At 70.3% G+C, this 115,343-nt stretch carries 90 protein-coding genes, 2 tRNA genes and 2 pseudogenes (1 of these 94 cut by a window edge); 38 read left to right on the plus strand and 56 right to left on the minus strand.

The features are described 5' to 3' along the window. The 12 genes and pseudogenes from ACWFRU_RS03520 to folC all read right to left on the minus strand — a co-directional run. A pseudogene (locus ACWFRU_RS03520) lies at positions 1-324 on the minus strand (hypothetical protein); the annotation flags it as partial. Positions 325-361: 37 nt separating this feature from the next. Continuing rightward, a complete protein-coding gene (locus ACWFRU_RS03525) occupies positions 362-928 on the minus strand; it encodes a GNAT family N-acetyltransferase (protein WP_453684195.1) in 567 nt (188 codons plus the stop codon). Then, positions 929-2,851, minus strand: coding sequence for a TIGR03960 family B12-binding radical SAM protein (locus tag ACWFRU_RS03530; protein ID WP_453684197.1), 1,923 nt, complete (start codon positions 2,849-2,851; stop codon positions 929-931). A 63-nt stretch (positions 2,852-2,914) separates the two neighbouring features. Then, the gene (locus ACWFRU_RS03535) at positions 2,915-4,525 is read right to left on the minus strand and encodes a CYTH and CHAD domain-containing protein (protein ID WP_453684199.1); all 1,611 of its coding nucleotides are present in this window, start codon (positions 4,523-4,525) and stop codon (positions 2,915-2,917) included. Between the two features lie 60 nt (positions 4,526-4,585). After that, positions 4,586-5,788: a rod shape-determining protein RodA gene (gene rodA, locus ACWFRU_RS03540; protein WP_453684200.1), complete on the minus strand. Its 1,203-nt coding sequence runs from the start codon at positions 5,786-5,788 to the stop codon at positions 4,586-4,588. Next, positions 5,788-7,962 carry a penicillin-binding protein 2 gene (gene mrdA / locus ACWFRU_RS03545; protein ID WP_453684202.1) on the minus strand — a complete coding sequence of 725 codons (2,175 nt, stop codon included), beginning with the start codon at positions 7,960-7,962 and terminating at the stop codon, positions 5,788-5,790. Before mrdA ends, rodA begins: the two co-directional genes overlap by 1 nt. After that, the gene (gene mreD, locus ACWFRU_RS03550) at positions 7,959-8,633 is read right to left on the minus strand and encodes a rod shape-determining protein MreD (RefSeq protein ID WP_453684204.1); all 675 of its coding nucleotides are present in this window, start codon (positions 8,631-8,633) and stop codon (positions 7,959-7,961) included. The genes mrdA and mreD overlap by 4 nt, the downstream gene beginning before the upstream one ends. 13 nt (positions 8,634-8,646) lie before the next feature. Further along, positions 8,647-9,600, minus strand: a complete 954-nt coding sequence (gene mreC / locus ACWFRU_RS03555) for a rod shape-determining protein MreC (RefSeq protein WP_453684205.1) — start codon at positions 9,598-9,600, stop codon at positions 8,647-8,649. A 166-nt stretch (positions 9,601-9,766) separates the two neighbouring features. After that, positions 9,767-10,786 (minus strand): rod shape-determining protein, encoded by a 1,020-nt coding sequence (locus tag ACWFRU_RS03560; RefSeq protein ID WP_160505014.1) that lies wholly within the window; start codon positions 10,784-10,786, stop codon positions 9,767-9,769. A gap of 335 nt (positions 10,787-11,121) precedes the next feature. Further along, entirely contained in the window at positions 11,122-11,535 is a 414-nt protein-coding gene (gene ndk / locus ACWFRU_RS03565; protein WP_249589932.1) for a nucleoside-diphosphate kinase, read from the minus strand. A gap of 105 nt (positions 11,536-11,640) precedes the next feature. Further along, positions 11,641-11,985, minus strand: a complete 345-nt coding sequence (locus ACWFRU_RS03570; RefSeq protein ID WP_453684207.1) for a DUF4233 domain-containing protein — start codon at positions 11,983-11,985, stop codon at positions 11,641-11,643. 5 nt (positions 11,986-11,990) lie between these two features. After that, a complete protein-coding gene (folC, locus tag ACWFRU_RS03575) occupies positions 11,991-13,517 on the minus strand; it encodes a bifunctional tetrahydrofolate synthase/dihydrofolate synthase (RefSeq protein WP_453684208.1) in 1,527 nt (508 codons plus the stop codon). 132 nt (positions 13,518-13,649) lie between these two features. On the opposite strand from folC, the gene ACWFRU_RS03580 reads away from it, so the two are divergent. Beyond that, complete coding sequence (locus ACWFRU_RS03580) at positions 13,650-14,657, plus strand: rod shape-determining protein (RefSeq protein WP_453684210.1); 1,008 nt, start codon at positions 13,650-13,652, stop codon at positions 14,655-14,657. A gap of 16 nt (positions 14,658-14,673) precedes the next feature. On the opposite strand, the gene ACWFRU_RS03585 is transcribed toward ACWFRU_RS03580, so the two are convergent. Continuing rightward, positions 14,674-15,837 carry a sensor histidine kinase gene (locus ACWFRU_RS03585; protein ID WP_453684212.1) on the minus strand — a complete coding sequence of 388 codons (1,164 nt, stop codon included), beginning with the start codon at positions 15,835-15,837 and terminating at the stop codon, positions 14,674-14,676. Positions 15,838-15,967: 130 nt separating this feature from the next. Between ACWFRU_RS03585 and ACWFRU_RS03590 the strand changes: the two genes are divergently transcribed. Beyond that, positions 15,968-16,621 (plus strand): hypothetical protein, encoded by a 654-nt coding sequence (locus tag ACWFRU_RS03590; RefSeq protein WP_453684214.1) that lies wholly within the window; start codon positions 15,968-15,970, stop codon positions 16,619-16,621. Between the two features lie 20 nt (positions 16,622-16,641). Here ACWFRU_RS03590 and ACWFRU_RS03595 read toward each other — a convergent pair whose 3' ends face one another. Next, entirely contained in the window at positions 16,642-19,266 is a 2,625-nt protein-coding gene (locus tag ACWFRU_RS03595; RefSeq protein ID WP_453684216.1) for a valine--tRNA ligase, read from the minus strand. Positions 19,267-19,402: 136 nt separating this feature from the next. Here ACWFRU_RS03595 and ACWFRU_RS03600 point away from each other — a divergent pair, with 136 nt between their 5' ends. Continuing rightward, on the plus strand, positions 19,403-20,341 hold the full coding sequence (locus tag ACWFRU_RS03600) for a hypothetical protein (protein WP_453684218.1): 939 nt from the start codon (positions 19,403-19,405) through the stop codon (positions 20,339-20,341). Positions 20,342-20,449: 108 nt separating this feature from the next. Next, positions 20,450-21,424: pseudogene (locus tag ACWFRU_RS03605) on the plus strand (hypothetical protein). Between the two features lie 66 nt (positions 21,425-21,490). Here the strand turns inward: ACWFRU_RS03605 and ACWFRU_RS03610 are convergent. Then, positions 21,491-21,835 (minus strand): hypothetical protein, encoded by a 345-nt coding sequence (locus ACWFRU_RS03610; protein WP_453684219.1) that lies wholly within the window; start codon positions 21,833-21,835, stop codon positions 21,491-21,493. Between the two features lie 99 nt (positions 21,836-21,934). On the opposite strand from ACWFRU_RS03610, the gene ACWFRU_RS03615 reads away from it, so the two are divergent. Continuing rightward, positions 21,935-22,807, plus strand: coding sequence for a hypothetical protein (locus ACWFRU_RS03615; RefSeq protein ID WP_453684221.1), 873 nt, complete (start codon positions 21,935-21,937; stop codon positions 22,805-22,807). 71 nt (positions 22,808-22,878) lie between these two features. Here the strand turns inward: ACWFRU_RS03615 and clpX are convergent, their stop codons facing one another. The 5 genes from clpX to ACWFRU_RS03640 all read right to left on the minus strand — a co-directional run bounded on the left by clpX (position 22,879) and on the right by ACWFRU_RS03640 (position 27,688). Then, the gene (gene clpX, locus ACWFRU_RS03620) at positions 22,879-24,165 is read right to left on the minus strand and encodes an ATP-dependent Clp protease ATP-binding subunit ClpX (protein WP_453684223.1); all 1,287 of its coding nucleotides are present in this window, start codon (positions 24,163-24,165) and stop codon (positions 22,879-22,881) included. A 156-nt stretch (positions 24,166-24,321) separates the two neighbouring features. Continuing rightward, positions 24,322-25,002 carry an ATP-dependent Clp protease proteolytic subunit gene (locus ACWFRU_RS03625; protein ID WP_453684224.1) on the minus strand — a complete coding sequence of 227 codons (681 nt, stop codon included), beginning with the start codon at positions 25,000-25,002 and terminating at the stop codon, positions 24,322-24,324. Positions 25,003-25,064: 62 nt separating this feature from the next. Then, positions 25,065-25,670 carry an ATP-dependent Clp protease proteolytic subunit gene (locus ACWFRU_RS03630; protein WP_190080566.1) on the minus strand — a complete coding sequence of 202 codons (606 nt, stop codon included), beginning with the start codon at positions 25,668-25,670 and terminating at the stop codon, positions 25,065-25,067. Between the two features lie 426 nt (positions 25,671-26,096). Beyond that, on the minus strand, positions 26,097-27,485 hold the full coding sequence (gene tig / locus ACWFRU_RS03635; protein WP_453684225.1) for a trigger factor: 1,389 nt from the start codon (positions 27,483-27,485) through the stop codon (positions 26,097-26,099). Between the two features lie 126 nt (positions 27,486-27,611). Further along, positions 27,612-27,688 (minus strand) — tRNA-Pro (locus ACWFRU_RS03640). Between the two features lie 159 nt (positions 27,689-27,847). Between ACWFRU_RS03640 and ACWFRU_RS03645 the strand changes: the two genes are divergently transcribed. Then, positions 27,848-27,918: transfer RNA gene (locus ACWFRU_RS03645), tRNA-Gly, on the plus strand. Between the two features lie 127 nt (positions 27,919-28,045). Here the strand turns inward: ACWFRU_RS03645 and ACWFRU_RS03650 are convergent. After that, entirely contained in the window at positions 28,046-28,240 is a 195-nt protein-coding gene (locus ACWFRU_RS03650) for a hypothetical protein (RefSeq protein WP_160505028.1), read from the minus strand. Positions 28,241-28,870: 630 nt separating this feature from the next. Between ACWFRU_RS03650 and ACWFRU_RS03655 the strand changes: the two genes are divergently transcribed. Further along, positions 28,871-30,133, plus strand: a complete 1,263-nt coding sequence (locus ACWFRU_RS03655; protein ID WP_453684226.1) for an acyltransferase family protein — start codon at positions 28,871-28,873, stop codon at positions 30,131-30,133. Between the two features lie 4 nt (positions 30,134-30,137). Here ACWFRU_RS03655 and ACWFRU_RS03660 read toward each other — a convergent pair whose 3' ends face one another. The 3 genes from ACWFRU_RS03660 to ACWFRU_RS03670 all read right to left on the minus strand — a co-directional run bounded on the left by ACWFRU_RS03660 (position 30,138) and on the right by ACWFRU_RS03670 (position 34,035). Then, positions 30,138-30,602 carry an HD domain-containing protein gene (locus ACWFRU_RS03660; protein ID WP_453684228.1) on the minus strand — a complete coding sequence of 155 codons (465 nt, stop codon included), beginning with the start codon at positions 30,600-30,602 and terminating at the stop codon, positions 30,138-30,140. 95 nt (positions 30,603-30,697) lie between these two features. Continuing rightward, a complete protein-coding gene (locus tag ACWFRU_RS03665; protein WP_453684230.1) occupies positions 30,698-33,163 on the minus strand; it encodes an FtsX-like permease family protein in 2,466 nt (821 codons plus the stop codon). Positions 33,164-33,204: 41 nt separating this feature from the next. Further along, positions 33,205-34,035 carry an ABC transporter ATP-binding protein gene (locus ACWFRU_RS03670; protein ID WP_453684528.1) on the minus strand — a complete coding sequence of 277 codons (831 nt, stop codon included), beginning with the start codon at positions 34,033-34,035 and terminating at the stop codon, positions 33,205-33,207. Between the two features lie 260 nt (positions 34,036-34,295). Here ACWFRU_RS03670 and ACWFRU_RS03675 point away from each other — a divergent pair, with 260 nt between their 5' ends. Further along, positions 34,296-35,477 (plus strand): cation:proton antiporter, encoded by a 1,182-nt coding sequence (locus ACWFRU_RS03675; RefSeq protein ID WP_363211204.1) that lies wholly within the window; start codon positions 34,296-34,298, stop codon positions 35,475-35,477. Here ACWFRU_RS03675 and ACWFRU_RS03680 read toward each other — a convergent pair. Further along, positions 35,463-36,623 (minus strand): PP2C family protein-serine/threonine phosphatase, encoded by a 1,161-nt coding sequence (locus ACWFRU_RS03680; RefSeq protein ID WP_453684233.1) that lies wholly within the window; start codon positions 36,621-36,623, stop codon positions 35,463-35,465. The two genes, ACWFRU_RS03675 and ACWFRU_RS03680, sit on opposite strands and share 15 nt — an antisense overlap. A 129-nt stretch (positions 36,624-36,752) precedes the next feature. Here ACWFRU_RS03680 and ACWFRU_RS03685 point away from each other — a divergent pair, with 129 nt between their 5' ends. Then, positions 36,753-37,982: a GNAT family N-acetyltransferase gene (locus ACWFRU_RS03685; RefSeq protein ID WP_453684235.1), complete on the plus strand. Its 1,230-nt coding sequence runs from the start codon at positions 36,753-36,755 to the stop codon at positions 37,980-37,982. Here ACWFRU_RS03685 and ACWFRU_RS03690 read toward each other — a convergent pair. Both ACWFRU_RS03690 and ACWFRU_RS03695 read right to left on the minus strand, forming a co-directional pair. Beyond that, a complete protein-coding gene (locus tag ACWFRU_RS03690) occupies positions 37,979-38,806 on the minus strand; it encodes an Fpg/Nei family DNA glycosylase (protein ID WP_453684237.1) in 828 nt (275 codons plus the stop codon). The genes ACWFRU_RS03685 and ACWFRU_RS03690 overlap by 4 nt on opposite strands. A gap of 126 nt (positions 38,807-38,932) precedes the next feature. Further along, a complete protein-coding gene (locus tag ACWFRU_RS03695) occupies positions 38,933-39,418 on the minus strand; it encodes a ribose-5-phosphate isomerase (RefSeq protein ID WP_453684238.1) in 486 nt (161 codons plus the stop codon). A 196-nt stretch (positions 39,419-39,614) separates the two neighbouring features. Between ACWFRU_RS03695 and ACWFRU_RS03700 the strand changes: the two genes are divergently transcribed. Then, complete coding sequence (locus tag ACWFRU_RS03700) at positions 39,615-41,096, plus strand: amino acid permease (protein WP_453684240.1); 1,482 nt, start codon at positions 39,615-39,617, stop codon at positions 41,094-41,096. Here the strand turns inward: ACWFRU_RS03700 and ACWFRU_RS03705 are convergent. Next, positions 41,093-42,139 (minus strand): serine/threonine-protein kinase, encoded by a 1,047-nt coding sequence (locus tag ACWFRU_RS03705; RefSeq protein WP_453684241.1) that lies wholly within the window; start codon positions 42,137-42,139, stop codon positions 41,093-41,095. The two genes, ACWFRU_RS03700 and ACWFRU_RS03705, sit on opposite strands and share 4 nt — an antisense overlap. 170 nt (positions 42,140-42,309) lie before the next feature. Here ACWFRU_RS03705 and ACWFRU_RS03710 point away from each other — a divergent pair, with 170 nt between their 5' ends. Then, entirely contained in the window at positions 42,310-43,632 is a 1,323-nt protein-coding gene (locus ACWFRU_RS03710; protein WP_453684243.1) for an FAD-binding oxidoreductase, read from the plus strand. A gap of 4 nt (positions 43,633-43,636) precedes the next feature. Here ACWFRU_RS03710 and ACWFRU_RS03715 read toward each other — a convergent pair whose 3' ends face one another. Then, positions 43,637-44,215: a biotin transporter BioY gene (locus ACWFRU_RS03715; RefSeq protein ID WP_453684245.1), complete on the minus strand. Its 579-nt coding sequence runs from the start codon at positions 44,213-44,215 to the stop codon at positions 43,637-43,639. Positions 44,216-44,480: 265 nt separating this feature from the next. Between ACWFRU_RS03715 and ACWFRU_RS03720 the strand changes: the two genes are divergently transcribed. The 3 genes from ACWFRU_RS03720 (at position 44,481) to ACWFRU_RS03730 (ending at position 48,309) form a co-directional block, all read left to right on the plus strand. Then, positions 44,481-45,875 (plus strand): amino acid permease, encoded by a 1,395-nt coding sequence (locus ACWFRU_RS03720; protein WP_453684247.1) that lies wholly within the window; start codon positions 44,481-44,483, stop codon positions 45,873-45,875. Positions 45,876-46,010: 135 nt separating this feature from the next. Then, a complete protein-coding gene (locus ACWFRU_RS03725) occupies positions 46,011-47,450 on the plus strand; it encodes an amino acid permease (RefSeq protein ID WP_453684249.1) in 1,440 nt (479 codons plus the stop codon). A gap of 208 nt (positions 47,451-47,658) precedes the next feature. Then, entirely contained in the window at positions 47,659-48,309 is a 651-nt protein-coding gene (locus ACWFRU_RS03730; protein ID WP_160505044.1) for a superoxide dismutase, read from the plus strand. A gap of 150 nt (positions 48,310-48,459) precedes the next feature. On the opposite strand, the gene ACWFRU_RS03735 is transcribed toward ACWFRU_RS03730, so the two are convergent. Next, positions 48,460-49,113 carry a DsbA family oxidoreductase gene (locus tag ACWFRU_RS03735; protein WP_453684250.1) on the minus strand — a complete coding sequence of 218 codons (654 nt, stop codon included), beginning with the start codon at positions 49,111-49,113 and terminating at the stop codon, positions 48,460-48,462. Positions 49,114-49,276: 163 nt separating this feature from the next. Between ACWFRU_RS03735 and pepN (ACWFRU_RS03740) the strand changes: the two genes are divergently transcribed. Both pepN (ACWFRU_RS03740) and ACWFRU_RS03745 read left to right on the plus strand, forming a co-directional pair. Then, on the plus strand, positions 49,277-51,853 hold the full coding sequence (gene pepN / locus ACWFRU_RS03740) for an aminopeptidase N (protein ID WP_453684252.1): 2,577 nt from the start codon (positions 49,277-49,279) through the stop codon (positions 51,851-51,853). Positions 51,854-52,049: 196 nt separating this feature from the next. After that, the gene (locus ACWFRU_RS03745; RefSeq protein WP_453684254.1) at positions 52,050-53,105 is read left to right on the plus strand and encodes a hypothetical protein; all 1,056 of its coding nucleotides are present in this window, start codon (positions 52,050-52,052) and stop codon (positions 53,103-53,105) included. Positions 53,106-53,155: 50 nt separating this feature from the next. On the opposite strand, the gene ACWFRU_RS03750 is transcribed toward ACWFRU_RS03745, so the two are convergent. The 5 genes from ACWFRU_RS03750 to ACWFRU_RS03770 form a co-directional block, all read right to left on the minus strand. Then, positions 53,156-54,349, minus strand: a complete 1,194-nt coding sequence (locus tag ACWFRU_RS03750) for a serine hydrolase domain-containing protein (protein ID WP_453684256.1) — start codon at positions 54,347-54,349, stop codon at positions 53,156-53,158. Positions 54,350-54,452: 103 nt separating this feature from the next. Then, a complete protein-coding gene (locus ACWFRU_RS03755; protein WP_453684257.1) occupies positions 54,453-56,234 on the minus strand; it encodes a TIGR03767 family metallophosphoesterase in 1,782 nt (593 codons plus the stop codon). A gap of 247 nt (positions 56,235-56,481) precedes the next feature. After that, positions 56,482-56,937 (minus strand): NUDIX hydrolase, encoded by a 456-nt coding sequence (locus tag ACWFRU_RS03760; RefSeq protein WP_453684259.1) that lies wholly within the window; start codon positions 56,935-56,937, stop codon positions 56,482-56,484. Positions 56,938-56,946: 9 nt separating this feature from the next. Continuing rightward, the gene (locus tag ACWFRU_RS03765; RefSeq protein WP_453684261.1) at positions 56,947-57,840 is read right to left on the minus strand and encodes a pyridoxamine 5'-phosphate oxidase family protein; all 894 of its coding nucleotides are present in this window, start codon (positions 57,838-57,840) and stop codon (positions 56,947-56,949) included. A 225-nt stretch (positions 57,841-58,065) separates the two neighbouring features. After that, the gene (locus ACWFRU_RS03770; RefSeq protein ID WP_453684263.1) at positions 58,066-58,521 is read right to left on the minus strand and encodes a VOC family protein; all 456 of its coding nucleotides are present in this window, start codon (positions 58,519-58,521) and stop codon (positions 58,066-58,068) included. Between the two features lie 126 nt (positions 58,522-58,647). On the opposite strand from ACWFRU_RS03770, the gene ACWFRU_RS03775 reads away from it, so the two are divergent. Continuing rightward, positions 58,648-59,196: a CGNR zinc finger domain-containing protein gene (locus ACWFRU_RS03775; protein WP_453684265.1), complete on the plus strand. Its 549-nt coding sequence runs from the start codon at positions 58,648-58,650 to the stop codon at positions 59,194-59,196. A gap of 208 nt (positions 59,197-59,404) precedes the next feature. Further along, on the plus strand, positions 59,405-62,707 hold the full coding sequence (locus ACWFRU_RS03780; protein WP_453684266.1) for a S8 family serine peptidase: 3,303 nt from the start codon (positions 59,405-59,407) through the stop codon (positions 62,705-62,707). 73 nt (positions 62,708-62,780) lie between these two features. Here ACWFRU_RS03780 and ACWFRU_RS03785 read toward each other — a convergent pair whose 3' ends face one another. Then, entirely contained in the window at positions 62,781-63,536 is a 756-nt protein-coding gene (locus tag ACWFRU_RS03785) for a hypothetical protein (protein WP_453684268.1), read from the minus strand. Positions 63,537-63,538: 2 nt separating this feature from the next. Further along, a complete protein-coding gene (locus ACWFRU_RS03790) occupies positions 63,539-64,066 on the minus strand; it encodes a sigma-70 family RNA polymerase sigma factor (RefSeq protein ID WP_453684270.1) in 528 nt (175 codons plus the stop codon). Positions 64,067-64,249: 183 nt separating this feature from the next. On the opposite strand from ACWFRU_RS03790, the gene ACWFRU_RS03795 reads away from it, so the two are divergent. Beyond that, positions 64,250-65,266: an aspartate-semialdehyde dehydrogenase gene (locus tag ACWFRU_RS03795; RefSeq protein ID WP_453684272.1), complete on the plus strand. Its 1,017-nt coding sequence runs from the start codon at positions 64,250-64,252 to the stop codon at positions 65,264-65,266. On the opposite strand, the gene ACWFRU_RS03800 is transcribed toward ACWFRU_RS03795, so the two are convergent. Beyond that, positions 65,256-66,515: an MFS transporter gene (locus tag ACWFRU_RS03800; RefSeq protein ID WP_453684273.1), complete on the minus strand. Its 1,260-nt coding sequence runs from the start codon at positions 66,513-66,515 to the stop codon at positions 65,256-65,258. The genes ACWFRU_RS03795 and ACWFRU_RS03800 overlap by 11 nt on opposite strands. Positions 66,516-66,590: 75 nt before the next feature. Here ACWFRU_RS03800 and ACWFRU_RS03805 point away from each other — a divergent pair, with 75 nt between their 5' ends. Continuing rightward, the gene (locus tag ACWFRU_RS03805) at positions 66,591-67,472 is read left to right on the plus strand and encodes a LysR family transcriptional regulator (RefSeq protein WP_453684275.1); all 882 of its coding nucleotides are present in this window, start codon (positions 66,591-66,593) and stop codon (positions 67,470-67,472) included. Positions 67,473-67,493: 21 nt separating this feature from the next. Here the strand turns inward: ACWFRU_RS03805 and ACWFRU_RS03810 are convergent, their stop codons facing one another. Then, complete coding sequence (locus ACWFRU_RS03810) at positions 67,494-68,000, minus strand: DUF1203 domain-containing protein (protein ID WP_453684276.1); 507 nt, start codon at positions 67,998-68,000, stop codon at positions 67,494-67,496. Between the two features lie 238 nt (positions 68,001-68,238). Beyond that, positions 68,239-69,486, minus strand: coding sequence for a flavin-dependent oxidoreductase (locus ACWFRU_RS03815; RefSeq protein WP_453684278.1), 1,248 nt, complete (start codon positions 69,484-69,486; stop codon positions 68,239-68,241). Between the two features lie 227 nt (positions 69,487-69,713). On the opposite strand from ACWFRU_RS03815, the gene pepN (ACWFRU_RS03820) reads away from it, so the two are divergent. Beyond that, entirely contained in the window at positions 69,714-72,281 is a 2,568-nt protein-coding gene (pepN, locus tag ACWFRU_RS03820; protein ID WP_453684280.1) for an aminopeptidase N, read from the plus strand. Between the two features lie 149 nt (positions 72,282-72,430). Here pepN (ACWFRU_RS03820) and ACWFRU_RS03825 read toward each other — a convergent pair whose 3' ends face one another. From ACWFRU_RS03825 to ACWFRU_RS03835, 3 genes are all read right to left on the minus strand, one after another. Beyond that, positions 72,431-73,351: a LysR family transcriptional regulator gene (locus tag ACWFRU_RS03825; RefSeq protein WP_453684282.1), complete on the minus strand. Its 921-nt coding sequence runs from the start codon at positions 73,349-73,351 to the stop codon at positions 72,431-72,433. Between the two features lie 51 nt (positions 73,352-73,402). Next, entirely contained in the window at positions 73,403-74,350 is a 948-nt protein-coding gene (locus ACWFRU_RS03830; RefSeq protein WP_453684283.1) for a DMT family transporter, read from the minus strand. Positions 74,351-74,567: 217 nt separating this feature from the next. Further along, positions 74,568-76,043, minus strand: a complete 1,476-nt coding sequence (locus ACWFRU_RS03835; RefSeq protein ID WP_453684285.1) for an FAD-dependent monooxygenase — start codon at positions 76,041-76,043, stop codon at positions 74,568-74,570. A 99-nt stretch (positions 76,044-76,142) separates the two neighbouring features. Between ACWFRU_RS03835 and ACWFRU_RS03840 the strand changes: the two genes are divergently transcribed. Further along, entirely contained in the window at positions 76,143-76,760 is a 618-nt protein-coding gene (locus tag ACWFRU_RS03840) for a TetR/AcrR family transcriptional regulator (protein WP_453684287.1), read from the plus strand. An 89-nt stretch (positions 76,761-76,849) separates the two neighbouring features. Here ACWFRU_RS03840 and ACWFRU_RS03845 read toward each other — a convergent pair whose 3' ends face one another. The 3 genes from ACWFRU_RS03845 to ACWFRU_RS03855 are packed head-to-tail and all read right to left on the minus strand — an operon-like array spanning position 76,850 to position 79,602. Then, positions 76,850-77,089, minus strand: a complete 240-nt coding sequence (locus tag ACWFRU_RS03845) for a hypothetical protein (protein WP_453684288.1) — start codon at positions 77,087-77,089, stop codon at positions 76,850-76,852. 20 nt (positions 77,090-77,109) lie between these two features. Then, the gene (gene malQ, locus ACWFRU_RS03850) at positions 77,110-79,365 is read right to left on the minus strand and encodes a 4-alpha-glucanotransferase (protein WP_453684290.1); all 2,256 of its coding nucleotides are present in this window, start codon (positions 79,363-79,365) and stop codon (positions 77,110-77,112) included. Further along, on the minus strand, positions 79,366-79,602 hold the full coding sequence (locus ACWFRU_RS03855) for a hypothetical protein (RefSeq protein WP_363211240.1): 237 nt from the start codon (positions 79,600-79,602) through the stop codon (positions 79,366-79,368). Between the two features lie 430 nt (positions 79,603-80,032). Here ACWFRU_RS03855 and ACWFRU_RS03860 point away from each other — a divergent pair, with 430 nt between their 5' ends. Further along, positions 80,033-82,987, plus strand: coding sequence for a beta-N-acetylglucosaminidase domain-containing protein (locus ACWFRU_RS03860; RefSeq protein WP_453684292.1), 2,955 nt, complete (start codon positions 80,033-80,035; stop codon positions 82,985-82,987). A gap of 66 nt (positions 82,988-83,053) precedes the next feature. Here the strand turns inward: ACWFRU_RS03860 and ACWFRU_RS03865 are convergent, their stop codons facing one another. Then, the gene (locus ACWFRU_RS03865) at positions 83,054-83,590 is read right to left on the minus strand and encodes an HNH endonuclease (RefSeq protein WP_190080400.1); all 537 of its coding nucleotides are present in this window, start codon (positions 83,588-83,590) and stop codon (positions 83,054-83,056) included. Positions 83,591-83,856: 266 nt separating this feature from the next. Between ACWFRU_RS03865 and ACWFRU_RS03870 the strand changes: the two genes are divergently transcribed. Then, positions 83,857-84,939, plus strand: a complete 1,083-nt coding sequence (locus ACWFRU_RS03870; RefSeq protein ID WP_453684293.1) for a mechanosensitive ion channel family protein — start codon at positions 83,857-83,859, stop codon at positions 84,937-84,939. Between the two features lie 15 nt (positions 84,940-84,954). Here ACWFRU_RS03870 and istB read toward each other — a convergent pair whose 3' ends face one another. Beyond that, positions 84,955-86,211 carry an IS21-like element helper ATPase IstB gene (gene istB / locus ACWFRU_RS03875; protein WP_453684295.1) on the minus strand — a complete coding sequence of 419 codons (1,257 nt, stop codon included), beginning with the start codon at positions 86,209-86,211 and terminating at the stop codon, positions 84,955-84,957. 257 nt (positions 86,212-86,468) lie between these two features. On the opposite strand from istB, the gene ACWFRU_RS03880 reads away from it, so the two are divergent. The 13 genes from ACWFRU_RS03880 to ACWFRU_RS03940 all read left to right on the plus strand — a co-directional run bounded on the left by ACWFRU_RS03880 (position 86,469) and on the right by ACWFRU_RS03940 (position 104,056). After that, a complete protein-coding gene (locus tag ACWFRU_RS03880) occupies positions 86,469-87,626 on the plus strand; it encodes an ROK family transcriptional regulator (RefSeq protein ID WP_363211243.1) in 1,158 nt (385 codons plus the stop codon). Positions 87,627-87,687: 61 nt separating this feature from the next. Beyond that, complete coding sequence (locus tag ACWFRU_RS03885) at positions 87,688-89,028, plus strand: ABC transporter substrate-binding protein (protein ID WP_453684297.1); 1,341 nt, start codon at positions 87,688-87,690, stop codon at positions 89,026-89,028. A gap of 15 nt (positions 89,029-89,043) precedes the next feature. After that, entirely contained in the window at positions 89,044-89,979 is a 936-nt protein-coding gene (locus ACWFRU_RS03890; protein WP_453684299.1) for a carbohydrate ABC transporter permease, read from the plus strand. 6 nt (positions 89,980-89,985) lie between these two features. After that, entirely contained in the window at positions 89,986-90,894 is a 909-nt protein-coding gene (locus ACWFRU_RS03895) for a carbohydrate ABC transporter permease (RefSeq protein ID WP_453684301.1), read from the plus strand. A gap of 8 nt (positions 90,895-90,902) precedes the next feature. Next, positions 90,903-92,168, plus strand: a complete 1,266-nt coding sequence (locus ACWFRU_RS03900; RefSeq protein WP_453684303.1) for a 6-phospho-beta-glucosidase — start codon at positions 90,903-90,905, stop codon at positions 92,166-92,168. A gap of 2 nt (positions 92,169-92,170) precedes the next feature. Further along, entirely contained in the window at positions 92,171-93,148 is a 978-nt protein-coding gene (locus ACWFRU_RS03905; RefSeq protein ID WP_453684530.1) for an N-acetylglucosamine kinase, read from the plus strand. A 309-nt stretch (positions 93,149-93,457) separates the two neighbouring features. Next, positions 93,458-94,921 (plus strand): hypothetical protein, encoded by a 1,464-nt coding sequence (locus tag ACWFRU_RS03910; RefSeq protein WP_453684532.1) that lies wholly within the window; start codon positions 93,458-93,460, stop codon positions 94,919-94,921. Between the two features lie 17 nt (positions 94,922-94,938). After that, positions 94,939-95,955: a glutamate ABC transporter substrate-binding protein gene (locus ACWFRU_RS03915; RefSeq protein WP_453684305.1), complete on the plus strand. Its 1,017-nt coding sequence runs from the start codon at positions 94,939-94,941 to the stop codon at positions 95,953-95,955. A 39-nt stretch (positions 95,956-95,994) separates the two neighbouring features. Continuing rightward, on the plus strand, positions 95,995-97,314 hold the full coding sequence (locus tag ACWFRU_RS03920) for a hypothetical protein (RefSeq protein ID WP_453684306.1): 1,320 nt from the start codon (positions 95,995-95,997) through the stop codon (positions 97,312-97,314). Further along, positions 97,311-99,923, plus strand: a complete 2,613-nt coding sequence (locus tag ACWFRU_RS03925; RefSeq protein WP_453684308.1) for a tetratricopeptide repeat protein — start codon at positions 97,311-97,313, stop codon at positions 99,921-99,923. The genes ACWFRU_RS03920 and ACWFRU_RS03925 overlap by 4 nt, the downstream gene beginning before the upstream one ends. Positions 99,924-99,925: 2 nt before the next feature. Then, positions 99,926-101,281 (plus strand): protein phosphatase 2C domain-containing protein, encoded by a 1,356-nt coding sequence (locus ACWFRU_RS03930; protein WP_453684310.1) that lies wholly within the window; start codon positions 99,926-99,928, stop codon positions 101,279-101,281. Positions 101,282-101,371: 90 nt separating this feature from the next. Further along, complete coding sequence (locus ACWFRU_RS03935; RefSeq protein ID WP_453684312.1) at positions 101,372-102,715, plus strand: VWA domain-containing protein; 1,344 nt, start codon at positions 101,372-101,374, stop codon at positions 102,713-102,715. 78 nt (positions 102,716-102,793) lie between these two features. Then, the gene (locus tag ACWFRU_RS03940) at positions 102,794-104,056 is read left to right on the plus strand and encodes an FHA domain-containing protein (RefSeq protein WP_453684314.1); all 1,263 of its coding nucleotides are present in this window, start codon (positions 102,794-102,796) and stop codon (positions 104,054-104,056) included. A gap of 26 nt (positions 104,057-104,082) precedes the next feature. Here ACWFRU_RS03940 and ACWFRU_RS03945 read toward each other — a convergent pair whose 3' ends face one another. Continuing rightward, complete coding sequence (locus ACWFRU_RS03945; protein WP_453684315.1) at positions 104,083-105,057, minus strand: methyltransferase domain-containing protein; 975 nt, start codon at positions 105,055-105,057, stop codon at positions 104,083-104,085. Positions 105,058-105,271: 214 nt separating this feature from the next. Between ACWFRU_RS03945 and ACWFRU_RS03950 the strand changes: the two genes are divergently transcribed. After that, positions 105,272-105,685, plus strand: coding sequence for a globin (locus ACWFRU_RS03950; RefSeq protein WP_363309520.1), 414 nt, complete (start codon positions 105,272-105,274; stop codon positions 105,683-105,685). A 40-nt stretch (positions 105,686-105,725) separates the two neighbouring features. Here ACWFRU_RS03950 and ACWFRU_RS03955 read toward each other — a convergent pair whose 3' ends face one another. The 7 genes from ACWFRU_RS03955 to ACWFRU_RS03985 all read right to left on the minus strand — a co-directional run. Beyond that, the gene (locus ACWFRU_RS03955) at positions 105,726-106,412 is read right to left on the minus strand and encodes a hypothetical protein (RefSeq protein ID WP_453684317.1); all 687 of its coding nucleotides are present in this window, start codon (positions 106,410-106,412) and stop codon (positions 105,726-105,728) included. Continuing rightward, positions 106,409-106,855 (minus strand): acyl-CoA thioesterase, encoded by a 447-nt coding sequence (locus ACWFRU_RS03960; protein WP_453684319.1) that lies wholly within the window; start codon positions 106,853-106,855, stop codon positions 106,409-106,411. The genes ACWFRU_RS03955 and ACWFRU_RS03960 overlap by 4 nt, the downstream gene beginning before the upstream one ends. 7 nt (positions 106,856-106,862) lie before the next feature. After that, positions 106,863-108,527, minus strand: coding sequence for an energy-dependent translational throttle protein EttA (gene ettA / locus ACWFRU_RS03965; RefSeq protein ID WP_453684321.1), 1,665 nt, complete (start codon positions 108,525-108,527; stop codon positions 106,863-106,865). Between the two features lie 170 nt (positions 108,528-108,697). Continuing rightward, positions 108,698-112,537 carry a trypsin-like peptidase domain-containing protein gene (locus ACWFRU_RS03970; RefSeq protein WP_453684323.1) on the minus strand — a complete coding sequence of 1,280 codons (3,840 nt, stop codon included), beginning with the start codon at positions 112,535-112,537 and terminating at the stop codon, positions 108,698-108,700. Positions 112,538-112,584: 47 nt separating this feature from the next. Next, on the minus strand, positions 112,585-113,055 hold the full coding sequence (locus ACWFRU_RS03975) for a trypco2 family protein (RefSeq protein ID WP_453684325.1): 471 nt from the start codon (positions 113,053-113,055) through the stop codon (positions 112,585-112,587). A gap of 172 nt (positions 113,056-113,227) precedes the next feature. After that, on the minus strand, positions 113,228-114,595 hold the full coding sequence (locus tag ACWFRU_RS03980) for a Cys-Gln thioester bond-forming surface protein (protein ID WP_453684534.1): 1,368 nt from the start codon (positions 114,593-114,595) through the stop codon (positions 113,228-113,230). Between the two features lie 476 nt (positions 114,596-115,071). Continuing rightward, on the minus strand, positions 115,072-115,343 hold the 3' portion of the coding sequence (locus ACWFRU_RS03985; RefSeq protein ID WP_453684327.1) for a single-stranded DNA-binding protein. Its footprint extends 196 nt past the window's final position; 272 of the gene's 468 nt are visible here — the last part of the coding sequence; its start codon lies beyond the right edge, outside the window; it ends in the stop codon at positions 115,072-115,074.

Here is a 115,343-nt window from a genome sequence, read left to right on the forward strand (position 1 = left end):
GGCCTTGAGCAGCCACGTCGTGGCGGTGGTGACGCCGAGCGCGATCGGCGTGAGGACGTACGTACCCAGCCACTCCAGCGGCGTCACGATCAGCGTCCGCCCCAGCCACCCCAGCGCGCGCCCCACGGGCCGCAGGCCTCTGAGGTACACGAAGCGGCCGCAGACGGCCAGGGCGTCCCACACCAGGCGCACCGGGACGACAAGCACGAGGACGACGATCCGCACCGGGATGCGGATCGCCACGGCGAGACAGCCCTCGGCCTGCGGCCGGGCCTCCGGCTGGGCTTGCGGTGCGGGCAGCGGGGGCCGCTTCTCCAGGTCCATGCCGTCCTAGACGCGTCAGTGGTGGGATGTGGTTCGGTCAGGCGCCGGTCGGGATCCAGTAACGCAGCTTTCCGCCGCGTTCGTCCTCGAAGGTGCCGCCCGCGCCCTCGATCACCTTGCGCGAACCGGTGTTGTCGGTGTCACAGGTGACCAGGACCGATGCGATGCCCAGCGCGCGTGCGTACGGCAGGGCGCCGGTCAGCATGGCCGTGGCGTGGCCGCGGCGGCGGGCGGTGGGGCGTACGTCGTAGCCGATGTGGCCGCCGTACTCGCGCAGGAAGCGCGTGTTGACGTTGTGCCGGATGGCGAGGCGGCCGATGTAGTCGGCGCCGTCCGCGTACCAGAGCGTCGTCACGGGGACGGAGAACGGCTCCGCGGGGTGCACGGCGGCGCGGACCTCGGTGACGTACCGCTCGAAGACCGCCGGGTCGTGCCACTTGTCGCCGTAGTCACGCAGGGTCTGGCCGAGCGTCGTGTCGTCGTCGTCACCGCCGCGCCCCTCGGCGCGGAACTCCTCCATCGCGGCGACGAAGGAGAGATGCACGAGGCCGGTGGGCGGGACGAGTCGAGGACCCGCTCCGGCCACCGGCCCCGGCTGCGTCATCTACTTCACGACCGACAGCGGAAGAAGCTTCTTGCCGGTCGGGCCGATCTGGATCTCGGTCTGCATCTGCGGGCACACGCCGCAGTCGAAGCAGGGGGTCCAGCGGCAGTCCTCGACCTCGGTCTCGTCGAGCGAGTCCTGCCAGTCGTCCCAGAGCCAGTCCTTGTCGAGACCGGAGTCCAGGTGGTCCCAGGGCAGGACCTCCTCGTACGTGCGCTCACGCGTCGTGTACCAGTCGACGTCCACGCCGAAGTCGGGCAGCGTCTTCTCGGCGCAGGCCATCCAGCGGTCGTAGCTGAAGTGCTCGCGCCAGCCGTCGAAGCGGCCGCCGTCCTCGTACACCGCGCGGATGACGGAACCGATGCGGCGGTCACCGCGCGAGAGCAGGCCCTCGACGATGCCGGGCTTGCCGTCGTGGTAGCGGAAGCCGATCGAGCGGCCGTACTTCTTGTCGCCGCGGATCTTGTCGCGCAGCTTCGTGAGGCGGGCGTCCGTCTCCTCGGCCGACAGCTGCGGGGCCCACTGGAAGGGCGTGTGCGGCTTGGGCACGAAGCCGCCGATGGAGACCGTGCAGCGGATGTCGTTGCCCGCGACCTCGCGGCCCTTGGCGATGACGTTCGCCGCCATGTCCGCGATCTGCAGGACGTCCTCGTCGGTCTCGGTGGGCAGGCCGAGCATGAAGTACAGCTTGACCTGGCGCCAGCCGTTGCCGTACGCGGTCGCGACGGTGCGGATCAGGTCCTCTTCGGAGACCATCTTGTTGATGACCTTCCGCATCCGCTCGCTGCCGCCCTCGGGGGCGAACGTCAGACCCGAGCGGCGGCCGTTCCTCGTCAGCTCGTTCGCCAGGTCGATGTTGAAGGCGTCGACGCGGGTCGAGGGCAGGGAGAGGCCGATCTTGTCTTCCTCGTACCGGTCCGCGAGGCCCTTGGCGACGTCCGCGATCTCCGTGTGGTCCGCGGAGGACAGGGAGAGCAGGCCGACCTCTTCGAAGCCGGTGGCCTTCAGGCCCTTCTCCACCATGTCGCCGATGCCGGTGATGCTTCGCTCCCGCACGGGGCGCGTGATCATGCCGGCCTGACAGAAGCGGCAGCCGCGGGTGCAGCCGCGGAAGATCTCCACGGACATGCGCTCGTGGACGGTCTCCGCGAGCGGCACGAGGGGCTGCTTGGGGTAGGGCCACTCGTCCAGGTCCATGACGGTGTGCTTGGACACGCGCCACGGGACACCGGACTTGTTCGGCACGACGCGGCCGATGCGGCCGTCCGGGAGGTACTCGACGTCGTAGAACCCGGGGACGTAGACGTTGCCGGTCCTGGCGAGGCGGAAGAGGACTTCCTCGCGGCCGCCGGGGCGGCCCTCGGCCTTCCACGCGCGGATGATCGCGGTCATGTCGAGCACGGCCTGCTCGCCGTCGCCGATGACGGCGCAGTCGATGAACTCCGCGATCGGCTCGGGGTTGAAGGCGGCGTGGCCTCCGGCGAGGACGATCGGGTCGTCGATGCCGCGGTCCTTGGACTCCAGCGGGATGCCCGCGAGGTCAAGGGCCGTGAGCATGTTCGTGTAGCCGAGCTCCGTGGAGAAGCTGAGCCCGAACACGTCGAAGGCGCCGACGGGCCGGTGGCTGTCCACGGTGAACTGCGGGACCTTGTGCTCCCGCATCAGCTCTTCGAGGTCCGGCCAGACGCTGTACGTGCGCTCGGCGAGGACGCCCTCGCGCTCGTTCAGCACCTCGTACAGGATCATGACGCCCTGGTTGGGCAGCCCCACCTCGTAGGCGTCCGGGTACATGAGCGCCCAGCGGACGTCACACTCGTCCCAGTCTTTGACGGTGGAGTTGAGCTCTCCGCCGACGTACTGGATGGGCTTCTGGACGTGCGGGAGAAGCGCTTCCAGGCGTGGGAAGACGGACTCGACAGGCATCACAGCGTCTTTCGGCAGGATCTCATGTTCTGGCAGGGGTGACCATCCAGCGTACCTCGGTACTCAGCCGTCCAGTGACGACCTCAGTTTGGGCCGGGACGCCCGGTGCCACACCGCGGGCAGCTCGTTCTCCCGCTCGGTGGCCCTGGCCTCCTCATGCCCGTACAGAAGTCCCCAGGTGAAGGCGGTCTCGCCCGCCGCGTGGGCCTGGATCGCGAGGTTCCGCAGGGCGTCGCGCGCGACCACGCTGTCCTGGTGATCGCCGAGCACCTTCTGGACGGCCTTCATCCGCTTCGCGAACCGCTTGGCGGGCTTGCCGAGCGCGGGCTTCGCCGCCTCACCCGCGTACCGGGCGCGCTTGGCGGCCTTGCGAGCGCCGTGCATCGCCACGTCGCGCTCCTCGCCGGGCGCCAGCGCGAGGGCGTGTTCGATGCGGGCCTCCAGGCGGGCGTAGTCCTTCCGGGCGGCCTTGGACAGGGCCTTTCCGGGGGACGCGGTGGCGGCCTTGCGCAGCGGCGGGTCGGCGAGCAGCGCGTCCACGGAGTCGAGGAGCTGCACGTACCGGCGGCTTTCGAGCGCGGCGACGGTCCTGCTCCGGGCGTCGGCGGAGCCCGCGACGTTCCAGATGCTCAGGCGGGCCCGCACCGGACCCAGGACCAGGGTGCCGGGCACGGCGTCGATGCGGCCGGTGAGCCGCTCGGCCAGGACCTCCTGGTCGCGGTCGACGCCGAGCTCTCCAGCGAGCCACTTCAGTTCGTCGCCGATCGGGTCGGTGACGGAGCGGTCGAGGAGCTTCCTGTACGAGCGGAACGCGCTGCGCATCCGCCGCGTGGCGACCCGCATCTGGTGCACGGAGTCCGGCTGGTCGCGGCGGACGTCGGGGTCGAGGGCGACGAGTGCGTCGCGCTGGGCGCGGATGTAGGCGAGGACGTGGTCGGCAGCGGTGACGGGGTCAGGTTGCACGGCGGAGTCCTTCGGCTGGATGACGGTGTACCGGTCACCCTTCTGCCCCTTTTTGCCCCCGGCAGGCTTGAGCGTGCCTTCCGCGACGAGCTGCCGGGTCGCGGCAAGCGCCGTCCCCGCCTGGGCCTTGGCCAGTTTCGACGCGGCCGCCGACCGCTCGACACCGAGCTTCTTCAGCTTCTTCTCGATCTTGTCGAGCAGCGCGGGATCCGCGTCGTCCGCGAGCTCCACCTCGATCTCGGCCCACTCGGTGGTGCCGCCGCCCTCCGTGAGCCGCTCGGCCCTGACCCGGTCGATGCTCAGCTCGGCGAGGAGCGCGCCCTTGTCGTCGAGAAGGTGGCGCAGGTCCCGCGCGGTCAACAGCCGCATGACGGGCACGAGTTCGGCGTCGCGCACCCGGGACCGCACCAGCGCGGACAGCTCGGGCGGCACCGAGTCCGACAGGGGTGCCTGGATCTCGTCCCGCGCGCCTTGCACGAGGGAGACCGGCAGTTTCAGGTGCCAGCCCTCGTCGTCGCCGCCCGTGCGGCGGCGGAGCGTGATCGAGTCCGCGAGCAGAAGTTGGTCGGTCGTGTCGTGATAGACGGCGTCCAGTTCGACGACACCCTTGTCGACGACCTTCGCCACTGAGGCGACACCGGTCAGGTCGGGCAGCTCCGCGGCCGCTTCGACGTCGTACTTCCGCTCGATCTCCCGCTTCGTCTGCGCCATGAACCGAATCTAGACGGGATCCGGGGCGCTGGGCAGTCCCCCAGACGCCCCGGGGCAGAGCTAGGCCGACATCGGTCGCTGCACCTTGATGGACTGCAGCAGGCCGACGGCCACCCAGACCGCGAACATCGATGACCCTCCGTACGAGACGAAGGGCAGCGGCAGACCCGCCACCGGCATGATGCCGAGCGTCATCCCGATGTTCTCGAAGGACTGGAAGGCGAACCAGGCGATGATCCCGGCGGCGACGATCGTGCCGTACAGCTCCGTCGTCTCGCGCGCGATGCGGCAGGCGCGCCACAGGAAGACGCCGAGCAGGAGAAGGATGAGTCCCGCGCCCGCGAAGCCGAGTTCCTCGCCCGCGACGGTGAACACGAAGTCCGTCTGCTGCTCGGGCACGAACTGACCGGTGGTCTGCGAGCCCTTGAAGAGGCCGGTGCCCGTCAGGCCGCCGGAACCGATCGCGATGCGCGCCTGGTTGGTGTTGTAGCCGACGCCCGCCGGGTCGAGCGCGGGGTTGGCGAAGGCCGCGAAGCGGGCGATCTGGTAGTCGTCCAGGACGCCGAGCTGCCAGACGGCGATCGCTCCGGCGGCGCCCGTGCCGAGGAGTCCGAAGACCCAGCGGTTGGAGGCGCCCGACGCGAGCAGCACGCCGAGCACGATCATCGCCATCACCATGACTGACCCGAGGTCGGGCATGAGGAGCACGATCACTATCGGTACGGCGGCCAGGCCGAGGGCCTGCAGGACCGTGCGGTGGTCGGGGTGGTCCCGGTCGCCCGCGTCCACCCGCGCCGCGAGCAGCATCGCCATGCCCAGGATGATCGTGATCTTCACGAACTCGGAGGGCTGCAGCGAGAAGCCGCCGCCGAGCACGATCCAGGCGTGCGCGCCGTTGATCGTCGCGCCGAGCGGGGTGAGGACGAGCAGGACGAGGAAGACGGAGATGCCGTAGAGGATCGGCACAGCCGTCCGCAGCGTCCGGTGGCCGAGCCACACCGTGCCCACCATCAGGGCGATGCCGATGCCGGTGTTCAGGAGGTGCTTGAGCAGGAAGGAGTACGGGTCGTCGCCGACCAGCTCGGTGCGGTTGCGCGTCGCGGAGTAGACCAGCGCCGAGCCGATCGCGGAGAGCGCGATCGCCGAGAGCAGTATCGGCCAGTCCATCCTGCGCACCAGCGAGTCGCGGGCGAGCAGGCGGGACGTCATCGACGAGCGCTCGGGCCCGTAGCCGGAGACGGAGAAGCCATTGTTGCCGGCCACTAGTCGCGCCTCCCGTTCGCGGGCGCGCCCGCCAGTTCCTGCGGCGCCTCTGAGGGCTTGGGGGCCTCGGGCTTGTACGGCTTGATCTTCGGCGACTTGATCGAGCCGTCGGTCTCGATCTTCGGCAGGTCCTTCTGCGGCTGGGGCAGGAGGGCCTTCTTGAGGTCCTGCTTGCCGTTCTCGTCCAGGCCGTAGATGCCGTCGTAGATCTTGCGGACGGCGGGGCCCGACGCTCCGGAGCCCGTACCACCCTGGGAGATCGTCATCACGATCGAGTAGTCCTTGGTGTACGTCGCGAACCACGAGGTGGTCTGCTTGCCGTGGACCTCCGCCGTACCCGTCTTGGCGTGCATCGGGATCTTGTCCTGCGGCCAGCCGCCGAACCGCCAGGCGGCCGTTCCCTTGGTCGCCACGTCGGCGAGCGCACCGTCTATGTCCTTGCGCGTCTTCTCGTCCATGGGCAGCTTGCCGTGCGACTTGGGCTTGATCTCCTGGACCTGCTTGCCGTCGGCGCTGACGATCGCCTTGCCGACGGTCGGGTCGTAGAGGGTGCCGCCGTTGGCAATGGCGGAGTAGATCGTCGCCATCTGTATCGGCGTGACGAGGGTGTCGCCCTGTCCGATGGAGTAGTTGACGGAGTCACCGGCGCGCATCTTCATGCCTTCGAGGCAGTTCTCGTACGCGATCTGCTCGACGTAGTCGCCGCCCTTCTTGCCCTGCTTGCACCAGCCGTCCTTGTTGGCCTTCCAGTAGTCCTTCTTCCACTGGCGGTCGGGGACGCGGCCGGTGACCTCGTTCGGCAGATCGATGCCGGTCTCCTTGCCGAGGCCGAACTGGTGGGCCGTCTTGTAGAACCAGTCCTTGGCGTCCTTCTTCGGCTTGTTGCCGCCGTCCTTGGCCCACTGGTCGTGCGAGAGCTTGTAGAAGACGGTGTCGCAGGAGACCTCCAGGGCCTGGCCGAGGGTGATGCTGCCGTGGCCCTGGGACTCGAAGTTCTTGAAGGTCTGGCCGCCGATGGAGTACGAGCTGGGGCAGGGGTAGCGCCCGTTGAAGTCGTAGCCCGCGTTGACCGCCGCCGTGGTCGGGATGACCTTGAAGATCGAGCCGGGGGCCGCCTGGCCCTGGATGGCGCGGTTCAGGAGCGGGTAGTTGGACTTCTTGCCGGTGAGCCGGGTGTAGTCCTTGCCGGAGATGCCGCCGACCCAGGCGTTCGGGTCGTAGGTCGGGTTGGACGCCATGGAGACGACGCGTCCGGTCTTGTTCTCCATGACGACGACGGCGCCCGCGTCGGCCTTGTAGTTCTCGTTGGTGTTCTTGTCGAACTCCTGGCGGGCCTTCTTCATCGCGTCGTTCAGCCAGTACTCGGACAGCGCCTGTACGCGCGCGTCGATGCTGGTGACGACGTTCGCGCCGGGCTGGGCCGGGTCGTCCTTGGCCTTGCCGATGACGCGGCCGAGGTTGTCGACCTCGTAGCGGGTGACGCCGGCCTTGCCGCGCAGCTGCGCGTCGTAGGTCCGCTCGAGACCCGAGCGGCCGACCTGGTCGGAGCGCAGGAACGGCGAGTTGGTGTTCTCGGCCTTCTTGATCTCCTCGTCGGTGACGGGCGAGAGGTAGCCGAGCACCTGGGCGGTGTTGGACTTGCCGGGCGCGGCGTAGCGGCGGACGGCGGTGGGCTCGGCGGTGATGCCGGGGAAGTCCTCGGCGCGCTCACGGATCTGGAGGGCCTGCTTGGGCGAGGCCTCGTCCGTGATCGGGATCGGCTGGTAGGGCGAGCCGTTCCAGCAGGGCTGCGGCGTCTTGGAGTCGCAGAGGCGGACCTTGTCGGAGACTTCCTTGGTGGTCATGCCGAGGACGTCGGCGAGCTTGGCGAGGGCCGCCTTGCCGTCGTCCTTCATCTTCATCAGGTCCGTGCGGGACGCGGAGACGACCAGGCGGGTCTCGTTGTCGGCGATCGGCACGCCGCGGGCGTCGAGGATCGAGCCGCGTACGGCGGGGTCGACGACCTGCTGGACGTGGTTGCCGGAGGCTTCCTCGGCGTACTCCTCACCGTTGCGGATCTGGAGGTACCAGAGGCGCCCGCCGAGGGTGAGGAGGAGGGAGAGCACAAGGATCTGGATGACGATGAGACGGATCTGGACTCTTGGGGTCCGTCCGGTCTCGGGAATGTTGGTCACAGTCGCTTGACCCCCTTGATGCGTCCGGCGCGCGCGACGCGTGCCTTGGCCGCCTTCGCCCGCAGGCCGCCGCGCTGGTTGCCGATGCGCAGGCCCGTGCCGGAGGAGAGCCAGCCGGACGCGACGTCCGTGGCGGCCTTGTTGGCGGGGGAGGTCTCCCCCAGCGGGTCGTTCTCGGCTCTGCGGGCGAGCGCGATGATCAGCGGCACCGTGAACGGCGCGAGCAGCAGGTCGTACAGGGCCGCCGTGAAGAGGAGCCCGCCCAGGCCCACGTGGCGGGCGGCGGTGTCCCCCACGAGGGCGCCCACGCCCGCGTACAGCAGGGTCGAGCCGATGGCGGCGCCGACGACCACGACGAGCGGCCCGGTGGCCGACCTGAGCCGCCCGGTCTCCGGCTTGGCCAGGCCCGCGAGGTAGCCGACGACGCACAGGACCAGGGCGTACCGCCCGGCGGCGTGATCGGCCGGCGGTGCCAGGTCCGCGAGGAGTCCGGCGCCGAAGCCGACGAGGGCGCCGCCCACATGGCCGTAGACCAGGGCGAGGCCGAGCACCGTGAGCAGCACGAGGTCCGGGACCGCGCCCGGCAGTTGCAGCCGGGCCAGGACGCTGACCTGGATGACCAGGGCGACGACGACCAGGGTGGTGGAGAGCAGGATTCGGTTGAAGCGCATGGTTCCGGGGCTCCTACTGCTCGTTGCCGTTGTCGGCGCCGTCGGCCGGGGCCTGTCCTGACGGGGTGGCCGTCACGGTCACCGTCGGGGTCGGCTTCGGCTTGGCGGGCTTCTTCGGCAGGACCGTGTCGCGCGGGTCCTCGCGGGGCGCTTCGACGACGACTCCGACGATGTCCAGCTTGGTGAAGCCGACGTACGGCTTGATGTAGATGTTGCGCGTCAGGTCACCGCCCGACGGGTCGACGCGGACGACCTCGCCGACCGGCACGCCGGGCACGAACGGCTTGTCCTTCTGCGATCCGAAGGTGACCAGGCGGTCGCCCTTCTTGATCTCGGCCTTGCCGTTGAGCATCTGCACCGAGAGCGGGCGGTCGCCCTGTCCGGTGGCGAAGCCCAGCTCGTCGGTCTTCTCCATGCGGGTGCCGACGGTGAAGTCGGGGTCGTTGGCGAGCAGGACGGTCGCGGTGCTGGGGCCGACCGTGGTGACGCGTCCGACCAGGCCGTCGCCGTTCAGGACGGTCATGTCGCGCTTGAGTCCGTCGTTGGCGCCCGCGTCGATGGTGACGGTCCAGGAGAAGCCCTGGGCCGCTCCTATGCCGATGACTTCGGCGCCCTTGATGCCGTACTGACCGGCACCGGCGCTCTTGAGCATGCTGTCCAGCTGTCTGACCCGACTGCGATTGCGGTCGTCGCTGCCGAGCTTCGCCTTCAACGCGGCGTTCTGACGCTCGAGTTCGGCGATCCGGTCATGCCGGTCACCGGAGTCCCTGACCGCGCCGATGGCGTTGCCGATCGGGTCGACGGCGGACGACACGCCGTTCTCGACCGGGCCGAAGACCGTGGCGGCGGCCTGACGGGCACCGTCGACCGGCGAGTCCTCGCCACCACGGATGTCCACCGTGATCAAAGCGAACGCGATGGCGATCAGCAGCACCAGGAGCAGCCGGCTCTCTCGTGTGTCCCTCACGTGCGGCGGCCGTGCCTTCCTCAGTTGGAAATCCTTGGAATTCTGAGCATTTACTTATGTTCGGGCATCTGCGCGTGCCCTTTGAAGCTCTCTATATCAACGATCCGCCGCACGAGGTGACAGGCACTCGTACGGCGGACACCCTTATCGCGGGTTCGCGCCACCCTCAGCGGCGCGGCGACGCGTCAAGGACCTGCTGAAGCGCCTCGAACTCCTCGACGCACTTGCCGGAGCCGAGCGCCACGCTGTCCAGCGGGTCCTCGGCGATGTGGATCGGCATGCCCGTCTCGCGGCGCAGACGCTCGTCGAGGCCGCGCAGCAGGGCGCCGCCTCCGGTGAGAACGATGCCGCGGTCCATCACGTCACCGGAGAGTTCCGGCGGGCACTTGTCGAGGGTCGTCTTGACCGCGTCCACGATCGCGTTGACCGGCTCCTCGATGGCCTTGCGGACCTCGGCGGCGGAGATGACGACGGTCTTGGGCAGCCCGGAGACCAGGTCCCTGCCGCGGATCTCGGTGTGCTCGTCGGCGTCCATGTCGTACGCCGAGCCGATGGTGATCTTGATCTGCTCGGCCGTGCGCTCACCGAGGAGGAGGGAGTACTCCTTCTTGATGTGCTGGATGATCGCGTTGTCCAGCTCGTCGCCCGCGACGCGGATCGACTGTGCCGTGACGATTCCGCCGAGCGAGATGACGGCGACCTCGGTGGTGCCGCCGCCGATGTCGACCACCATGTTGCCCGTGGCCTCGTGGACCGGCAGGCCGGAACCGATGGCCGCGGCCATGGGCTCCTCGATGATGTGCACCTGGCGGGCGCCGGCCTGCGAGGAGGCCTCGATGACGGCGCGGCGCTCGACTCCGGTGATGCCGGAGGGCACACAGACGACGACACGCGGGCGGGCGAGGTAGCGCCGCTTGTGAATCTTCAGGATGAAGTAGCGGAGCATCCGCTCGGTGATCTCGAAGTCGGCGATGACGCCGTCCTTCAGCGGTCGCACGGCAACGATGTTGCCCGGCGTGCGACCGATCATCTTCTTGGCTTCGGCGCCGACAGCGAGGATGCCACCGGTGTTGGTGTTGATCGCGACCACGGACGGTTCGTTGAGAACGATCCCGCGACCCCTGACGTACACCAGCGTGTTGGCGGTCCCGAGGTCGACAGCCATGTCACGGCCGATGAACGACATGTTGTTCCCCATGAGGATGCGTCTGGCCTTCCCTGGAGCTTCTGATGGCTTTTTAGGTAGGCGAGGTGGGTGCTGTGTGGCGTGGAGGCTTCCATCGTAGTCTCGCCTGCACGAACACGGCGCTAGGGTCTTCGCCATTGTCAGCAGATGATGCGCCGCCTCGCTCTTGGAGACGTGCCATCGGAGGCACGGGTTCCCCCAATTGGGGCGCATATGCCAAGGGGCGGCCGGTTTTCTCGGCCACCCCTGGTCAGGGCGGTGCCCTGCTGACTAGGCGTCAGAAGTCTTTACGGAACTCTTTACCTGTGTCCGTCAGGCGAGACCGCGAACGGCCGTCAGACGACACCCGGGAAGAAGATCTTCAGCTCGCGCTCGGCGGACTCCTCGGAGTCCGAGGCGTGGATCAGGTTCTCCCGGACGATGCTGCCGAAGTCGCCCCGGATGGAGCCGGGCGCGGCGGCGATCGGGTCGGTCGGACCCGCGAGGGCGCGCACGCCCTCGATGACGCGCTCACCCTCGACGACGAGCGCGACGACCGGACCGGAGGACATGAAGGCGACCAGCGGCTCGTAGAAGGGCTTGCCCTTGTGCTCGCCGTAGTGCTGCTCCAGCGTCTCCTGGTCGAGCGAACGCAGTTCGAGGGCGGAGATCGTCCAGCCCGCCTTGCGCTCGATGCGGCCGATGATCTCGCCGATCAGGCCACGACGGACGGTGTCGGGCTTGAGCAGGACGAGAGTGCGCTGGGTCATGTGCGGCTCCAAGCATTTTTTCTACGAGCGTGTGGGTTGCCCGGCAGAATACCGGCACCCACTACACCGCGTTACCTCCGGCCCCGTCCCCGGGGCCCCGCACGGTCAGGCCTCGGCCTCCGCCTGCGCCGCGAACCTGGCCTTCGCCTCGTCGATCTTCTGGCCGAAGTGGATCGAGGCCCACCACAGCGCGGCGAACACCGCCCCCATGAAGAACATGATCGGCACGACGAAGCCGCTCGCGATGAGCGCGATCTGCAGCGCCCAGCCGAGCTGCACCCCGCCGGGCCGCGTGATCATTCCGCACAGCAGGACGCTGAACAGCATCGCGATGCCGCAGACCGTCCAGACCGTGCCCATCGTCAGGTCCGGGTCCTTCATGGCGACCAGACCGGCGAAACCGATCACGAAGAACTCGCCGATCAGCGTCGAAGCACAGAGCGTACGCACAGGAGTCAGCCCCTCCCCAGGAGCAGTCGGGCCTCGCCGACCGTGATGACGGAGCCGGTGACCAGGACGCCACCGCCCGCGTACTCGCCCTCTTCCTCGGCGAGTGTGATCGCGGCTTCCAGCGCGTCCGGCAGGCGCGGCTCGACCTGGACGCGGTCGTCGCCGAAGACCTCGACGGCGATCCCGGCCAGCGTGTCCGCGTCCATCGCCCGATGGCTGGAGTTCTGCGTGATGACGACCTCGGCGAAGATCGGCTCGAAGGCTTCGAGCAGCCCCTTCATGTCCTTGCCGTCGCTCGCCGCGACCACGCCGATCAGGCGGCTGAAGTCGAAGACCTCGCTGACCGCCTCGGCGGTGGCGCGGGCGCCCGCCGGATTGTGCGCGGCGTCAAGGACGACGGTCGGCGAGGTGCGCACGACCTCCAGGCGGCCCGGCGACGAGACCGAGGCGAAGGCCTTGCGGATGGTGTCGATGTCCAGGACGCGCGCGTGCTGCGAGCCGATGCCGAAGAACGCCTCCACCGCGGCGAGCGCGACGGCGGCGTTGTGCGCCTGATAGGCGCCGTGCAGGGGCAGGAAGACCTCTTCGTACTCCCCGCCGAGGCCGCGCAGGGTCAGGAGCTGGCCGCCGACCGCGACCGTGCGGGAGACGATGCCGAACTCCAGGCCCTCGCGGGCCACCGTCGCGTCGACCTCGACGGCCTTCTTCAGGAGCACCTGCGCCGCGTCCACCGGCTGCTGGGCGAGGATCACCGTCGCGTCCTGCTTGATGATGCCGGCCTTCTCCGCGGCGATCTCGCCCGGCGTGCCGCCCAGGCGGTCGGTGTGGTCCAGGTCGATGGGCGTGACGACGGCGACCGAGCCGTCGATCACGTTCGTCGCGTCCCAGCTGCCGCCCATGCCGACCTCGACGACGGCGACGTCCACGGGGGCGTCCGCGAAGGCCGCGTACGCCATGCCCGTGAGCACCTCGAAGAAGGAGAGGCGGTAGTCCTCCTTGGCGTCGACCATCTCCACGTACGGCTTGATGTCGTGGTACGTCTCCACGAAGCGCTCGGCCTCGATGGGGGCGCCGTCCAGGCTGATCCGCTCGGTGATCGACTGGACGTGCGGCGAGGTGTAACGCCCGGTGCGCAGCTCGAAGGCGCTGAACAGGGCCTCGATCATGCGGGCCGTGGACGTCTTGCCGTTCGTGCCGGTGATGTGGATCGAGGGGTACGCGCGCTGGGGCTCGCCCAGGACGTCCATCAGCGCGGCGATCCGGCTGACGGAGGGCTCCAGCTTCGTCTCCCCCCAGCGGCCCGCGAGCTCTGTCTCGACCTCGCGCAGCGCCTTGTCCACCTCCGGGTCGGTGGGGCGCGACGGGATGTCGCCCTGGGGCGGGCCCGCCTGCGTGCGCAGGGTGCGGCTGCCCGCCTCGATCACGGCGAGGTCGGGGTCGCGGTCGGTCTCGGCTTCGACGATCTCTTCGAAACGGTCGTCGCTCTCGTGGTCGTCGGGGCGGGCGCTGTCAGGCGGGGGGAGGTCACTCACGTACGCCAGTCTACGGACGGGGTGTGACAGCCGCCGTCGGGACCTGCTCGGGCCCGCTCGGGACTTTGGTCCCGTCCGATTCGGGACCTTGGTCCCCCCGGTCCGGTCGATCGCCGGGCAAACTTGGCGATCATGGACATAGGCATCGACCTCGGTACAGCGAACACCCTTCTCTACGTACGCGGTCAGGGCATCGTGCTCAACGAGCCGTCCGTGGTCGCCGTCAAGGAGGGCGCGCGCACCGCCCTCGCCGTCGGTACGGAGGCCAAGCAGACGATCGGCCGGACCCCGGGCACGATCACCGCGATCCGCCCGCTGCGGGACGGCGTCATCAGCGACTACGAGGCCGCCGAGGAGATGATCCGGCACTTCGTGCGCAAGGCCGTGCCGGGGCGCCGTCCCCGTACGCGGATGGTGGTGTGCGTGCCGAGCGGTGTCACGCAGGTCGAGCGCAGGGCCATCGTGCACGCGGCGCAGCGGGCGGGGGCCCGTGCCGTACATCTGGTGGAGGAGCCGATGGCCGCGGCGATCGGGGCGGGGCTGCCGGTGGCGGAGCCGCGGGGTTCGATGGTGGTCGACATCGGGGGCGGCACGACCGAGGTCGCGGTGATCTCGCTGGGCGGGATCGTCACGGCGCAGTCGCTGCGGGTGGGCGGGGACCGCTTCGACGAGGCGATCACGAACTTCGTGCGCAAGGAGCACGGGCTGCTCATCGGCGAGCGGACCGCCGAGGACATCAAGGTCGCGGTCGGCTCGGCGTGGCCGGTGCCGGGGGACGACGCGCTGGAGTCGCGGACGTTCACCGTGCGGGGCCGGGAGAAGGTGCGGGGCCTGCCGAAGACGGTGGAACTGACGGTGCGTGAGGTACGGGCGGCGCTCGACGAGCCGGTGGAGGCGGTGATCGCCGCGGTGCGGGCGACGCTGGAGGAGTGCCCGCCGGAGCTGTCCGGCGACGTGATGGAACACGGCATCATCCTGACCGGCGGCGGCGCGCTCCTGCCGGGCCTCGACCTGCGCATGGCGTCGGCGACGGGCATCCCGGTCTTCGTGGCGGACGACCCACTGGACAGCGTGGCGCTGGGCTGCGGGAAGTGCGTGGAGGACTTCGACGGGTTGGAGCGGGTGATGTCGGCGGCGTAGGTTCCGCGAGGGACCCTCAGGCCAAGTCCCCCGCGGGCAGCGTCGCGAGGACCGCGTAGAGCCCCCCGCAGGGGCCCGCCGAGAAGGTGCCGCCCATCGTGTGGACCCGCTCGGCCATCCCGGCGGTACCGGTCCCTGCGGAGACGGGCGGGAAGGAAGGCCCGGCGCCGGGCAACGCGTTGCGCACGCTGACCCGCAGGTGCCCGCCGGCGACCCGTACCCGCACATCCACCCGCTCCCCCGGCGCATGCTTCGCCGCGTTCGTCAGGCACTCCTGCACCACCCGGTGCACGGCGGCCTGGCGGATCGGCGAAAGCCGGTACGCGGCCCCGTCGATCAGGAGATCGACCGGCGTCCCCGCCCGCTCACTGCGCTCGGCGAGCTCGCCGAGCGCGTCGAGCCCGGGCGTGGGGGCACCGTCCACACCGCGCCGCACGATGATCTCGTTCAGCATGCGGTGCGCCGAACGCGCCGTCTCCGACAACTCCTCGAAGCCGTCCTCGAAGTCACCGCCCGTGGCCGCCCGCCGCGCGAGCACCTGCGAGCGCACGCTCAGCAGGGTCAGCTCACGGCCCACGAAGTCGTGCACGTCCCGCGCGATACGGGCCCGCTCCTGCTGGACCGCGTGCAACGCGTCCGTCTCGGCCCGCTGCGCCTGGAGCGCCCGCACCAGGTCCTGGCGGTTGGCCGCGACCCCGACCCCCGCGGCGAGCACGCCGATCGGCACGACCAGGCCGAGGAAGGAGCCAAGGGTGTCCCCGCGGTGCACCGGCCAGCCGGGGAGGGTGAACATCACGTACGCGAAGGCCACGTACCCGATCACGCCGAACGTACCGGCGAGACGGCCGCGGTACCGGCCCAGGGAGTACAGCGCGAACTGGGCGAGGGTCAGTTCGTGCAGCCAGCCGATGAACACGAGAGCCACCGCGTACGTCACCCAGGGCGCGCCGCGGCGCACCAGCAGGGACGCGGCGCCGCAGGTGAGGACCAGGGCCGCGAGGGGGCCGTTGAGGGCGTTGTCCGCCTCGGCGAGGCCGGGGATGTCCAGGCTCATCAGGGCCAGGCAGCTGCCCGCGGTGAGAGCGTCGAGGGCCCGGGGCGCACGCGACCAGCGCCCGGCCAGACGGCGGCCCGCGGCCGTCGCCCCGCGGATCGCCTGGGCGACGGGCTGGTCGTGCATGTCCTCCATCACCCAAGGTCTTTCTGCCCGAATCATCAGACTTATGACCTTTATTTCGTGAAGTGTGACACGTCGACGTCACCCGGCGTGGCGGTCCCCGAAAGCCTGCCACCGGGGGTCAAATCACACCATGTGGTATGCCCAGAATCCCGGCCGACGGACTCGCCAACTGCTCGGTGACGGCGCGGTCCTGCTCTGGACCGCGCTGTGGACCGCCGCCGCCGTCGTCGCCTACCGGCTGGCCTGTCTGCTCACCCGTCCCGCACCGGAGACCCCGGCACCGCCCATCGGCGACCCCTCGCGCCTGCCCCTGGTCGGTGATCGCGTCGACTCCGTGCTGCGCGTCGCCGCGGACGTGGCCGGAGCCGGGGACCCGGTGACCGTACGCGCGGCGGTGATCGTGGGCGCCGTCGTCGTCTTCCTCGTGCCCGTGGGTCTGGTGCTCAACAGCTGGCTCCCCCGCCGCCTGCGCTGGATCCGGCAGGCCGCGGCCGCCCACGAGCTCGCCGCGAGCGACGACGGCCGTGAACTGCTCGCCCTGCGCGCCCTGCTGCGCCCGCTCGACGAGGTCGCGCGGACCGCACACGAGCTCCCCGACGCCACCGCGGGCAGCCTCGCCGAGGGCTGGCGTGGCGGCGACCCCGACGTCATCGACGCGCTCGCCGAGGCGGAGCTGGTGCGCCTCGGGCTGCACATCCCCGAGGACATCCCCGAGGACATCCCCGACAACGGGACAGGGCTCACGGAACCGTACGGTCCCATGAGCCCTGTCTCCACTGCCTGATCGGGTGGCAGTCCGCGTGACTAGCCCTGCGGCAGCCCGTCCAGCTGGGCCTGCAGGCGGGCGATGTCGGCGTCCGCCTTGGTGAGGCGGCCACGGATCTTGTCGACCACGTTGTCCGGCGCCTTAGCCAGGAACGCCTCGTTGCCCAGCTTCGCCGTGGCCTGCGCCTTCTCCTTCTCGGCGGCGGCGAGGTCCTTGGCGAGGCGCTTGCGCTCCGCCGCGACGTCGATCGTGCCCGACAGGTCGAGCGCGACCGTGGCGCCCGAGACCGGCAGCGTGGCGGTGGCCGCGAAGCCCTCGCCCTCCGGCTGGAGCCGCAGGAGCTGACGGATGGCCGCCTCGTGCGGGGCGAGCGCCGTGCCGTCCAGGGAGAGGCGGGCCGGGACCTTCTGGCCCGGCTGGAGCCCCTGGTCGGCGCGGAAGCGGCGGACCTCGGTGATGACCTGCTGGAGCGTCTCGATCTCCTGCTCGGCGCCGCGGTCACGGAAGCCGCTGTCGGACGGCCACTCGGCGATCACGAGGGACTCGCGGCCGGTGAGGGTCGTCCAGAGCGTCTCCGTGACGAACGGGACGATCGGGTGCAGAAGGCGCAGCGTCACGTCGAGGACCTCGCCAAGGACGCGGCCCGAGACCTTCGCCGCGTCGCCGCCGCCCATGAACGTGGTCTTGGACAGCTCGACGTACCAGTCGAAGACCTCGTCCCACGCGAAGTGGAAGAGGGCATCCGACAGCTTGGCGAACTGGTAGTCGTCGTAGAGCGCGTCGACCTCGGCGACCGTCGCGTTCAGCCGGGACAGGATCCAGCGGTCCGTCGCCGAAAGCTGCTCGGCGGGCGGGAGTTCGCCCTCGATCGTGGCGCCGTTCATCAGCGCGAAGCGCGTGGCGTTCCAGATCTTGTTGGCGAAGTTGCGCGAGCCCTGGACCCAGTCCTCGCCGATCGGCACGTCGACGCCGGGGTTGGCGCCGCGGGCCAGCGTGAAGCGGACGGCGTCCGAGCCGTACTTGTCCATCCAGTCGAGCGGGTTGACCGCGTTGCCGAAGGACTTCGACATCTTCTTGCCGAACTGGTCGCGGACCATGCCGTGCAGCACGATCGTGTGGAACGGCGGGGTGCCGTCCATCGCGTACAGACCGAACATCATCATCCGGGCGACCCAGAAGAACAGGATGTCGTAGCCGGTGACCAGGACGGAGTTCGGATAGAACTTCGCGAGGCTCTCGGTCTCCTCGGGCCAGCCGAGCGTGGAGAACGGCCACAGGCCGGACGAGAACCACGTGTCCAGGACGTCGGAGTCCTGGGTCCAGCCCTCACCCGTGGGCACCTCGTCGTCGGGCCCGACGCAGAGAACCTCGCCGTTCGGGCCGTACCAGACCGGAATCCGGTGGCCCCACCACAGCTGGCGCGAGATGCACCAGTCGTGGAGGTTGTCGACCCAGTCGAAGTAGCGCTTCTCCATCTCCTGCGGGTGGATCTTGACCTCGCCGTCGCGGACGGCGTCACCCGCGGCCTTGGCGAGCGGGCCGACCTTGACCCACCACTGCATCGACAGGCGCGGCTCGATGGTGGTCTTGCAGCGCGAGCAGTGGCCGACGGAGTGGGTGTACGGACGCTTCTCGGCGACGATGCGGCCCTCGGCGCGCAGGGCGCCGACGATGGCGGAGCGGGCCTCAAGACGGTCGAGCCCCTGGAAGGGACCGGCAACAGTGATAACGGCGTGCTCGTCCATCACCGCGATGTTCGGCAGGTCGTGGCGCTGGCCGATCTCGAAGTCGTTCGGGTCGTGCGCCGGCGTCACCTTGACGGCGCCGGTGCCGAACTCGGGGTCGACGTGCTCGTCGGCGACGACGGGGATCGTACGGTCGGTCAGCGGCAGCTTGATCTGCTTGCCGACCAGGTGCTTGTACCGCTCGTCCTCGGGGTGGACCGCGACGGCGGTGTCACCGAGCATCGTCTCGGCACGGGTGGTGGCGACGACGATGGTCTCGTCCCCCTCCCCGTACTTCATCGACACCAGCTCGCCGTCGTCGTCCTGGTACTCGACCTCGATGTCGGAGATCGCGGTCAGGCAGCGCGGGCACCAGTTGATGATGCGCTCGGCGCGGTAGATCAGCTCGTCGTCGTAGAGCTTCTTGAAGATCGTCTGGACGGACTGGGAGAGGCCCTCGTCCATCGTGAAGCGCTCACGGTCCCAGTCGACGCCGTCGCCGAGGCGGCGCATCTGCCCCGAGATCTGGCCGCCGGACTCGCCCTTCCACTTCCAGACGCGCTCGATGAACTCCTCGCGCCCCAGGTCGTGGCGGGACTTGCCCTCCTTGGCGAGCTCGCGCTCCACGACGTTCTGCGTGGCGATGCCGGCGTGGTCCATGCCCGGCTGCCACAGCGTCTCGAAGCCCTGCATGCGCTTGCGGCGCGTGAGGGCGTCGATGAGCGTGTGCTCGAAGGCGTGCCCGAGGTGCAGGGAGCCGGTGACGTTCGGCGGCGGGATGACGACGGTGTACGGGGGCTTCTCACTCGCCGCGTCGGCGGAGAAGTAGCCACGTTCTACCCAGCGCTCATACAGCGTCCCCTCTACCTCGGCCGGCGCGTACTGGGTCGGCAGTTCGGTGGTGGGCGCTGGATTCTGCTGCTGAGTGTTCTCGGTCACCGGGCCAGTTTAGAGGTGTCACAGACCCGTCCCGAAACCGGATTCTTGAGTAACGGTTGCGGCCGTGCGCCCCACGGGGCTTCGCCTTCGGTCAGGATGTCGGCATCACATAAGCGTTCGGAGGGGAACCCACGCGATGAGCTACAACCAGCCTGGCCCGTACGGCGGGCAGCAGCCCCAGCAGCCCGGTCCTTACGGGCAGCAGCCGGGCCAGCCTGGACCCTACGGCCAGCAGCCGCAGGCTCCCCAGCCCGGCTACGGCTACCCCCAGCAGCCGCCCCAGGGCGTCCCCCCGCAGCAGGGCGGCTACAGCCAGCCGCAGCAGCCGGGGCCGTACGACCACAACCAGCCGGGCGGCCCGTACGGGCAGGTCCCACCGCCTCCGCCCGCGGGTGGCGGCAGCGGGAAGAAGACCGGGATCATCATCGGCGCGGTCGTCGCGCTCGTGGCGATCGGCGGCGGCGTCTGGTGGTTCACGGCGGGCAAGGACGACAGCTCGTCGTCGGCGGGCAACTCCGCGGTCGCGGACGACGGCGCGCACAAGCTGGTCACGCCCGAGACGGTGCTCTCCGAGTACAAGAAGAAGGCCGGGACCAGCGACGGCTTCGACGACGATGACATGAAGGAAGCCGAGAAGGACGGCGTCAAGAACGGCACGCCCGTGGACGCGGAGTACCAGTCGGGCGACAAGAGCAACCCGCTGGCACAGAAGATGATCAAGTTCATGGGTGTCTACGGAGAGATCGACAACCCGTCCAAGGTGGTCGACGGGATGTTCGCCAAGATGAAGAAGGAGTCGGTGAACGAGAAGACCGACACGGGCGAGCTGATCGGCAGCCCCAAGAGCTTCAACGGCGACGGCGCGGTCCTCAAGTGCCAGGAGACGGAGATCAAGGGCGGCAGCTCCGGCCCCAAGTCGATCCGCATGCCGGTCTGCATCTGGGGCGACAACAGCACGCTCGGCGTCGTGATCCCGGTCGACATGGCGTCCGCCATGACCGGCAAGAGCGCCTCGCTGGAGGACGCCGCGGACACCACGTCCAAGCTCCGCAAGGAAGTACGCGTCAAGTCGTGACGCCCTGAGGGCGCCTCCGCGCGCACAGCAGCCCCGGTCACTTCGGCCGGGGCTGCTTCCGTCAGGATGTCGGCATCACATCAGCACACTCACGGGGGAACCCACGTCATGAGCTACAACCAGCCAGGCCCGTACGGCGGCCAGCCGCCCCAGCAGCCCGGTCCTTACGGCCAGCAGCCGCAGGCACCCCAGCCCGGCTACGGCTACCCGCCGCAGGCCCCGCAGGGCGTACCTGGGCAGCAGCCCGGCCCGTACGGCCAGCAGCCCCAGGCTCCTTACGGCCAGCAGGCTCCCTACGGGCAGGTCCCGCCGCCTCCGCCCCCGCAGGGCGGCGGCAAGAAGACCGGCTTGATAATCGGCGCCGTGGCCGTGGTCGCTGCCGCAGCGGTCGGCGGCTACTTCTTCCTCGCGGGCGGTGACGACGACAAAAGCGACGGCAAGAAGGGCGGCTCCTCGTCCGTGGCGGACGGCGGCTCCGGGATCGAGGACGACGGCCCACACAAGTTGACGACGCCGGCGACCGTCCTCACCAAGTACAAGAAGGAAGACAGCTCGGGGAGCAACGGCGCTGGTGGCGGCATGGCATCCGGCGACCTCGCGGAGGCCGAGAAGTACGGCGTCAAGAACGCTAAGGATGTCCAGGCCGCCTAGCAATCCGGGGACGAGAGCAACCCCTTGGCGGTGAAGGCTCTGAACTTCGGCGGCGTCTACGGCGACATCGAGGCCCCTGAGACCGTCGTCGACGCGCTGTTCTCGGAGATGGAGAAGGACGCCAAGAACGGCAGCTCAGAGGACGTCACCCTGGTTGGCCAGCCCAAGGAGTACAAGCCTGCCGGACTGAACGGCGCTGTCCTCAAGTGCCAGGAAATGAAGGTCGATCTAGGCAGTTCCGGCGGCACGACCGGCGCCAGCGGGGCGCCGAGCGAGATGTCCACGGCGACCTGCGTCTGGGGCGATGACAGCACCATCGGCTTCCTAGTGAACGTGGACGCGGCGACCGCACTGGCGGGCAAGGCCGCCGACCTCGACGAAGCCGCGGAGACAACGGCCAAGTTCCGCGGGGAAGTCCGCGTCAAGCTCTAGGAGTGACCGCACGCTCTGGAGAGGGGCGTGCGGCCCCCTCCAGGCGCGAGCCTACGGACGCAATGCCTAGGCTGCCGCCGCACGGCACGCGGTGGCGGCGACATTGCTCTTGACGCCCATCGTCACAAGGCTGATGGGGCACGATTGCCGAATAACCGAGCTGCCGGAGTCCCCGTTCTTGCAGGCCAACCTCGCCTTCGGGCCGACGTTGTAGTCGAAGCGCTCCAGGTAGTTCATGCACTCAACCGGATTGGCCGACGCAGGAGTTGCCGTCACCACCGGCACAACCGCCGCCGCCGCGACCATACTTGCCGCCACCACTACTCGCTTCACGTTGAGCGACTTCATTCTGTTCCCCATCAGTGCTTGTTCTGCCAGCCGCCAGTAACGACGGTTGACGTGGTCATGCATGAGTAGATCACGCCCCGAAGCAGACCCGTGCTCTGCCTCCCCGCCTCCATCAGCCAAGATGTCCGGGCCACATCAAGTACGCGGAGGGGAACCCACGTAATGAGTTACAACCAGCCGGGCCCGTACGGCGGTCAGCCGCCGCAGCAGCCCGGACCCTATGGCCAGCAGGCGCCCTACGGCGGCCCTCAGCAGCCGCCCGCGCCACAGCCCGGATACGGCTACCCCCAGCATCCCCAAGGCCCCTACGGGCAGCAGCCGCACGCTCCTTACGGGCAGCCCCCGTCGAGCGGTGGCGGCAAGAAGGCCGGGATCATCGTCGCCGCGGTCGTCGCGGTCGCCGTGATCGGTGCCGGTGTCTGGTGGTTCACCGCGGGCAAGGACGGCGGCTCCGTCGCCGACGACGGCAAGACGTACAAGCTGACGACGCCCGCGTCCATCCTCGGCGGCGAGTACAAGAAGGCCGACTCCGGCGGCGGTGGCGGCATGACCTCCAGCGACCTCAAGGACCTGGAGCAGCAGGGCGTCAGCAACCCCAAGGACGTCTTCGCCGCGTACAACTACGGCGAGGGCTCGGCCATGAAGTCCCTCAACTACTCCGGCGTGTACGGCGAGATCGACGACCCGGAGAAGGTCGTCGACGCCATGTTCGCCGAGATGGAGAAGAAGTCCACCGAGGAGCCCGGGAGCATCCAGCTCATCGGCAGCCCCGAGGAATTCACCCCGGACGGCTTCGAGAACGGCGTCATGAAGTGCCAGCAGGCCGAGTTCAAGATGGGTGAGACCGGCGCCGGCGACGAGGGCGTCCCGAACAGCTTCAAGACGCCGATGTGCGTCTGGGGCGACCACAGCACGGTCGCGTACGCCGCTTACTCCGATGTCGCGGCGACGGCCAGCGGCGCGGACATCAAGCTGGAGAACGTCGCCAGCCTGGTGACCAACCTGCGGGACGACGTGCGCGTCGAGGTCAAGTAGGCGGTACGGGAATGTGAGAGGGGCGCCCGGCGATCGAATCGCCGGGCGCCCCTTTCATGTGAGCCCTGAAGCTAAGCGGACTTCATCTCGCCCGTCCCGGAGCCCCGCGCGTCACGCGGCACCAGGGTCGGGTTCACGTTCGAGTGGACGACGTCCGCCGTGATGACCACGCGGGCCACGTCCTTGCGGGACGGGACCTCGTACATCACCGACTGGAGGACTTCCTCCATGATGGCGCGCAGACCACGCGCGCCGGTCTGGCGCAGGATCGCCTGATCGGCGATGGCCTCCAGGGCCTCGCGCTCGAAGTCCAGCTCCACGCCGTCGAGTTCGAAGAGCCGCTGGTACTGCTTGACGAGCGCGTTGCGCGGCTCCACCAGGATCTGGAGCAGAGCCTCGCGGTCCAGGTTGTGGACCGAGGTGATCACGGGGAGGCGGCCGATGAACTCCGGGATCATCCCGAACTTCACCAGGTCCTCCGGCATGATGTCCTCGAACCGGTCCTTCTCCTGAAGCTCGCGCTTGGAGTGGATCGTGGCGCCGAAGCCGATGCCCTTCGCGCCCGCCCGCGACTCGATGATCTTCTCGAGGCCGGCGAACGCGCCGCCCACGATGAAGAGCACGTTCGTCGTGTCGATCTGGATGAACTCCTGGTGCGGGTGCTTACGGCCGCCCTGCGGCGGAACGGAGGCCGTGGTGCCCTCCAGGATCTTCAGCAGGGCCTGCTGGACGCCTTCTCCCGAGACATCGCGCGTGATCGAGGGGTTCTCGCTCTTGCGGGCGACCTTGTCGATCTCGTCGATGTAGATGATGCCCGTCTCGGCCTTCTTGACGTCGTAGTCAGCGGCCTGGATGAGCTTCAGGAGGATGTTCTCGACGTCCTCGCCGACATAGCCCGCCTCCGTGAGCGCCGTCGCGTCGGCGATGGCGAACGGGACGTTCAGCATGCGCGCGAGCGTCTGCGCGAGCAGCGTCTTGCCGGAACCGGTCGGGCCGAGCAGCAGGATGTTGGACTTGGCGAGTTCGATCGCGTCGTCACGGCCCTGCGCGCCGCCGGTCTCACCGGCCTGGACCCGCTTGTAGTGGTTGTAGACCGCCACCGAGAGGGCTTTCTTCGCGGGCTCCTGGCCCACGACATACCCCTCGAGGAATTCGTAGATCTCGCGAGGCTTGGGGAGTTCCTCCCACCGCACCTCGCTCGTCTCCGCGAGCTCTTCCTCGATGATCTCGTTGCAGAGGTCGATGCACTCATCGCAGATGTACACACCGGGACCTGCGATGAGCTTCTTGACCTGCTTCTGACTCTTCCCGCAGAACGAGCACTTGAGCAGATCGCCGCCGTCACCGATGCGTGCCACGAGGTGCTTCCCCTTCGCCTGGGAGACGCCACGTTCAGCGGCTCCTGGTGCCTCATATCCGACGGTACCTTGCCTGGCCCCCCGTTCGGGCCCCCCTTGGCACGGTTCACTTTGACGTGGACCGTGCCAAGGAACGGCAGATGCTACAGCCCTGCGTCAGACGACCGAGGAGTTGTTCATCTTCCGGGTGGAGATGATCTGGTCGACCAAGCCGTACGACAGGGCGTCCTCGGCAGTGAGGATCTTGTCGCGCTCGATGTCGTCGCGGATCTTCTCGATCGGCGTCGTGGAGTGCTTGGCCAGCATCTCCTCCAGCTGCGAGCGCATCCGGAGGATCTCGTTCGCGGCGATCTCCAGGTCGGAGACCTGACCGCGGCCCGTCTCGCTGTAGGGCTGGTGGATCAGCACGCGCGCGTTCGGGAGCGCCATGCGCTTGCCCGGCGTACCGGCCGCGAGGAGCACGGCGGCGGCGGACGCGGCCTGGCCCATGCAGACCGTCTGCACGTCGGGCTTCACGAACTGCATCGTGTCGTAGATGGCCGTGAGCGCCGTGAAGGAGCCGCCGGGGCTGTTGATGTAGATCGAGATGTCACGGTCCGGGTCCATCGACTCCAGGCACAGGAGCTGCGCCATGACGTCGTTGGCCGACGCGTCGTCGATCTGCACGCCGAGGAAGATCACGCGCTCCTCGAAGAGCTTCGCGTACGGGTCGTACTCACGCACGCCCTGCGAGGTGCGCTCGACGAAGCGCGGGATGACGTAGCGGGACTCGGCGCTCGGGCCGGTGTACTCGGCCTGGGCGCCCTCGTAGAGGCCGCTGCCGGGGAAGTTCTTCATCTCTGTAGGTCTCCTGAGGAGCGTGGGCTTCGGTCGGCTTCGGAAGGGCTGAGCGGTGAGGCTCAGGCTCCGGTGCCGCCGCCGCCCGGCATGCTGGCCGCGTTGGGCATGATGTCGTCGATGAGGCCGTACTCCTTGGCCTCCTGCGGGTCGAACCAGCGGTCGCGGTCCGAGTCGCGGGTGACCTGCTCGACGGTCTGACCCGTGTGGAACGCGGTGAGCTCGGCCATCTTCTTCTTCGTGAGGAGAAGGCGCTCGGCGTGGATCTTGATGTCCGACGCGGAGCCCGCGAGTCCGGCGGAGGGCTGGTGGATCAGGATCTCGGCGTTCGGCAGCGCGAAGCGCTTGCCGGGGGTGCCGGCGCTGAGCAGGAACTGGCCCATCGAGGCCGCCATGCCCATCGCGATCGTCACCACGTCGTTCTGGATGTACTGCATGGTGTCGTAGATCGCCATGCCCGCCGTGATGGATCCACCGGGGCTGTTGATGTAAAGGAAGATGTCCTTGTCCGGCTCTGCGGCAAGGAGCAGCAACTGCGCTGTGATCTTGTTGGCGATGTCGTCGTCCACGGCCTGGCCGAGGAAGATGATCCGCTCGCCGAGCAGCCGGTTGTAGACCTGGTCGCCGAGGCCACCACCGATGGAGGGGTCGCCGGCGGCGGAGGGCATCAGATTCGTCACGTATCCACCTGCTCGTCTTACGACGGCGCCGGGCCGTCTCACGTCTTCTTCTGAGGCTTGGGACCCCGCGTGCTCGCCGCTCCGGGGCGGCTTCGGGGACTCCCCTGCCCTCGTATTCATGGACCCTAACGCTCAGCCCCGTCCGGGGAATCCCGCAAAGGGGACTGTTCGCTGTGAGCGCAGGTTCTGGCGGGGGCGCCTCGTCAGCTGCCGGGGAGTGCCCCGAAGGGGCGCGGGGAACTGCGTGCTCAGCCCCCGCAGGGCCGGCCGCAGTCGCGTCTGCCGCGGTTCGCCCCGCGGCGAGCGCGGCTGATACGTGGTTGCCCGCGCAGTTCCCCGCGCCCCTACGGGGCACGACACGGGCCCCCGGAACCGAGTTCCGGGGGCCCGTCGTGCTTCAGCCGAGCGCAGCGGTCACGCCTCGGTCTTCTCCTCGGCGGCAGCCTCGGCCGGCTCCTCGGAGGAGGCCTCGACCGTCTCGGCGGTCTCGTCCTCGTCGTCGAGGTCCACGACCTCGCCGTTCGTGTCCTTGACCGTCGCGGCCTCCACGACGACCGCGAGGGCCTTGCCGCGGGCGACCTCGCCGACCAGCATCGGGACCTGGCCGCCTTCGACGACGGCCTGGGCGAACTGGTCGGGGGACATGCCGGAGGACTGCGCGCGACGCATGAGGTGCTCGGTGAGCTCCTCCTGGTTCACGTTCAGCTTCTCCTTGTTGACGAGCTCGTCGAGGACGAACTGCGTCTTGATGCCCTTCTCTGCCTGCTCCTTGGTCTCGGCGTCGAACTCTTCCTCGGTCTTGCCCTGGATCTCCAGGTACTTCGCGAGGTCGAGGCCCATCTGGCCGAGCTGGTGGTTCACCAGGTTGTGCTTGCGGGTCTCGATCTCGTCCGCGAGGAGCTTCTCGGGGACCGGGACCTCGACCAGCTCGAGCAGCTTCTCCAGGACGCGCTCCTGGGCCTGCGTGGCCTGGTCGTACTGCTTCATGTTCTCGAGGCGCTTGCGGCTGTCCGCCTTGACCTCGTCGAGGGTGTCGAACTCCGACGCGAGCTGCGCGAAGTCGTCGTCGAGCTCCGGCAGCTCACGGGCGGCGACCTGGGTGACCTTGACGGTCACCTCGGACTCCTTGCCCGCGGCCGAGCCGCCCTTGAGCTCGGAGGTGAAGGTGGCCTCGCCACCGGCCTCCAGGCCCTTCACGGCGTCGTCGATGCCCTCGAGGAGCTCGCCGGAGCCGATCGTGTAGGAGACGCCGGACGCGACGCCGTCCTCCAGGACCTCGCCGTCGACCTTGGCCTCCAGGTCGATCGTCACGACGTCGCCGTCCTCGGCGGCACGCTCGACCGGCGAGGTGGACGCGAAGCGCTCACGGAGCTCCTCGACGGCCTTCTCGACGTCCTCGTCGCTGACCTCGACCGCGTCGACCTCGACCTCGATGCCGGAGTAGTCCGGGATCTCGATCGCGGGACGGATGTCGACCTCAGCGGTGAAGTTGAGGGTCTCGTTGTCCTTCAGCTCGGTGATGTCCACCTCGGGCTGGCCCAGGACGTTGAGCTCGGCCTCGTTCACGGCCTCGGTGTAGAACTTCGGGAGCGCGTCGTTGACGGCCTCTTCGAGGACTGCGCCGCGGCCGAACCGCTGGTCGATGACTCGGGCCGGGATCTTGCCCTTGCGGAAGCCCTTCACCGTGACCTGCTGGTTGATCTTCTTGTAGGCCGCGTCGAGGCTGTCCTTGAGCTCCTCGAAGGGCACCTCAACAGTGAGCCGAACCCGGGTCGGGTTCAGGGTCTCCACGGCGCTCTTCACGGTTCGGTCTCCTTGGGGCTGACTTCTTGGGATTGAGCCCGGCTCAGAGACACACGGGCACACAGCTTGCATAGTAACGGCAAGCGGGAGCCGAGCCACAATGCGATCTTGTGAGGGAGATCTTGCTGGTCGGGGTGGCGGGATTTGAACCCACGGCCTTCCGCTCCCAAAGCGGACGCGCTACCAAGCTGCGCCACACCCCGTCGGTGCGACACGTAGGGTACATGCACCCAGGCAGTGCGGCGCCCGCTTAATCGCGAGTACGTACAGGGTGTGCGGACAGGGCGTCCGACCCGCTACGATGCTTGCCGTGCCGCGGTCGCTGACCAGCAGTGTCCTCGACATGCTGCGGCGCGAGCCGTGCGGGTGTAGCTCAATGGTAGAGCCCTAGTCTTCCAAACTAGCTACGCGGGTTCGATTCCCGTCACCCGCTCTGTGGCCTCAGGCCCGGTTCCCCGGAACCGGGCCTGAGGCTTTTTCTGTGCACTCACGGCCCGCGGCGCTCAGGGAGCTCACGGCACTCACGGGCAGCGCGGAGCGCCGCCCGTCCCGGGCCGGCCTCAGAAGCTGATCGAGTTGATGGTCTCGGCCACCTCATTGAGGAAGCGGTTTATGGAGGGGGCCATTCCGGTTGAGGCGAGGAAGAACCCGAAGAGCACCGCGACGATGGCGGGCCCCGCTTTGATCGATCCACCGCGGATCAGCACGATGAGGATGATCGCCAACAGCAACACCACTGACAGCGAAATGGCCACACTGATCACACCCTAGGTCGGTCTCTCCCCGGCCCGGGGGGTACGACCCCGCACACCCCCGCCAGGACCATCGTGCCACCAACACGCCATCCGTATGCGGCCGGTGACACATCGTCGGCCAGGGCCACACACCTCCGGCGCGGGTCCGGCACACGGTGACGCCCTTGGGGCACATGAACGCCGCACCTCCGCACGGCAATTCGAAGGCCGCGCACGACCACTAATTCGGCTTGATCGTTTCCATCGCCACACAACTCGTTCGCCAGAAATTCGAATTGTTGCCGGACCCACACCACCGGCTCCACAAAGACCCAATCAATCGGACATTTCACCAGAGTCGCCTGCGGGCGTTATGCGGCGTTTAAGGGGGATGAGTGGTGACGTACTGGGCATACGACCCGATGTAACTAGGGATGACAGGAGATGAATCTCCATGTCAACTCCGATGATTTTCTGGGTACCCGGACGCAATACCCCTGGTCCGTCTGTGATGGAGAAGGCAGCCGAGTTGGGGGTTTTACGAATACACACAAGCGACGCTAGGGTGCCTCAGATGTTCCACGCTGCCACCATCCCCGCAGGCGCAGTGCGGTCCAGGATCGTCCCACCGAGCTCTTGGTGGGAGGGCCTGTGACGAACTCGGTTCAACCGCACGGCCGCCACCGGGCGCCGCTCCCCCCGGCACATGTGCCCGCGGACGGAGTACCCGGCCCCCGCGCCCCCCAGTCCACGATGGCCGCGACCGTTTCCCACGCCCCGGCCGGCACCACCGCTCGACCCGGTTCCCCGGGCCTCTCCGGCTCCACGGGCCACCCCGGTTCCACGGGCAGACCCGCCCCCACGGGTCAACCCGCCAAGCAGCGCGACGCGTTCTTCGACAACGCCAAGTACCTGGCGATCGTCCTGGTCGCGATGGCGCACGCCTGGGAGCCCCTGACGGACGGCAGCCGCACCGCGGAAGCGCTGTACATGACCGTCTACACCTTCCACATGCCGGCGTTCATCCTCATCTCCGGCTATTTCTCACGCAGCTTCGACATGCGGTCCGACCGGCTCAAGCGCCTGGTGACCGGCGTCGCCGTGCCGTACGTCATCTTCGAGGTCGCGTACACCGTCTTCAAGCGCTACGCGGACGACGATCCGACGCAGCCGATCAGCTTGCTCGACCCCTGGTACCTCACCTGGTTCCTGGTCGCGCTCTTCGTCTGGCGTCTGACGACCCCGCTGTGGAAGCTGGTCCGCTGGCCGCTGCCTCTCGCGCTCGCCATCGCGGTTCTCGCCACGATCTCCCCGGACATCGGCGACGACCTGGACCTGCAGCGCGTGCTGCAGTTCCTGCCCTTCTTCGTGCTCGGCCTGTTCATGAAGCCCGAGCACTTCCAGCTGGTGCGGCGCCGCGAGGTGCGGCTGCTCTCCATCCCGATCTTCGCGAGCGCGCTGCTCCTCGCGTACTGGGCCGGTCCGCGGATGACGTCGGCCTGGTTCTACCGCCGGGACAGCGCGCAGGAGTTGGGTGCGCCGTGGTGGGCCGGTGTCGTGATGACGCTGGCGCTCTTCGGCTGCTCCGCCATCCTGACCGCGTGCTTCTTCGCGTGGGTTCCGCGCCGGAAGATGTGGTTCACGGTGCTCGGCGCCGGCACGCTGTACGGCTACCTGCTGCACGGCTTCCTCGCCAAGGGCTCGCGTTTCTGGGGCTGGTTCGACAACTACGAGTGGATGCACACGCCTGTCGGACAGGTGATCGTGTCGCTGGTGGCCGCGGCGGTGGTGACGCTTCTCTGTACGCCTCCGGTGCAGCGGATGTTCCGCTTCGCCATGGAGCCGAAGATGGAGTGGGCGTTCAAGCGGGACGCCGCCGCGTTGGCCCGGGAACGGGCCAAGGCTTCTTCTTGACGCTTTAACCCTGCGCCTGCTGGATGCCCAGCAGGGCGCGCATGTTGGCGTACTTGGCCGTGAGGCGGGTGCGTGCCGGCCCGTCTAGCTCCGCTAGGCGGGCCGGATCTGCGTTGTGGGCCAGGTCCGCTTCCTTGACGAGGCGGGCGCCGGGGGTTTCGAGGATGCGGGTGGCGTAGGACTCGGGGGGTTCGCCCGCCCTCTTGGTGAGGGCTCGCACGATGTCCTTCGTTTGTGGTGTGAGCGGTGCGTCCTGGAGCCACTCCTCGGTGAGGGCGTTGTCCTCGATGGCGTCGTGGAGCCAGGCCGCGGCGATCTGTTCCGGCGAGCCGCCTCGGGCACGGACTCCGTCCGCCACGGCTTGCAGGTGCTCTGTGTAGGGGCGGCCCGCCTTGTCTGTTTGGGTGGCGTGGGCTTGGCGGGCGATGGCTTCTACCTCGGGGAGGGTGAGGAGGGGGCTGGGGTTCATACGGAGATTCTTTCCCCAACCCCGCCCCTTCCCGAAAACCCGCTCTGGCGCGGGGGCCTTGGGTGCCGTGATCACCGGCTCCGCCGAGTTCGTCCTCAAACGCCGGACGGGCTGGAATTCCTCAGCGCCGCCCTCGCCGGCAAGGCCGTCGCCCCCAGGCCCAAGGCCAGGGTCGCCGCCACGAAGGAGCCGTAGACCAGCGGCGGGATGTACGGCGGCTCGCCCGTCAGGCCGTTCATCATGGGGATCAGCGTTGCCAGCGCGATTGCCGAGCCGATCACGATGCCCGCGCCCGCGACCAGGAGCGCCTCCCACCGCACCATCAGCATCACCTGGCGCCGGGTGGAGCCGATCAGGCGCAGCGTGCCGAGTTCGCGGCGGCGGTCGAGGACCGTCATCACCAGGGTGTTGACCGCGGCGATCGCCGCGAAGCCGCCGAGTACCGCGGCCATCACGGTGTTCGCCCAGGCGTTGACCGCGCGGTCGGTGGACTGTGCGGTGGTGTAGTCGTCGCGGTCCTGGAGGGTGCCGAGGGCGGTCAGGGCCTGCGGGGCCTCGCCCCTGGTCCAGATCTCCGAGGAGAAGGACGAGGTGAGGTGGGCCTTCAAGTCCGCCGCGGGGAGGGTGACTTGAGAGAGGCCGAGGCCCCGGTCGTACGTGGCGACCACCTTCCGGGTCGCCTTCGTGCCGTCGGGCATGCGCAGGGCCAGCCGCTCGCCCGTCGTCACGTGCGCGGAGTCCGCCAGCTTCGCGTCGACGGCGATCTCGCCCTTGCCGAGCGACTTCAGCGTGCCCGAACTGACTCCGAGGTCCTGGACCTTGGCCAGGTCACGGGGCGATCCCGTGATGCCCTGCGTCGACGCCGACTCCAGCCAGCGGTCGCCGCCCGAGCCCACCGGCACCAGGACGGAGGTCTTGAGGAGGCCCACGGCCGAGGTGACTCCGGGTGCCTCCGCGGCCTTCGTGACCCCGGCCGGGGTCACGCCCGCCCCCGACGCCGTCACGATGTGGTCCGCCGTGATGCCCTCGCGCTGCTGGTCGGCCGCCACCCGGTCCTCGCTGGTGTGCATGAAGACGAGAGTGGACGAGAACGCCATCGCCAGGACGATCGGGGTGATCGCCGAGGCCAGCCGGCGCGCGTTCGTACGGGAGTTGGCCGCCGCGAGCGAGGCGGACGCGCCCGCGCCGCGCAGCGGGAGCCCGAACAGGGCCGCGCAGGCGCGGGCGACCAGCGGGCCGAGCAGGGCCACGGCGAGCATGAACAGCATGACGATGCCGAGTGCCACGTTGGCCGCGTCGTCCCCCGTCAGGGAGGAGGCGATCCCGGCGAGGACGCAGCCGCCGACGGCTGCCGCGATCCCCAGGGGCGTACGGATCCAGCCGAAGCGCAGGCGTTCCACGGAGGACTCGCTCAGGGCCTGGCCCGGCCTGATGCGGGAGGGGCGGCGGGCCGCCAGGTAGCCGGAGACCAGTGCGGTGAGCACGGCGACGCCTACGGCCGAGACGAGGGGGATGAAGGAGATGGAGAGGTCGAGGGCCTCGGGGATCGCTCCCTTGTCCTTGAGCTGGCCGAACCACCAGCTTGCCAGGGCGATTCCGGGCAGTACGCCGACCGCTCCCGCGAGGGGCGCCACGAGCAGGGCCTCGGTGGCGATGGTGCGGCGGATCTGCCGGGGTGTCGTGCCGATGGTCCGCAGCAGCGCGTACTCGCGGGCGCGCTGGCCGACGGAGAGCGCCACGGTGCCCGCCGCGGTGAACATGGCGACCATCGCCGCGACGCCGCCGAAGGAGCCGCCGAGGCCGGTCAGCATCTCCTGGGCGTAGGCGACTTCGGAGCCCTCGGCCTCGCTGCGGTCGTCGCCGGTGTGGACGTCGGCCTTGTCGCCGACGGCGTGCGCCACCTGGGACTTGAGGGCGGCGTGCGTGACGCCGTCCTTGGGCAGGACGGCCACGGCGTCGACGCGGCCCGGGTGACCGGAGAGGCGTACGGCGTCGGAGTCGGCGAACCAGGCCGTGGGGGCGCCCTGCTGGGTTCGTACGGTGCCGGAGATCCGGAAGTCGCGCGGACCGTCGGCCGTGGTGAGCGTGGTGTGCTCGCCGACGGCCGCGCCGGGCGCGGCGAGTACGACCTCCCCGGGGTGCGGGGCGCGGCCCGCGGTCAGCTTCTCGCCGGTGAAGGCCGTGGAGCCCCAGCCGTGCGCGGTGACGCCCTTGCCACCGGACTGCACGGGGAAGGTGACGTCCGGGACGGCGGTGCGCGCTCCGGGCACCGAAGCCACCTTCGCCACCAGGGAGTCGTCGATCCGGGCCCGGTCGGGCAGGGGTGTGTGCGACTCGGAGCGGCTGTCACCGCTGCCCGTGACGAAGTGGGCGCGCTGGTCGGCGGCCACCACCACGGGGGCGCCCGCGTACCGGGTGGGCGGCACTGACGCGCGTACACCGGTCTCCAGGAGGATGCCGCAGGCGGACACGATCAGCGCGGCCATCATCAGCGCGACGAACGTGCCCACGAAGGCGGCGGGTTTGAAGCGGATGGCGGCGCGGGCGAGGCCATTGGGCATCAGGGTTCTCCGGAGTCGTGAAAGGGGCAGGGGGCGGGTGGCTAGGCCGCCGCTGTCGCGTACGCCGGGGCCGTGAGCGCCGTCATGCGGGCCGCGATCTGTGCCGCCGACGCCCTCTCCAGCCGGTCCACGATCGCGCCGTCGGCGAGGAACAGCACCCGGTCCGCATAAGCCGCGGCAGCAGGATCGTGGGTGACCATGACGACCGTGGCGCCCATGCCGTCGACGGCCGCGCGCAGCAGCGTGAGGATCTCGGCGGCGGTGGTGGTGTCCAGGGCGCCGGTCGGCTCGTCCGCGAAGATCACGTCCGGGTTCGTGACCAGGGCGCGGGCGATCGCGACGCGCTGCTGCTGGCCGCCGGAGAGCTCGCCGGGGCGGCGCTTGTGCTTGTCGCCGCCGAGGCCCACGCGGTGGAGCAGGTCGGCGGCCCTGCGCCGGTCGGGGCGGTGGCCCGCGAGGCGCATCGGCAGGACGACGTTCTGTTCGACGGTCAGCGAGGGCAGCAGGTTGAAGGCCTGGAAGACGAAGCCGAGGCGGGTGCGGCGCAGCGCGGTCAGCTTGTTCTCGCTCATGGAGGTGATCTCCGTGCCGCCCAGGCGCACGGTGCCCTCGCTGGGCCGGTCGAGTCCGGCCGCGCACTGCAGGAAGGTGGACTTGCCGGAGCCCGAGGGGCCCATGACGGCGGTGAAGCTGCCGCGTTCCAGGGCGAGGTCGATGCCGCTGAGGGCGTGCACGGCGCCCGGCCCCCTGCCGTACCTGCGGCGTACGGCGTGCAGTTCGACGGCCCAGTCGGTGCCGCGGGGGGCCTCGCCGGGCATGGGGGGTACCGCCGCACTGCCCTCGTCGGATCGCCTTTTGCGCCGCAGCCCCATGGCTCCGTCCACCTTCCGTCGGTACGTCCTGATCGATACCTCGAACGTACGGATCCGGGGTGCTGTGGACCATGAGGGTCCCCGGCGGACCGGGGGTGGGGAGAACCCCACCTCTGGGCGCCGAAGACCACTCCAGAAGTCGTTTGGTAAGCTAACTATTGACGCTTTCTTGACGCGCCCTTTGCCATTCATGTGTGAGGGGCGCTTCGCCGACCACCAGGAGGAACGGGCCCATCGGACACGCAGACACCCTGATAGCCATGGGCGGCGCCTTTCTCGCCGCCGCGGTGCTCGCCCGCGTGGGCGGCCGCATCGGACTCCCCACCATTCCGCTCTTCATCCTGGCCGGGATCCTCCTCGGCCCGCACACTCCCGGCGTGGTCCTGCTCTCCGACCCCCACGACCTGGAGATGCTCTCGGCACTCGGCCTGGTGCTGCTGCTCTTCTACCTGGGCCTCGAGTTCCACATGGACGACCTCAAGTCGGGCGGCCGCAAGATGGCCCTCGCCGGAGGGACGTACCTCGCGCTGAACGTCGGCGCGGGCCTCGGCTTCGGATTCGCCCTCGGCTGGGGCACCTCCGAGGCTCTGGTCCTCGCCGGGGTGCTCGGCATCTCGTCGTCCGCGATCGTCACCAAGGTGCTCGTCGACACCGGACGGCTCGGCAATCCGGAGACCAAGCCGATCCTCGGCATCATCGTCGTCGAGGACATCTTCCTCGCGCTCTACCTGGCGGCGCTGCAACCCGTCCTGTCCGGCGCCGACAGCCTCGCGGCGGCCGTCATGGACGGCGGCAAGGCCTTCGGCTTCCTGCTCCTTCTCGCCCTCGTGGCGCGCTTCGGCACGAAGGTCGTCGGGCGGCTCATGGACACCCGGGACGACGAACTGCTCGTCATCTCCTTCCTCGGGGCCGCGGTCTTCGTCGCCGGGGTCTCGGAGTGGTTCGGGGTCGCGGACGCGATCGGCGCGTTCATGGTCGGCCTGATGGTGGGCAGCACGGCGTCCGGCGAGCGCGTCCGCAAGCTGGTGCACCCGCTGCGGGACGCGTTCGGGGCGATCTTCTTCTTCGGCTTCGGCCTCTCGATCGACCCGGGCGACCTGCCCACGGTGCTCTGGCCGGTGCTCGCCGCCGTGGCCGTGACGCTGCTGATGAACGTCCTCGCGGGACTCGGCGCGGCGCGCATCTACGGCTTCGGGGCAGGGCCCGCGGCGAACATCTCCACCACCCTGCTCGCCCGCGGCGAGTTCGCCCTGATCCTGGCGACCATGGCGGCCACCGCGGGCCTCGACGAACGGCTCTCCCCGTTCATCGCGGGGTACGTGCTGCTGCTCGCGGTGCTCGGACCGCTGGCCGCGGGACGCTCGAAGTGGCTGGCCCGCATCCTGCCGGGCGGGCGCGATCCCGTACGCGAGCCGGAGCCCGAGCTGTCAGGCGCCCGCTGACGGCTCCCGGCAGATCAGCAGCAGCGCCCGGTCGTCGTTGACGTCCTTGGCGACCGCCTCGATCAGATGCCACGCGGCGCCGTGGAAGCCGCCCGCCACATAGCGGTCGGCTTCCCCGGTGAGGCGGTCGATGCCCTCGCTGATGTCCCGGTCGGAGGTCTCGACGAGGCCGTCCGTGAACAGCATCAGGACGTCGCCGGGGCGCAGGGAGCCCTTCACCGGGTCGAACTGCGCCCCGTCGTACACCCCGAGGAGCGGTCCCTCGGCGGCCTTCTGCTCCCAGCGGCCGCTGCCCGCGCTGAGCTGGAGGCCTGGCGGGTGGCCCGCGGTGAAGAGTTCGTAGTCGCCGCTCTCCAGGTCGAGGACCAGGTGGATGGAGGTCGCGAAGCCCTCGTCCCAGTCCTGGCGCAGGAGGTAGCCGTTGGCCGCGGTCAGGAACGCGTGCGGCGGGAGCGAGCCGAGCAGGCCGCCGAAGGCTCCCGACAGGAGCAGGGCGCGGGAGCCCGCGTCCATGCCCTTGCCGGAGACGTCGGTGAGGACGACCTCCAGGGTGCGGCCGCCGTTCGTGCGGGCCGCGACCACGAAGTCCCCGGAGAAGGACTGGCCGCCCGCGGGCCGCAGGGCCATCTCCCGGTGCCAGCCGCGGGGCAGCTTCGGCAACTTGCTCTGTACGCGGATACGTTCGCGCAGGTCGAAGAGCATCGTGCCGCCGCCGCGCCACGGCACGCCGACCCTGCTGCGGAACTGCGCGATGATCAGCCCGAAGAAGCCGCAGGCCGCCACGACGAGGACCACTCCGGGCGTGACCCGCGAGTTCCCTTCGGTGTACGGGCCGAGCTGGACGGACTCCACGATGAGCGCGGCGGCGGCCGTCGCGTACAGGCCGAGCAGGCTGGAGGGCCTCAGCAGCAGGCCGCCGGCCACGATGGGCAGGACGAGCGCTGCGGGCGCGCACCAGACGGGGTTGACGATGGTGCCGAAGGTGATCACCGGGATGGTGACGAGCAGGCCGGCGAGCGCGATCCAGTCCGAGCCGTCGCCCCGGAAGTAGTCGACCCCGGATTTGCGCAGCCCTATGCGCGCCCGGTGGATCCGCTTCTTCATCCGGGCTGTAAACGTCTCGGCTTCCGCTCGACTGCCGTCCATTGCTCCCGGACCCTATCCACCGGGCCAGGGACTTCGCACGGGAGGTGCCGGTTGTCCCCCGTCAGGGGCATGCTCCGGGCCCCCGGAAATCCTGTCGCTCCGCCCGCTTCTCCCTGGTAGGCATGGCATATGACGACGGAATTGCGGGAGTTGCGCCAGGAAGACTGGGACGAGTACTACGGCACGCTGGAGCTCGCCTTCGGTGGCGTCGCCGAGGCCAGGGAGGAGCATGAGCTCTGGAACGCCCTGACCGAGTTCGACCGCTTCATCGGCACCTGGGAGGGCGGGACCTGCGTCGGCACCACGGGAGCGTTCAGCTTCCGCCTCTCCGTGCCGGGCGGCTCCCTGGTGGACGCGGCCGGAGTGACGATGGTCAGCGTCGCGGCGACGCACCGGCGGCGGGGCATCCTGACGTCGATGATGCGGCGCCAGCTCGACGACGTGCGCGCGAAGGGCGAGTGCCTGGCGGTCCTTACGGCCTCCGAGCCCGTCATCTACGGACGGTTCGGGTACGGCGCGGCGACGTTCGCGACGAAGGCCGAGATCGACACCTCACGCGTAAGCCTGTCGGTGCCGGACGGTACGGATGACGTACGCCTTCGGTACGCCAAGCCCGCCGACGTCCACGAGGCGTGCGAGGCGCTGTACGCGCGACGGGTGAGCGAGCGGCCGGGAATGCTGGCCAGGCAGCCCGGCTGGGACCGGCTCGGGCTGCTCGACCCGGAGAGCGAGCGGAACGGTTCGTCACCGCTGCAGTGCGTTCTCGCCGAGCGCGACGGGGAGCTCGTCGGGTACGCACGCTTCCACGTGAAGCCCGAGTGGGACACGGCGGGACCCAACGGCACGGTCCGGCTGCGCGACCTGGAGGCCGAGGACCCCGCCGCGTACGCGGCGCTGTGGCGGTTCCTCTTCGGCATCGACCTGACGTCGACGATCGACGTGCACAACCGCCCGACGGACGACGCGGTGTTCCAGCTCGTCACGGACGTGCGGCGCTGCCGGATGCAGGTGAAGGACTCGCTCCACGTACGTCTGGTGGAGGTGGGCGCCGCCCTCGCGGCACGCACCTACCGGACGCCGGTGAACCTGGTCCTCGACGTGGAGGACGCCTTCTGCCCCTGGAACGCGGGCCGTTGGCGGCTCACGGGCGACCTGAAGGGCGCGACCTGCGAGCGCACGGACGACGACGCCGATCTCGCCCTGTCCGTACGGGACTTGGGCTCGGCCTACCTCGGCGGGGTGTCCCTCACGTCCCTGGCGGCAGCGGGCCGCGTACGGCAACTACGCCCGGGCGCCCTGGCGGAGGCCACCACGGCCTTCGGCTCGGACATCGCCCCGTGGCTGCCGCACGGGTTCTAGCGACGGCGCTTGGGGCGCTGGCACTTCGGGCACCAGAACAGATTGCGGGCGGCGAGATCGGCGGTGCGGATCTCGCCGCCACAGATGTGGCAGGGCATGGTGGCCCTGCGGTACACGTAGACCTCGCCGCCGTGGTCGTCCACGCGCGGCGCGCGGCCCATCGCCTCCGGCGTGTGCTCGGGCCTGACGGTGTCGATGCGGTTGAGGCGTACGCCCTCGCGCATCAGGGCGACCAGGTCGTCCCAGATCGCCGTCCACTGGGCGGGCCGGATGTCCTTGCCCGGGGTGTACGGGTCGATTCTGTGCCGGAAGAGGACCTCGGCGCGGTACACGTTGCCGACGCCCGCGATGACCTTCTGGTCCATGAGGAGCGCGGCGATGGTGGTGCGGCTGCGGGCGATGCGGGCGTAGGCCTCGCCCGGGTCGTCCGCTTCCCGGAGGGGGTCGGGGCCGAGCCGGGCGTGTATCGCCTGCTTCTCCTCGTCCGTGATGAGCGCGCAGGTCGTGGGGCCGCGCAGGTCCACGTACGCGTCCTCGGTGGCGATGCGGAGGCGGACTGTGTCCGTGGGCGGGTTCGCGTTGGCCGCGGTGCCGAAGTTCACCTTGCCGAAGAGGCCGAGGTGGATGTGGACCCAGCCGGTGTCCGCGAAGCCCAGGAAGAGGTGCTTGCCGTGGGCCTCGGCGGTGTCCATCTCCTGCCCGTTCAGGAGGGCGGCGCTGTCGGAGAACTTGCCTTGGGGGCTGGTGATCTTCAGGGGGCCGCGGTCTTGGAAACGGTCCCTGTGGTCAGCTGCCAGCCGGTGGATGGTGTGCCCCTCCGGCACGGGTCCCTCCGGGGGTGGGTGCGGGCAAATCGCCTTGAAGGCTCGTCCTCAAACGCCGGACGGGCTGAAGATCCAGCCCCTCCGGCGTTTGAGGAGCGGGGTCCGGGGCGGAGCCCCGGGACCTCGCTACTGCTGCGGGTGGTGGGCCGGGATGGGGGGCAGGTCGCCCGTCTGCTCGTAGCGCGACAGCATGTCAATGCGGCGGGTGTGGCGCTCCTCACCCGAGTACGGCGTCGACAGGAAGATCTCGACGAACTTCGTCGCCTCCTCCTGCGTGTGCATCCGGCCGCCGATCGACACCACGTTCGCGTCGTTGTGCTCGCGGCCGAGCGCGGCCGTCTGCTCGCTCCAGGCGAGGGCGGCCCGCACCCCCTTCACCTTGTTCGCGGCGATCTGCTCCCCGTTGCCGGAGCCCCCGATCACGATGCCGAGCGACTGGGGGTCCGCCGCCGTCTTCTCCGCGGCGCGGAGGCAGAAGGGGGGGTAGTCGTCCTGGGCGTCATAGATGTGGGGCCCGCAGTCGACGGGCTCGTGGCCGTGGCTCTTGAGCCACTCGACCAGGTGGTTCTTCAGTTCGTAGCCGGCATGATCCGAGCCGAGGTACACGCGCATGCGTCTGAGTGTGGCACGTCGCGAGGCGGGTAGCGGCGTCCGGGTGCCGGACCGCGACCTCCCTGGTCTGGGCCTTTGGCCCACAAGGTCTGAGCCATCGGGCCGGAATACAACGATCCGGAGTCGGGACTTCCGTCACGTTCACCCCTGAGTTTGAATGCGGGGGCTCGTGACCCGAGAACTTAAGGATTCGTCCATGACCTCGCAACCCTCCCTTGCGAAGGCAGACCGCAACCCCACCGAACCCGGGGATTCGCAGTCTGGAGACACCGGTGACGGCCTGCAGGCCGGGCTGAAGAACCGCCACCTCTCCATGATCGCCATCGGTGGCGTCATCGGAGCCGGACTCTTCGTCGGCTCCAGCTCCGGCATCGCCGCCGCGGGGCCCGCCATCCTCGTCTCGTACGCCCTCGTCGGCACGATGGTCGTCCTGGTGATGCGGATGCTCGGCGAGATGGCCGCCGCACGGCCGACCTCCGGCTCCTTCTCCACCTACGCGGACCAGGCGCTCGGCCGCTGGGCCGGTTTCTCCATCGGCTGGCTGTACTGGTTCTTCTGGGTCGTGGTGCTCGCCGTGGAGGCGACCGCCGGTGCCGTCATCCTCAACGGGTGGATACCCTCCGTCCCGCAGTGGGGCTGGGCGCTCATCGTGATGGTGGTGCTCACCGCGACGAACCTCGTCTCGGTCGGCTCCTACGGTGAGTTCGAGTTCTGGTTCGCCGGGATCAAGGTCGTCGCCATCGGCGGCTTCGTTGTCATCGGCCTGCTCGCCGTCTTCGGCGTGCTGCCCGGCTCCGACAACCCCGGCGCCGGATTCGCGCACCTCACCGACGCGGGCGGCTTCATGCCGCAGGGCGCGGGCGCCATCCTCACCGGCGTACTCATGGTCGTCTTCTCGTTCATGGGCTCCGAGATCGTCACGCTGGCCGCCGGTGAGTCCGAGGACCCGCAGCGCGCCGTCACCAAGGCCACCAACAGCGTCATCTGGCGTATCGGTGTCTTCTACCTGGGCTCGATCTTCGTCGTCATCACGCTGCTTCCGTGGAACGACAAGTCGATCGTCAAGGACGGTTCGTACGTCGCCGCGCTCAACTCGATCGGCATCCCGCACGCCGGTCAGGTCATGAACGTCATCGTCCTGACGGCCGTGCTCTCCTGCCTCAACTCCGGTCTCTACACCGCGTCGCGCATGGCCTTCTCGCTCGGCCAGCGCGGTGACGCGCCCAAGTCCTTCGCGCGCACCAACAAGCGCGGTGTGCCGCAGGCCGCGATCCTCGGGTCCGTCGTGTTCGGCTTCGTCGCCGTCTGGTTCAACTACCAGTGGAAGGACACCGTCTTCGACTTCCTGCTGAACTCCTCGGGCGCGGTGGCCCTGTTCGTCTGGCTGATGATCGCGTTCACGCAGCTGCGGATGCGCGGGATCATCCTGCGCGAGCAGCCGGAGAAGCTCGTCGTGAAGATGTGGCTCTTCCCGTACCTGACCTGGGTCACGATCGCGATGATCTCGTTCGTGCTCGTCTACATGCTGACCGACGAGACCGGGCGCAAGCAGGTGCTGCTCTCGCTGCTCGCCGCGGCGTTCGTGGTGGCGTTCTCCCTCATCCGGGAGAAGGTGCGGCCCCGCGCCGAGGTCGAGACCGACACCGCCGACAAGGCCGACACCAGCGTCGACGCCTAGCCGGTGCCGTGCGACGGTGGCGCGGTCGACGTACCCGCCACCGTCGGCACGGGTGAGCTCGGGCCCGGCGACCCGCCGCCGCCCGGATCACGCGCGGTGAAGAACATGACGGCTGCCACGGCGGCCGCGACAAGCAGCACCACGGCGGTCAGCACGTGCGGCCGCCAGTCCGTCCTGGGGCGGGCGACCGCCTGACGCGGCGCCGGCACGGGTGCCGCGAGCACCGCCCGCAGGGCCGCCTCCGTCTCGTCGAGGCCCGGCCGCCGCTCCGGCTCCTTGGCGAGCAACGCCGACAGGAGCGGACGTAACCCGCTTGGTTCCGGCGGCAGTTCGGGCGCCTCGTGCAGGACCGCGACCAGGGTGTTCAGGGCCGAGGCGCGGGCGAACGGTGAGCTGCCGCGCAGCGCCGTGCAGAGCGTGGCCCCCAGGGACCAGAGGTCCGACGGCGGCCCCTGTTCGGCGCCGGAGACCCGCTCGGGCGCCATGTACTCGGGCGAGCCCACCAGCAGGCCCGTCTGGGTGAGGCGGCCGGTGTCCTGGAGCGCCGCGATGCCGAAATCGGTGAGGACGACCCGGTCAGTGGGTCCTCCGGGGCCGAGCAGGACGTTCTCCGGCTTGATGTCGCGGTGCACGACGCCCGCCGCGTGCACCTTCCGCAGCGCCGCCACCAGGGCCAGGCCCACGCGCGCCGCCGCGTGCTCGTCCAGGGGCCCCTCCTCGTCGACGTACCGCGCGAGTGAGCGCGCGTCGACCAGTTCCATGACGATCCACAGCCGACCGTCCTCCTCCGCGACGTCATAGACGCGTACGACAGCGGGGTGGTCGATCCGCGCGATGGCCCGCGCCTCGCGCAGCGCGCGCTCCCTGCGGACCCGGGTGTCCTCCGACTCGGGGCCCTCGAAGGCCTCATCGACCCGCATCTCCTTCACCGCCACCCGGCGGTCGAGGAGCTCGTCGGCCGCCCGCCAGACGCGGCCCATGCCGCCCTGGCCGATGACGTCGAGCAGGCGATAGCGGCCCGCCACCACGCGAAGCTCCGGCATGGGTGTCCACCCCCAAGTCCCCTTTCATGACAGCACAGTTCGCACGAGTTTCCGAAGGCCCGGAAAGGCCACGAGACGCGGCCGGGGAAGGCGCGCGGAAAACTTGACGGCGGATGTCAGGTTTTACGGGGAGTCTCTGACGCGTCAGCAGCTCTTCTTGGAGGATCACCGTGGACTTCACCGACCAGCGACTCGTGTTCCGGCCCGGCGACGACGGGTACGACGAGGAGATCGCCGGGTTCCAGACCGGTTTCGCGCAGCGGCCCGCCATCGTGTTCGGGGCCGGGAGCGCCGATGACGTCGTCGCCGCCGTGTCGTACGCCGTGCGGGCGGGTCTGCCGGTCGGGGTGCAGGCCACCGGGCACGGGCTTCCGGGGGCGTCGGAGGGCGGCGTACTGATCAGCACCCGGCGGATGGACTCCGTCCGGATCGATGCCGGCGCGCGCACGGCCACCCTCGGCGCGGGGGTCCGCTGGGGCCAGGTCGTCGAGGCCGCGGCGGCGCACGGGCTCGCGCCGCTGAACGGTTCGGCGCCGGGCGTGGGCGCCGTCTCGTACACGCTGGGCGGCGGACTCGGCATCCTGGCCCGGGAGTTCGGGTACGCGGCCGACCACGTCCGGTGGCTGGACGTCGTCACGGCGGACGGCACCGTGCGGCATGTCACGGCGGATGCCGAGCCCGACCTCTTCTGGGGGCTGCTCGGCGGGGGCGCGAACCTCGGGGTGGTGACGGCCCTGGAGATCGGGCTCGTGCCGGTGGCGCGGCTGTACGGCGGGGCGATCGAGTTCGACGGCCGTGCGGTCGATCCGGGCCGCGTGCTGCGGGCGTACGAGGCGTGGACACGGACGGTGCCGGACGAGCTGACCTCGTCGGTGGCGACGCTCGTCTATCCGGACATCCCGCAGCTGCCGCCCCATCTGCGGGGCCGCCATCTCGTCACGGTGCGCGTCGCGTACACGGGCTCCGAGGCGGCGGGCGAGCGGCTCGTGGCGCCGCTGCGGGAGATCGGGCCCACGGTGTCGGACTCGCTGCGGGAGATGCCGTACACCGAGAGCCACACCATCCACAGCGACCCCGACTTCCCGCACTCCTACTACGGGGACAGCGTGGTCGTGCGGGAGCTCGACCTGGCGGCGGCACAGGAGTTGTTCGCGCTGACCGGTCCGGCCGCCGAGACGATGCACGTCGTGCAGATCAACCAGCTGGGCGGGGCTCTCGCGAAGCCCGCGAACAACGCGGTGCCCTACCGGGACGCGGGGTGGCTGGTGCGGGTGCTCTCGCCGCTGGAGGGCACGGATCTCGACGCGGTGCGGGCCGTGCAGACGCGGGCGTTCGGGCTGTTCGCGGGTGAGGGGCGGCTCCTCAACTTCGCCTTCGCCGCCGGGGACCGGACGGACGGCCTGTACGACGCCAAGACGCGGAAGAGGCTCGCCGGGCTGAAGGCCACGTATGACCCGGCGAACCTCTTCAGGCGGAACTACGCCGTCAGTTGACCGCTCAGCGGTCGAGGAACTTCCACGCCGTGGGAAGGGCGCCCATCGCGAGCGCGGCCTTGAGGGCGTCACCGATCAGGAAGGGCGTGAGTCCGGCGGCGACGGCCTGGGACATCGACATGCCGGTCGCGGCGGCGAGGTACGGGACGCCGACCGCGTAGATGATCGCCGAGCCGAGCACCATCGTGCCCGCGGTGCGCAGGACGGAACGGTCGCCGCCGCGGCGGGCGAGGGCGCCGGCCACGGTGGCGGCGAGCAGCATGCCGAGGACGTAGCCGAGGGACGGCGCGGCGACGCCGGAGCCCGCCTCCGCGAACCACGGCATGCCCGCCATGCCCACGAGGGCGTACACGGCGAGGGAGAGGAAACCGCGGCGGGCGCCGAGGGCGGTGCCGACGAGGAGCGCGGCGAAGGTCTGTCCCGTCACCGGCACGGGGGAGCCCGGCACGGGCACGGCGATCTGGGCCGCGATGCCGGTGAGGGCGGCGCCGCCGAGGACGAAGGCCGCGTCCTTCGCGCGGGACGCGGGCAGCAGGTCCGCGAGGACCTGGCCGGGACGGGAAGAGACGGCGGCGATGCTCATCGGGACTCCGCGGGTTCTGGGACGGGCAGGTGGGACCCCGCGACGCTATCTCAGGCGGGGGCGCCCGGCACCGGCGGTGGGTGACAAGGTGCCGGGTGCCCCAGTGGTGGGCTCTGCACAAAGCGCGGGGCGTACCCCTGCGGGGGGCGTGATGCGCGTCACTGAGGTGGGGGCCGCGGGGGGCCGTTTTGCGCGGGGGGCTCCTGCCCGGGGAGACTGTAGGTTCCCGCCAAAGTCTTTGTGAGCCGAGAGCAGCCTGAGCACCATGCACGACGCACCCCCGCCCACAACGGCGACGGAACCCGAGCCTCTCGGCGGTGGTCTCAAGCAGCGGCATCTCACGATGCTCGGGCTCGGCGGCGTCATCGGGGCCGGGCTCTTCGTCGGCTCGGGGGCCGGTATCGCGGTGGCCGGGCCCGGGATCGTCGTCTCGTATCTCATCGCCGGGGCGCTGGCGATGTGCGTGATGCGGATGCTCGGCGAGATGTCGGCCGCGATGCCCGCGTCCGGGTCCTTCTCCGTGCACGCCGAGCGCGCGCTCGGCCGCTGGGCGGGGTTCAGCGTCGGATGGCTCTACTGGTTCCTGCTCGTGGTCGTGCTCGCCGTGGAGGCGACCGGCGCCGCGCAGATCGCCAACAGCTGGGCGCCGGGCGTACCGCAGTGGGCCTGGGTGCTGATCTTCATGCTGGTGTTCACGGCGGCCAACCTCGCCGCGGTGAAGAACTTCGGCGAGTTCGAGTTCTGGTTCGCCGCCCTGAAGGTCTTCGCGATCGTCGCGTTCCTGGTGCTCGGGCTTCTCGCGGTCTTCGGGGTGCTCCCGGACACGGACCCCGTGGGCCTCACCAACCTCACCGGGCAGGGCGGTTTCCTGCCCAGCGGCTGGGAGGGCGTGACGTCCGGCGTGCTCGCCGTCGTCTTCGCCTTTGGCGGCCTGGAGGTCGTGACGATCGCGGCCGCCGAGTCCGACGACCCGGTGCGCTCGGTCGCGCGCGCCGTGCGCAGCGCCGTCTACCGCATCCTCTTCTTCTACGTCGGCTCGATGCTGGTCATCGTGACGGTGCTGCCCTGGACGGCCCAGAAGGCCGGCGTCAGTCCGTATGTGACGGTCCTTGACTCGATCGGGGTGCCGTCCGCGGGCACGATCATGAACATCGTGGTGTTCGTGGCGCTGCTCTCGGCGCTGAACGCCAACCTCTACGGCTCCTCCCGCATGGTCTTCTCGCTCGCCGAGCGCGGCGAGGCTCCGAAGGCCCTGCTCAAGGTGTCGGGCGGCGGGGTGCCGCGCCGGGCGGTGCTCGCCTCAGTGGCCTTCGGCTTCGTCTCCGTCGTGCTCAATCTGAAGTGGCCCGACTCGGTCTTCCTCTACATGCTCAACTCGGTCGGCGCGGTGCTGCTCTTCGTGTGGGCGCTGATCGCGGTCTCGCAGCTGCGCCTTCGCCGCCGGATCGAGCGCGAGGCGCCGGAGCGGCTCGTCCTGCGGATGTGGGCGTTCCCGTATCTGACGTGGGCGGCGCTCGCGGCGATGGCGGCCGTGCTCGGCCTGATGCTGACCGATGACACGGCGCGGCCGCAGCTGCTGTGGTCGGCGGGCGCGACGGGTCTCGTCCTGGCGGTCGCGGGGCTACGGGAGTGGCGCGAGGTGCGCATGAAACAGGCGTGAACATCCCGTGCCCGCACCTTCACAAAGTGTGAGCGTCGTGTCCGTATAGCGGTCAGGTGTTCCCTGTCAGCGGTACCGGACTTCAGACTGTGGGCCGCTCGCTCCCCCGTCTCAGCTACTGAACAGGGCACGCCCATGTCTCGGACGTCCACCCCCCAGGACGCATCGCCCGGCGCATCACCCGACGAGGCCCCCAAGGTCGATTCGCCGCTCGTGCACGGCCTCAAGCAGCGGCACCTCTCCATGATCGCCCTCGGTGGCGTCATCGGGGCGGGCCTCTTCGTGGGCTCCGGAGCAGGCATCGCCGCGGCCGGACCGTCGATCGTCCTCGCCTACGCGATATCCGGCGCGCTCGTCATGCTCGTGATGCGCATGCTCGGCGAGATGTCGGCGGCGAACCCGGCCTCCGGCTCCTTCTCGGTCCACGCCGAGCGGGCGATCGGCCCGTGGGCGGGCTTCACCGCGGGCTGGGGCTTCTGGTTCCTGCTCTGCGTCGCCGTCGGCCTCGAAGGCATCGGCGCGGCGAAGATCATGGTGGGCTGGTTCCCCGACAGCCCCGAGTGGGCCTGGGTCGCCCTCTTCATGCTGGTGTTCTGCGGGGCCAACCTGACGGCCGTGAAGAACTTCGGCGAGTTCGAGTTCTGGTTCGCCGCGCTCAAGGTCGGCGCCATCGCGCTCTTCCTCGGCATCGGCGTCCTCGCGATCCTCGGCATCCTGCCCGGCTCGGACGTCTCCGCCCCCGGCACGGCCAACCTCACCGGTGAGGGCGGGTTCATGCCGAACGGCACGGACGGCCTCATCATCGGCCTCCTCGCGTCGGTCTTCGCGTACGGCGGCCTGGAGACCGTCACGATCGCGGCGGCGGAGTCCGAGAAGCCGGTCCAGAGCGTCGCCAAGGCCGTGCGCACGGCGATGTGGCGCATCGCCCTCTTCTACGTCGGCTCGATGCTCGTCGTGGTCACGCTGCTCCCCTGGGACAACAAGGAGGTCGTGGCAAAGGGCCCGTACGTCGCCACCCTCGACCACCTGGGCATCCCCGGCGCCGGCCAGATCATGAACGTCATCGTCCTGGTCGCCCTGCTCTCCGCGATGAACGCCAACATCTACGGCGCCTCGCGCATGTCGTACTCCCTGATCGCCCGCGGCCAGGGCCCCAAGGTGCTCGGCCGCGTCCACGGCGGCGTCCCGCGCCTGGCGGTCCTCGCCTCCTCGGTCTTCGGCTTCGTCTGCGTCCTGCTCAGCTACTGGCGCCCGGACGACGTCTTCCCGTGGCTCCTGAACATGATCGGCGCGATGATCCTGGTCGTCTGGATCTTCATCGCCGTCTCGCAGCTGATCCTGCGCCGCAGGACGGAGCGCGAGGAGCCGCAGAAGCTGGTCGTGAAGATGTGGGCCTACCCGTTCCTGACGTGGGTCGCCCTGGCCGCGATGGCGTACATCTTCTACCTGATGACGGAACAGCCCGACACCCGCAAGCAGCTCCTGGCCACGGGAACGCTGACGCTGGTGCTCGCGGTGATCGGCTTCGTGCGGCAGAAGGCGGCGGAGCGTTCGGTGACGGCGCCCACCGAGTAGGGCACCGAGCAGGACAACGCCGCACACGAAGGGGCCCGGGGTCGATGACGACCCCGGGCCCCTTCGGCGTACCCACGGTCCTAGGACGAAGGGCTGATCAACTCCGGGCCCCTCCTGCTGCTAGCCTGCACTTGCATATAGGTTGCAATAAGCGTTGCCCTACAGCAGAGCAGCACTACAGCAGAGCAGCAGTCGGAGGGCTCGGATCATGGCCATTTACACGCTTCCTGAACTTCCGTACGACTACGCGGCGCTCGAGCCGGTCATCAACCCCCAGATCGTCGAGCTGCACCACGACAAGCACCACGCGGCGTACGTGAAGGGCGCGAACGACACCCTTGAGCAGCTGGAGGAGGCGCGCGACAAGGAGACGTGGGGCGCGATCAACGGGCTGGAGAAGAATCTGGCCTTCCACCTCTCCGGCCACATCCTGCACAGCATTTACTGGCACAACATGAACAGCCCGAAGGACGGTGGCGGCGGCGAGCCGCTGGCCGCCGACGGTGTCGGTGACCTCGCGGACGCGATCACCGAGTCCTTCGGCTCCTTCGCCAAGTTCAAGGCCCAGCTGACCAAGGCCGCGGCGACCACGCAGGGTTCGGGCTGGGGCGTGCTCGCCTACGAGCCGCTCAGCAACCGCCTCATCGTCGAGCAGGTCTACGACCACCAGGGCAACGTCGGCCAGGGCTCGACGCCGATCCTGGTCTTCGACGCCTGGGAGCACGCCTTCTACCTGCAGTACAAGAACCAGAAGGTGGACTTCATCGACGCCATGTGGGCCGTCGTCAACTGGCAGGACGTGGCCAAGCGTTACGACGCCGCCAAGCAGCGCGTGAACAGCCTGCTGCTGGCCCCGTGAGGCAGCCGCCCCCCTGAGAACGTCCTGCCTCGTGATCGTCTTCTCAACTTTCACCGAAGCAGGCGGATGGACGAAAGGCCCCCGTGAGGACGTGACTCACGGGGGCCTTTCGGTATGCGGCGTTCCGGGGGACGGTGTCCTTCGGTTGGCTCAGTCGAAGATCGGTCCCTGCGTACGCGTCCGCTTGATCTCGTAGAAGCCCGGCGTGGACGCGACCAGGAGCGTGCCGTCCCAGAGCTTGGCGGCGGCCTCCCCCTTGGGGGCGGGGGTCACGACGGGGCCGAAGAAGGCGACCTGCTCGCCGTCCGCGCCGGGGACGGCGATGACGGGCGTGCCCACGTCCTGGCCGACCTTGTCGATGCCCTCCTGGTGGGAGGCGCGCAGCTCGGCGTCGAACTCGTCCGAGTCCGCGTAGGCCGCGAGATCCTCGGGCAGGCCGACGTCCTTGAGCGCGGCGGCGACCGCCTCGCGGGTCGGGCCCTCGCCCTGGTTGTGGAAGCGGGTGCCGAGGGCGGTGTAGAGCTTGCCGGTGTACTCGTCGCCGTGCTTCTGCTGGGCGGCGATGACCACGCGGACCGGGCCCCAGGCCTGGTTCTCCAGCATGTCGCGGTACTCCTCGGGCAGCTCGTCGAGCCGGTCCTCGTTCAGCACGGCGAGGCTCATGACATGCCAGCGGACCTCGACATCGCGGACCTTCTCCACCTCGAGCATCCAGCGCGAGGTCATCCAGGCCCACGGGCACAGCGGGTCGAACCAGAAGTCGACGGGGGTCTTGGTCGTGCCGGCCTTGTCGTTCTCGGACATGTCTCTCCCTAGGGAATGCGTGCGCGCTTGGCCAGGGGAACGTCAGTGATCTACCGAGGCATTCCCCGATACCGCCCGGTGAGGGCACATGCGAGGATCGTAGACATTCGTACAGGTCGTGCGATCCACGACTTCCACATGCGAGTACAAGGGAGTACCGCCCGTGCCCGGTGAGAATCTTTCCCGCGACGAGGCCCAGGAGAGGGCCGCGCTGTTGTCCGTCGACGGGTACGAGGTCTTTCTCGACCTGCGCTCCGCGCTCGGTGAGAACGACCAGGAGCCGCGCACGTTCCGCTCCGTCACCACCCTGCGCTTCCGCTGCGCCGACCCCGGCGCCACGAGCTTCGCCGACCTGATCGCCCCGAGCGTCACGGCCCTCTCCCTCAACGGCAAGGACCTGGACCCGTCCGAGGTCTTCGACGGCACCCGGATCACGCTCGAGGACCTGGCCGCGGAGAACGAACTGGTGGTGGACGCCCAGTGCGCCTACAGCCGCACGGGCGAGGGCATGCACCGCTTCGTCGACCCGGAGGACGGCGAGGTCTATCTCTACACGCAGTACGAGCCCGCGGACTCGCGCCGCGTCTTCGCCAACTTCGAGCAGCCCGACCTGAAGGCGCCCTTCCGTTTCGAGGTGCAGGCGCCCGAGGGATGGACCGTCTGGTCGAACGGCGCCGGTGAACTGGCCGACGGGGTATGGAAGTTCGCCGAGACGAAGCCGATCTCGACGTACATCACGGCGGTCGTGGCAGGCCCCTATCACTACGTGACGGACTCCTACAGCCGCACCTTCGACGACGGCACGACGCTGGACATCCCGCTCGGCGCGATGTGCAGGAAGGGCCTGGCGAAGCACTTCGACGCGGACGACGTCTTCCTGGTCACCAAGCAGGGGCTCGACTTCTTCCACGACAACTTCGACTACCCCTACCCCTTCGGGAAGTACGACCAGGCGTTCGTCCCGGAGTACAACCTGGGCGCGATGGAGAACCCCGGCTGTGTGACCTTCCGCGAGGAGTTCATCTTCCGCGGCAAGGTGACCCAGGCGTCGTACGAGCGCCGGGCCAACGTCATCCTGCACGAGATGGCGCACATGTGGTTCGGCGACCTCGTCACCATGCGCTGGTGGGACGACCTGTGGCTCAAGGAGTCCTTCGCCGACTTCATGGGCGCCTTCTCGATGACCGAGGCGACGCGCTTCACCAACGGCTGGGTCACCTTCGCCAACAACCGCAAGGCGTGGGCCTACCGCGCCGATCAGCTGCCCTCCACGCACCCGGTCACGGCCGACATCCGTGACCTGGAGGACGCCAAGCTGAACTTCGACGGGATCACGTACGCCAAGGGCGCCAGCGTCCTGAAGCAGCTCGTCGCCTACGCCGGACGTGACGCGTTCCTCGAAGGCGCCCGGCGCTACTTCAAGCGGCACGCGTACGGCAACACCCGGCTCGGTGACCTGCTCTCGGTCCTGGAGGAGACCTCGGGGCGCGACATGGCGTCCTGGTCGCAGTCGTGGCTGCAGACGGCGGGGGTCAACTCCCTCACCCCGCAGGTGATCCTGAACGCGGAGGGCAGGATCACCGAGCTCTCCGTGCTCCAGGAGGCCGCCGAGTCGCACCCCGAGCTGCGGCCGCACCGCGTGGCGGTGGGTCTGTACCGCCGCACGCCCGAGGGCGAGCTGACGCGGTACGCACGCGCGGAGCTGGACGTCGAGGGGCCGCGCACGGTGGTGTCCGAGCTGGCCGGCGAGGAGGCCCCGGACCTCGTCCTGGTCAACGACGACGACCTGACGTACTGCAAGATCCGCTTCGACGAGAACTCCCTCGACACGCTGCGGGCGCACCTCGGTGACATCACCGACCCGCTCGCCCGCGCGCTGTGCTGGTCCGCGCTGTGGAACCTCACGCGGGACGCGCTGATGCCCGCGCGGGACTTCATCGGTCTCGTGCTGCGCTTCGCGGGACGCGAGAGCGACATCGGGGTGCTCCAGATGCTGCACACCTGGGCGGACTCGGCCCTCACCTTCTACGCGGCCCCCGAGTGGCGCGAGGAGGGCGGGCGCGCGCTCGCCGAGGGCGCGCTGCGGGAGCTGCGGATCGCGGAGCCCGGCAGCCAGAATCAGCTGACGTGGGCGAGGTTCTTCGCCGCGGTGGCCTCGTCCGCGGCCGATCTGCAGTTGCTGCAGGGCCTCCTCGAAGGCACGGCGAAGATCGACGGCCTGGACGTCGACCAGGAGCTGCGCTGGTCCTTCCTCGGCCCGCTGGCCGCGCACGGCGTCGCCGACGAGCGGGTGCTCGCCGCCGAGCTGGTCCGGGACGACACGGCTTCGGGCAAGCGGCATCAGGTGCGGTGCCTGGCGGCGCGGCCCTCCGAGGCGGTGAAGGCGCAGGCCTGGGCCTCCGTGGTGGAGTCCGACTCCCTGTCGAACGCGCTGGCGGGGGCGACGATCTCGGGCTTCGCGCAGTCCTCGCAGCGGGAGCTGACCGCTCCGTACACCTCCCGGTACTTCGAGGCCATCGAGCGGGTGTGGGCCGAGCGGTCCATCCAGATCGGGATGGACGTGGTGCGGGGTCTCTTCCCGCACCTCCAGGACGATCAGGGGACGCTGGACGCGACGGACCGGTGGCTCGCGTCGCACGAGGACGCGGCGCCCGCCCTGCGGCGGCTCGTCCTTGAGGCCCGGGACGACCTGGCGAGGTCGCTGCGGGCACAGGGCTGCGACGCGGCCGCCGCTTCCTAGGCCGACCTGGTGCGCCGCCCGCCGCGGGGCGGGCGGCGCGGGGCGGCGCGGGGTCGGCGGCGCACCAGAACGTACCGAACACAAACGGACCTTTTCGGCAGTCGAACGTCTGCACTTTAGTGCGGGGTTGTCCGGTTATGTCGACGGGCGTGTAACAGCGGTTAGGGGGCGGATCAGCAGCGGGAATGGCCCGGTCATGAACCACAACACCCCGCTCTCCCCCCGCCCCCTCCGTCACCTCGCCGACGTCCAGCGCCGGGTGATGAGCACCGCCCAGCTCCGCGCCCACGGCATCTCCCCCGCCGATGTCGCCGCCCACTGCCGCCCGGAGGGTCCCTGGCAGCAGTTGCTGCCGGGGGTCTGCCTGCTGCACCCGGGGCCGCCGACCAGCGAAGAGCGCCTGCACGGCGCCCTGTTGTTCGCCGGACGGCCGCCGGCCAAGGCCGCCAAGTCCGTGCCCGCCCAGCCCGGCGCCAAAGAGCCCCACGCCCCGTACGCCGACGCCCTGATCACCGGTCTCGCGGCGCTCGCCCTGCACCGCTTCTCGTCGGCTCCCCCTCTGCTCTCCCTGGACCGCATCGACGTCCTGATCCCGCGCACCCGGCGGCTGCGCTCCACCGGTTTCACCCGCCTCGTGCGGACCCCGGCCCTGCCGACCGCCGTACAGATCGGCGGGGTCCCGGTGGCCCCGGTGCCGCGCGCGCTCGCGGACGCCGTGGCGGGGCTCACCGAGGCGGCCGCCGTGCGCAGACTGCTCACCGAGGCGGTACGCGGCGGACACTGCGAACCGGCCGCCGTAGTACGGGAGTTGAACCAGGCGAAGCTGCTCACCCGCCCGCATGTCGTCGACGCGGTGGACTCACTGCTCGCCGAGGGCCGGGCCATCGCCGAGGACCGGCTGTACCGGATGGTCACCGAGCACGGCCTGCCCGATCCGCTGTGGAACGTCGACCTGCGCTTGCCCGGTGGACCACACCTCGGGGGCGTCGACGCCTACTGGCCGGATCTGGCCGTCGCCGTCGAACTGGACACCCGGGCTCCCCGGCAGGGGTTCCGGCAGGACGACGACGCCCTGTGGTCCGAATACGCCCGCAAGCGGGAGCACTTGGAGCGGCTCGGCATCACCGTCGTGCACCTGACGCCGAAGAAGCTGCGCGAGTCCCTCGAACAGCAGGCGACCGTCGTACGGACGGCGTTGATGGCGTCGGGTGACCGCGACCCGGCGGCGTATGTGGTCGTGCTGCCGCGATAGCCGCCGCGGCAAGGGGGGCGGGACCCGCGCGCCGGGCCCCGCCGGTCACGTCACTTCCCGCAGAACTCCGCGTCCCGGATCGCGTACAGGTCCCCGTCCAGGCTGTTGAAGTTCGCCGAGAGCGCGTGACCGCCGCGCTCGGTCACCAGCGTCATCGACGTCGAGCCCTGGATGTCGCCGCCGTTGCCCCAGAGCACGGTGCCACAGGGAGTCTCGCGGCTCACCAGGCCGAGCCCGTACCCGTCGCCGTCGGGGTCGTCCTCGTCCTGCCGGACGGTCGTCTTCATCTCGGCTAGCTGCTTCTTCGGCAGCAGCCTGCCGCGCAGCAGGGCCGTGTAGAAGCGGTTCAGGTCGTCCGCGTCGGAGATCATCCCGCCCGACGAGCCCGCCATGGTCGGATTGAGCTCCGTCACGTCATGGAACCTGGCGTCCGGGGCCTTCGACAGCTTCATGTACGCCCGTGAACTCGGCTGCGGCATCGAGGGGTCCGTCTTCGGCACGCTGGTGGCGTCCAGGCCGAGCGGCTCGATGATGCGGCGCTTGATCTCGTGCGCGTACGACTTCCCGGTCACCTTCTTGATGAGCATGCCGGCGAGGATGTAATTGGTGTTGGAGTAGTTCCAGCCCTTGCCCGGGTCGAAGTCCGGCTCGTGGCGCATGGCGATGGCGACCTGCTGCTCGGGGGTCCAGGTGTCGTAGCGGTGCGCCAGGAACTTCTCGGTGAACATCTTCTCCTGGTAGCCGGGGTCGGACAGGACGTCGTAGATCCCGCTCGTGTGGTTGAGGAGTTGGCGCACCGTGATGGCGTCGCCGTCATGTCCGTTGCCCTCGACCACGCCCGGCAGCCACCGGCCCACCTTGTCGTCAAGGCTCAGCTCTCCCTCGGCCACAAGCTGGAGTATCACCGTCGAGACGAAAGTCTTGGTGATGCTGCCCACGCGGTAGCGGTCGTGGGCGCCGCGCGGGCTCTGCCGCTTCAGGTCGCCGATGCCCGCGGCCGAGTCCCAGGTCCCGTGCTTGTCCCTGACCTGCGCGGTCACGCCGGGGGCGTTCGCGTTGACCGCCGCCTCCATCGCCTTCTGCGTCGCCCGGTGCCGGTCGCCGTGGCCGCCTCCGTGCCCGCCGTCGTGCCCACCGCCGGACGCTCCGGCGAGCGCGGGCGCCGCGAACGCTCCCGCCGCGACGGCCAGGGCCACCCCCGCCGCCACGCCCGTAAGCCCTCTTCTGCGTGCTGCTGCTGTCATGTCTCCCCCATCTGTTCACGGCTCTGTTCACGCCGTTCGGACGGCCGGAGGGACTCGTGGGCCGGGTGAGGAGGTTGACGGACTCACGCGGGTTGAGCTGGTTTCAGCCCTTCTTGAGGATGAGTTCCGTGTTCCGGTCGCCCGGCTCGCCACCGAGCGCGGGCTTGGCACCAGGGGCGTTGAAGGACAGCTCGCGGTAGAGCGCGGCGAGGCCGGTCTGGGAAAGATCGGCGTAATCCGTGCGGTGCGGGGCCGAGGACTCGATGAGGGTGGTGAAGAGGGAGATCGTGCCGTCGTGGTTGTCGCTCAGCTCCACGACGCGGGCCAGCTGCGGGAAATCGATGTGCGAGGCCGTGGAGATCTCCCAGAAGGAGCCGTCCGGGGTCTCGCGCGCGGTGATGTCGTTCTTGTGGCTGTGTCCGTTCACCCAGGCCAGGACGGAACGGTGGCGGGCGAGCAGCGCGATGATCTCGTCGCCGCCGTGCCTGCCCTCGCGCGGGCGCGCCGGGTCCTGGCGCAGATTGCGCATGGTCCGGCTGGTGTGGTGGCTGAAGACGATGACGTACGACCCGCCGCCGTCCTTCTCCTCGTTCGCCTTCAACTCGCGTTCGAGCCAGTCCATTTGGGCGGTGCCGAGCGAGCCTTCGTAGTGGCCGCCGGGGTCCGTCGAGTCCAGGCTGATGCCGAGTACGTCGTCGCTGATGCGGAAGGAGTAGTACTGCGTTCCCGCGTCGAGGTTCTCCTGCGTGTACCCGTGCCCGGCGGGACCGTGGCCCTTGTACGCCGGGTCGAGATGGGCGGCGACGTACTCCGCGGGGGTGAAGGGCGCGCGGCTCTCATCCGGGGTGACCGACCGCATCCGGCGCGCCTCGCTCTTCAGGAGCTCCTTGAACTGCGCGCCCTTGGGGTCGCGGCCCTTCTTGACGGCTTTCCACAGGGCGGCGCCGCGCGGCTCGTCGAGGGACATCAACTTCCGCCCGCCGACGGCGAATTCGGCGAAGTACGAGTCGCCGGGCCCCCAGCAGCCGCCGGGCAGCGCGTCGTGGTTGCCGACGGTCGAGTACCAAGGCAGCCCGAGACCGGGGCTGTTGACCTCGCGGAGCGCGGCTTCGAGAAAGCCGTCGACGCGCGGGAAGCCGAGGGCCTTGTCGGAGTCGCGCAGGTCGTCGTCCGGGTGCCAGTACAGCTTCAGGCCGCTGTCCTGGACGCCTTCGTAGCGGCGCGGGTCACCGGTGTTGGGCTTGATGCGTCCGCCGCTCATGGCCTTGAGGAACCAGTCGAGTTCGGAGCGGGAGTTGTTGTCGGTGTTGTCGCCGGTCGTGACCACGCAGTGCAGGGGCGAGCCGGTGGCGGGCGCGCCGCGCAGCGCGTTGACCCGCTCGACGAGCGCGACCGCGCCGACCACGGAGAGGGCCTCCTGCGGGCGCCAGGCGCTCGCCGTCTGGGCCCGCAGATACTCGTACCGCAGCGGGTGCTGCACGTCGACCAGGTGCAGGTCGGTGAACTGGACGAACGCGGCGAGCGAGGTGCGCCGCCCCTCGCGGCCGTTCTTGGCGGCGGCCAGATCACCGCGGACCACCCGGCTCCAGGCGGGTCCGTCGCCGAGCCGCCGGTAGCCGGAGGTGCCGCGAGGGGCGGCGACGGCGGCCAGCGTGGTGCCGCCCCGGTAGGGCATCAGGGGCGCGGCGGGCGCCTGCCGGGAGAGTGCGACGGGGGCGGGTCTGCTGGGGGCGGCATGGCTGGTGCCGGGCCGCAGGGCGTAACCGATGCCCGCGGAGAGGGAGACGGCGCCGGTGGTCGCGAGGAAGGCCCGGCGGTCCACGGCGGACAGGGCGGTGTGGGCGGTGGACTGGGCGGCGGTGGCGACAGAGCGTATGCGCGACATGGCGCGGTCTCCCCGATTGCGAACGCGTCGGCAGTGGTCGCGGGAGCTGCGCACCAGGCGAATTTCCCGCTCGTACTGGATCGTTGGCATCCGGGATGACCTGCACGTTAACGAGACCGCAACGGGCAGCGCCGATCACCGTACGTGGATCATCAGGCACCCTCCGCGGTCACGCACCCCTCTCCGGGGCGAGAGGAGGCGGTCACTCCATGTTCATCTTCCGGGGAAGGGGAGGCGCCGAGGAGCCTCAGGAGGGCGCCGCCAGGTGGCCGTCGGCGGGCCGGGTCCGCCACAGGTCGAGCCCGATGTCGACGAGGCCGACCCGGTCGAGTCCGGCGACCTCGTCGAGCGCGTGCCAGGCCGCGAGATCGGTGGACCCGTCCCGCTCGTGACGCAGCTCGCCGCCGGTGATCCGCGCCTCGTAGACGATCCGCAGGCCGTGGAAGTCGGCGACGGCCCCGAGCTTGCGCGGGTAGCGGCGGCGCAGCGAGTCGACGCCGAGCAGCGCGCGGGGCTCGATGACGTACCCCGTCTCCTCGTCGGCCTCGCGGATCACCGTGTCGTACGGGTCCTCGCCGTGGTCCATCCCGCCGCCGGGCAGCGTCCAGCGCTTGCTGCCGTCGCCCGCCACCCAGCGAGCGAGGAGCAGCCGCTCGTCCTGCACGCATACGGCGTAGGCCGCCACCCGGAGCTCTTTGTGCACAGAGTGACGCTAGTCCTCCTCGGAGGGATTGGCAGGGGAGCACTCCGGAGTGGTCCAGCTCCAGGGGCTCGCGCCGAGGGTCTCCACGGCCTCGGTGAGGGTGAAGCGGACCGTGCGGGACCCGTCGTCGGCGTGGGTGGTGCGGGCCGTGCCCGTGAGCTGGAGCGTGGTGCCGGTCGTCCAGTCGAGGAAGAGGAGGCCGGCGCGGGGGTCGGCGGTGAGGTTGCCGAGGGACAGGAACATGGAGTTGCCGGGGTAGTCCCGCCAGGTGAGTTCGTAAGGGGACGGGACCCGGACGAAGCCGGGGTTGCCGCCCCGGTGACTGGCGTCGGCGCCTTCGGCGTGGACGCTGGCGAGGAAGAAGGTGTCCGCCTCGGCGATGAACGCGCGCTGCTCGCCGGTGAGTTTCTCCCCGTGGCGGGGCGCGGAGGGGCGCCCCGCCATGGCACCCGGCGGGAGTTCCCGCTTCTGGATGTACTTCGGGCAGTTGGAGAAGACCTGGTCGGCCTCGATCGCCAGGCCGCGCGGGGTCGGACGGGACCGGCCGTTCAGCCGCATGCGGCGCCGGGTGCGCGGATCGAGGGCGATGGTGCCCACGGGGGTGCCCTCCTGGGCGAGGGCGCCCGCGAGGGGGTCGGTCCGTAGCGGGCCGCCCGTGATCGACACCTGGCGCGGTCCCGTGGCCCGCACGAACCCGGGGGCGCCGGTGAGCAGCGAGGCCCAGACGGCGCCCGCCAGGTCCGCTCCGCCGATCACCAGCATGGGCTGGAGTTCGAGGAAGGCGGCGGCGACGGGCCGGATGCCGTCCCCTATGGACCGGCCCACGTGGTCGGCCAGCTCCCGCACGCCGACGAGGTCCTGAACGGCGCGGGAGCCGTGGTGATACGGGGCGTTCGGGGTCATGACACTCCTGCCGGGAGAGCACTCGAGGGGCGCGGGGGAACCGCGCCCGAAGGGGCGCGGGGAACTGCGCGGCCAGCCAGAGACAACCCGCGGACGGCAGATGCCATTCCGCCGGGTGAGCGCCCCCGGAGGGGCGCGGGGAACTGCGCGACCGGCCGGGGACAGCCCGCAGACGACCACACTCCGCCGCGAAGCGGGCGGTCGGGCGGTCGGGCGGGTCAGGGCCTAGAAGAAACCGCAGGTCGGCGCATCCGCCACCGGAGCACGGTCCAAGGCGCCCACGCCAGAGGCCGTGCAGACCTCCAGGCGCGTGCCGTCCGGGTCGTGGAAGAAGATGCCGCCGGACGCGGCGCCCTCGCCGTGCGGCACGACCCCTTCGTAGGCGAACTCCACGCCGTACGCGCGCAGGGCGCTCTCGTACGCGCGGACCTGGTCGACGTTCTCGACCTCGATCGCCAGGTGGTGCAGCCCGGCGTTCCCCGCCGCGTACGGCGCGTCCGCCTGCTGCCAGAGCGTGAGCGCGAGGGTCCCGCCCTGCCCCAGGAAGGCGAACCTGCGGCCTTCCTCGCCCTCGCCGAGCACGTCGTAGCCGATGACGTCGCGGTAGAAGGCGAGCGAGCGCTCGATGTCCGTGACGTTCAGACCGATGTGGCCGGTGCGGAGTGTGCTGGTCGCGGTCATGACTCTCCCCTTGTCGACGGTGGCCCGCCCCACGCGGGCTAACCGTTGAATGTGACTTTAGTGGTTAGGCAAGGGAGCGTCAACCGGTCACGTACCCTTTGCTGGTTAGCTTCGAAGGGAGCCCCCATGACCACCACACCCCGCGACCCCCGCCCGCTCGTCGGCGAACCGCTCTCCCTCGACCTGCTCAACACCCGGTGGATCGCGGACGGCGCACGCCAGGACCTGCTGACCGACACCGAGGGGCTGGCCGTCTGGCTCGCCGCCAACGGACTCGACGAGCGGTTCGGCGCGGACGAGGCCACGCTGCGGAACGTGGTGCGGGCGCGCGACGCGATCACCACCGTCGTGGACGGCCCGGACGCCGCCACGGGAATCGCCCGCGTCAACGAGATCCTCGGGCACGGGCGGATCCGGGCGACCCTGTCCGCCGACGGGCCGGGCGAGGAGCCCGAGTTCGAGGACCCGTCGTGGGGCGCGGCCTGGCTGGCGGCGCGGGACTATCTGACGCTGCTCGCCACCGCACCGGACCGCATCAGGCCCTGCGCGCACGAGGCGTGCATCCTGCACTTCTTCGACACGTCACGGAACGGCACGCGCCGGTGGTGCTCCATGGCCGCCTGCGGGAACCGGGCGAAGGCCTCGCGCCACTACGCGCGCGGTCGCGAGGCCTAGACCTAGCTCCCCCCTGCCCCCCTGCCCCCCTGGGACCCCCGAGCCCGAGGAAATCACCCACTATGTCGCCGATGGCGCATGGCGGGATTGCGTCACGCGACGATCGTGGCCCGACAACTCTCCCCAAACAGCTGTCACTTACGTAAAGCTGAGCGGTCATCCGGTTCCGGATTCCGGACCTTTTCGACCTTTACGTACAGGGATGCTGATGCACAGATCCAGTGCTAGACGCACGACCCGTCTCGCGATAGCCGTCGGCCTGACCGCCGCGCTCTCCGCTGCCGGGCCCATACCCATGGCCTTCGCGGCCGACGGGGGCTCCGGCGATCCCGGGGGCCAGACCACCCCCAAGTCCGCCGCGAAGAAGCTGGGTTCGGCCGACGCCGACCTCCTCGCCGAAGCGCAGGCGGAGGGCGAGAAGACCGTCACGATGATGGTCGCCACCGCGCCGGGCGCCACCGAGCAGGTCGCCGGCCAGCTCGACGCCGTCAAGGGCGGCTCCGTCGGCCGGACGTACGACAAGCTCGGCTATGTACGCGCCACCGTGCCCACCGGCAAGGCCGAGGCCGCCATCGAGGCGGCGGGCAAGCTGTCGTCCGTGCAGGGCATCGACCTGCGGCACGAGATCGAACTGGACGACCCGACGCCCGCCGCGGACCGCGCCAAGGGCGCGAAGAAGGCGACCGAGGGCGCCGCGGACACGTACGCCGGGCCCGGCAAGAACACCCCGGCGAAGAACCCGTACAACCCGTCCTTCGAGACGGGCGCCGTCGACTTCGTGAAGAAGCACCCGAAGGCGGACGGCCGCGGCACCACCATCGGCATCCTGGACTCCGGCGTCGACCTGGGTCACCCGGCGCTCCAGAAGACCACCACGGGCGAGCGGAAGATCACCGACTGGGTGACCGCGACCGACCCGATCGTGGACGCCGACGGCACCTGGCGGCGGATGACCAACCCCGTCACCGGCCCCGTCTTCACCTGGGACAGCGAGACGTGGAAGGCCCCCGCGGGCACCTTCCAGGTCAACCGCTTCCGCGAGTCGGCCACCACCGGCGGCGACGCCAAGGGCGACATCAACCGCGACGGCGACACCACCGACAGCTGGGGCGTCCTGTACGACCCGGCCGCCGGCACCGTGCGGGTCGACCTGAACGACAACAACGACTTCACCGACGACGAGGCGATGAAGCCGTACAAGGACGGCCACCAGGTCGCCTACTTCGGCAAGGACGACCCGGCGACCGACGTCGTCGAGCGCGTCCCCTTCGTCGTCGAGATCCGCAAGGACGTCCCGACCGACCCGTACGGCGGCGACTGGGTCGGCAAGAAGGCCGACTTCGTCAACATCGGCGTCATCGAGTCCGAGCACGGCACGCACGTCGCGGGCATCACCGCGGCCAACAGCCTGTTCGGCGGCAAGATGAACGGCGCGGCGCCCGGCGCCAAGCTGGTCTCCTCGCGCGCCTGCACCTGGACCGGCGGCTGCACGAACGTGGCGCTCACCGAGGGCATGATCGACCTCGTGACGAAGCGCGGCGTCGACATCGTGAACATGTCGATCGGCGGCCTCCCCGCGCTGAACGACGGCAACAACGCGCGCGCCGCGCTCTACACGCGCCTCATCGACACCTACGGCGTGCAGCTGGTGATCTCCGCGGGCAACTCCGGCCCCGGCGCGAACACCATCGGCGACCCCAGCCTCGCGGACAAGGTCATCTCCGTCGGCGCCTCCATCTCCAAGGAGACCTGGGCCGCCAACTACGGCTCCGCCGTGGAGAAGAAGTACGCGATGATGAACTTCTCCTCGCGCGGCCCGCGTGAGGACGGCGGCTTCGCGCCGGTCATCTCGGCGCCCGGCTCGGCCATCAACACCACGCAGACCTGGCTGCCGGGCTCCCCGGTCGCCGAGGCGGGCTACCAACTGCCCGCCGGTTACTCGATGTTGCAGGGTACGTCGATGGCGTCCCCGCAGGCCGCGGGCGCCTCGGCGCTGCTGCTCTCCGCCGCCAAGCGCGAGGACGTCGACCTGACCCCGGCGAAGCTGCGCACGGCGCTGACCTCGACCGCGGACCGCATCAAGGGCGAGCAGGCGTACGCGCAGGGCACCGGCCTGATCAACGTGGTCGACGCCTGGAACGCCATCGAGGACGACGCGAAGGCGCACACGTACACGGTGAGCGCCCCGGTCGACACCGCCCTGGAGCAGGAGCTGAAGAAGCCCGGCACCGGCATCTACGACCGTGAGGGCGGCCTGAAGACCGGCCAGAAGCGGACGTACGACGTCACGGTCACCCGCACATCGGGCCCGGACCGCGGCATCCGCCACGAGCTGGACCTGGTCAACAACCACGAGCGCACCTTCGAGCTGCTCGGCAAGGGCGCGGTGACGCTGCCCCTGAACAAGCCGGTCACCGTCAAGGTGCAGGCGAAGGCCAAGTCCGCCGGTCTGCACAGCGCGATCCTGACCGTCGACGACGAGCGCTCCGAGGGCATCGACCAGCAGATCATGTCGACGGTCGTCGTCTCGAAGCCCCTCGCCAAGCCCGCGTACACGTTCTCGGCGTCCGACTCCGTGCAGCGCAACAGCACCAAGTCGTACTTCGTGACGGTCCCGCAGGGTGCCAAGTCCCTTGAGGTGGCGCTCGGCGGCCTGAAGGACAAGAGCCAGACGCGGTTCATCGCGGTGCACCCGTACGGCGTCCCGGTCGACTCGACGTCGTCGCTCGTCTGCTACGCGAACTACGACAACCCGGCCAACACCTGCCGCCCGGACCTGCGTTCGTACCCCGATCCGCAGCCGGGTGTCTGGGAGATCGAGGTCGAGTCGCGCAGGACGTCCCCGCTCCTGAACAACCCCTACAAGCTGGACGTCTCCGCGCTGGGTGTCGCCTTCGACCCCGCCGTGCAGACGGTGCCGGAGGCGAAGGTCGGTACTCCGGCGCCCGTCTCCTGGAAGGTCACCAACAACTTCGCCGCGGTGGACGGCAAGTTGAAGGGCGGCCCGCTCGGTTCCGCGAAGGCGGCCAAGCCGTCGATCAAGCAGGGTGAGACGCAGACGACGACCGTGGTCGTGCCCGAGGGCGCGGAGCGGCTCGACGTCGCCATCGGCTCGCCCGCGGACACCGCCGCCGACCTCGACCTGTCGGTCTCGAAGGGCGGGGTGGTCGTCGGTTCGTCGGCGGACGGCGACTCCGAGGAGTCGGTCAGCATCACGAAGCCCGCGGCGGGCACGTACGAGATCGAAGTGGCCGGTTACTCGGTCCCGTCCGGCACCACCGCCTACGACTACCGTGACGTCTTCTTCTCGGGCGCGCTCGGCTCGGTGAAGGTGGACGAGTCGGCGCAGGTGAAGCTGGCGAACGGCGCTTCGGCGCAGGTGTCCGCCGAGGTCGCGGCGGACGCGCCCGCGGCCGAGGGGCGTCAGCTCTTCGGTGAGGTGTCTCTCCTGAACGGGCGCGGCACGGTCGCGGGTACCGGCAGCGTGCTCATCGAGAAGGTCACCCCGTAGCGGTCCCTTCTGCCGAGAACGTCGGCCGGGCCGGAGCTCTCCGGCCCGGCCGACGTGCGTGTTCAGGCTTCGCTCAGCACGTCATCTCCTCGCCCTTGCCCCGGTCCTTCTCCTGGCGCAGCTCGCGTTCGATCCAGGCCCGGTCCCTGGCGATGTCCGCCTTCTTGTTGGACCAGATGTCCGGCGACGCCTCCCCCTTCGGGATGCCGATCAGGGTCCGGTCGCCGGGCCGCAGGCGCGGGTCCACGTCCACGTCCATCACGAACGTGACCTGTCCGTCCCCCCGGCTCGGCTTGTAGTAGCGGGTCACGTCCAGGACGATCCGGTCCTGGACGCCGCCGGGGACCGGCTCGACCCGCTTCACCGTGCCCTCGACGATGAGCCGGGCGCAGGGCACGTAGTACCCGGACTTCTGGTCCGCGCTCCCCGCCCTGTCGTCGTCCCCCGCTTCCGGCGCCGCGCCCTTCGCCGCGCCGGAGTCGGCGCTCTTGCTGATGCCGCTCCCGCTCTCGATCGCGAGCCAGGCGGCGCCGCCTACCAGCGAGACGGCCGCCGCGGCCGCGGCCAGGCCCAGCGCCGTCGTGACGCGTCGCCGCCGGAGCCCCGCGGGGCATACCGCCGTCGGCCGGTCCGGTTCCGGCTGCGGTTTCGGCCCCGCTTCGGGAGCCGCGAGCGCGCGGCCGACCTGGCCGATGTGCTCCCGGAGCAGTGCGACGTCCGCCACAGCCGCGGCATGCTCGGCCGCGAACCCGGGGTCCGCCTCCGGGCCGCCGGGCACGGGTTCGTCCGTAAGGGCCGCCATCAGCGCGTCGTACTCGTCCCCGGCCACCCTCACACCACCTCGCCCTCGTGCAGCCGCGTCCGCAGGACCCGTACCGCCGTGTGCAGCCTGCTCTTGACCGTGCCCTCCGGAATGCCCAGTTCGTCCGCTATCGCCCGGACCGGCAGATCGGCGTAGAAACGCAGCACGACGACCTGCCGCTGCGTGGCGGGCAGCGCGTCGAGGCCCTGGGTCACGGCCATCGACAGCGCCCGTGCCTCCGCCCCGTCCTCGTCCGTCGCCTCCCGCCACAGCACGGCGAGCCGTTCACCGAGCCGCTCCTGCCTGCGGCGCGCCCGGTGCCAGTCCATGGCGAGGTTGGAGGCGACCACCGCCGCCCACGCGGACACGTCACGCGGCGCGTCCCGTCCGTCCGCCGCCCGCTCCAGGAGCTTGAGCCTGACCTGCTGGACGCCGTCGGGCAGGTCCGCGTGCGGCACACCGCCGAGCGCGAGCACCGCCCGCACCCGGTCCTCCTGGGCCGCGTCGAGCGGATCGGCCCTCTCCCGCCGGTCCCGTCGCGTTTTTCCGCGCAGCAAGACACCCTCCCGTCCCCACGTTTCCCCTAGGACGCCGGGAGCGGCCGAAACGTTCGGCGCGGGGCCACGGGAATGTGACATCCCGAACTCCGGACAATGGATTGGACAAGGCGGCCGTGGACAGACGCATGATGGAACGCACAGGCCAACGCCTATGCCCATGCACATACGGAGGACACCCCTGTGAAGGTCGGAATCGTCGGAGCCACCGGTCAGGTCGGCACGGTCATGCGCAAGATCCTCGTCGAGCGGGACTTCCCGGTGGACGAGCTGCGTCTGTTCGCCTCGGCCCGCTCGGCCGGTTCGCAGCTCGACGGTGTCACGGTCGAGGACGCCTCCACGGCCGACTACAGCGGCCTCGACATCGTGCTGTTCTCGGCGGGCGGCGCCACCTCCAAGGCGCTGGCCGAGAAGGTCGCCTCGCAGGGCCCCGTCGTGATCGACAACTCCTCGGCCTGGCGGATGGACCCCGAGGTCCCCCTCGTCGTCTCCGAGGTCAACCCGCACGCGATCGCGAACCGCCCCAAGGGCATCATCGCCAACCCGAACTGCACGACGATGGCCGCCATGCCGGTCCTGAAGCCGCTGCACCTGGAGGCCGGGCTGACCGCGCTCGTCGTGGCGACCTACCAGGCCGTCTCCGGCTCGGGTCTCGCCGGTGTCGACGAGCTGTTCGACCAGGTCAAGAAGGTCGGCGACGACGGCCCCAAGCTCACGCACGACGGTTCGGCGACGGAGTTCCCCGCCCCGAACAAGTACGTCGCGCCGATCGCGTACAACGTCCTGCCGATGGCCGGCTCCATCGTCGACGACGGCCTGAACGAGACGGACGAGGAGCAGAAGCTCCGCAACGAATCCCGCAAGATCCTCGAGGTCCCGGGCCTCAAGGTCTCCGGCACCTGCGTCCGTGTGCCGGTCTTCACCGGCCACTCGCTCCAGGTCAACGCCCGCTTCGAGCGTCCGCTGAGCCCCGAGCGCGCCACCGAGATCCTCGCGAAGGCCGAGGGCGTCGTCCTCACCGACGTCCCGACCCCGCTGGTCGCGGCGGGCAAGGACGACGCCTTCGTGGGCCGTATCCGGAACGACGAGACGGTGGAGAACGGCCTGGCCTTCTTCATCTCCGACGACAACCTCCGCAAGGGCGCCGCGCTGAACGCGGTGCAGATCGCGGAGCTGGTGGCGGCCGAGCTCAAGGGCTGACGCGCTTCCCCTCACGTACGCCGCCGGGGGCGGGCACCGACTTCTGGCCGGTGCCCGCCCCTTCGCGTACGCCACGACCCGCGTACGCCACGACGAGCAGCGCCAGCGCCGCGAGTCCGCCCCCGAGCCACAGCACGTCCGTGGTCCCGAGGCCGTCCGCGACCAGGCCGCCGGTCAGCGCGCCCAGGGCGATCGCCGCGTTGAACACCCCGGCGAAGAGCGCCGACGCCGCCTCACGGGCGCCGGGCGCGGCGGCCAGGACCCACTGCTGGGTGGAGACGGAGACCCCGCCGTAGGCCAGGCCCCACCCGACGAGCAGCACCACCGACACGACGAGCGAGCCGCCCGCGGGCCCGAGCAGCAGGACCACGGCGGCGAGTCCCGCGGAGATGGCGAGCAGCGCCCTGCGCGGGTCGCGGGCCGCGAGCGCGCCGCCCGCGAAATTGCCGGCGATGCCCGCGATCCCGTAGACGAGGAGCAGCCCGCTGATCAGCCCGGCGCCGAGGTCGGGCACCCGCTCAAGGACGGGGCGGACGTACGTGTACGCGGCGAAGTGCCCGGTCACCAGGAGCAGCACCACCAGGAGCCCCGCCCGCAGCCGCGCGCCGCGCAGCAGCCCGGGGAACGTGCCGAGCCGTACCGCCGCCGACGCGGGCAGCGCGGGAAGCGCGGCGGCGAGCAGTCCGGCGACCGCGAGCGCGAAGGCGCCCATCACCGCGAACGCCCAGCGCCAGCCCGCGAGTTCACCGAGGAACGTACCGGCGGGGACACCGAGCACGGACGCCACGGCGATCCCGCTGAAGATCACCGTGGTGGCCCGGCCCGCGGCCTCCTCGCGCACGAGCCGTACGCCGAGCCCGGCCGCGATCGCCCACACGCCTCCGATGCAGACCCCCACGAGGACCCGCGCGGCGAGCAGCACGCCGAAGGCGGGCGCGAGCGCGGAGAGGAGGTTGGCGGCGGCGAGCAGGACCATCAGGACGCACAGCACCGTCCGCCGGTCGGCGCGCCGCACGGCGACGGGCAGCAGCAGGGCGGCGAGCGCCGCGACCACGCCGGGCAGCGTGACGGTCAGGCCCGCGGTCCCGTCGGAGACGCCGAGCCCCGAGGAGAGGGAGGTGAGGAGGCCGACCGGCAGCATCTCCGTGGTGACGACGGAGAAGGTGGTGGCGGCGACGGTGAGGACGGAGAGGGGCAGGGAACGCCGCGGCAGGGCGGGTGCGGAGCGCGAGGTCGAGGTGGCTTTCATGAGGCCAAGCCTTCGTCCGGGACCCTGCCGGGAACAACGGCGAAGATCTCATCCTTGAATGAGCGAGGCTCATCGATGAGGGGGGTGTGGGTGCCGGTGCTGGAGACACGCGAACTGGAGTGCTTCATCGCGCTCGCCGACGAGCTGCACTTCGGCCGCGCGGGCGAGCGGCTCTACGTCTCGCAGAGCCGCGTCAGCCAGCTCCTGCGGGACCTGGAGCGGCGGATCGGCACCCGGCTCGTGGAGCGGTCGAGCCGACGGGTGCGGCTGACTCCGGCGGGCGAGCGCTTCCTCGCCGAACTGCGCCCGGCCTACGAGGCGTTGAGCGCCACGGTGGACGCGGCGCGGGAGGCGGCGCGCGGGGTCACCGGGCGGCTGCGGATCGGCTTCCAGGGGACGGCGGACGCCCGGCTGATGCGGGCGATCGCCGACTTCCAGGAGCGGCATCCGGGCTGTGTGACGGAGATCGTGGAGATCCCGTTCTCCGACCCCTTCGGGGCGGTGCGGCACGGGGACGTGGACACGGCGATCGTGCTGCTGCCCGTCGAGGAGCCCGACCTGGTGCTCGGCCCGCTCTTCTCCCGCCAGCAGCAGACGGTCGCGGTGTCGGTACGCCATCCCTTCGCTGGCCGCGCGTCGCTGCGGGCCGCCGAGTTGGACGGGACTCCGCTGATCTCGGCGAGCGCCCCGGCACCCGCGTACTGGCGGGCGGCACAGGCTCCGTCCTCCGTTTCGGCACCGGAGGTGCGCACCCTCCAGGAGGGCCTGACGCTGGTGGCGGCCGAACGCGGGGCGATGCTGCTGTGCCGCCCCACGGCGGAGTACCACGGCCGCCGTGACGTCACGTTCGTGCCGGTGGAGGGGGTACCGGACTCCGTCCTCGGGATGGTGTGGCGGGGGGACGCGGAGACGGAGCGGGTGCGGGCGTTCGCGCGGGCGGTGGGGGAGATTTCCTGAGGGCTGCGCGTCGCCTCGCCCCTAGGGCCGGCGGACCTCGAAGTGGAAGCAGCCGTACTCCACGGCCCTGACGTGCACGAGGGCGACCTCCGGGTCGGCGAAGGCCTCCGCGAAGGCGGCGTCGAAGCCTTGGGTCGCCGGGTCCGGGATCTCCATCAGGCGGCCGCCGACGATGTGGCCGTCGGCGTTGTAGCGGCGGATGGTGCGCAGGGCTCCGGGGCGGGCGAAGGGGTACTCGGCGCTGCCTGCCGCCGGGCCGTCGCACTCCTCCGCGTGGATGAAGACGGGGCCCTGCTCGTCGTAGGCACCGGGGGTGGCGCCGGTCCCCGCTGCCCAGCGGCGCAGGGGGGCGTAGGAGACGAGGGCGATGTTCTCGCCGGAGGCGACGGGGCGGAGACAGCAGCGGAGGGGGTCGCCTCCCTCCTCGTCCACGTAGGGGAGGCAGGGGCGCCCGGCGTCGTCGGTGGTGCGGAGTTCTTTGAGGGCGGTGGGGTTGATCGGGAGGGGGGCGTAGGTCGTTGCGGTCATGGGTTGAGGGTCGCGCGTGGGGGTGCGAGGGGGCTGGCGGATTTCAGACGTTGAATATCCCCAACCCCGCCCCTTCCCGAAAACCGTGCCTGCGCCCCGGACCTACCTGAGGCACCGCCCCAGACCCCGCTCCTCAATCGCCGGAGGGGCTGAATCTTTCAGCCCCTCCGGCGATTGAGGAGGGCCCTCGCGCCGAGCGAGTTCTCGGGAAGGGGCGGGGTGGGGGACAAAAAAACCGCTACCAAGCCCCCCGCATACGCCGATACCCCTCCCCCAACCCCGCCAACTCCTCCCCCGTCAACACGTCCTCCACCCGAGCAAACCCCTCCGGCGCCCGCTCAGCGACAGCCCGAAGCACCTCGTCCACCGGCATCGCCCGATTCGCGAGCGCCACCGCGTTCGCGGGACCCCACCGCTCCGCCTCGTAGGCGCGCAGCCCCGCCACCCGGTCCACCCCGGCAAGGGCCACGCACCGCGCGAGCGCCCGCGCGTCGAGCACCGCCTCCGAGCCGCCGCTCGACCCCACCGGGTACATCGGGTGAGCCGCGTCGCCCAGCAGGGTCACAGGCCCGCGCCCCCACCAGGGCAGCGGGTCACGGTCCACCATCGGGTACTCGAGAATCCGCCCCGTCGACCCGGTGGCCGCAAGCAGAGCGGGCACGTCCAAGTCCCCGATCCGCCACCCGGAAAAGTGCGGCAGGACGTCGGAGAGGCGACCCGAGCGGTTCCAGTCCACCGGACCGGGCGACCCGTGGTGATGGACCGGAAAACGCACCTCCGCCACCCAGTTGAGCAGCGCACGCCCCCGCGTCTCCGCCTCCCGCGAGATGGGGTAGACGACGAGCTTCGCGGTCGCGTTGCTGCCCGCGAACGCCATCGCCCGGCCGCCGAGCACCGGGTCCCACTCGGTGACGCCCCGCCACATCCGGATGCCGTTCCACAGCGGCGGCCCCTCCCCGGGGTGCAGCCGCGCCCGCACCGCCGAGTACAGGCCGTCGGCGCCGACCAGGGCCCGTACGGGCACGGCGAACTCGCGCCCGCGCCGCATGTCCCGCAGGGTCACCCGCAGCGCCCCCGACCCCTCGGGCTCCGCGTACCGCACGAAGGCGATACCGGTCTGGACGGCGCTCTCGCCGAGGCGGTCGCGCACCGCGTCGAGGAGGATCAGTTGCAGCGCCCCGCGGTGCAGGGAGTACTGCGGCCAGTGGTGGCCGCGCGCGAGGCCGAGCGGCTCGCCCCAGATGTAGTTGCCGTGCCGGTCGAAGTGGATCGTCTCGGCGGTCGGCACGGCGGTGGCCGCCAGCTCGGCGCCGAGGCCGAGCTCCGTCAACTCCCTTACCGCGTGCGGCAGGAGGTTGATGCCGACGCCGACGGGCCGCAGCGCGTCCACCGCGTCGATGACCCGTACCCCGATGCCCGCCGCGTGCAGGCTGAGCGCGGTGGTGAGCCCGCCGATCCCCGCTCCCGCGACCAGAACGTCGATCATGCGGCGCACCCCGCACCGGGTAATCGCGCGGAACGTGGTGCCCGTCGGTTTCCCATGGACGCTCCCCCCGGGGCGTGTGTCGACGCGCGGATGCTAGCGGCACCCCGGCCCGCGAACAATGCCGCGTGGCGGTCCATGGTCCATGCCCGGTCACGTCCGCGGACCCACGTGGAAGGATGGCCGGAAACGCCACAAGTCGTACCTGACGTTCCTGAGGAGATGACCGCGTGCCCGGCACCAATCTGACCCGCGAAGAGGCGCAGCAGCGGGCGAAGCTGCTCACCGTTGACTCGTACGAGATCGACCTCGACCTCTCCGGCGCGCAAGAGGGCGGCACCTACCGGTCGGTGACCACGGTGCGCTTCGACTCCGCGGAGGCGGGCGCCGAGACGTTCATCGACCTGGTGGCCCCCGCCGTCCACGAGGTCGTCCTGAACGGCCGCTCGCTGGACGTCGCCGCCGTCTTCCGTGACTCGCGCATCGCGCTGAAGCACCTGGAGGCGGGGCCCAACGAGCTGAAGGTGGTCGCCGACTGCGACTACACCAACACGGGCGAGGGCCTGCACCGTTTCGTCGACCCGGTCGACGAACAGGCCTATCTCTACACGCAGTTCGAGGTGCCCGACGCGCGCCGTGTGTTCGCGTCGTTCGAGCAGCCCGACCTGAAAGCGACGTTCCAGTTCACCGTGAAGGCGCCGTCCGGCTGGACGGTCATCTCGAATTCGCCGACCCCCGAGCCCAGCGGTGACGTCTGGGTCTTCGAGCCCACGCCGCGGATGTCGACGTACATCACGGCGCTCATCGTCGGTCCGTATCACTCGGTCCACAGCTCGTACGAGGGTCCTGGGGGCCAGTCGGTTCCCCTCGGCATCTACTGCCGTCCCTCGCTGGCCGAGTTCCTCGACTCGGACGCGATCTTCGAGGTCACCCGGCAGGGCTTCGACTGGTTCCAGGAGAAGTTCGACTACGCGTACCCCTTCGCCAAGTACGACCAGCTCTTCGTGCCGGAGTTCAACGCGGGCGCGATGGAGAACGCGGGCGCGGTGACCATCCGCGACCAGTACGTGTTCCGTTCGAAGGTGACGGACGCGGCGTACGAGACGCGCGCGGAGACCATCCTCCACGAGCTGGCCCACATGTGGTTCGGCGACCTGGTGACGATGGAGTGGTGGAACGACCTGTGGCTGAACGAGTCGTTCGCCACGTACACGTCCATCGCCTGCCAGGCGTACGCGGAGAACTCGCGCTGGCCGCACTCCTGGACGACGTTCGCCAACTCCATGAAGACGTGGGCGTACCGCCAGGACCAGCTGCCCTCGACGCACCCGATCATGGCGGACATCCGCGACCTGGACGACGTCCTGGTCAACTTCGACGGCATCACGTACGCCAAGGGCGCGTCGGTGCTCAAGCAGCTCGTCGCGTACGTCGGCATGGACGAGTTCTTCCGGGGCGTGCAGGCGTACTTCAAGGCGCACGCGTTCGGGAACACGCGCCTGTCCGATCTGCTCGGCGCGCTTGAGGAGACCAGCGGGCGCGACCTGAAGACCTGGTCGAAGAAGTGGCTGGAGACGGCCGGCATCAATGTCCTGCGCCCGGTGGTGGACGTCGACACATCCGGCAGGATCACGTCGTTCGCGGTGAAGCAGGAGGCCCCGGCGCTTCCCGCGGGCGCGAAGGGCGAGCCGACGCTCCGTCCCCACCGGATCGCGATCGGCCTTTACGACCTGGACGACGAGTCCGGCAAACTGCTCCGCACGGACCGCGTGGAGCTGGACGTGGACGGCGAACTGACGGCGGTGGACGAGCTGGTGGGCCGCAAGCGGCCCGCGGTGATCCTCCTGAACGACGACGACCTCTCGTACGCGAAGGTCCGCATGGACGCGGAGTCGCTCGCGTTCGTGACGGAGCACATCGGTGACTTCGAGGCCTCGTTGCCGAGGGCGCTGTCGTGGGCGTCGGCATGGGACATGACGCGGGACGCGGAACTCCCCACTCGGGACTACCTCTCCCTCGTCCTCTCCGGCATCGCCAAGGAGTCGGACATCGGGGTCGTCCAGTCCCTGCACCGTCAGGTGAAGCTGGCCCTTGAGCTGTACGCGGCGCCGGCGCGGCGGGACGAGGCGCTGGCCCGCTGGACCGAGGCGACGCTCGCGCACCTGCGTGCTGCGGCACCGGGCAGCGACCACCAGCTGGCGTGGGCGCGGGCGTTCGCGGCGGCGGCGCGTACGGATGAGCAGCTGACGCTGCTCGAGGAGCTGGTGTCGGGCAAGCAGGCCATCGAGGGCCTCGCGGTGGACACGGAGCTGCGCTGGGCGTTCGTGCACCGGCTCGCGGCGACGGGGCGACTCGACGAGGCCGGGATCGCGGCGGAGCTCGACCGGGACAAGACGGCCGCGGGCGAGCGGCACGCCGCCGCGGCGCGGGCGGCGCGGCCCACGCCGGAGGCGAAGGCGGAGGCGTGGGCCTCCGTCGTCGAGTCCGACAAGCTTCCGAACGCGATCCAGGAGTCCGTGATCAGCGGCTTCGTCCAGACGGACCAGCGTGAACTCCTCGCGCCGTACACGGAGAAGTTCTTCGCGGCGGTCAAGGGCGCGTGGGACTCCCGTTCGCACGAGATGGCCCAGCAGATCGCGGTGGGCCTCTACCCGTCGCTCCAGATCTCCCAGGCCACCCTGGACACCACGGACGCCTGGCTGACCTCGGCGTCCCCGTCACCGGCCCTCCACCGCCTGATCACGGAGTCCCGCGCAGGCGTGGAACGAGCGCTGCGGGCACAGGCGGCGGACATCTAACCCCGCGGAGATCATGTTTTCCGCCCATCCGACCGAGTACCCCGGGTTTCGGGTGGATGGGCGGGAGACATCCGCCGCGAAGCGGCGGGCTTGTCCCCGGCATCACGGCGCACGCGAGGCACCGGCGCCGTGGGGCCAAGGGACACCCCCTACTCCGCCCCAGCCCCCCGCAGGGGAACCGCTCCCCGCAACGCCGACAAGACCCTGCTGACCCCCGCCCCGCCCGCCGCGCCGCGTCGCACCGCCGCCACTACATGCCGCCGGGGGCGATCCGCGGTCAACGTCCGCATCACCACGCCGTCGCGGCGCGCCGCCGCCATGCGGGGGACGAGGGCGACCCCCATCCCCGCCTCCACCATCGCGAGGATCGCCGTCCAGCCGGAGGCGGAATGCGCCTGCTCGGGCGTGAACCCGGCCCCCTCGCACGCTGCCCGCGTGATCTCCGACCAGGGCCCGCTGCCCCCGAAGATCCACGGCTCCCCGGCCAGATCAGCGAGCCGGAGCCCTTCCACCGCCGCCAGCGGATGCTCCCCGGGAAGCGCCACGTCCAGAGGATCGGCGAGCAGCGACTCCCGCGTGAAGCGCGTGTCCGCGTCCGCCGCGGCCGGCGCCGTCACCGCGAGCGAGAGGGCCACGTCCACCTCCCCCGCGGCAAGCAGCTCGTACGCCTCCGCCGCCTCCACCTCACGGACCCGCACCGAGATCCCCGGCGCCGCCGCCCGCAGCTCCCGCACCGCCGGGACGACGAGCGCGGGCACCGCCGTCGAGAAGGCCCCGACCCGCACCTCCCCCGCCTCACCCTGCGCGTAGGCCGCCAACTCGGCGTCCGCTTGCTCCAGTTGGGCGAAGACCGCCTCCGCGTGCCGCAGCACGAGGTGTGCCGCGTCCGTCAGGCGGACCCGCCGGCCATGCGCCTCCAGGAGCGGCACCCCCAGCTGCTTCGCGAGGTTGGACAGCTGCTGCGACACCGCCGAGGGCGTCATCTGCAGCGTCCGCGCCGTCGCGGTGACCGTGCCCCGCTCACTCAACGTACGCAGGATCTGCAGCTTCTTGATGTCCCACTCGCTCATGGAGTCAACGTACCGACTGGTCGAGAGAGGTGATCCCACCGACCGCACCCCCTACCTCGCCCGCGCCGAGCCCAGCACGACCCCGCCCAGAATCAGCCCCATGCACAGCACCTGCAGCCACCCCATCGCCTCGCCGAGCACCGCGAAGGAGAGCAGGGCGACGCACACCGGCTGGAGGTAGTAGATGACCCCGGCGCGGGCGGCGCCGATGATCGAGATCGCCTTGTTCCAGGCGAAGAAGGCGATCGCGGACGAGACGACACCCACGTACAGGAGCGGCGAGACCGTCCCGACGGTCGGCGTGAAGCCGCCCTGGAGCACAAAGCTCACCACGAACACCGGGAGCAGCATCAGCGCGCCGAGCACGAACGTCGCGAAGAGGAACGGCAGTCCGCCGATCTCCGCGGGCTTCCGCTTGAGCAGCGCGCTGTACGAGCCGAAGGACAGCGCCCCCGCGATCACCCATAGGTCACCCGCCGCGAAGTCCATGGAGAGGGAGCCGCCGGACACCAGGACCAGGACACCCGCGCAGGCGATCAGCATGCCGGTCACCCGGCGCGCCCCGAGCCTGGCGCCGCCGAGGCGTTCGTACACCGCCATCAGGACCGGCGACGCTGCCATGATCATGCCCATGTTGCCCGCGGTGGTGGTGACGCCCGCCTGGTTGACCAGGGTGTTGTAGATGGTGACGCCGAGGAGCGAGGCGAGGAGCAGGAAGCGGAGGTGCTTACGGAGCACGGCCCGTTGCCGCCAGGCCTGGCGCGCCGCGAAGGGCGCCACCGCCACGATCGCGATGATCCACCGCCAGAACGCGTGCTGGACGGGCGGCACGCTGTCGGCGAGGGCACGCGAGGTGACGAAGCTGCCCGACCAGACGACAGTGGCGAGTGCCGCGAGGGCGAGACCGAGGCCGATGGGGCCCGCGGCCCGCTGCGCCTTGCCCGCCGCCGTCGGGCTCGACGCGGTGTGGATGGGGGTCGTCCGGTCCAGGACAGTCACTGATATCCCGTGCCTCTCTCCCGGTGTCCCGGGTCTCCCGGTGGTCCCGGGAACGCACGATCCCCGCCGGGGCACGCACCACCCGGCGGGGATCACTTGGTTGGTTGCGGGACTACCTTCACACCCCCACACCCATCAGGTCCATCGAATCTTTTCGACCTCTCTATTAAGTTCTACTGAATGGAATGGAATGGACGCGTTACTCCCGCCCCCCACCTCAGACCGCAGCCTCCACCCCCCACCCCTCCAACGCCGCCCGCACATCCCCCGCCTCCGCCTCGTCCGCCGCCCACGCCACGTACCCGTCGGGGCGTACCAGCACGGTCGTACGCCGGTCACTCGCCCAGTGCGCCACCACCGCGCGCCCCGCACCCCCGCCCTCCTTGTACTCCACGCCCTCCGGGACGATCAGCACGAACCTGCCCTCGCGCAGGGCCTCGTAGAGCCGCCCCTCCCTGAGCGCGATGTCCGGCGCGCGGTGGCCGGTCATGCGGTGGGCGCCCTTCGGGGCGGGGTACGCGTAGCCGATGCCGGTGATCTGGCCGATCGCCCTCTCGCGGACCGGGCGCACGACGTTGATGAAGGACGCGAGCACCGCGCGCCCGGCGATCGACCACGGGCGCTTGACCATCGCGAGCCGCACGATCCCGCCGCTGCTGCGCAGGACCGCCTTACCGATGGGGTGCCGCTCGGACTGGTAGGTGTCGAGGAGGCCGTCCGAGGCACGGCCCTGGACCGCCGCCGCCAGCTTCCAGCTCAGGTTCACGGCGTCCTGCAGCCCGGTGTTCATGCCCTGCCCGCCCGCCGGGGTGTGGACGTGCGCGGCGTCCCCGGCGAGGAAGACCCGGCCGACCCGGTACGCGGGCGCCTGGCGCTCGTCGCTGTGGAAGCGGGACATCCAGCGCGCGTCGTGCATGCCGTAGTCGCGGCCGAGCGCGAGCCGGGTGATCTCCTTGACCTCTTCGAGGTCGAGGGGCTCGCTGTCGGGGACGTTGTGCGAGCGGTTCCAGCCGATCACGCGGTAATAGCCGTCGGCGAAGGGCGCGATGAAGGCGAAGGCGTCGCCGACCGCGTTCACCGTGAGGACCGACTCGGGCTTCTCGGCGAGCTTCACGTCGGCGAGCACGAGCGAGCGGATGGCGGACTTCCCGGGGAAGGGCAGGCCGATGGCCTTGCGGACCGGACTGTGCAGGCCGTCGGCGCCGACGACGTACGCGGCCCTGTGCGTGCGCGACTCGCCGTCGGGACCCCGGACTTCGAGGCTCACGCCGTCCGCGTCCTGGGTGAGCCCGGTGACCTCGCTCTCGTACCGGAAGTCGACCCCGGCCGCGATCGCCCGCCGCTCCAGGACCTTCTCCACCTCGTACTGCGGCAGGACCAGGAGGTGGTTGTAGCGCGAGGGCAGCTTGTCGAGGCCCACCTCGAGGTGGGCGAAGAGGCGCAGGCGGTCGAGCCTCTGGCCCTTGGCCTCCAGTTCGTCGGCGAGACCGCGCGCGTCGAGCTGTTCGAGGGTGCGGGCGTGCAGCACCAGGGCGCGCGAGAGGTTGCTGATCCCGTGCGGCCGCTTTTCGAGCAGGGTGACGGGGACGCCCGCGGCGGCCAGGTCCCCGGCGAGCAGCAGCCCGGTGGGGCCGGAGCCGACGACGATCACGGCGGGGTTCACGGTGCCGGTCGTGCCCTGTGTTCCGTTCATGGCGGCCTCCTTGTGCCAACAACTGTTGGTCAACGCTTGTTGGCTAACGTAGGGCCGTCGGCATGGACTGTCAACACATGTTGGCCTACGCTTGTTGGCATGAAGGAAAACGCACCCGATCCAGCAACCCGGACCCGGACGAACGTCGAGGGTCCCGCGGCTCCACCCCGCCGCTCCGACGCGACCCGCGGTGCGATCCTCGCCGCCGCCCGCGAGCGCTTCGCCGCCGACGGCTACGAGCGGGCCACCATCCGCGCCATCGCCAGGGACGCGCGGATCGATCCGTCGATGGTGATGCGCTACTACGGCAACAAGGAGGGCCTGTTCGCCGCGGCCAGCGCCATCGATCTGCGCCTGCCCGATCTCACCTCGGTGCCGCGCGAGGCCGTGGGGCGCGCTCTGGTGGCGCACTTCCTGGAGGTCTGGGAGAAGGACGACGTGCTGACGGCGATGCTCCGCGTCGGCATCACGAACACGGCGGGCGCCGAGCGGATGCAGGGCATCTTCAAGGATCAGCTGCTGCCGGTCGCGCGCCGCGTCTGCCCCGATCCGGCCGAGGCCCCGACGCGGGCCGGGCTCTGCGCCTCACAGATCCTCGGCATGGCGCTGACCCGCTATGTGCTGCGATTCCCGCCCGCGCTCGCGCTGTCCGCCGAGGAGATGGCGGACTGGCTCGGGCCGACGGTGCAGCGGTATCTCACGGCCGAGCGGCCATGACACACGTAGGGGGCTCTTCGCCGACATACGCATGCGGTGCGTATGTCGGCGAAGAGCCCCCTACGGAGAACTCGGGAAGCGAAGTGGCCTCAGCCCTTCTTCTCCGGCTTGCGGGACTTGTCGCCGACCATGACGAGACCCGCGATCACCAGGAACAGCACGATGGGCGCCACGACATAGAGGCCGAGCGTGTCGATCACGCTCAGGCCGGGACCCGGGTCGTCGCCGTCGTCGCGCGTGAGCGCGAGCGCGGGGGACGACATGAGCAGCATCATCAGCGTCGTACCGGAAGCCAGGGCGCCGGCGCGCAGGGCATTCTTCTTGTCCACGGTGCCAACGTAGCGAACTGCTAAACGGGCCGCGCGCCCGGGGGTGCCGTACGGGTCCTTTCGCGGGTACGGAAGACCTCCATGAACGCGTGGACGCGTGGTGACGCGGCGAGTTCCTCCAGGGTGACGGGACGGCCCGCGGCGTCGGCGATCGGCAGCCGCCAGTTCGGATACTGGTCCCAGGTGCCGGGGAGATTCTGCGGCCGGCGGTCGCCCACCGCGTCCGGCAGCCAGACACCGATCATGCGGGCCGGGGTGGCGAGCAGGAAGCGGTGGACGGCGCGGATCTCCTCCTGCTCGTGTCCGCCGCCGCCGGGCAGCATCCCGAGGCGCGAGAGCAGCGCGAGCCATTCCGAGACGTCCGCCGCCGCCTCGGCCTGCTCGACGGCCGCCGGACGGGTCAACAGCTTGAGCCTGTCCCGGAGTTGCACGTGCTCGCCGGTGATGCGGGCCGCGGTGGAGGGCAGGTCGTGGGTGGTGGCGGTGGCCAGGCAGTCCGCGCGCCACCGCTCGGGCGGCAGCGGCCGGCCCGTGCCGGCCCAGTCCCGCTCGAACCAGAGCACGGAGGTGCCGAGCACCCCGCGCCGCTGCAGGGTCTCGCGGACGCCGGGCTCGACGGTGCCGAGGTCCTCGCCGATGACGAGGGCGCCCGCGCGGTGCGCCTCCAGAGTGAGGACGGCGAGCATCGCCTCCGCGTCGTACTGGACATACGTTCCCTCGGTGGGCGCGCGGCCCTCCGGGACCCACCAGAGCCTGAAGAGCCCCATGACGTGGTCGATGCGGATCGCGCCCGCGCGGCGGAGCAGGGCGCGCAGGAGGGCGCGGTAGGGGGCGTAGCCGGACTCGGCAAGGCGGTCCGGGCGCCAGGGCGGCAGGCCCCAGTCCTGGCCGCGCGCGTTGAACGCGTCCGGCGGCGCGCCGGTCGACATGCCCGCGGCGAAGTGCCGCCGCTGCGCCCACGCGTCGGCTCCACCCGGGTGCACGCCGACCGCGAGGTCGTGCACGAGGCCGATGGCCATGCCCGCGTCCCGCGCGGAGCGCTGCGCGGCGGCGAGCTGGGCGTCGGTCAGCCAGGCGAGGCGGGAGTAGAAGTCCACGCGGTCCATCAACTCGCGGCGGGCGCGGGCGACTTCGGGGGACGCGGGGTCGCGCAGGGGCTCGGGCCAGGCGTGCCAGTCGGGGCCGTACCGCTCGGCGAGCGCGCACCAGGTGGCGTGGTCCTCCAGGTCGTCGCCGTGCTCGGCCAGGAAGTCGTTGTAGGCGGCGCGCCGGCCGGGGCCGAGCGGGACCTCGCGGATCAGTTCAAGGGCCTGGAGCTTGAGCTCCCAGACCGCGTCACGGTCGATCAACTGGCCCTGCTGGAGGACGGATTCGCGGAGCGCGGCGGCCCGCCGCGTGAGGTCGGCGGCCAGGTCGCGGGCCTCGCCGTCCAGGTGGGCGTACTCGGGAATGTCCTCGATCCGGAGGTGGACGGGGTCGGGGAAGCGGCGCGACGAGGGGCGGTACGGGGAGGGGTCGGACGGCCCGTCAGAAGGCTTCGGGACCGCCGCGTGCAAGGGGTTGACCTGCACGAACCCGGCCCGCAGAGCCCGCCCGGACCAAGCCGCGAGCTCGGCGAGATCACCGAGGTCGCCCATGCCCCAGGAGCGGCGGGAGAGGAGGGAGTAGAGCTGGACGAGAATCCCGTACGTCTTCTCGCGCGGGGGCGGCAGGCGGTGCGGGGCGGCGATGAGGTGGGCGGTGGCTGTCCGGTCGTCCGGGGTCCTGGCTCGGAGCCGGTGTACGCCCGGTGGCAGGGCGGGCGCCGCCCGTGGCTCTGTCGTTTCGCCGCTTCGCGGCGATGTCTTGCGCTCACCCACCCGATTGCCCCGCGGCGCGTCAGCGAAGCCGGAAGGGTCCGCGTCAGACAGCGGCACATCCCACTCCAGCCGCTCCCCCTCCTCCGTCTCCACGCTCAGCCGCGTGCCCGGGGGCAGTCCGGACCAGGGTGGGGCCGCCGCAGGATCGCCGCCCTGCCACATCACCACCGTCGGAGGCAGCAGGCGGGCGCTCAGCTCGGCCTCGCGGGCCGTGAGGGCGCGCCGCACCGCCTCGGGGGTGCTCGCGTCCACGTCCAGGGCGGCCAGGGCCGCGATCACCGCGGCGTCGGTGGCCGGAACCGTGCGGTCCGGGGACGGGGAGTAAGAGGTCGCCACGCCGTGCAGAGCGGCGAGGCGGGAAAGTCCGGTGAGATCGGTGGGCGCTGTGGTGGGGCCCCTCGCTCCGGATGGGGCCATCTAGACCCCCATGTAGGCCAGGCCCGACGCGGTGCCGGAAGAGGTGGGCTCGCTGGTCAGCGGGGCGGCGTCGGCGAGCGGAGGCTCGCTGGTCAGGGGTGCTGCGTCGGCCAGCGGGGGCTCGCTGGTCAGGGGCGGCTCGAGGCAGCCGCAGGAGCAGGATCCGTCCAGACCGGAGTCCGGTCCGGAGACCTGTTTGGAGAGAGCGGAGAGAAGAAGATTCGCGGAAGCGGGCACGTAAGGCTCCATTGTCAGGGGGCAGGTGTCAGGGGCAGGTCTTCGGCAGCCCTACCCAGTGCACGGGATCGCAGACATATCCGTTGTATGAACGTGCGCGCACTCACATTCGTTTCCCTGAGTGGGGGGTCGAACGCAAGATCTTCCTTCCTCCCACCTTTCGGTACCCCCGTCCCTGCCCCCGTCGCGGCAATACATTCCGGCCCCGCCGGATCTCGACACCTGATCCACCCACATGCCCGACGTCCGACCGGCACGGCGGAAACGGCGGGCCCACGCGGCGAACTCCGCGTATGTCACAGGGAAGAAAACCCCCACAACACCCACGGCCGTTGACACCCCCACCACGCGAGTGGTGGGCTCAGTGACACCCTGAGACAACTGACGCACCACACGTGATCACCGGTACGAAGGACACGAGGAGAGGGCCGTGCAACTGCGGCGCAGGAAAGGCGCGGCCGCCATCGCCGTCGCCGTCATCGCGGGCGCACTGTCCGGTGCCCCCGGCGCCGTCGCCGCCCCAGGCCTCCCCGGAAAGCCCGGCGCCCCCGCGACCTCCCCGGACGACGACCGGGAGAGCGACGGCACCCTCCCCCCGGTCTGGCCCCGCCCCCAGGCGATGACCACGGCCGGGACCCCGGTCACCGTCACCGACGAGGTCGTGCTGGCCACCGGCGAGGACCCCGACCCGTACGCCCTGGACGCCCTGCGCGCCCTTCTGTACGACGCGGGCGTCCGCGAGATCACTGAGGTCAGGGACGGGGGGCAACTGCCCGCGGGCGGCGGGAAGCTCGTCATCCGCGCCGAAGGCGCCGCCGCCGACCAGGCGCTCCGTACCCTCGGCGCCCGCCCCCGCGGTGACCTCCCCAACGGCGGCTACCGCCTCGCGGTGGGCCGGATCGGCGGCCAGGACACCATCGCCCTCGCGGGCGCGGGCAGTGACGGCCTCTTCCACGGCGTGCAGACCCTGCGCCAGTTGCTCACCAAGAGCAGCGGTGGCACCACCGTCCCCGGGGTCCAGATCCGCGACTGGCCCGGCACCGCCGTCCGCGGCATGACGGAGGGTTTCTACGGCACCCCGTGGACCCGCGAGCAGCGCCTGGACCAGCTGGACTTCATGGGGCGCACGAAGCAGAACCGCTACCTCTACGCCCCCGGCGACGACCTCTACCGCCAGGCGCGGTGGCGCGAGCCGTACCCCGCCGAGCAGCGCGCGGACTTCCGTGCCCTCGCCGAGCGGGCCGAGCGCAATCACGTGACGCTCGCCTGGGCCGTCGCCCCCGGCCAGGCCATGTGCATGTCGTCCGACAAGGACATCAAGGCCCTGAACCGCAAGATCGACGCGATGTGGGCGCTCGGCGTACGCGCCTTCCAGCTGCAGTTCCAGGACGTCAGCTACAGCGAGTGGCACTGCGCCGCCGACGCCGAGGCCTTCGGCTCGGGGCCCGATGCCGCCGCGAAGGCGCAGGCGCGCGTCGCCAACGCGGTCTCCGCGCACCTGGCCGAGCGCCACCCCGGCGCGAAGCCGCTCTCGCTGATGCCCACGGAGTACTACCAGGACGGCTCCACGGAGTACCGCGACGCCATCGCCGCCCGCCTCGACGAGGGTGTCGAGGTGGCGTGGACCGGCGTCGGCGTGGTCCCCAAGACCATCACCGGGCGTGAACTGGCGGGCGCCCGCAAGGCGTTCGGCTCGCATCCGCTGGTGACGATGGACAACTACCCCGTCAACGACTTCGCGCAGGACCGTATCTTCCTGGGCCCCTACACCGGCCGCGAGCCCGCCGTGGCCACCGGCTCGGCGGCGCTGCTCGGCAACGCCATGGAGCAGCCCTCCGCCTCGCGCATCCCGCTGTTCACCGCCGCCGACTATGCGTGGAACCCGCGCGCCTACCGCCCGCACGAGTCCTGGCTCGCCGCGATCGACGACCTGTCGGGCGGCGACGCGAAGGCCCGGGGCGCCCTGCGGGCCCTCGCGGGCAATGACGCCTCGTCCGTCCTCGGCGCCGACGAGTCGGCGTACCTGCGTCCGCTCATGGACGACTTCTGGCGGGCGCGCACCACGACGGACACCGCCCGCGTCGAGAAGACCGGACAGGCCCTGCGGGATGCCTTCACCGTGATGAAGGAGGCTCCGCGACGCCTCGCCGACAGCGACCTGGACACCGAGGTGGGCCCCTGGGTGGAGCAGTTGGCGCGCTACGGGGAGGCGGGCGAGACGGCGGTCGACATGCTGCGCGCGCAGTCCTCCGGCGACGGCGCCGCCGCCTGGCGCGCCTCGCGCACCCTGTCGGGGCTCCAGAAGGACCTGAAGGCCTCCCGGGTGACCGTCGGCAAGGGCGTCCTCTCCCCCTTCCTGACGCGGGCCCAGAAGGCGTACGGGGCGTGGGCGGGGCTCGACGGTGAGCAGGCGTCGGACCACGCGACGGTCCGTTCCCCGCGCGCCCGCCCCCTCACGGCGGTGACGGCGCTGACCGACCCCGGCACGAAGGGCAGCATCGAGGCGCACGTCCCCGGCGAGGGCTGGCGCCGCGTCGGCGCCCTGTCCGGCACGGGCTTCACCGAGGCCAAGCCGTCCTCGCCCAAGGGCACCGCCCTGCGGGCCGACGCCGTCCGCGTCACGGTCTCCGAGGGCACCGTCCGCCATGTCGTCCCCTGGTACGCCGACGCCCCCGCCGCCCGCTTCTCCCTGGCCCGCACCGAGGCCGACGTGGAGATCGGCGGCGGCCCGCAGCGGATCACCGCGGAGCTGACGTCCCTGCGCCCCGGCGCCGTACAGGGCAAGGTCACGGCGAAGGCGCCCAAGGGCGTGCAGGTGCGCACCCCGGAGAAGTCGACGCTGCCGCGCGGCACACGTGTGGACGTCCCGGTCGACGTCACCGTCCCGGCCGGCACGCGCGCGGGGACGTACGAGATCCCGGTCACCTTCGACGGCCAGACCCGCACGGTGTCGGTCCGCGCCTACCCCCGCACGGACGGCCCCGATCTGGCGCGCGGCGCGAAGGCGTCGTCGTCGGGCGACGAGACGAAGGACTTCCCCGCGTCGGGCGCCAACGACGGCGACCCGAAGACCCGCTGGTCCTCGCCCGTCGAGGACGGCGCCTGGTGGCAGATGGAGCTCGCGGAGCCGGTGCGGCTCGGCCAGGTCGTCCTGCGCTGGCAGGACGCGTACGCGGCGGGCTACCGCGTGCAGACGTCCGCCGACGGCAGGACCTGGCGCACGGCGGCCACCGTCAAGGACGGCAAGGGGGGCCGCGAGTCGGTCCGCATGGACGCCCGCGACACCCGCTTCGTCCGCGTCCAGGGCGACAAGCGGGCCACCCGCTTCGGCTACTCGCTCTGGTCGGTGGAGGCGTACGCCGTGGCCGCGGCCGCCGAGGACTGACGGCGGCCGACGGCCACGCTCGGGCCCCGTGCGGGCGGCCACGTACAACAGAGCCCGGATCGATTCCTAGGCAGAGATGCCATCGATCCGGGCCATCGCGTCGTCCGCGCCGAACGGCTGCAAATACGGCAGCCAGCGCGGATCCCTGTGCCCGGTCCCGATGATGCGCCACGCGAGCCCCGAGGGCGGCGCGGGCTTGTGACGCAGGCGCCACCCCAGCTCCAGGAGATGACGGTCCGCCTTGGTGTGGTTGCAGCGGCGGCAGGACGCCACCACGTTCTCCCAGGCGTGCTGACCGCCACGGCTCTTCGGAATGACGTGGTCGACGCTGGTTGCGACGCCACCGCAGTACATGCACCGACCGCCGTCGCGGGCGAAGAGCGCCCGCCTGGTCAGAGGAACGGGCCCCCGGTAGGGGACCCGGACGAACCGCTTGAGGCGGACCACGCTGGGTGCGGGGACAGTGCGCGTTGCGCTGTGCATGAAGGCGCCGGATTCCTCGAGGCAGAGAGCCTTGTTCTCCAGGACGAGGACGAGCGCGCGGCGGAGCGGTACGACGCCCAGAGGCTCGTACGACGCATTGAGGACCAGGACGTGCGGCACGGATGCCTCCTATTACGCCGGCGGCGCGTGGCTCGCGCCGGGACGATCTGTAGCCAGTCTCCCCTCATGCCTGGTCCAAGCGCCACCATGTGCTCGTAACGGGCTCGGAGTGTTTTCGACCACACATGTACAACACCCTCATCTTCCCCAGGTGAGCACCGTCTCTCCCTCGAACATCACAACGATCCACACACAATGCCCCGTTAGTGTGGTGTCTCTGCCCGGTGCATCTCCTGGGCAGGCCGCTATGCCTGGAGGTACCTGCCGTGTTCCTGTCCGCTCTGTCAGCAGCCGGAACGGACCCGGACGACAAGTCGACGCCGAAGCCCCCGACCCTGGAAGACGCCCAGGAGCACGCGACGAACGCCGCGAGCTGGGTGGAGCAGAACTGGTCGGCGTGGCTGGGCATCGGGCTCCGCATCCTGCTGATCGTCGCCGTGGCCGTCGTCCTGCGCGTGGTCATCCGGCGCTCGATCACCAAGCTCATAGAACGCATGAACCGCACGGCCCAGTCCGTGAACGGCACCGCGCTCGGTGGACTTCTTGTGAACGTGGAGCGCCGCCGCCAGCGCTCGCAGGCCATCGGCTCCGTGCTGCGCTCGGTGGCGTCGTTCCTGATCCTCGGCACCGCCGCGCTCATGATTCTCGGCACATTCCAGATCAACCTCGCCCCGCTGCTCGCCTCGGCGGGTGTGGCGGGCGTGGCGATCGGTTTCGGCGCCCGCAACCTGGTCACGGACTTCCTCTCCGGCGTCTTCATGATCCTGGAGGACCAGTACGGCGTGGGTGACTCGATCGACGCGGGCGTGGCGTCCGGCGAGGTCATCGAGGTCGGCCTGCGCGTGACCAAGCTGCGCGGCGACAACGGCGAGATCTGGTACGTCCGCAACGGCGAGGTCAAGCGCATCGGCAACCTCAGCCAGGGCTGGTCCACGGCGGGTGTCGACGTCACCGTGCGTCCGGACGAGGACCTGGAGAAGGTCAAGGCGAAGCTGGTCGAGGTCGGCGAGACCATGGCCAAGGACGAGCCGTGGAACGAGCGCCTGTGGGGCCCGGTGGAGGTCCTCGGCCTGGACAGCGTCCTGCTCGACTCGATGGTCGTACGGGTCTCCGCGAAGACGATGCCCGGCAACGCCCTCGGCGTGGAGCGCGAGCTGCGCTGGCGCATCAAGCGGGCCTTCGACGCGGCGGGCATCCGCATCGTGGGCGGCCTCCCGCTCCAGGCCACGGAGGAGGCGGCGGCGGACCCGTCGGCAGCCGTGGCGGCCCCCTCCGCCTACGCGTCCGCGACCTCCCCGCAGTCGCTCGCGGCCTCCCCGATCACCCCGCCGCCGAACCTGTCGAAGTAGCGGTACGCAGCCGGGTCACAGGGAGCGCCCGGAGGCTGCCAGGCGCCCCGGGTGCCGCGTCCGGTAGCTGTCGGCGTCCAGGGTGACGACCTCCGCGTGGTGGGCCAGGCGGTCGACCGTCGCGGAAGCCGTCGCACCGTCGCCGAACACCTCGCCCCACTGGCCGAGCGCCAGGTTGCTGGTGACGATCAGCGACGCGCGCTCGTAGCGGTGCGAGACGAGCTGGAAGATGAGACGGGCGACCTCGGAGTCGAAGGGCACGTAGCCGATCTCGTCCACGACGAGCACCGGATACGCGTCCAGGCGGGAGAGCTCCTTGGCGAGGCGGCCCGCGGCCTTGGCGTCCGCGAGCCGGGCGCCCCACTCGGCGGCGGTCGCGAACAGCACCTGATGTCCGGCCTGGCAGGCCCGTACGCCGAGGGCGGCCGCCAGATGCGTCTTGCCGGTGCCGGGCCCGCCGAGCAGCACCACGTTGACCTTGCGGGCGACGAAGTCGGCCTTGCCGAGGCGGGTGATCACCTGCGGCTCGGGCGCCCGCAGCCGTCCCTCGTCGAACATCTCCAGGACCTTCCCGGCAGGGAACCCGGCGGCCTCGATCCGCTCCTGCGCGCCCGTGCCCGCCCCCGCGTGCGGCTGCGCGTCGTGCCCGCCGTCCCGCTGGACCGGGATGGCCACGGCCCGCGTCTCCTCTTCCCCGTGCCCGCCGCGCGCCCTCGCCTCCTGCGCCGCCATGGGCCCGGACATGTACGCGAGGATGGCCGCCGAGGCGATGAAGGCCATGTGGATGACCGTGCCCCAGAGCAGGTCGTGCCGGGGCGTGTGGTGCACGTCGACGAACATCTGGAGCAGGTGCACCGACGAGATCCCCACGATGGCCGTGGCCAGCTTGACCTTCAGCACGTTGGAGTTCACGTGGGAAAGCCATTCGGGCTGGTCCCGGTGGCCCTGGAGGCCGATGCGCGAGACGAAGGTCTCGTATCCGCCGACGATCACCATGATCAGCAGATTGGCGATCATCACCACATCGACGAGCTTCAGGACGGCCAGCATCACGTGCGTCTCGTCCGCCTGCCCGCTGACGACGTGGTGGACGAGGTGCCACAGCTCGTTGAAGAACTTGTAGACGTACACGCCCTGAGCGGCCACCAGGCCGAAGTACAGGGGTGCTTGGAGCCAACGGGTCGCGAAAAGGGCACACCCCAGGGTGGTCATGTTCGGTGGGGACGAGGTGGAGCGGGACACCGGACCTCCATCAGCCGTAAGGCCCGTCATTCTCCTGGCTCGCCGCCGACAATCTGAATTCGTGCCACCCGTTGGGATTAATAGAAATCCAGTCAGACAACACCGGCCGGACCCCACCCGCGTGCCGACGCCGCGGAAGCACTCCGCGCAACACCAGCCCCCGCCAGGTAACGAGTTGGTTGCCGCGGGGGCGTCCGCTATTGACGGCCTGTTCAGGCCAGCCGTACGGTCCTCACGAATTGGAAAGTTTCCTAACAGTTAGCGGCCGACCGAAGTAAGGTGACGTCATGGCAGCAGCGGGCAGCACTCCGGGCACCCCGAGCGTCCTGCGTGCCATGAACGACCGGGCCGTGCTTGATCTCCTCGTCGTGCACGGACCCCTCACCCGCACCCGCATCGGCGAGCTGACCGGGCTGTCCAAGCCCACCACCTCCCAGCTCCTCGGGCGTCTCGAAGCCGCCGGGCTCGTGCACACCACCGGCAGCCTGAGCGGCCGGCCGGGGCCCAACGCCCTGCTGTACGAGATCGATCCGGGCGCCGGCCACGTCGCCGCGCTGTCCGCCGACCCCACCGGGATCACCGCGCTCGTCGCCGACATCACCGGCACCGTCCTCGGCAAGGAGCGCGTGGAGGCCGAAGCCGTCGCCGAGGACGTGCGCCACCGCACCGCCCAGCTCGTCGCGGAGGCCGTCGACGGCGCCCTGCGCCAGGCGGGGCTCGGACACGAGGACCTGCGGGCCGCCGTCATCGGCACCCCCGGCGCCATCGACCCGCACACCGGCGCCCTGCGGTACGCCCCGCACCTGCCGGGCTGGCACTCAAGGACGCTGCGCGACGATCTCGCCGCCGTCCTCGGCACCCCAGTCGTCATCGAGAACGACGTGAACCTGGCCGCCGTCGCCGAGCAGTACGAGGGCGCCGCCCAGGACCACGACAACTACGTGCTGACCTGGCTCGACGAAGGCGTCGGTGCCGCGATCGTGCTCGGCGGCACCCTGCTGCGCGGCGCGACCGGCGGCGCGGGCGAGATCGGCTACATGCCGCTGCCGGGCGCTCCACTGCTGCGCGGCGACACGCGGGGCGGGGGCGGCGGCGGCTTCGAGAGCCTCGTCTCCGCGTACGTCGTACGGGAACTCACCGGCGGCGGGGCGACGTTGGCGCAGGTCATGGCCGACGACGCCGCGCTCGCCGAGGTCGCGCGACGGATCGCCACCGGCATCGCGGCGGTCGTCGCCGTCGTCGACCCCGAACTCGTCGTGCTCTCCGGCTCGGTGGCCCAGGCGGGCGGCGACAAGCTGCGCGCCCGGGTCGAGGAGGAGCTGACCGGGCTCGCGCTCCCCCGTCCGCAGATCCGCATCAGCGAACTCGACGGCGACCCGATCCTCACCGGCGCCCTGCGCTCGGCCCTCACCCAGGCCCGCGACCAGGTCTTCGATACGGCCTGAGCGAGCCCTCCCCCCTCGCCCGGTCCCCCCTCAACTCCCCTCTCCGTAAAGGAAGTCCGCCATGCCGCGATGGCGCATGCCCACCTGCGCGTCCGCGGCGCTCGCCGCAGCCGGTCTCCTGCTCTCCGGCTGCGCCAACCCGAGCGTCGGCAGCGCGAACGACGACCCGACCGAGCCGGTCACCCTGAAGTTCTGGCACGGCTGGTCGACGCCCCACGAGGTCAAGGCCGTCAACGACAGCATCGCCCGCTTCGAGAAGCTGCACCCGAACATCGACGTGAAGGCCACCGGGAACGTCTCCGACGAGACCGTCAACCAGGCCCTGCGGGCGGGCGGCGACAAGGCCCCGGACGTGGTGTCCTCCTTCACCACCAACAACGTGGGCCAGTACTGCGACTCCGGGATGTGGGCGGACCTCGATCCGTTCATGAGGAAGACAGGTCTGGACAAGAAGAAGGTCTTCCCCAAGACGCTTCTCGACTACACCAGTTACCGCGGCAACCAGTGCGCCCTGCCGCTGCTCGCGGACGCCTTCGGCATGTACTACAACAAGGACGCCTACAAGAAGGCGGGCATCGAGCGGCCCCCGCGCACGATGTCCGAGTTCGAGGAGACCGCCGAGAAACTGACCGTGCGCAGCGGCGGGAACTCGTACAAGCAGGTCGGGTATCTGCCCAACTTCCGCTTCTACCAGAACAGTCCGGACCGCCTCTTCGCCCAGTGGGGGCCGAAGTACTTCGACGCCGAGGGCAACTCGCGGCTCGCGGAGGACCCCTCCACGTACGACTTCTTCAAGACCGCACGGCGACTGGCCGCCGTACAGGGCGGGTTCCATGACCTGGAGCGGTTCCGACTGACCTTCGGCGACGAGATGTCCAGCCAGAACGCCTTCCTCACCGGCAAGGTCGCCATGCACCTCGACGGCGAGTGGCGCGGCCTGATGCTGGACGAGGCGAAGGCGAAGTTCGACTGGGGCGTGGCCCCGCTGCCCGTCCCCGACGACCAGGCCGAGACGTACGGGCGCGGCTTCATCACCGGCACCGTCGCCGGCATCGCGCACAGCAGCAAGCACCAGAACGCCGCCTGGGAACTCGTACGGTTCCTGACCGCGGACACCAAGCAGGTCGTGAACTTCGCGAACGCCATCCACAACGTGCCTTCCACGTTCGCGGCGCTCAAGTCCCCCGACCTGGACGCCGATCCGACTTTCCGGACCTTCTTCGACATCCTGGAGAACAAGCACAGCAAGGCCCTGCCGCCCTCCGTGAACGGCGGCGCGTACGTCGTCTCGCTGGGGGATTTCTCCTACTCGGTGGAGGCCGGACGCGTCGGTGATCTGCGCAAGGGCCTGAAGAAGCTCGACGAGCAGATCGACGCCGACACCCTCCAGTCGAAGAGCTGAGCTGAGGACCCCGCCATGGCCATGACCCTCTCCCATCCCGCGCGCCGCAGACTGCGCACGCTCGGCTTCCTCTCCCCCTGGCTGGTCGGCTTCAGCGTCTTCTTCGCGTACCCGCTGATCGCCACCGTCTACTTCTCGTTCATGCACTACAACCAGATCAAGGAGCCCTCGTTCGTGGGCCTCCGCAACTGGAAGTACGTGTTCGACCAGATGCCGCTGTTCGGGCCCGCCCTGTGGAACACCCTCTGGCTGGTCGTGATCATGGTGGCCCTGCGGGTGGTCTTCGGGCTGTCGCTCGGGCTGCTGATCACGAAGATCAAGACGGGCCCCGGGCTCTTCCGCACGGCCTTCTACATCCCGTACCTCGCCCCGCCGGTGGCCGCCACCGTCGCCTTCGTCTTCCTGCTCAACCCGGGCACGGGCCCGGTGAACGAGATCCTCGGCGCGGTCGGGATCTCCGGGCCCAACTGGTTCAACGACCCGGACACCGCCAAACCCTCGCTCGTGCTGCTCTCCCTGTGGGGCATCGGCGACCTCATGGTCATCTTCATGGCGGCGCTGCTCGACGTCCCCAAGGAGCAGTACGAGGCCGCGGAACTGGACGGCGCCGGGGCGTTCGCCAAGTTCCGCTACGTCACCTGGCCCGCGATCACGCCCATCGTGATGTTCGCGGTGGTCACAGGCGTCGTGCAGACCATGCAGTACTACACGCAGGCCCTGGTCGCGGGGAAGGTCGCCTCGGGCGTCAACATCGGCCCCGGGTCGGTCATCCAGCCCGGCTACCCCGACCACTCGACCCTCACGGTCCCGCAGCTCGTCTACCAGATGGGCTTCCAGAACTTCAACACCGGCGCCGCGTGCGTGCTCTCGCTCGTGCTCTTCGCCATCGCCATGGCCGTCACGCTGCTCCTGATGCGCAAGCGCTCCGGGCTGCTCTCGGCGGAGGACTGAGGACTCATGACGACCACGACTCTCCCCGCACCCACCACACCCGCCTCCGCCGCCCCGAAACAGCGCGGACCCGCCGCTGCCCGCGCGCGCCGCAAGCGGACCCTGCACTGGATCGCCGTGCACAGCGTGGCGATAGCCGTGGCGCTGCTGTTCGTCCTGCCGTTCGTCTTCGTCTTCCTGACGTCGGTGATGAGCGACTCGCAGGCCATGAGCGGCGACCTGTGGCCCGACTCCTGGCACTGGTCCAACTACAAGGCGGTGTTCGAGACCCCGGGCTTCCTGGACTGGTGGCGCAACTCGCTCATGTACGCGGGCCTCGGCACCCTCTTCACGGTCTGCTCGGCGATCCCCGTGGCGTACGCGCTGGCCAAGTTCCGCTTCCGCGGCCGGCGCACCGCGATGCTGCTCGTCATCTCCACGATGATGCTGCCGCCGCAGGTCATCGTGATCCCGATGTACCTGGTGTGGGCCCAGCAGTTCCACCTCTCGGGCACGCTGTGGCCGCTGATCATCCCGATGGCGTTCGGCGACGCGTACTCGATCTTCCTGCTGAGGCAGTTCCTCCTCACCATCCCCAAGGAGTACATCGAGTCGGCCAAGGTCGACGGGTGCGGCGAGTTCCGCACGATGGTCAAGATCGTCGTCCCGATGGCCAAGCCCGGCATCGCCGCCATCGCGCTCTTCCAGTTCTTCTACTGCTGGAACGACTACTTCGGACCGCAGATCTACGCGGCCCAGAACCCCGGTGCCTGGACGCTCAGTTACGGCCTGGAATCCTTCAAGAGCGCCCACAGCGTCAACTGGAACATGACCATGGCGGCGACCCTGCTCGTCATGGCGCCGGTCATCATCGTCTTCTTCTTCGCACAAAAGGCCTTCGTCGAAGGCGTCACCCTCACCGGAGTAAAGGGCTGAGAACCGATATGAAGCTCGCAGTGGTCGGCGGAGGGTCGACCTACACACCCGAACTCATCGACGGATTCGCACGGTTGAGGGACACCCTGCCGATCGAGGAGCTCGTCCTCGTCGACCCCGCCGCGGACCGCCTCGAACTCGTCGGGGGCCTGGCACGGCGCATCTTCGCCAAGCAGGGCCACCCCGGCCGCATCGTCACCACGTCCGACGTGGACGCGGGCGTCGCGGACGCCGACGCGGTCCTGCTCCAGCTGCGCGTCGGCGGGCAGGCGGCCAGGCAGCAGGACGAGACATGGCCCCTGGAGTGCGGCTGCGTCGGCCAGGAGACCACCGGCGCGGGCGGCCTGGCGAAGGCCCTGCGCACGGTCCCGGTCGTCCTCGACATCGCCGAGCGCGTACGCCGCACCAACCCGAACGCCTGGATCATCGACTTCACCAACCCCGTGGGCATCGTGACGCGGGCGCTGCTCCAGGCCGGGCACAAGGCGGTCGGCCTGTGCAACGTGGCGATCGGCTTCCAGCGGAAGTTCGCGAAGCTGCTCGACGTGGCGCCGGGCGAGGTGCACCTCGACCACGTGGGCCTCAACCACCTGACGTGGGAGACGGGCGTACGTCTCGGAGGCCCCGGCGGCGAGGACATCCTGCCCAAGCTGCTCGCCGAGCACGGTGACGCGGTCGCCGCCGACCTGCGCATGCCCCGCGAGATCGTCGACCGGCTCGGCGTCGTGCCCTCGTACTACCTGCGCTACTTCTACCAGCACGACGCCGTGGTGGAGGAGCTGAGGACCAAGCCGTCGCGCGCCGCCGAAGTGGCCGCGATGGAGCGTCAGTTGCTGAAGATGTACGGCGACCCGACGCTCGACGAGAAGCCGGAGCTGCTCGCCAAGCGGGGCGGCGCCTTCTACTCGGAGGCGGCCGTGGACCTGGCGGCCTCGCTGCTCGGCAACGGCGGGAGCCCGTACCAGGTGGTGAACACCGTCAACGACGGCACGCTGCCGTTCCTGCCGGACGACGCCGTGATCGAGGTGCAGGCCACGGTCGACGGCGCGGGAGCCAAGCCGCTGGCCGTGCCGAGGCTCGACCCGCTGTACGCGGGGCTCATCGCCAACGTCACCGGCTACGAGGACCTGGCGCTCCAGGCCGCGCTGCACGGCGGGCGCGACCGCGTGTTCAAGGCGCTGCTCGCCCACCCCCTGGTCGGCCAGTACGCGTACGCGGAGCAGCTCACCGACCGCCTCATCGCGCACAACCGGGAGCACCTGGCGTGGGCGTAGGCATGAGCGTGCTCGCGATCGACGCGGGCAACAGCAAGACCGACGTCGCGGTGGTCGCGGCCGACGGCACCGTCGTCGGCGCGGCCCGCGGCGGCGGGTTCCAGCCGCCCCAGGTCGGTGTCGAGGCCGCGGTGGACGTCCTTCAGGAGGCGGTGACGCGGGCCCTGACCGAGGCGGGCACCGACTCCGTGGGGCATGTGTCCGCCTGCCTCGCCAACGCCGATCTCCCGGTGGAGGAGCGGCAGTTGGCGGCTGCCCTGCGCCGCCGCGCGTGGGGCCCTTCCGTGGACGTACGCAACGACACCTTCGCCATCCTGCGGGCCGGACTCCTGGAGGACGCCGAGCCGCGGGGCGTCGCCGTGGTGTGTGGGGCGGGCATCAACTGCGTGGGCATGCTGCCCGACGGGCGCACGGCACGCTTCCCCGCCATCGGCCGGCTCTCCGGTGACTGGGGCGGCGGTGGCGGCCTGGCCGAGGAGGCGCTCTGGTACGCGGCGCGGGCCGAGGACGGCCGCGGCGAGGCGACCGCGCTGCGCGAGGCGCTGCCCGCCCACTTCGGCCTGCCCAGCATGTACGCGCTGATCGAAGCCCTGCACCTGGGCTCCATCGCTCCCGTACGGCGGCACGAGCTGACGCCGGTGCTCTTCGCGACGGCGGCGTCCGGCGACGCGGTGGCGCGCGCCCTGGTGGACCGGATGGCCGACGAGGTCGTCGCCATGTCGACGGTGGCCCTGGAACGCCTCGACCTGCTCGGCGAGGAGACCCCGGTACTCCTGGGCGGCAGCGTCCTCGCCGCCCGCCACCCCCAACTTGACGACCGTGTACGGGCGTTGCTGGCCGACCGGGCGCCCAAGGCGGTGGCGAGGGTGGTCGTCGCCCGCCCCGTGCTCGGCGCGGCGCTGCTCGGCCTCGACCAGGTGGGGGCACCCACGGACGTGCACGCGCGCGTGCGGGAGCACTACGAGGCGGGGGCTTACTGAGGGGCCTTCCTGAGGGGCCTCGGGGCCCCTCAGCTACCCCGCCGCCCGGAGTTCATCGGCCCGGCAGGGAACCGATCCGCACAGAATCGCGTATTCAAGGGCAGGGGTGGTGCGCGATCTTCGCTTGATCCGGACAGGATTCGCATGATCCGGACAGGTCTACCGACGCGGCGATCAGAACAAGATCCAGTCAAGACCTGTGCGGATGTCGGTCCCTGCGGCGATACTTGCCGCCGTGCACTTCTTCCCGCACCGCGCACTCCGGGCGGAAGTGAACGTCCGATGACCAAGGGGGAGGTCGAGGTCGAGGTGACACACCCGCCGAACGGCAGCGCCGCGCCGCCGGGACAGGCCGCGCCGACGATGCCCGTCGTCCCGCCGCAGGCAGGGCCGGACCCCGCGCCGTCCGCACAGGCCGTGCCGGGCGCCGCGCCCCGCAGGCCCGCGTGGATCGAGGGCCGGGACCGGCTGCGCGCGGCGGCGACGACGGAACCGGGCAAGCTGCGGATCATCGGCGCCCTCCTCGCCCTGCTCGTCGTGGCGTTCGGCGCGATCACCACCTGGCAGATGTCCGACCGGGCGGCCGCCGCGGACAGCGTCCTGAACCGCAGCCAGCCGCTGAGCGACGACGCCGCCGCCATCTACCGCTCCCTCGCCGACGCCAACACGGCAGCCTCCAGCGGCTTCCTGGCGGGCGGCCAGGAGCCCGCCGAGGTGCGCGACCGGTACAAGGCCGACATCGAGCGGGCCTCCGAGAAGCTGGCGAACGCCGCGTCGAACGCTGGCTCGGGCTCGTCGGCCGCCGCCTCGGTGAGCAAGCTGAACAAGCTGCTCCCCGAGTACACCGGCCTGATCGAGCGCGCCCGCGCGAGCAACCGCCAGGGCCTGCCGCTCGGCGGCGCCTATCTGCGGTACGCGAACGACAAGATGCAGACCGAGATGCTCCCGGCCGCCGAGCAGCTCTACACCGCGGAGAAGCAGCGGCTCAACAGGGACTACGAGGACGCGAAGCCGTACCCCTGGTTCGCCATCGCGCTCGGCCTGCTCGCGCTCGGCGTCCTGGTCTGGGCCCAGCGCCGCAACTACCACCGCACGAACCGCGTGTTCAACCACGGCCTGGTCGCCGCGACCGCCGCGGCCACGGTGGTCCTCCTCTGGCTCGTCGCCGGTCACACCTTCGCGCGCTCGGGCCTCAACGACTCGTACGACAACGGCGTGCAGTCCCTGAACGTCCTGAACGACGCCCGCATCAGCTCCCTCAAGGCCCGCAGCAACGAAAACCTCACGCTGGTCAGCCGGGGCGCGGAGACCGTCGAGGTGGGCGCGGAGAAGGAGATCAAGGACAAGTTCGACGTCGCCTACCAGGCACAGATGAAGCAGCTCGGCAGCGCCGACAGCGGTCTGCTCGGCAAGGCCGTGGACGTGGCCGACAACTACGCGGGCGAGAACCCCGTCAGGGAGGCCGCGAAGAACGTGTCGGTCTGGAAGGACCGGCACAAGACCGCGCGGGACAGCGACGACGCGGGTGACTACAAGGGCGCGCTCGCCAAGGTCGTCGGCGACAAGGACGACGAGCCCACCGGTGAGTGCTTCGACAACGTCGACGAAGCACTCGAAGCGGCGCTGACGCACGAGCGGGCCGAGTTCCAGCAGGCCGCGAAGGACGGCAAGGGAGCGATGAGCGGGCTCCCGGTGGGCGCCGCCGTGCTCGCGGTGCTCGCCGCGGTGGGCGCCGTGCTCGGCGTCGGGCGCAGGCTGTCGGAGTACAGGTGAGAGGGGGCGAGCGGACGATGCGTACGCGAGGACTGGCGAGGATGCGCGGCTGGGGTGGAGCTGCCGCCATGGCGGTGGCCTGCGCGCTCACGGGCTCCCTCGTGCTCGTGCTGCCGGAGGCGGGCGGCGCGGACGGCTCCGGCAAGGACGGGAGCCGGGCCGGCCACGGCTCGTCGGCGGCCGCGCCCGCGCGTGCCGAGGAGTGCGAGGCCCCGGAGGAGAGCCTTTCGCCGGACGACAAGGGCGGCCCGACGATCGAGGCCATCCGCAAGCGCGACGTGAAGAAGCTCATCGTCGGCGTCGACCAGAACAGCTACCGCTGGGGCTACCGCGACCCGAACAAGAAGACGGGGACGCTCGAAGGCTTCGACATCGACCTCGCCCACAAGATCGCCGAGGAGATCCTCGGCGACCGCGACGCCGTCCTGTTCCGCGCCATCCCCACCAACCAGCGTGTGAAGGCGATACAGAGCGGCCAGGTCGACATGGTCGTGCGCACCATGACGATCACCTGCGAGCGGGAGAAGGACGTCACCTTCTCCACCGCGTACTTCAAGACGGGACAGCAGGTCCTCGCCCCCAAGTCCTCGGACATCACCGGGTTCGACGACTCGCTGGACGGCAAGAAGGTCTGCTCCGCGAAGGGTTCCACGGCACTGACCCAGCTGGAGGAGCTCAAGAAGAAGGGCCTGGATGCCGACATCGGTACGACGGTGCCGAACCAACTCGACTGCCTGGTAAGGCTCCAGCTCGGCGAGGTGGACGCCGTCGTGACCGACAGCGCGCTCGCCGCGAGCCAGGCCGCGCAGGACCCGACGGTCGAACTCAAGGGCGACGCACCGCTCAACACCGAGTACTACGGCGTGGCGATGAAGAAGCCGGAGAACGGCGGGGACGACCTGGTGCGACGGGTCAACCAAGTCCTCGAGGACTACCGCGACGACAAGAACGGCTGGCAGAAGTCGTACGACAAGTGGCTGAAGCCGGGCCTCGGCGAATCGGCGGGACCGCCCGCACCGAAGTACAGCGACTGATCCTGACATGTACGGCAACGCAGAGCGGAGAGGTGATCGATGAGCGTCGCGGGACCCCCCGGTCCGGTGATGGACCGGGACGAGGTGGACCGTGCGCTGGCGCGCCTCGACGCGGAGCACGAGGCGATCGAGACCTCGCTGCTCGCCCTCCAGGATCACGCGGGCCGCCGGCTCCTCGAAGGCGCCGCTCTCACCGGCACCACACAGGAGCGCTGGCAGACCACCGAACAGCGCATCACCCTGCTCTGGGCGTACTTCGACGCGTATGCCGCCGCCCTGCGCACGGCGCACGAGGTGCGGGCCCGCAGACGCTGGCCCAACCGGGACGATCTGGTGGAGCTGACCGAGCTGCTGCGCGGTGAGAGCGTCACCGTCGCCGGCGGCGCCGCCCCCGCGCCGTCGGCCTCGATCACCGGCCCCGCCAAGCTCACCGAGCGCTTCACGCTCATCGACCTCGTCACCCGGATGAACGACCTGTACGCGCACTCGCTCGACATGGTCGTCGCAGCCGACGCGGTCTGGTCCGCGCTGCCCGCCCGGATCGACCTGCTGGCCGCCGAACTGCACCGCACCCGCCGGCTCGCCCACTCCGTGGGAGTACGGCCGGGCGAGCACCCGGCGGGCGACGACCTGGAGCGGATCACGTCGGAGCTGACGCTCCTGCGCGAGCAGGTCGTGTCCGACCCGCTGGCCTTCTGGCAGCCCGCACAGGGCAGTTCGGCCCCCGGCGGCGGCCGTCCGCACACCGAGCGGTACGACCGCGAGGCCCGCGCCCTGGAGGACGTACGCCGCGAGATCGACGCGGTGCTCACCGTCCGGCAGGACGCGGAATTGCGGCTGGGCAGGCTCCGGGACGTGCTCTCGCGTGCGGACCGCACCCTGGCCGAGGCACGCTCGGCGCGCGGCGAGGTCCTCGCGAAGATCGCGGCATCCGAGGTGCCCGCCGTCAGCGGTCCCTCGACCGCGCTGCAGGAGCAGCTCGCGATGGCGTCCGACTACCGCAGGCACGCCCAGTGGCACCGCCTGTCCCCGCTCCTGGAGTCCCTGGAGGAGAAGGCCGAGGACGAACTCATGCGCGCCCGTGAGTCGTTGACGGCCGTCACCCAGCCCCTCGCGGTCCGCGCGGAGCTGCGGGGCCGCCTGGACGCCTACAAGGCCAAGGTCTCCCGCCTGGGCCACGCGGAGGACCCGCTCCTGGTCGAGCGGTACGACGCGGCGCGCCGGATGCTGTGGAGCGCGCCCTGCGATCTGCGCGTCGCCGAACAGGCGGTGCTTCGTTATCAGCAGGCGGCGGCCGAAGTCCTCGCATCGAGGGTCCCGCAACAGGGCGGTCCCACCGACCGGAGGGGGGAAGCATGAGTGAGCAGCAGAAGTGCCAGCGACCCGGATGCACGGGGTCGTACGAGGACGTGGGCGGCGGCGAGCTGTACTGCGACACCTGCGGCCTGGCCCCGGTCGTCTCCCCGACCGGCCTGGTGTCCTCTCCCCCGACCGGCATCACCGGCGGCGGCAAGGGCTCGGGCAGCAGCAGCTCCCGGTCCAGTTCGCGTGCCTCCTCCCGCTCGTCGCGGTCCCAGTCCTCGCGCAGATCGGTGTCGGGGCGGCTCTCGCGCTCCCTCTCCGGCAGCTCCACGTCCCGCTCGGTCTCGGTGCGCAGCTCAGGGCCGTCCGCCGGCACCTCCGCCCGCAGCAGGCTGGGCGTGGGCCTGGTCCTCGTGCCCGAGGTGCCGCGCCCCGATCCGCGCCAGGCGGTGCAGAAGAACCCCGAGGTCCCCGAGCGCAAGCGCTTCTGCTCCCGTTCCGACTGCGGGGCGCCGGTGGGCCGCGCGCGCGGCGACCGGCCGGGGCGCACCGAGGGGTTCTGCACCAAGTGCGGCCACCCGTACTCGTTCGTGCCGAAGCTGAACCCCGGCGACATCGTGCACGGTCAGTACGAGGTCGTGGGCTGTCTGGCGCACGGCGGACTCGGCTGGGTCTATCTCGCCGTCGACCGCGCGGTCTCCGACCGCTGGGTGGTCCTCAAGGGCCTGCTCGACACGGGTGACCAGGACGCGATGGCCGCCGCGATCTCCGAGCGCCGCTTCCTCGCCGAGATCGAGCACAGCAACATCGTCCGCATCTACAACTTCGTCGAGCACCTCGACCAGCGCACGGGCTCCATGGACGGCTACATCGTCATGGAGTACGTCGGCGGCAAGTCCCTCAAGGAGATCGCCAACGAACGCCGCACGGCGCAGGGCAAGCGCGACCCGCTGCCCGTGGAGCAGGCCTGCGCGTTCGGCATCGAGGCCCTTGAGGCCCTCGGCCATCTGCACAGCCGCAATCTCCTGTACTGCGACTTCAAGGTCGACAACGCGATCCAGACCGAGGACCAGCTCAAGCTGATCGACATGGGCGCGGTCCGCCGCATGGACGACGACGAGTCGGCGATCTACGGCACAGTCGGCTATCAGGGCCCCGAAGTCGCCGAGCTGGGCCCGTCGGTGGCCTCCGACCTCTACACCGTGGCGCGCACCCTGGCCGTGCTCACCTTCGACTTCCAGGGCTACACGAACGTTTTCGTGGACTCCCTGCCGGACCCCGACAACATCGAGGTCTTCCGTACCTACGAGTCGTTCTACCGTCTCCTCGTGCGCGCCACCGACCCGGACCCGGCCCGCAGGTTCGCCTCGGCGCAGGAGATGGCGGAGCAGCTCACCGGTGTCCTGAGAGAGGTCGTGGCCCTCCAGACCGGGCGGCCGCGTCCCGCGCTCTCCACGCTCTTCGGGCCCGAGGTGAAGGTCACGGACACCGAGCTGTTCGCCGAACTGACCGGCGATGTCTCGCACTTCGGGGCACGTGCGCTGCCCCTGGGACGGCGCAAGGGGCGCGCGGAACTGACCTCGGGCAACGGCCAAGGCGCGGGCAACGGCCAGGGCTCGGCCAACGGCACCCCGGCGATCACCGCGCCGCCCGTGCCGCCCGCCGCTCCCCCGGCCCGCATCGTCCGGCCGCTGGACGCCCCCGCGACGGCGCTCGCCCTGCCGGTGCCGCGCGTCGACCCGGACGACCCGAACGCCGGGTTCCTCGCCGGGCTCATGGCGTCCGCGCCCGCCGAGCTGATCACCGCGCTGCGGGCCGCGCCCACCGACTCGGTGGAGCTGCGGCTGCGCGGCCTTCGGGCCCGCCTCGCCATGGGTGAACCGGAGCCCGCCGCACAGGCGTTGACCGAGCTGGAGATACAACATCCGGACGACTGGCGGGTGGTCTGGTACCGAGGCGTCGCCTCGCTGGCGACCGGCGACCACGAGAGCGCGGCACTGTCCTTCGACGCGGTGTACGACGCGTTCCCCGGCGAGCCCGCCCCCAAGCTGGCCCTCGGCGTCTGCGCGGAGGTCCTGGAGCAACTGGACAACGCCGCCGAGTACTACCGCCTCGTGTGGGCCACCGACCCGAGCTACGTCAGCGCCGCGTTCGGCCTGGCCCGGGTGCAGCTCGCAGCGGGTGACCGGCGCGGTGCCGTGCACACCCTGGAGTCGGTGCCGGAGGCCTCGATCCACTACACCGCGGCCCGCGTCGCGGCGGTGCGGGCGAGGCTGCGGCACCGTATGACCTTGGACACCGCGCCGTCACCCGGCGCGCTCTTCCTCGACGATCTGACGGCCGCGGCGGGGCAGGTGGAGGCCCTCGCGGGCTTCGGCCTCGACGCGGTGCGCCGCGAGCGGCTCTCCACCGAGGTCCTCGGCACCGCGCTGGACTGGGTACTCTCCGGTAGGCACCCTGGTCACGCTTCCGCCCCGCCGGCAGCACCCGCTGCACCGGCAGGCGGTTCGCGGACCGTGCTGCTCGGCAGCGACCTGGACGAGCGCGGCCTCCGGTTCGGCCTGGAGCGCTCGTACCGAACGCTTGCCCGGCTCGCACAGGGTGGCGAGGAAAGGATCGAACTGGTGGAGCGGGCCAACCGTTTCCGCCCTCGGACGTGGGTGTGAAGATGTCGCAGATGCACCAGCAGACTGCCGGGGCAGGTTCCACGTGCCCCGGCTGCGAAGAACCGCTGGAAGCGGGTGACCTGTTCTGCGGCGCGTGCGGTTACGACCTGTCGGCGCGGCCGGCCGGGTCCGACGACCGTCCCACCGTCGCGATGAACGGCTCGTCTCCGGCGCCGTCCTCCGGGGCGCCGTCGCAGTGGCCCGTCGCCCCGGACGTGGACAGCTCCGACATGCCGGTGCCCGCGCACCTGCCCACCGATCTGCCGGTCACCGAGTCGTCGGGCGGTGAACTCTCCCCGAACGCGGGGCAGGTACGGACGGACGCCCCCGCGGCCCGCCCCGCCGAGCCGGACGAGTACCCCCTGCCGGCCCCCGGCGCCCAGCCGGAGCCCGAGCCCGCCGACCCCCGCACGGCCCTGCCCGACCCCACGCCGCCCGCGGGCACCAAGCTCTGCGTGGCGTGCCGTTCGGGCCGCGTGGACCCGGACGGGTACTGCGAGAACTGCGGGCACGCGCAGCCGCGCGAGCGCGACCACATGGAGCAGGAACTCGACGCGGTCGCCGCGGTCAGCGACCGGGGCCTTCGCCACCACCGCAACGAGGACGCGTTCGCCATCTCGTCGACCGCGCTGCCGGACGGCTCCCCCGCCGTCGTCGCGATCGTCTGCGACGGCGTCTCGTCCGCGACCCGCCCCGACGAGGCCTCGCTCGCCGCCTCACGCGCGGCGAACGAATCGCTGCTCGCCGCGCTGCCGCTCGGCACGCACCCGCAGCAGGCCATGCACGACGCGATCCTCGCGGCGTCCGACGCCGTCAACGCCCTTGCCGCCGAGCCCACTCAGGCCAGGGAGCACTCCCCGCACCAGAACGCCCCCGCGTGCACCCTCGTCGGCTCGATCGTCGCCGGTGGTCTGCTGGTCGTCGGCTGGGTCGGCGACAGCCGCGCCTATTGGGTCCCGGACGACCGCAGCGGCCCGACGGCCCGCCTCACCGAGGACGACTCGTGGGCCGCGCAGATGGTGGCGGCGGGTCTGATGAACGAGGCGGAGGCGTACGCGGACGAGCGCGCACACGCCATCACGGGCTGGCTCGGCGCCGACGCGTACGAACTGGAGCCGCACACCGCTTCCTTCAAGCCGGACCGTGCGGGTGTAGTGGTCGTATGCACCGACGGGCTCTGGAACTACGCGGAAGCGGTGGAGGACATGGCACGGGCCGTGCCCGTCGACTCCGCCGAGCGCCCGCTGCACAGCGCCCAGGTCCTGGTCGGCCACGCACTGGACGGCGGGGGCCACGACAACGTAACAGTGGCGATTCTGCCGTTCCGTCTCGTGCCGCAAGGGGCAGGATCCGCCTAGTGACGGCCCCCTGGGCGGGGCCTGCCACGCGCACGTGTCACCCGCCGGCTTGGGGAAGCCGGCGGGAACGTCTAGGGGGAGCAGAAATCCATGGCCAATTTCTCGAAGTCGAACGTGCCGCAGTTCTCGGTCGACGTCTACCAGAACGAGTACCTCCCGGAGGGCGGCCGCGAGGTCAACGCGATCGCCACGGTCACCTCGACGGGCGGTGGCACGGTGGGGTCCGCGGTGAGCGCCCCGCACCTCTACTCGATGGGGCAGACCCCGGACGCGGCCGTGGCGATCATGGTCGACTGTTCGGGCTCGATGGACTACCCGCCGACGAAGATGCGCGGCGCCCGCGACGCCACGGCCGCCGCCATCGACGCCGTACGTGACGGAGTCCACTTCGCGGTGATCGGCGGCACCCATGTCGCCAAGGAGGTCTATCCGGGCAACGGCCGCCTCGCGGTCGCGGACGCGGCCACCCGGGAGCAGGCCAAGCAGGCGCTGCGCAAGCTCAGCGCGGGCGGCGGCACGGCGATCGGCACCTGGCTGCGCCTGGCCGACCGGCTGCTGGCCTCGGCCGATGTCTCGATCCGGCATGGGATCGTCCTGACGGACGGCCGCAATGAACACGAGTCACCCGAGGACCTCCAGGCCTCCCTCGACGCCTGCGCGGGCCGCTTCACCTGCGACGCCCGCGGTGTCGGCACCGACTGGGAGGTGAAAGAGGTCACGGGCATCGCGTCCGCCCTCCTGGGCACCGCCGACATCGTCGCCGACCCCTCGGGCCTGGCCGCCGACTTCACGCAGATGATGGAGGCGGCGATGGGCAAGGAGGTCGCCGACGTCAGCCTGCGGCTCTGGACTCCGCTGGGTGCGGAGATCAAGTTCGTCAAGCAAGTGGCGCCCACGGTCGAGGAGTTGACCGACCGTCGCACGGAGGCGGGGCCGCGCGCCGGCGACTATCCCACCGGGTCCTGGGGCGACGAGTCCCGCGATTACCACATCTGTGTCGAGGTGCCGAACGCCGAGCTCGGCCAGGAGATGCTCGCGGCCCGTGTCTCGCTGATCGTGCCGCAGCCGGACGGCAGCGCCCAGACGCTCTCGCAGGGCCTGGTGCGGGCCGTGTGGACGGACGACATGGCCGCGTCGACGTCGATCAACCCGCAGGTGGCGCACTACACCGGCCAGGCGGAACTGGCCCAGGTGATCCAGCAGGGGCTCGACGCGCGCAAGTCGGGAGATATGGACGGAGCCACGGCCAAACTGGGCCGTGCCGTCCAGCTCGCCAGCGCCTCGGGCAACGAGGACACCGCGAAGCTGCTTTCGAAGGTGGTCGACGTGGTCGATGCCGTGGCAGGTACTGTTCGATTGAAGGCGAGGGTTGCCGAGGCCGACGAGATGACTCTCGAGACACGGTCGACGAAAACCGTTCGCGTGAAGAAGTAGCAGCAGCCATACCCTTAACAGCCCCATAGCAGCACGTACGGCCCTCAGGGCCGGAGAAGGAGAGGGGGAAGCGCCGACATGCCGACCTGCCCGAACGGACACCAGTCGGGTTCCGACGACTGGTGCGAGGTCTGCGGTCACCGCATGGCCGGTGCCGTGCCCCCGCCGCCCCCGCCCCCGGCCGCTCCCGGTTACGGCTACCCGCCGCCGGGCCCCGGCCAGAACGGCGGATACGGATACCCCCAGCAGACCCCGGGGCACCCGCACCCGTCGGCCGTGCCCGACCAGGCCGCCGAGCCCGAGCTCTGCCCGCAGTGCCGCACGCCCCGCGAGGCGAACGCGCCGTTCTGCGAGGAGTGCCGCTGGAACTTCCTGACGAACACGGCCACCTCGTACACCCCGGCCGCCCCGCACCCGCCGACGCCGAACCCGGCGCAGCAGTTCCAGCAGCCGCCCGGCCGGCCGCCGCACGGCACCCAGCCCGGCCAGGACCCGTTCGGCTACCAGGGCTCGCGGCCCTCGCAGATGAACCGGCCCGCCGAGCCGATCCCGCCGTTCGACAACGGCAACCCGTCCGGTCAGGCACCCCCGCCGCCCTACGGCGGCGACCCGTCGGGCCGGCCCCCGCAGTCGTTCCAGCAGCAGGGTCCGCCGGCTCCGCCCGCCTTCCCGCAGGAGACGGGCACCCCGCCGCCTCCCGGTCCGGGTCCCGGCGGCCCGTCCTTCGGCGGTGGCAACGACGACTGGGTGCTCCCGCCGCCCTCGTCGTCCTCCCCGGGTCCCGGCGCTCCTGGTACGTCCGCTCCGGGCCCGGGCGCTCCGCAGGCTCCCGAGCAGGGCGAGTGGGGTCAGCAGCAGGCCCAGCCGCCTCAGCAGACGCAGGCGCCGCAGGGGCCTCCCGGCTATCAGGCGGTGCCAGGGCCCAGCACCGGCACGGTCTCCTGGTCGGCGACGATCGGCCCGGACCGCGAGTACTTCATGGCGATGATGCACCGCAGCGGTCCCGAGGCGTCGGGCCTGAACCTGCCCGCGTACTCGCCCGAGCAGCAGCGTCCGCTGGCCGGCAACCAGATCACCATCGGCCGCCGCCGGCACTCCACCGGTGACACCCCGGACATCGACCTGTCGGTGCCGCCGGAGGACCCGGGCGTCTCGCACCAGCACGCGGTCCTGGTCCAGCAGCCGGACGGCAGCTGGGCGGTCGTCGACCAGAACTCGACCAACGGCACCACGGTCAACAACGGCGAGGAGCCCATCCAGCCGTTCGTCCCCGTGCCGCTCCAGGACGGCGACCGGGTGCACGTGGGCGCCTGGACGACGATCACGATCCGCCACAGCTGAGGCTGAGTCGTCCGGTCGGGGTTTCCTCATGCGAGAGGCCAGGCGTACGGCCCATCGGGGTCGTCCAGCCAGGCCCACTCGTGCGGCCCGCTGACGGTGACCCCGAACCGCTCGCGCACCGGCCGGTCCTCGCGCTGCCACAGGGCGAGGGCCTCATACGGGTCGAGGCTGCCCGCGGTCAGCTCCAGCAGGAAGCGGAAGAGCTCGTTCTGCAGGGCCCTGCGCGGCAGCCCCCCGAGGTGCTGCTCGTGCGGGGCCCTTCTGCCGCCGCCCCGCAGCGGCACGAAGTACGCGGGAGTGTGCAGGAAGCGGCCCTCCGCGTGCTCGGCGTCCCGCACCGTGAGGGCGATCAGGCCGGTGGCCAGCGGGGCCAGGATGCGGGCGCCGGGGCGGCACTGGGCCAGCCAGGGCCGCGGCAGCGAGGCCAGGGTGCAGGTCGCGATGATCCGGTCGTACGGAGCGCGCTCGGGGCACCCCGCGGTCCCGTCACCGGTGACCACGGCCGGGTGGTACCCCGCGGCCGTCAGATGCCGCCGCGCGGACTCGGTGATCTCCGGGTCCAGGTCGACGGTGGTGACGTGCTCCTGGCCGACCCGGTGGGCGAGGAGCGCCGCGTTGTAGCCGGTGCCCGCGCCGATCTCCAGGACGTCGCAGTCCCCGTCCCGCAGATCCAGCTCGTCCAGCATCTTCGCCATCAGGGAGGGCTGACTGCTGGACGAGAGGAGCTCCCCGTCCCGTACGCGGGTGGCGAGCGGGACGTCCGCGTAGGCGCCGCGCAGCCAGCGTGCCCGGCGCGCGGGGTCGGGGTCCTCGCCCCAGAGGCGTTCGTGTCCGCCGCCCGATGACGTGACGTAGTAGTACGGCACGAACAGGTGCCGCGGGACCTGTTCGAAGGCGGCGCGCAGTCCGGGGTCCCGCGCCCAGGCGCCGCCTGCTTCGATCTCGCGCACCAGGGCGGCTCCGGCCTCGGCGGCGAGGAGCGGGTCGACTGTGGGTCCCATATAGCCACTGTGCTGCGGTATGGCCCGCGATGCGAGCGGCAGGACGTACCGATCCGGAGGAGATCGGTCCCGGTCCGGTGGAGATCGGTCCCGGTCCGGAGGCCGACGGACGCGGCCCGGAGGCCGGATGATCGCGGTCCAGTGGCCGGCGGTCGCGCTCCCGTGGCCGGTGGCGGTCCTAAGTCTTCCGTCCTCGGTCGTCCCGTCTGAGACCATGGACGGTGTGATAGAGATCCCGCGCGGCACGCTTCAAGAGCAGACCTTCTACGAACAGGTCGGCGGCGAGGAGACCTTCCGGCGCCTGGTGCACTTCTTCTACCAGGGGGTCGCGGAGGACCCGCTGCTGCGACCGATGTACCCCGAGGAGGACCTGGGCCCTGCCGAGGAGCGCCTCGCGCTCTTCCTGATGCAGTACTGGGGCGGCCCCCGCACGTACAGCGACAACCGCGGCCACCCCCGGCTGCGGATGCGCCACGCCCCGTTCACCGTCGACAAGGCCGCGCACGACGCCTGGCTGAAGCACATGCGTGCCGCCGTCGAGGAGCTGAAGCTCTCCGAGGAGCACGAGCGGACGCTGTGGAACTACCTGACGTACGCGGCGGCATCCATGGTGAACTCCGAGGGCTGACGGCTCTCGGCGCGCCTTTCGGTGACCCTGTGGAAGGACCCTAGGCCGGGGTCACCGAGAGGCCGCCGGCACCGGACCGGCGCACGGCGATCGACCCGTAACTGGTGCGCAGCCGCAGCCACGGTCCGGAGGACAGCAGGTCGAGCGTGTCCCCCCGCAAGAACCCCAGGGCCTGCGCGGCATGCGCGGCCCGCACGGGCAGGCCCGTGTCCCCGATGGTCCGGGACCAGATCTCCCGCCCCAGCCGGTCGAGTTCGGCCCGCACCCGCCGCTCCTGCGGCAACTCCTCGACCCGCGACTTGAATTCGGCGACCGCGGCCGCCACGAGGCCCCGCACCGCGTCCGCTTGCGGAAGCCCGCGCTCGGGCTGCCAGCCGCCGCGCGGCGGAAGCACACCGGCCCACGGCGGCCCGGTCACGGCCTGCGGCACGAGGACCACTCCGGCCGACGCGACGGACTCCGCCGACTCCCCCACGGATTCGAGGAGTTCACCGGCGGAGACGGTGACGTCGAGGGAGGCGTCGAGCCCGTGCTCGTACGGCTTCGCGAGGCGCGCCGTACGGATGGCGAGCACCTCGAACGACGGCGGCCTGCCGAAGACCGCGAGCGTGTCGCCCGCCGCCTGCAGCCGGACCGCCGCTGCCTTGTCGTAATGGATGAGCCGGGCCAGGAAGGCGGCGAGATCGCCCGCCTCCCCGGCGTCGGCCAAGTGCAGCTGCGCCGTCATGCGACGAGCGCCTCCGAACTTCCGGCGGCGTCGCCGTCGTCGTCCATGTAGGTCAGGAGGACGGCCTTCTCCTCGGCGGTGATCCGCCGCGGGCGCTGCGCCTCCAGGTTGAACGGGACGACGATCGTCGAGGCCCGCACGTACACCTGGTCGGGGTCCTTGACCTCGTACGAGATGGTGAGCGAGGCCGCGCCGATCTTCGTCACCCACGACTCGATGGTCACCGGCGAGTGCCGGTGGACCAACGGCCGTACGTAGTCGATCTCATGGCGGGCCACGACGGACCCGCCCGAGAACGACGGGCTGCCGTCCCCCGGTGCGAGCCGGAACATGAAGTCGATCCGCGCCTCTTCCAAGTACCGCAGGAAGACGGCGTTGTTGACGTGCCCGAAGGCATCCATGTCCGACCACCGGAGGGGGCAGCTGTAGATATGCCGGCTCATGACGGTCTCAGCCTCGGGTGAGCTTCTTGTAGGTGGCGCGGTGCGGACGGGCCGCGTCGGCGCCCAGACGCTCGACCTTGTTCTTCTCGTACGACTCGAAGTTGCCCTCGAACCAGTACCACTTGGACTCGCCCTCGTAGGCGAGGATGTGCGTGGCGACTCGGTCGAGGAACCACCGGTCGTGGGAGATGACCACGGCCGCACCGGGGAACTCGAGCAGCGCGTTCTCCAGCGACGACAGGGTCTCGACGTCGAGGTCGTTCGTCGGCTCGTCGAGGAGGAGCAGGTTGCCGCCCTCCTTGAGGGTCAGCGCCAGGTTGAGGCGGTTGCGCTCACCACCGGAGAGCACTCCGGCCGGCTTCTGCTGGTCCGGACCCTTGAACCCGAAGGCGGAGACGTAAGCCCGCGAAGGCATTTCAACTTGCCCGACGTTGATGTAGTCGAGCTCGTCGCTCACGACGGCCCAGAGGGTCTTCTTCGGGTCGATGTTGGCGCGGCCCTGGTCGACGTAGCTGACCTTGACCGTGTCACCGATCTTGATGCTGCCGGAGTCCGGCTCTTCGAGACCCTGGATCATCTTGAACAGCGTGGTCTTGCCCGCGCCGTTCGGACCGATGATGCCGACGATGCCGTTACGCGGCAGCGAGAAGCTCAGGTCATCGACAAGAACCTTGTCGCCGAAGGCCTTCGACAGATTCTCGACCTCGACGACGATCGACCCGAGACGCGGGCCCGGCGGGATCTGGATCTCCTCGAAGTCCAGCTTCCGCATCTTGTCCGCCTCGGCGGCCATCTCCTCGTAGCGCGCCAGACGCGCCTTGGACTTGGCCTGACGCCCCTTGGCGTTGGACCGCACCCACTCGAGCTCTTCCTTGAGGCGCTTGGCGCGCTTCTCGTCCTTGCGGCCCTCGACCTTGAGACGCGTGGCCTTCTTCTCCAGGTAGGTGGAGTAGTTGCCCTCGTAGGGGTGGGCGCGGCCGCGGTCGAGCTCGAGAATCCACTCGGCGACGTTGTCGAGGAAGTACCGGTCGTGGGTGACCGCGACGACTGCGCCGGCGTACTTGGCGAGGTGCTGCTCCAGCCAGTTCACCGACTCGGCGTCGAGGTGGTTGGTGGGCTCGTCGAGGAGCAGCAGGTCGGGCGCCTCGATGAGGAGCTTGCAGAGCGCGACGCGGCGCTTCTCGCCACCGGAGAGGGTGGTGACGGGCCAGTCGCCGGGCGGGCAGCCGAGGGCGTCCATGGCCTGCTCGAGCTGGGCGTCGAGGTCCCACGCGTTGGCGTGGTCCAGGTCCTCCTGAAGCTTGCCCATCTCTTCCATGAGCGCGTCGGAGTAGTCGGTCGCCATGAGCTCGGCGACCTCGTTGAAGCGCTTGAGCTTGCCCATGATCTCGGCGGCGCCGTCCTGGACGTTCTCCAGAACGGTCTTGCTCTCGTCGAGCTGCGGCTCCTGCATGAGGATGCCGACGCTGTAGCCGGGCGAGAGGAAGGCGTCACCGTTGGACGGCTGCTCGAGACCGGCCATGATCTTCAGCACCGTGGACTTACCGGCGCCGTTGGGGCCCACGACACCGATCTTCGCGCCAGGGAGGAAGCTCAAGGTGACATCATCGAGAATCACCTTGTCGCCGTGCGCCTTGCGCGTCTTGCGCATGGTGTAGATGTACTCAGCCAAGAGAAACCGTCCGGCAATCAGTGAGTGGGCAGATACACCCCATCTTGCCTGACGGCCACCTACCGGGGGAAACCAGTATGGCTGGGGGGCCGTGACCTGGGCGTTTACCAGCGGCTTGGGTAGTTGCGTCGCCACTGGCTGTCACCCTGCGGTACTCCAGGCGTGAGACTTCACTGTTCGCCGGTGAGAGATAGCAGCAACGGGGCGACGGTGTCGCCCGCGTCGGCCGATCTGGTCCAGTGGTCCCTGGCGGCTGTGCCATCGCCGACTGCATGGAGTGCCAGGCCGACGAAGTTCAGCGCGTCTGTGTCTCCTTCTTCCTGTCTCAGGGCTTCGCAGGCGGTTCGGCGCCTCTCCGGGGCCGGATCGAGGAGGGTGCTGCATCGGGCGGCGATGGGGAACCCACGGGTGTCGGCGGCCTCCAGCAGTTCGCGTGCCTCGTCCCAGCGTCCGTCTAAGGTGGCGAGTGCGGCCAGGCCGAGAAGTGCCGCTCCGATCAGTTCATTCGTTCCGTCAGACCTGTCGATGACCGTCCGCCATGCCTCGACAGTGCCGGCCTGGTCTCCTCGCCGCGCCCGCAGGACACCCAGTTGGAACACGGCATCAGTGCTTCCGGAGTCTGCGGCCTTGCCGAGCCACGCCTCAGCGGCCTCTGTATCCGGCGGATCAAGCAGGCTGGACAGCAGATGGCCCAGGTTGAGGTAGGCGTCGGTGTTACCGGCAGCGGCGGCCTTCTGGTACCACTCCTGGGCGCCGTCCAGGTCCGGGGGATCGAGCTGGGTGGACAGCAGATAACCCAGGTTGAACATGGCATTCTCGCTTCCGGCGGCGACCGCCTTCAAATACCATTCCTGAGCGCCGTCCAAATCCGGCGGGTCAAACTTTTCGGCCAGAACATGTCCCAGGCTGTTCATGGACTCGGTGTGTCCGTCGGCGGCGGCGCTTCGATACCAATTCATGGCACCGTCCAGGTCCGGCGGGACAAGCTGGGTGACCAAAAGGTTGCCGAGGTTGTTCATGGCATCGGTGTCACCTGCGGCGGCGGCCTTTCGATACCACTCCTGAGCACCTTCCAGATCCGGCGGATCAAGCTTGTCGGACAGCAGATAACCCATGTTGTTCATGGCACCGCTGTGTCCGTCCGCGGCGGCCTTTCGATACCAATTCATGGCGCCGTCCAGGTCCGGCGGATCAAGTCCGTTGGACAACAGGTGGCCCAGGTTGAACATGGCACCGAGGTGATCAGCGGCGGCGGCCTTCAGATACCACTCCTGAGCACTTTCCAGATCCGGCGGATCAAGCTTGTCGGACAGCAGGTTGCCGAGGTTGTTCATGGCATCGGTGTCACCCGCGGCGGCGGCCTTTCGATACCACTCCTGAGCACCGTCAAAGTCCGGCGGATCAAACTCTTCGGACAGCAGATAGCCCATGTTGTTCATGGCCCCGCTGTGTCCGTCCGCGGCGGCCTTTCGATACCAATTCATGGCGCCGTCCAAGTCCGGCGGATCAAGTCCGTTGGACAACAAGTGGCCCAGGTTGAACATGGCACCGACGTGATCAGCGGCGGCGGCCTTCAGATACCACTCCTGAGCACCCTCCAGATCCGGCGGATCAAGCTGATCGGACAAGAGGTTCGCCAGATTGAACATGGCATCGGCGTGTCCGGCGGCGCCTGCCTTGCGATACCACTCCATGGCGCCGTCCAAGTCCGGCGGAACCCGCCGAAGGGACAGCAGATAGCCCAAGTTGGCCATGGCGTCGACATGGCCGGCGGCAGCGGACTTGCGCAACCACTTCTCGGCACCATCCAAGTCCGGCGGATCGCGCCGGAGCGACAGCAGATTCCCCAGGTCGTTCATGGCATCGACGTGGTCAGCATCGGCCGCCCTGCGGTACCAACTCTCAGCACCGTCCAGATCCGGCGGGTCGATTTTGCTCTCCAGGAGCACCCCGTAACTTCGCATGGCTGACGCATTGCCTCGATCAATGGCTCGCTGATACCAGCGACGAGCCAGATCCAGATCGATGGGTGAAGTCTCGTTGGCGAAAAGCCAGCCAAGATTCCGCATCGAAAGTGCATCGCCCGCTTCAGCGGAAATGAAGAGAGCCGCCAACGACATCTCGACGTTTCCGCGGTTGTAAGCGGCAGTGCCGATCAGGGCGGCAGTGCTGTCTGCGTCGGTCGCGGAAAGCCCACGACTCCAGAACCAGTTGGGTATCGGACGGGATTCGCCACTCCGGCCGTCGTCATGATCGACCAAGTAGGGGTACGGGACATACCGCCACGTCATGTCATCCGGACGCTCGACGAGCAGAGCGGCTACTCGCCCTGTGGTCCGGCCATCCGGATCCTGCGGCGGAGTCCGGGCTTCCTTGATGGCATGGGTGAACTCCGCAGCCTCGGGATCGAGGTGGCCTGCGATCTCCCGTACGTACTCCTTGGCCAGGTCTCTGAGGACATGCTCCGGTACAGGGTGCGGTACGCCGATGCGTTCCCAGTCGATCGCTGCCTGGAGCACCGCGCGCAACACCGGGAACGCGTCCGTGTACTGACGCAGCAGGGCAGGCGCGCCCGCCAGTTGTTCGGCCAGGCCGTACCGGGTCAGATCCAGGTTGGGGTAGCTGGCGGCAGCGGCAGCCTGTTCTTCCGGGTCCGCGCTGGTCGGCTTGAGTGCAATGGTCGTGGGCGCGGCGTTGTCGAGAAGCTGACGGGTTCCTGGCGTCAGATCCGCGTGCTCGTTGAGCCGGGCCCGCTCTTCCTGCCGGAGCGTCGCCAGCACGATCGTGGGCCCCGGCCGCTTGCCCAGTTCCGTCAGCCTGGTCGGCGTCAGGGCGCTTTCGCCGACCAGGTAGCGCTGCAGGTCATCCAGCCAGATCACCAAGGGCCACGTGCTGGCCGCGATACGGGGGTGTGCGATCAGGTCTGCCAGTCGAGCCGGGTCAGGTTTCGCGAGGCGGGCTTGCGGCCAGACCACGCGGAGGCCCTCGAACGCGGTGCGGGTCTTGCCTGCCTTGGACGGGCCTACCAGGAGCACCAGTTGGCCCGGGCTCGCCAGAGCCTCAAGCAGGCGTCGGTCTACCTGCCGGGCGGTGCGCGGCACGTACGGATCGTGGTCACCGTGCCGATGGCTGTCGCCGTACTCGGTTGGGTCGGCCCCAAGTTGGTACGGGGTCAGGTCGGCCACCACAGGCAGATCGCCGTGCTGACCCAGCAATTCGACCAACCCGGACAGTTCCTCCGCGGCCCCGGTCGCAATCGGTACCGCATTCTGGTCATTGACGCCGAGCGCGGTCGCGATCAGCCGGGCGCGTGTGCCGCGGGCGCGTGCGAGCCGGTCGACCGGAACCACGACAAGCGGGTTGTTGCCCAGGTAAGGCCGATGCTGGACCACGTGCCCCAAGGCGTATCCCTGGTGGAAGACGAGCGCCCCCGACAGGCCGCCCCACGGCGACGTTCGCGTGGTCTGCTCGCGACCGACGTGCCGCGGAGGCTGCACCGCCCCGAGCTTTTCGTCTCGCAGGACAAGGAAGTCGGCCCCGGCACCTCCGCCCTCGCCCTGCCGGATGAAGCCGCGCACCTCGGCCGACCGCACGTCCATGTCCGGCTCCAGCATGTACATCGGGTAGCCGATCACCACGCAGTCGGTCAGTTCCCCGGACTGGCTGCGATCGACGCGCGCGAACAGGGGAGGGCCCCAGTCTGCGCCCGCCCAGGGCACGTCCTCCAGGGTGAGCAGCGCCACGTCCAAGCCCCAGCTGCCGTGCACGAACGCGGCTCCGTGAGATGCGGTGACGCGGGCGACCGGGGCGGTCTGCCATTCGTTCCGCGCCCAGCGGCGCACTTCCAGACGCGGCGTCTTGCCCCGGTTGGGGTCGTCCACCGTGCAATGCCACGCGGTCAGTACTTCGGTGGGCGTAACGAGGAACCCTGATCCCCATCTTTTTCGCCCGTCGGGCAACTCCGCGACCACAGCGGTCACCCGCTCCAGCGGAACTTGTTTGAAGATCACCGCTCACCCCCGTGTGATCTCTGCGCTCCCCGGCCTTCGACTGAGGCCTAGTCCTCGTCCTCAGGGCCGGAGTCGACCTCCGGCAGCTGGTTTCGACCGTGGGCGGGAGGGACGGGGCTGGTATGCCCTGCCGGGGCCTCGCCCCCGACCAGCCACCGGTCGGTGTAATCCCCCTCCGAGGCATTCCACCACTGTGGAGTCAGCGTCAAGCTGACCTTCTGCGTCCTCTCGGAGTCAACGGATCCGCCCGCCTCCAGCACCTTCCAGCCGATCTTTCCCTGGGCGTTCTTCGTCACCACCAACTGCAGTTCCAGATCGACCGGACTGACCTGGAATCGCATCCACGACCCCTCGCCTTCCCCTTTGGCCTCGGTCAGTTCCTCGCGAAGGGCCTTGATGGCTTCTCCGAGTCCGATCTCATTCATCGACACTCCACCCCTCCGCCCCACAGGCACCACGGTCATCAGGCTGCAGACTGCTTTTCGTCGGCAGACGGTGCCGTCGGTCTCGAGGTCCATTATCGGCGGAGGCGAGCCGCCCGTGCGCTCTTTCCGCAAGGTTCCGTCATGCCGGGAACACTCACGGCACCCCGGTACAGGGCGGGTCTACGAACGGACGAGCGCCCGGTAGTTGTGGGCTCCGGGCGCTCGTCTTGGGGGTTCGGTTTTCGAGGGGGCGTCTTGACCCTGCTCAGTCCTCGGGCGTCGGCTCTGGGTCCGTGGTGGTGGGGGTGGGCTTCTTGCGGAGGAGGAACATTGCCGCTGCGCCCAGTACCACCATCAGGACCGCTATTCCGGCGATCATCGGGGTCGCGCTGGAGCCGCCCGTTTCCGCGAGGTCGCCGCCGCCTGTGCTCGTGCCGCCTGCCGACGCGGGGCTCGGGTCGGAGACCGGCTCCGCCTTGTTGCCGATCGCGCTGGCCTCCGTACGGCAGTCGAGTACGCCCTTGAAGCGCTTCTCGTAGCCGTTCGGGCCCTTGATCGTGAAGTCGTAGGCCTGGTCCTCCTGCAGCGGGATCGTCACCGTCCGCGATGTGCCGGCCTCGATGGTGTGCTTCAGGCCCATGAGGCGGAAGGTGAACGGCCGGTCGCCCTTGTTGCTCGCCGTGATGTCCACGCCGTTCTTGGCGCAGTTCTTCTCGGCGGACAGTGCCGGTATCGCGCCCTTCTTGGCCCAGGTCGCGCTCGCCGTGGCGGAGACCGTGGATTCGCTGGAGCCCGCGAGGATCTGCGTCTGGCTCCGCGTCTCGGAGGCGAAGGCCCGGCCGACCGGGATCGTGGTCGACGCCTGCACGGCGAGCGCCGCCGAACCGTCGGGGGCGTCCTCAGGGATGTCGAAGAACAGCTGACTGCCGTTGGCCGCGGAGGTGACCGGCTTGCCGTTCTTGCCGATGATCTTCACCCCGCTCGTCGCCGCGTCCGCGGGCGGGGTCACGGACACGGCGTCCGCGTCCGTCCGCACGGTGACCGGACCGACCCGCTCCCCCGCGCGTCCGGAGACCGCGGGCGGATCAAGGGTCAGCGAAGCCCTGGGCTCGGCCGCGCCGCGGGCGTTCTTGTAGAGGTAGTCCGCGAGCTTCTCGGCCTGTGGGTCGACCGCGTCCACCTCGGCGCCGTCCGAGTAGCGCCAGATCGCCACCTGGGTGCCGGCGGCCGCCTCCTGTTCGGTGAGCGCCCGCGCGCCCGCCTTATGGGCCAGCGCCGCGAGGTCGTTCACCTGCGGGTAGGAGTGCTGCAGGATCCAGCGAATCCTGCCCGCGTCCTTGTTGCTGTTCAGCGAAGTGCCGCTCCAGGGGGTCTCCTGGTACTTCGCGTCCTTCTGCGTGGGGTTCTGGATGTCGACGCAGTACGTCTGCAGGGTGCCGCCGCCGTCCACGGACATCTCGAAGAGCCCGGCGGGCACCTGCTGGCTCGTCCCGTTCTCCCGGATGACGGCCTGCTCGTACGTCTGAAGCCCGCCCAGCGTCGCGACGGCTCCGCCCTGGTGCTGCGGAACCTCTTCCGCGGCGACGGGACCCGCGGTGGCTATCGCACCCGCCGCGAGGGCACCGGTCGCCAGCGTCACCGCGGCGAGGCGCGCGGCGCCCCGTCTCCCCCGGGACGGGGCAGAGCACGCACGGCCCTCGGACGGCGACGAACCCGCCGGGAACGCCGACAGCGCCGAGAACGCGGACACCACTGAACGTGCAAAAGACACAGAATTCCCCTCCGGACGGGACCCGTTCACGTCGAGGGGGGTGGTCCCGCCAGCAGATTGAAGGGGCAGAATCACCTGCCACCTGCGTGGCATCCACTACCAACTGCCCCGTGAGCTACCTTCGGCATCCTAGGGACACGGCACACCACGGTCCCCCGTCCTACCGTTCGATAACCGATCCGACTCGGAATCGTTATCGCCAACAACCTTTCAGAACCGGGCTTATCGACAAATCCATGTCACTCATTCGCCGATAAGCCGCACATCGGTCGTCGCATCGGGCGTCACATCGGTCGTCGCATGGTCGTCGCATCGGACGCCCTTCCTCTGACGGGCCATCACCCCACCGGCTCGGGTTCAGGCATAGGCGCGGGGGCCGGGTCGGGGTCGGGCTCATGACCGGGCTCCCACTCTCGCGCCGCCGCCGAATCCACAAGTGCCGCATTGGCCTTCAGCACGCGTCGGAAAGCCGCCGTCCCGCGCGACAGATCGTGGCCGACCGTCGTCGCGTCGATGTCCGCCGACGTCCAGTGCTGACCGCCCCGCTCCTCGTCGCGCACCCTCAACTTGCCCTGCACGATGACGGGTTCGCCGATCGTCAGCGAACCCT

This window comes from Streptomyces sp. NPDC055099 (assembly GCF_053607685.1).

Coding starts and splice junctions, on each gene's coding strand:
- ACWFRU_RS03685 (WP_453684235.1), top strand. CDS start 36,753: ATGACGACGGAATTGCGGGAGTTGCGCCAGGAAGACTGGGACGAGTAC.
- ACWFRU_RS03975 (WP_453684325.1), bottom strand. CDS start 113,055: ATGGACCTCGAGACCGACGGCACCGTCTGCCGACGAAAAGCAGTCTGC.
- ACWFRU_RS03925 (WP_453684308.1), top strand. CDS start 97,311: ATGAGTGAGCAGCAGAAGTGCCAGCGACCCGGATGCACGGGGTCGTAC.
- ACWFRU_RS03630 (WP_190080566.1), bottom strand. CDS start 25,670: ATGCCCTCCGCCGCCGGCGACCCCTCCATCGGTGGTGGCCTCGGCGAC.
- ACWFRU_RS03600 (WP_453684218.1), top strand. CDS start 19,403: ATGAGCTACAACCAGCCTGGCCCGTACGGCGGGCAGCAGCCCCAGCAG.
- ACWFRU_RS03615 (WP_453684221.1), top strand. CDS start 21,935: ATGAGTTACAACCAGCCGGGCCCGTACGGCGGTCAGCCGCCGCAGCAG.
- ACWFRU_RS03810 (WP_453684276.1), bottom strand. CDS start 68,000: ATGACCGCAACGACCTACGCCCCCCTCCCGATCAACCCCACCGCCCTC.
- ACWFRU_RS03805 (WP_453684275.1), top strand. CDS start 66,591: ATGAGGGGGGTGTGGGTGCCGGTGCTGGAGACACGCGAACTGGAGTGC.
- ACWFRU_RS03835 (WP_453684285.1), bottom strand. CDS start 76,043: ATGAACGGAACACAGGGCACGACCGGCACCGTGAACCCCGCCGTGATC.
- ACWFRU_RS03735 (WP_453684250.1), bottom strand. CDS start 49,113: ATGTCCGAGAACGACAAGGCCGGCACGACCAAGACCCCCGTCGACTTC.
- ACWFRU_RS03730 (WP_160505044.1), top strand. CDS start 47,659: ATGGCCATTTACACGCTTCCTGAACTTCCGTACGACTACGCGGCGCTC.
- malQ (WP_453684290.1), bottom strand. CDS start 79,365: ATGGCCCCATCCGGAGCGAGGGGCCCCACCACAGCGCCCACCGATCTC.
- ACWFRU_RS03695 (WP_453684238.1), bottom strand. CDS start 39,418: ATGCGCGTGTACCTCGGCTCGGATCATGCCGGCTACGAACTGAAGAAC.
- istB (WP_453684295.1), bottom strand. CDS start 86,211: ATGACGGGCCTTACGGCTGATGGAGGTCCGGTGTCCCGCTCCACCTCG.
- ACWFRU_RS03585 (WP_453684212.1), bottom strand. CDS start 15,837: ATGCACGACCAGCCCGTCGCCCAGGCGATCCGCGGGGCGACGGCCGCG.
- ACWFRU_RS03775 (WP_453684265.1), top strand. CDS start 58,648: ATGACCACCACACCCCGCGACCCCCGCCCGCTCGTCGGCGAACCGCTC.
- ACWFRU_RS03590 (WP_453684214.1), top strand. CDS start 15,968: ATGTGGTATGCCCAGAATCCCGGCCGACGGACTCGCCAACTGCTCGGT.
- ACWFRU_RS03725 (WP_453684249.1), top strand. CDS start 46,011: ATGTCTCGGACGTCCACCCCCCAGGACGCATCGCCCGGCGCATCACCC.
- ACWFRU_RS03780 (WP_453684266.1), top strand. CDS start 59,405: ATGCACAGATCCAGTGCTAGACGCACGACCCGTCTCGCGATAGCCGTC.
- ACWFRU_RS03840 (WP_453684287.1), top strand. CDS start 76,143: ATGAAGGAAAACGCACCCGATCCAGCAACCCGGACCCGGACGAACGTC.
- ACWFRU_RS03950 (WP_363309520.1), top strand. CDS start 105,272: ATGGACGGTGTGATAGAGATCCCGCGCGGCACGCTTCAAGAGCAGACC.
- ACWFRU_RS03665 (WP_453684230.1), bottom strand. CDS start 33,163: ATGCCCAATGGCCTCGCCCGCGCCGCCATCCGCTTCAAACCCGCCGCC.
- ACWFRU_RS03700 (WP_453684240.1), top strand. CDS start 39,615: ATGACCTCGCAACCCTCCCTTGCGAAGGCAGACCGCAACCCCACCGAA.
- ACWFRU_RS03825 (WP_453684282.1), bottom strand. CDS start 73,351: ATGAGCGAGTGGGACATCAAGAAGCTGCAGATCCTGCGTACGTTGAGT.
- ACWFRU_RS03915 (WP_453684305.1), top strand. CDS start 94,939: ATGCGTACGCGAGGACTGGCGAGGATGCGCGGCTGGGGTGGAGCTGCC.
- ACWFRU_RS03935 (WP_453684312.1), top strand. CDS start 101,372: ATGGCCAATTTCTCGAAGTCGAACGTGCCGCAGTTCTCGGTCGACGTC.
- ACWFRU_RS03880 (WP_363211243.1), top strand. CDS start 86,469: ATGGCAGCAGCGGGCAGCACTCCGGGCACCCCGAGCGTCCTGCGTGCC.
- ACWFRU_RS03765 (WP_453684261.1), bottom strand. CDS start 57,840: ATGACCCCGAACGCCCCGTATCACCACGGCTCCCGCGCCGTTCAGGAC.
- ACWFRU_RS03800 (WP_453684273.1), bottom strand. CDS start 66,515: ATGAAAGCCACCTCGACCTCGCGCTCCGCACCCGCCCTGCCGCGGCGT.
- ACWFRU_RS03955 (WP_453684317.1), bottom strand. CDS start 106,412: ATGACGGCGCAGCTGCACTTGGCCGACGCCGGGGAGGCGGGCGATCTC.
- ACWFRU_RS03625 (WP_453684224.1), bottom strand. CDS start 25,002: ATGAAGAACTTCCCCGGCAGCGGCCTCTACGAGGGCGCCCAGGCCGAG.
- ACWFRU_RS03670 (WP_453684528.1), bottom strand. CDS start 34,035: ATGGGGCTGCGGCGCAAAAGGCGATCCGACGAGGGCAGTGCGGCGGTA.
- ACWFRU_RS03940 (WP_453684314.1), top strand. CDS start 102,794: ATGCCGACCTGCCCGAACGGACACCAGTCGGGTTCCGACGACTGGTGC.
- ACWFRU_RS03905 (WP_453684530.1), top strand. CDS start 92,171: ATGAGCGTGCTCGCGATCGACGCGGGCAACAGCAAGACCGACGTCGCG.
- ACWFRU_RS03900 (WP_453684303.1), top strand. CDS start 90,903: ATGAAGCTCGCAGTGGTCGGCGGAGGGTCGACCTACACACCCGAACTC.
- ACWFRU_RS03945 (WP_453684315.1), bottom strand. CDS start 105,057: ATGGGACCCACAGTCGACCCGCTCCTCGCCGCCGAGGCCGGAGCCGCC.
- ACWFRU_RS03680 (WP_453684233.1), bottom strand. CDS start 36,623: ATGGACGGCAGTCGAGCGGAAGCCGAGACGTTTACAGCCCGGATGAAG.
- ACWFRU_RS03930 (WP_453684310.1), top strand. CDS start 99,926: ATGTCGCAGATGCACCAGCAGACTGCCGGGGCAGGTTCCACGTGCCCC.
- ACWFRU_RS03675 (WP_363211204.1), top strand. CDS start 34,296: ATGGGCGGCGCCTTTCTCGCCGCCGCGGTGCTCGCCCGCGTGGGCGGC.
- ACWFRU_RS03525 (WP_453684195.1), bottom strand. CDS start 928: ATGACGCAGCCGGGGCCGGTGGCCGGAGCGGGTCCTCGACTCGTCCCG.
- ACWFRU_RS03530 (WP_453684197.1), bottom strand. CDS start 2,851: ATGCCTGTCGAGTCCGTCTTCCCACGCCTGGAAGCGCTTCTCCCGCAC.
- ACWFRU_RS03890 (WP_453684299.1), top strand. CDS start 89,044: ATGGCCATGACCCTCTCCCATCCCGCGCGCCGCAGACTGCGCACGCTC.
- ACWFRU_RS03745 (WP_453684254.1), top strand. CDS start 52,050: ATGAACCACAACACCCCGCTCTCCCCCCGCCCCCTCCGTCACCTCGCC.
- ndk (WP_249589932.1), bottom strand. CDS start 11,535: ATGACCCAGCGCACTCTCGTCCTGCTCAAGCCCGACACCGTCCGTCGT.
- ACWFRU_RS03755 (WP_453684257.1), bottom strand. CDS start 56,234: ATGTCGCGCATACGCTCTGTCGCCACCGCCGCCCAGTCCACCGCCCAC.
- ACWFRU_RS03750 (WP_453684256.1), bottom strand. CDS start 54,349: ATGACAGCAGCAGCACGCAGAAGAGGGCTTACGGGCGTGGCGGCGGGG.
- ACWFRU_RS03715 (WP_453684245.1), bottom strand. CDS start 44,215: ATGAGCATCGCCGCCGTCTCTTCCCGTCCCGGCCAGGTCCTCGCGGAC.
- ACWFRU_RS03815 (WP_453684278.1), bottom strand. CDS start 69,486: ATGATCGACGTTCTGGTCGCGGGAGCGGGGATCGGCGGGCTCACCACC.
- ACWFRU_RS03660 (WP_453684228.1), bottom strand. CDS start 30,602: ATGAACCCCAGCCCCCTCCTCACCCTCCCCGAGGTAGAAGCCATCGCC.
- ACWFRU_RS03885 (WP_453684297.1), top strand. CDS start 87,688: ATGCCGCGATGGCGCATGCCCACCTGCGCGTCCGCGGCGCTCGCCGCA.
- ACWFRU_RS03560 (WP_160505014.1), bottom strand. CDS start 10,786: ATGTCGTTCATCGGCCGTGACATGGCTGTCGACCTCGGGACCGCCAAC.
- ACWFRU_RS03720 (WP_453684247.1), top strand. CDS start 44,481: ATGCACGACGCACCCCCGCCCACAACGGCGACGGAACCCGAGCCTCTC.
- ACWFRU_RS03895 (WP_453684301.1), top strand. CDS start 89,986: ATGACGACCACGACTCTCCCCGCACCCACCACACCCGCCTCCGCCGCC.
- mreD (WP_453684204.1), bottom strand. CDS start 8,633: ATGCGCTTCAACCGAATCCTGCTCTCCACCACCCTGGTCGTCGTCGCC.
- ACWFRU_RS03610 (WP_453684219.1), bottom strand. CDS start 21,835: ATGCATGACCACGTCAACCGTCGTTACTGGCGGCTGGCAGAACAAGCA.
- ACWFRU_RS03920 (WP_453684306.1), top strand. CDS start 95,995: ATGAGCGTCGCGGGACCCCCCGGTCCGGTGATGGACCGGGACGAGGTG.
- ACWFRU_RS03535 (WP_453684199.1), bottom strand. CDS start 4,525: ATGGCGCAGACGAAGCGGGAGATCGAGCGGAAGTACGACGTCGAAGCG.
- ACWFRU_RS03705 (WP_453684241.1), bottom strand. CDS start 42,139: ATGCCGGAGCTTCGCGTGGTGGCGGGCCGCTATCGCCTGCTCGACGTC.
- ACWFRU_RS03770 (WP_453684263.1), bottom strand. CDS start 58,521: ATGACCGCGACCAGCACACTCCGCACCGGCCACATCGGTCTGAACGTC.
- ACWFRU_RS03960 (WP_453684319.1), bottom strand. CDS start 106,855: ATGAGCCGGCATATCTACAGCTGCCCCCTCCGGTGGTCGGACATGGAT.
- ACWFRU_RS03580 (WP_453684210.1), top strand. CDS start 13,650: ATGGACATAGGCATCGACCTCGGTACAGCGAACACCCTTCTCTACGTA.